General features: G+C 35.4%; 98 protein-coding genes, 2 tRNA genes, 4 pseudogenes, 2 riboswitches and 1 other annotated feature (2 of these 107 running past the window's edge). Of the genes and pseudogenes, 73 read left to right on the forward strand and 31 right to left on the reverse strand.

Annotation, left to right across the window (positions count from 1 at the left end; all coding sequences use genetic code 11):
• A protein-coding gene (mhqD, locus tag HMPREF1208_RS07335) for a methylhydroquinone degradation carboxylesterase MhqD (RefSeq protein WP_016425716.1) crosses the window boundary here: on the forward strand, nucleotides 1–585 show its 3' portion. 3 nt of this gene lie to the left of the window's left edge; the window shows 585 of its 588 coding nt (coding positions 4–588); its start codon lies beyond the left edge, outside the window; its stop codon occupies nucleotides 583–585.
• Nucleotides 586–756: 171 nt separating this feature from the next.
• Here the strand turns inward: mhqD and HMPREF1208_RS11855 are convergent.
• The 3 genes and pseudogenes from HMPREF1208_RS11855 to HMPREF1208_RS07340 form a co-directional block, all read right to left on the reverse strand.
• Nucleotides 757–1,065: pseudogene (locus tag HMPREF1208_RS11855) on the reverse strand (IS6 family transposase); the annotation flags it as partial.
• Between the two features lie 58 nt (nucleotides 1,066–1,123).
• Nucleotides 1,124–1,372: pseudogene (locus HMPREF1208_RS12220) on the reverse strand (protein rep); the annotation flags it as partial.
• Between the two features lie 345 nt (nucleotides 1,373–1,717).
• Nucleotides 1,718–2,410, reverse strand: a complete 693-nt coding sequence (locus HMPREF1208_RS07340; protein ID WP_016425717.1) for a YiiX/YebB-like N1pC/P60 family cysteine hydrolase — start codon at nucleotides 2,408–2,410, stop codon at nucleotides 1,718–1,720.
• Between the two features lie 1,016 nt (nucleotides 2,411–3,426).
• On the opposite strand from HMPREF1208_RS07340, the gene HMPREF1208_RS07345 reads away from it, so the two are divergent.
• Nucleotides 3,427–3,630 carry a hypothetical protein gene (locus HMPREF1208_RS07345; protein ID WP_016425719.1) on the forward strand — a complete coding sequence of 68 codons (204 nt, stop codon included), beginning with the start codon at nucleotides 3,427–3,429 and terminating at the stop codon, nucleotides 3,628–3,630.
• A 70-nt stretch (nucleotides 3,631–3,700) separates the two neighbouring features.
• Here HMPREF1208_RS07345 and HMPREF1208_RS11870 read toward each other — a convergent pair.
• The 10 genes and pseudogenes from HMPREF1208_RS11870 to rpmH form a co-directional block, all read right to left on the reverse strand.
• Nucleotides 3,701–3,810: pseudogene (locus HMPREF1208_RS11870) on the reverse strand (IS6 family transposase); the annotation flags it as partial.
• Nucleotides 3,811–3,896: 86 nt separating this feature from the next.
• A pseudogene (locus HMPREF1208_RS12415) lies at nucleotides 3,897–3,998 on the reverse strand (protein rep); the annotation flags it as partial.
• Between the two features lie 514 nt (nucleotides 3,999–4,512).
• Nucleotides 4,513–5,079 carry a hypothetical protein gene (locus HMPREF1208_RS12420; RefSeq protein WP_016425720.1) on the reverse strand — a complete coding sequence of 189 codons (567 nt, stop codon included), beginning with the start codon at nucleotides 5,077–5,079 and terminating at the stop codon, nucleotides 4,513–4,515.
• A 581-nt stretch (nucleotides 5,080–5,660) separates the two neighbouring features.
• The gene (locus HMPREF1208_RS11545) at nucleotides 5,661–5,981 is read right to left on the reverse strand and encodes a hypothetical protein (RefSeq protein WP_016425721.1); all 321 of its coding nucleotides are present in this window, start codon (nucleotides 5,979–5,981) and stop codon (nucleotides 5,661–5,663) included.
• A gap of 193 nt (nucleotides 5,982–6,174) precedes the next feature.
• Nucleotides 6,175–7,023 carry a ParB/RepB/Spo0J family partition protein gene (locus tag HMPREF1208_RS07360; protein WP_016425722.1) on the reverse strand — a complete coding sequence of 283 codons (849 nt, stop codon included), beginning with the start codon at nucleotides 7,021–7,023 and terminating at the stop codon, nucleotides 6,175–6,177.
• A gap of 39 nt (nucleotides 7,024–7,062) precedes the next feature.
• Nucleotides 7,063–7,782 carry a 16S rRNA (guanine(527)-N(7))-methyltransferase RsmG gene (gene rsmG / locus HMPREF1208_RS07365; RefSeq protein WP_016425723.1) on the reverse strand — a complete coding sequence of 240 codons (720 nt, stop codon included), beginning with the start codon at nucleotides 7,780–7,782 and terminating at the stop codon, nucleotides 7,063–7,065.
• Nucleotides 7,783–9,657, reverse strand: coding sequence for a tRNA uridine-5-carboxymethylaminomethyl(34) synthesis enzyme MnmG (gene mnmG / locus HMPREF1208_RS07370; RefSeq protein WP_016425724.1), 1,875 nt, complete (start codon nucleotides 9,655–9,657; stop codon nucleotides 7,783–7,785).
• Nucleotides 9,658–9,675: 18 nt separating this feature from the next.
• Nucleotides 9,676–11,058, reverse strand: a complete 1,383-nt coding sequence (gene mnmE / locus HMPREF1208_RS07375; RefSeq protein WP_016425725.1) for a tRNA uridine-5-carboxymethylaminomethyl(34) synthesis GTPase MnmE — start codon at nucleotides 11,056–11,058, stop codon at nucleotides 9,676–9,678.
• 263 nt (nucleotides 11,059–11,321) lie between these two features.
• Nucleotides 11,322–11,669, reverse strand: a complete 348-nt coding sequence (gene rnpA / locus HMPREF1208_RS07380) for a ribonuclease P protein component (RefSeq protein WP_016425726.1) — start codon at nucleotides 11,667–11,669, stop codon at nucleotides 11,322–11,324.
• A gap of 83 nt (nucleotides 11,670–11,752) precedes the next feature.
• Nucleotides 11,753–11,890: a 50S ribosomal protein L34 gene (rpmH, locus tag HMPREF1208_RS07385; protein WP_000240855.1), complete on the reverse strand. Its 138-nt coding sequence runs from the start codon at nucleotides 11,888–11,890 to the stop codon at nucleotides 11,753–11,755.
• Nucleotides 11,891–12,426: 536 nt separating this feature from the next.
• Here rpmH and dnaA point away from each other — a divergent pair.
• The 7 genes from dnaA (at nucleotide 12,427) to gyrA (ending at nucleotide 22,047) form a co-directional block, all read left to right on the forward strand.
• Nucleotides 12,427–13,770: a chromosomal replication initiator protein DnaA gene (gene dnaA / locus HMPREF1208_RS07390; RefSeq protein ID WP_016425727.1), complete on the forward strand. Its 1,344-nt coding sequence runs from the start codon at nucleotides 12,427–12,429 to the stop codon at nucleotides 13,768–13,770.
• A 174-nt stretch (nucleotides 13,771–13,944) separates the two neighbouring features.
• Entirely contained in the window at nucleotides 13,945–15,081 is a 1,137-nt protein-coding gene (dnaN, locus tag HMPREF1208_RS07395; RefSeq protein WP_016425728.1) for a DNA polymerase III subunit beta, read from the forward strand.
• Nucleotides 15,082–15,272: 191 nt separating this feature from the next.
• Nucleotides 15,273–15,974, forward strand: a complete 702-nt coding sequence (locus HMPREF1208_RS07400) for a DsbA family protein (RefSeq protein ID WP_016425729.1) — start codon at nucleotides 15,273–15,275, stop codon at nucleotides 15,972–15,974.
• A 109-nt stretch (nucleotides 15,975–16,083) separates the two neighbouring features.
• Nucleotides 16,084–16,323, forward strand: a complete 240-nt coding sequence (gene yaaA, locus HMPREF1208_RS07405) for a S4 domain-containing protein YaaA (protein WP_016425730.1) — start codon at nucleotides 16,084–16,086, stop codon at nucleotides 16,321–16,323.
• The gene (recF, locus tag HMPREF1208_RS07410) at nucleotides 16,320–17,435 is read left to right on the forward strand and encodes a DNA replication/repair protein RecF (RefSeq protein WP_016425731.1); all 1,116 of its coding nucleotides are present in this window, start codon (nucleotides 16,320–16,322) and stop codon (nucleotides 17,433–17,435) included. Before yaaA ends, recF begins: the two co-directional genes overlap by 4 nt.
• A gap of 23 nt (nucleotides 17,436–17,458) precedes the next feature.
• A complete protein-coding gene (gene gyrB, locus HMPREF1208_RS07415; protein ID WP_016425732.1) occupies nucleotides 17,459–19,381 on the forward strand; it encodes a DNA topoisomerase (ATP-hydrolyzing) subunit B in 1,923 nt (640 codons plus the stop codon).
• 35 nt (nucleotides 19,382–19,416) lie between these two features.
• Nucleotides 19,417–22,047: a DNA gyrase subunit A gene (gene gyrA / locus HMPREF1208_RS07420; RefSeq protein ID WP_016425733.1), complete on the forward strand. Its 2,631-nt coding sequence runs from the start codon at nucleotides 19,417–19,419 to the stop codon at nucleotides 22,045–22,047.
• A 129-nt stretch (nucleotides 22,048–22,176) separates the two neighbouring features.
• On the opposite strand, the gene HMPREF1208_RS07425 is transcribed toward gyrA, so the two are convergent.
• A complete protein-coding gene (locus HMPREF1208_RS07425; RefSeq protein ID WP_207554581.1) occupies nucleotides 22,177–23,019 on the reverse strand; it encodes an NAD(P)H-hydrate dehydratase in 843 nt (280 codons plus the stop codon).
• A 427-nt stretch (nucleotides 23,020–23,446) separates the two neighbouring features.
• On the opposite strand from HMPREF1208_RS07425, the gene hutH reads away from it, so the two are divergent.
• From hutH to HMPREF1208_RS07480, 11 genes are all read left to right on the forward strand, one after another.
• Nucleotides 23,447–24,949 (forward strand): histidine ammonia-lyase, encoded by a 1,503-nt coding sequence (gene hutH / locus HMPREF1208_RS07430; RefSeq protein WP_016425735.1) that lies wholly within the window; start codon nucleotides 23,447–23,449, stop codon nucleotides 24,947–24,949.
• Nucleotides 24,950–24,995: 46 nt separating this feature from the next.
• Nucleotides 24,996–25,194: a binding site (T-box leader), on the forward strand.
• Between the two features lie 78 nt (nucleotides 25,195–25,272).
• Nucleotides 25,273–26,553 (forward strand): serine--tRNA ligase, encoded by a 1,281-nt coding sequence (gene serS, locus HMPREF1208_RS07435; protein ID WP_016425736.1) that lies wholly within the window; start codon nucleotides 25,273–25,275, stop codon nucleotides 26,551–26,553.
• A 72-nt stretch (nucleotides 26,554–26,625) separates the two neighbouring features.
• A complete protein-coding gene (locus tag HMPREF1208_RS07440; protein WP_016425737.1) occupies nucleotides 26,626–27,153 on the forward strand; it encodes a YceI family protein in 528 nt (175 codons plus the stop codon).
• 320 nt (nucleotides 27,154–27,473) lie between these two features.
• Entirely contained in the window at nucleotides 27,474–28,169 is a 696-nt protein-coding gene (locus HMPREF1208_RS07445; protein WP_016425738.1) for an AzlC family ABC transporter permease, read from the forward strand.
• On the forward strand, nucleotides 28,166–28,495 hold the full coding sequence (locus HMPREF1208_RS07450; protein WP_016425739.1) for an AzlD domain-containing protein: 330 nt from the start codon (nucleotides 28,166–28,168) through the stop codon (nucleotides 28,493–28,495). Before HMPREF1208_RS07445 ends, HMPREF1208_RS07450 begins: the two co-directional genes overlap by 4 nt.
• Before the next feature lie 50 nt (nucleotides 28,496–28,545).
• Nucleotides 28,546–28,644, forward strand: a riboswitch (SAM riboswitch).
• A gap of 84 nt (nucleotides 28,645–28,728) precedes the next feature.
• Complete coding sequence (metX, locus tag HMPREF1208_RS07455; RefSeq protein WP_016425740.1) at nucleotides 28,729–29,694, forward strand: homoserine O-acetyltransferase MetX; 966 nt, start codon at nucleotides 28,729–28,731, stop codon at nucleotides 29,692–29,694.
• A 202-nt stretch (nucleotides 29,695–29,896) separates the two neighbouring features.
• Complete coding sequence (locus HMPREF1208_RS07460; RefSeq protein ID WP_228480298.1) at nucleotides 29,897–30,817, forward strand: DUF2232 domain-containing protein; 921 nt, start codon at nucleotides 29,897–29,899, stop codon at nucleotides 30,815–30,817.
• An 8-nt stretch (nucleotides 30,818–30,825) separates the two neighbouring features.
• Entirely contained in the window at nucleotides 30,826–32,793 is a 1,968-nt protein-coding gene (locus HMPREF1208_RS07465) for a DHH family phosphoesterase (protein WP_016425742.1), read from the forward strand.
• Nucleotides 32,790–33,236: a 50S ribosomal protein L9 gene (rplI, locus tag HMPREF1208_RS07470; protein ID WP_016425743.1), complete on the forward strand. Its 447-nt coding sequence runs from the start codon at nucleotides 32,790–32,792 to the stop codon at nucleotides 33,234–33,236. Before HMPREF1208_RS07465 ends, rplI begins: the two co-directional genes overlap by 4 nt.
• A gap of 146 nt (nucleotides 33,237–33,382) precedes the next feature.
• Nucleotides 33,383–34,783, forward strand: coding sequence for a replicative DNA helicase (gene dnaB, locus HMPREF1208_RS07475; RefSeq protein WP_016425744.1), 1,401 nt, complete (start codon nucleotides 33,383–33,385; stop codon nucleotides 34,781–34,783).
• A 288-nt stretch (nucleotides 34,784–35,071) separates the two neighbouring features.
• Nucleotides 35,072–36,355: an adenylosuccinate synthase gene (locus HMPREF1208_RS07480; RefSeq protein ID WP_016425745.1), complete on the forward strand. Its 1,284-nt coding sequence runs from the start codon at nucleotides 35,072–35,074 to the stop codon at nucleotides 36,353–36,355.
• A gap of 135 nt (nucleotides 36,356–36,490) precedes the next feature.
• Here HMPREF1208_RS07480 and HMPREF1208_RS07485 read toward each other — a convergent pair whose 3' ends face one another.
• From HMPREF1208_RS07485 to HMPREF1208_RS07495, 3 genes are read right to left on the reverse strand one after another with little or no spacing between them, the layout of a single operon-like run.
• Complete coding sequence (locus tag HMPREF1208_RS07485) at nucleotides 36,491–37,018, reverse strand: SA1002 family membrane protein (RefSeq protein WP_016425746.1); 528 nt, start codon at nucleotides 37,016–37,018, stop codon at nucleotides 36,491–36,493.
• A 10-nt stretch (nucleotides 37,019–37,028) separates the two neighbouring features.
• Entirely contained in the window at nucleotides 37,029–37,295 is a 267-nt protein-coding gene (locus tag HMPREF1208_RS07490; protein ID WP_016425747.1) for a YrhK family protein, read from the reverse strand.
• A 24-nt stretch (nucleotides 37,296–37,319) separates the two neighbouring features.
• Nucleotides 37,320–38,207, reverse strand: coding sequence for a YitT family protein (locus HMPREF1208_RS07495; RefSeq protein WP_016425748.1), 888 nt, complete (start codon nucleotides 38,205–38,207; stop codon nucleotides 37,320–37,322).
• A gap of 106 nt (nucleotides 38,208–38,313) precedes the next feature.
• Here HMPREF1208_RS07495 and HMPREF1208_RS07500 point away from each other — a divergent pair.
• From HMPREF1208_RS07500 to HMPREF1208_RS07565, 16 genes are all read left to right on the forward strand, one after another.
• Nucleotides 38,314–38,388 (forward strand) — tRNA-Glu (locus tag HMPREF1208_RS07500).
• Nucleotides 38,389–38,396: 8 nt separating this feature from the next.
• Nucleotides 38,397–38,470: transfer RNA gene (locus HMPREF1208_RS07505), tRNA-Asp, on the forward strand.
• Nucleotides 38,471–38,920: 450 nt separating this feature from the next.
• Nucleotides 38,921–39,160 carry a hypothetical protein gene (locus tag HMPREF1208_RS07510; protein WP_016425749.1) on the forward strand — a complete coding sequence of 80 codons (240 nt, stop codon included), beginning with the start codon at nucleotides 38,921–38,923 and terminating at the stop codon, nucleotides 39,158–39,160.
• A 223-nt stretch (nucleotides 39,161–39,383) separates the two neighbouring features.
• Nucleotides 39,384–40,085, forward strand: coding sequence for a response regulator YycF (yycF, locus tag HMPREF1208_RS07515; protein ID WP_016425750.1), 702 nt, complete (start codon nucleotides 39,384–39,386; stop codon nucleotides 40,083–40,085).
• Between the two features lie 12 nt (nucleotides 40,086–40,097).
• Nucleotides 40,098–41,930, forward strand: coding sequence for a cell wall metabolism sensor histidine kinase WalK (gene walK / locus HMPREF1208_RS07520; protein ID WP_016425751.1), 1,833 nt, complete (start codon nucleotides 40,098–40,100; stop codon nucleotides 41,928–41,930).
• Nucleotides 41,920–43,257: a YycH family regulatory protein gene (locus tag HMPREF1208_RS07525; protein WP_037559390.1), complete on the forward strand. Its 1,338-nt coding sequence runs from the start codon at nucleotides 41,920–41,922 to the stop codon at nucleotides 43,255–43,257. The genes walK and HMPREF1208_RS07525 overlap by 11 nt, the downstream gene beginning before the upstream one ends.
• The gene (locus HMPREF1208_RS07530) at nucleotides 43,254–44,033 is read left to right on the forward strand and encodes a two-component system regulatory protein YycI (protein WP_016425753.1); all 780 of its coding nucleotides are present in this window, start codon (nucleotides 43,254–43,256) and stop codon (nucleotides 44,031–44,033) included. Before HMPREF1208_RS07525 ends, HMPREF1208_RS07530 begins: the two co-directional genes overlap by 4 nt.
• A gap of 22 nt (nucleotides 44,034–44,055) precedes the next feature.
• The gene (locus tag HMPREF1208_RS07535; RefSeq protein ID WP_016425754.1) at nucleotides 44,056–44,838 is read left to right on the forward strand and encodes an MBL fold metallo-hydrolase; all 783 of its coding nucleotides are present in this window, start codon (nucleotides 44,056–44,058) and stop codon (nucleotides 44,836–44,838) included.
• A 532-nt stretch (nucleotides 44,839–45,370) separates the two neighbouring features.
• Nucleotides 45,371–45,850, forward strand: coding sequence for a 23S rRNA (pseudouridine(1915)-N(3))-methyltransferase RlmH (rlmH, locus tag HMPREF1208_RS07540; protein ID WP_016425755.1), 480 nt, complete (start codon nucleotides 45,371–45,373; stop codon nucleotides 45,848–45,850).
• A gap of 58 nt (nucleotides 45,851–45,908) precedes the next feature.
• Nucleotides 45,909–47,378, forward strand: a complete 1,470-nt coding sequence (locus HMPREF1208_RS07545; RefSeq protein WP_016425756.1) for a Sau3AI family type II restriction endonuclease — start codon at nucleotides 45,909–45,911, stop codon at nucleotides 47,376–47,378.
• Between the two features lie 103 nt (nucleotides 47,379–47,481).
• Nucleotides 47,482–48,720, forward strand: a complete 1,239-nt coding sequence (gene dcm / locus HMPREF1208_RS07550; RefSeq protein ID WP_016425757.1) for a DNA (cytosine-5-)-methyltransferase — start codon at nucleotides 47,482–47,484, stop codon at nucleotides 48,718–48,720.
• Between the two features lie 325 nt (nucleotides 48,721–49,045).
• Entirely contained in the window at nucleotides 49,046–49,198 is a 153-nt protein-coding gene (locus HMPREF1208_RS12425) for a hypothetical protein (protein ID WP_016425758.1), read from the forward strand.
• Between the two features lie 189 nt (nucleotides 49,199–49,387).
• Entirely contained in the window at nucleotides 49,388–50,935 is a 1,548-nt protein-coding gene (dptF, locus tag HMPREF1208_RS07555) for a DNA phosphorothioation-dependent restriction protein DptF (RefSeq protein WP_228480287.1), read from the forward strand.
• A 2-nt stretch (nucleotides 50,936–50,937) separates the two neighbouring features.
• Nucleotides 50,938–51,111, forward strand: a complete 174-nt coding sequence (locus HMPREF1208_RS12430) for a hypothetical protein (RefSeq protein ID WP_016425760.1) — start codon at nucleotides 50,938–50,940, stop codon at nucleotides 51,109–51,111.
• Entirely contained in the window at nucleotides 51,108–52,292 is a 1,185-nt protein-coding gene (gene dptG / locus HMPREF1208_RS07560; protein WP_016425761.1) for a DNA phosphorothioation-dependent restriction protein DptG, read from the forward strand. Before HMPREF1208_RS12430 ends, dptG begins: the two co-directional genes overlap by 4 nt.
• Nucleotides 52,273–57,504: a helicase HerA domain-containing protein gene (locus HMPREF1208_RS07565; RefSeq protein ID WP_016425762.1), complete on the forward strand. Its 5,232-nt coding sequence runs from the start codon at nucleotides 52,273–52,275 to the stop codon at nucleotides 57,502–57,504. Before dptG ends, HMPREF1208_RS07565 begins: the two co-directional genes overlap by 20 nt.
• Before the next feature lie 591 nt (nucleotides 57,505–58,095).
• Here HMPREF1208_RS07565 and HMPREF1208_RS07570 read toward each other — a convergent pair.
• Nucleotides 58,096–59,181 carry an ABC transporter permease gene (locus HMPREF1208_RS07570; protein ID WP_016425763.1) on the reverse strand — a complete coding sequence of 362 codons (1,086 nt, stop codon included), beginning with the start codon at nucleotides 59,179–59,181 and terminating at the stop codon, nucleotides 58,096–58,098.
• Nucleotides 59,181–59,906, reverse strand: a complete 726-nt coding sequence (locus HMPREF1208_RS07575) for an ABC transporter ATP-binding protein (RefSeq protein ID WP_016425764.1) — start codon at nucleotides 59,904–59,906, stop codon at nucleotides 59,181–59,183. The genes HMPREF1208_RS07570 and HMPREF1208_RS07575 overlap by 1 nt, the downstream gene beginning before the upstream one ends.
• 140 nt (nucleotides 59,907–60,046) lie before the next feature.
• Here HMPREF1208_RS07575 and HMPREF1208_RS07580 point away from each other — a divergent pair, with 140 nt between their 5' ends.
• Both HMPREF1208_RS07580 and HMPREF1208_RS07585 read left to right on the forward strand, forming a co-directional pair.
• Nucleotides 60,047–60,550, forward strand: a complete 504-nt coding sequence (locus HMPREF1208_RS07580) for a TetR/AcrR family transcriptional regulator (RefSeq protein WP_016425765.1) — start codon at nucleotides 60,047–60,049, stop codon at nucleotides 60,548–60,550.
• Between the two features lie 312 nt (nucleotides 60,551–60,862).
• Complete coding sequence (locus HMPREF1208_RS07585) at nucleotides 60,863–61,435, forward strand: helix-turn-helix domain-containing protein (protein ID WP_016425766.1); 573 nt, start codon at nucleotides 60,863–60,865, stop codon at nucleotides 61,433–61,435.
• Nucleotides 61,436–61,896: 461 nt separating this feature from the next.
• On the opposite strand, the gene HMPREF1208_RS11550 is transcribed toward HMPREF1208_RS07585, so the two are convergent.
• Together HMPREF1208_RS11550 and HMPREF1208_RS12655 are read right to left on the reverse strand one after the other, a co-directional pair.
• Nucleotides 61,897–62,139 (reverse strand): hypothetical protein, encoded by a 243-nt coding sequence (locus HMPREF1208_RS11550; RefSeq protein ID WP_016425767.1) that lies wholly within the window; start codon nucleotides 62,137–62,139, stop codon nucleotides 61,897–61,899.
• A 16-nt stretch (nucleotides 62,140–62,155) separates the two neighbouring features.
• On the reverse strand, nucleotides 62,156–62,398 hold the full coding sequence (locus tag HMPREF1208_RS12655; protein ID WP_081635183.1) for a helix-turn-helix transcriptional regulator: 243 nt from the start codon (nucleotides 62,396–62,398) through the stop codon (nucleotides 62,156–62,158).
• Nucleotides 62,399–62,897: 499 nt separating this feature from the next.
• On the opposite strand from HMPREF1208_RS12655, the gene HMPREF1208_RS07595 reads away from it, so the two are divergent.
• Nucleotides 62,898–63,050 carry a beta-class phenol-soluble modulin gene (locus HMPREF1208_RS07595; RefSeq protein WP_016425768.1) on the forward strand — a complete coding sequence of 51 codons (153 nt, stop codon included), beginning with the start codon at nucleotides 62,898–62,900 and terminating at the stop codon, nucleotides 63,048–63,050.
• Between the two features lie 156 nt (nucleotides 63,051–63,206).
• Here the strand turns inward: HMPREF1208_RS07595 and HMPREF1208_RS07600 are convergent, their stop codons facing one another.
• A complete protein-coding gene (locus tag HMPREF1208_RS07600) occupies nucleotides 63,207–64,187 on the reverse strand; it encodes a tRNA dihydrouridine synthase (protein WP_016425769.1) in 981 nt (326 codons plus the stop codon).
• A 219-nt stretch (nucleotides 64,188–64,406) separates the two neighbouring features.
• Nucleotides 64,407–64,509, forward strand: a riboswitch (SAM riboswitch).
• Nucleotides 64,510–64,576: 67 nt separating this feature from the next.
• Here HMPREF1208_RS07600 and HMPREF1208_RS12090 point away from each other — a divergent pair.
• From HMPREF1208_RS12090 to HMPREF1208_RS07645, 11 genes are all read left to right on the forward strand, one after another.
• Nucleotides 64,577–64,750, forward strand: a complete 174-nt coding sequence (locus HMPREF1208_RS12090; RefSeq protein ID WP_016425770.1) for a hypothetical protein — start codon at nucleotides 64,577–64,579, stop codon at nucleotides 64,748–64,750.
• 259 nt (nucleotides 64,751–65,009) lie between these two features.
• On the forward strand, nucleotides 65,010–66,059 hold the full coding sequence (locus tag HMPREF1208_RS07605) for an ABC transporter permease (protein WP_016425771.1): 1,050 nt from the start codon (nucleotides 65,010–65,012) through the stop codon (nucleotides 66,057–66,059).
• 15 nt (nucleotides 66,060–66,074) lie between these two features.
• On the forward strand, nucleotides 66,075–66,737 hold the full coding sequence (locus HMPREF1208_RS07610; protein ID WP_016425772.1) for an ABC transporter ATP-binding protein: 663 nt from the start codon (nucleotides 66,075–66,077) through the stop codon (nucleotides 66,735–66,737).
• Nucleotides 66,738–67,013: 276 nt separating this feature from the next.
• Complete coding sequence (locus HMPREF1208_RS07615; protein WP_016425773.1) at nucleotides 67,014–67,994, forward strand: LacI family DNA-binding transcriptional regulator; 981 nt, start codon at nucleotides 67,014–67,016, stop codon at nucleotides 67,992–67,994.
• A gap of 70 nt (nucleotides 67,995–68,064) precedes the next feature.
• Nucleotides 68,065–69,543 (forward strand): glycoside hydrolase family 32 protein, encoded by a 1,479-nt coding sequence (locus HMPREF1208_RS07620; protein ID WP_016425774.1) that lies wholly within the window; start codon nucleotides 68,065–68,067, stop codon nucleotides 69,541–69,543.
• Nucleotides 69,543–70,505: a carbohydrate kinase family protein gene (locus tag HMPREF1208_RS07625; RefSeq protein WP_016425775.1), complete on the forward strand. Its 963-nt coding sequence runs from the start codon at nucleotides 69,543–69,545 to the stop codon at nucleotides 70,503–70,505. The genes HMPREF1208_RS07620 and HMPREF1208_RS07625 overlap by 1 nt, the downstream gene beginning before the upstream one ends.
• A 25-nt stretch (nucleotides 70,506–70,530) precedes the next feature.
• Nucleotides 70,531–71,958, forward strand: a complete 1,428-nt coding sequence (locus tag HMPREF1208_RS07630; RefSeq protein ID WP_016425776.1) for a sucrose-specific PTS transporter subunit IIBC — start codon at nucleotides 70,531–70,533, stop codon at nucleotides 71,956–71,958.
• 611 nt (nucleotides 71,959–72,569) lie between these two features.
• Complete coding sequence (locus HMPREF1208_RS07635; protein WP_037559526.1) at nucleotides 72,570–73,460, forward strand: 3-hydroxyacyl-CoA dehydrogenase; 891 nt, start codon at nucleotides 72,570–72,572, stop codon at nucleotides 73,458–73,460.
• A gap of 650 nt (nucleotides 73,461–74,110) precedes the next feature.
• Nucleotides 74,111–74,599, forward strand: coding sequence for a class I SAM-dependent methyltransferase (locus HMPREF1208_RS07640; RefSeq protein ID WP_016425779.1), 489 nt, complete (start codon nucleotides 74,111–74,113; stop codon nucleotides 74,597–74,599).
• 26 nt (nucleotides 74,600–74,625) lie between these two features.
• Nucleotides 74,626–74,835 carry a hypothetical protein gene (locus HMPREF1208_RS11555; protein ID WP_016425780.1) on the forward strand — a complete coding sequence of 70 codons (210 nt, stop codon included), beginning with the start codon at nucleotides 74,626–74,628 and terminating at the stop codon, nucleotides 74,833–74,835.
• A gap of 131 nt (nucleotides 74,836–74,966) precedes the next feature.
• Complete coding sequence (locus tag HMPREF1208_RS07645; RefSeq protein ID WP_016425781.1) at nucleotides 74,967–76,358, forward strand: cryptochrome/photolyase family protein; 1,392 nt, start codon at nucleotides 74,967–74,969, stop codon at nucleotides 76,356–76,358.
• A gap of 481 nt (nucleotides 76,359–76,839) precedes the next feature.
• On the opposite strand, the gene HMPREF1208_RS07650 is transcribed toward HMPREF1208_RS07645, so the two are convergent.
• A complete protein-coding gene (locus tag HMPREF1208_RS07650) occupies nucleotides 76,840–78,795 on the reverse strand; it encodes an acyltransferase family protein (protein WP_016425782.1) in 1,956 nt (651 codons plus the stop codon).
• Between the two features lie 918 nt (nucleotides 78,796–79,713).
• Here HMPREF1208_RS07650 and HMPREF1208_RS07655 point away from each other — a divergent pair.
• The 5 genes from HMPREF1208_RS07655 (at nucleotide 79,714) to HMPREF1208_RS07675 (ending at nucleotide 83,414) form a co-directional block, all read left to right on the forward strand.
• A complete protein-coding gene (locus tag HMPREF1208_RS07655) occupies nucleotides 79,714–80,826 on the forward strand; it encodes a glycerol dehydrogenase (protein ID WP_016425783.1) in 1,113 nt (370 codons plus the stop codon).
• A gap of 7 nt (nucleotides 80,827–80,833) precedes the next feature.
• Nucleotides 80,834–81,796, forward strand: a complete 963-nt coding sequence (gene dhaK / locus HMPREF1208_RS07660) for a dihydroxyacetone kinase subunit DhaK (RefSeq protein ID WP_016425784.1) — start codon at nucleotides 80,834–80,836, stop codon at nucleotides 81,794–81,796.
• A gap of 38 nt (nucleotides 81,797–81,834) precedes the next feature.
• Nucleotides 81,835–82,416 (forward strand): dihydroxyacetone kinase subunit DhaL, encoded by a 582-nt coding sequence (gene dhaL / locus HMPREF1208_RS07665; RefSeq protein WP_016425785.1) that lies wholly within the window; start codon nucleotides 81,835–81,837, stop codon nucleotides 82,414–82,416.
• Nucleotides 82,413–82,781 (forward strand): dihydroxyacetone kinase phosphoryl donor subunit DhaM, encoded by a 369-nt coding sequence (gene dhaM / locus HMPREF1208_RS07670; protein ID WP_016425786.1) that lies wholly within the window; start codon nucleotides 82,413–82,415, stop codon nucleotides 82,779–82,781. The genes dhaL and dhaM overlap by 4 nt, the downstream gene beginning before the upstream one ends.
• A gap of 285 nt (nucleotides 82,782–83,066) precedes the next feature.
• Nucleotides 83,067–83,414, forward strand: coding sequence for a DUF1722 domain-containing protein (locus tag HMPREF1208_RS07675; protein ID WP_016425787.1), 348 nt, complete (start codon nucleotides 83,067–83,069; stop codon nucleotides 83,412–83,414).
• Between the two features lie 130 nt (nucleotides 83,415–83,544).
• Here HMPREF1208_RS07675 and HMPREF1208_RS07680 read toward each other — a convergent pair whose 3' ends face one another.
• The 4 genes from HMPREF1208_RS07680 to HMPREF1208_RS07695 form a co-directional block, all read right to left on the reverse strand.
• Nucleotides 83,545–85,398, reverse strand: a complete 1,854-nt coding sequence (locus HMPREF1208_RS07680; protein WP_016425788.1) for an FtsX-like permease family protein — start codon at nucleotides 85,396–85,398, stop codon at nucleotides 83,545–83,547.
• Nucleotides 85,385–86,140, reverse strand: a complete 756-nt coding sequence (locus tag HMPREF1208_RS07685) for an ABC transporter ATP-binding protein (protein WP_016425789.1) — start codon at nucleotides 86,138–86,140, stop codon at nucleotides 85,385–85,387. Before HMPREF1208_RS07685 ends, HMPREF1208_RS07680 begins: the two co-directional genes overlap by 14 nt.
• 216 nt (nucleotides 86,141–86,356) lie before the next feature.
• Nucleotides 86,357–87,145 (reverse strand): sensor histidine kinase, encoded by a 789-nt coding sequence (locus HMPREF1208_RS07690; RefSeq protein WP_196800882.1) that lies wholly within the window; start codon nucleotides 87,143–87,145, stop codon nucleotides 86,357–86,359.
• A 190-nt stretch (nucleotides 87,146–87,335) separates the two neighbouring features.
• Entirely contained in the window at nucleotides 87,336–88,025 is a 690-nt protein-coding gene (locus HMPREF1208_RS07695; protein WP_016425791.1) for a response regulator transcription factor, read from the reverse strand.
• Between the two features lie 359 nt (nucleotides 88,026–88,384).
• Here HMPREF1208_RS07695 and HMPREF1208_RS07700 point away from each other — a divergent pair, with 359 nt between their 5' ends.
• The 3 genes from HMPREF1208_RS07700 to HMPREF1208_RS07710 all read left to right on the forward strand — a co-directional run bounded on the left by HMPREF1208_RS07700 (nucleotide 88,385) and on the right by HMPREF1208_RS07710 (nucleotide 92,021).
• Nucleotides 88,385–89,329: an amidohydrolase family protein gene (locus HMPREF1208_RS07700; protein ID WP_016425792.1), complete on the forward strand. Its 945-nt coding sequence runs from the start codon at nucleotides 88,385–88,387 to the stop codon at nucleotides 89,327–89,329.
• A gap of 167 nt (nucleotides 89,330–89,496) precedes the next feature.
• On the forward strand, nucleotides 89,497–91,272 hold the full coding sequence (locus tag HMPREF1208_RS07705; RefSeq protein ID WP_016425793.1) for a purple acid phosphatase family protein: 1,776 nt from the start codon (nucleotides 89,497–89,499) through the stop codon (nucleotides 91,270–91,272).
• Between the two features lie 83 nt (nucleotides 91,273–91,355).
• Nucleotides 91,356–92,021: a hypothetical protein gene (locus tag HMPREF1208_RS07710; protein ID WP_016425794.1), complete on the forward strand. Its 666-nt coding sequence runs from the start codon at nucleotides 91,356–91,358 to the stop codon at nucleotides 92,019–92,021.
• A gap of 235 nt (nucleotides 92,022–92,256) precedes the next feature.
• Here HMPREF1208_RS07710 and HMPREF1208_RS07715 read toward each other — a convergent pair whose 3' ends face one another.
• From HMPREF1208_RS07715 to HMPREF1208_RS07730, 4 genes are all read right to left on the reverse strand, one after another.
• Complete coding sequence (locus tag HMPREF1208_RS07715) at nucleotides 92,257–94,248, reverse strand: catalase (protein ID WP_016425795.1); 1,992 nt, start codon at nucleotides 94,246–94,248, stop codon at nucleotides 92,257–92,259.
• A 235-nt stretch (nucleotides 94,249–94,483) separates the two neighbouring features.
• Nucleotides 94,484–95,482: a FecCD family ABC transporter permease gene (locus HMPREF1208_RS07720; RefSeq protein ID WP_016425796.1), complete on the reverse strand. Its 999-nt coding sequence runs from the start codon at nucleotides 95,480–95,482 to the stop codon at nucleotides 94,484–94,486.
• Nucleotides 95,479–96,474: a FecCD family ABC transporter permease gene (locus tag HMPREF1208_RS07725; RefSeq protein WP_016425797.1), complete on the reverse strand. Its 996-nt coding sequence runs from the start codon at nucleotides 96,472–96,474 to the stop codon at nucleotides 95,479–95,481. Before HMPREF1208_RS07725 ends, HMPREF1208_RS07720 begins: the two co-directional genes overlap by 4 nt.
• 24 nt (nucleotides 96,475–96,498) lie before the next feature.
• A complete protein-coding gene (locus tag HMPREF1208_RS07730) occupies nucleotides 96,499–97,479 on the reverse strand; it encodes an ABC transporter substrate-binding protein (protein ID WP_016425798.1) in 981 nt (326 codons plus the stop codon).
• A 207-nt stretch (nucleotides 97,480–97,686) separates the two neighbouring features.
• On the opposite strand from HMPREF1208_RS07730, the gene sbnA reads away from it, so the two are divergent.
• The 15 genes from sbnA to HMPREF1208_RS07805 form a co-directional block, all read left to right on the forward strand.
• Nucleotides 97,687–98,676: a 2,3-diaminopropionate biosynthesis protein SbnA gene (sbnA, locus tag HMPREF1208_RS07735; RefSeq protein WP_037559398.1), complete on the forward strand. Its 990-nt coding sequence runs from the start codon at nucleotides 97,687–97,689 to the stop codon at nucleotides 98,674–98,676.
• Complete coding sequence (sbnB, locus tag HMPREF1208_RS07740) at nucleotides 98,669–99,679, forward strand: N-[(2S)-2-amino-2-carboxyethyl]-L-glutamate dehydrogenase SbnB (protein WP_016425800.1); 1,011 nt, start codon at nucleotides 98,669–98,671, stop codon at nucleotides 99,677–99,679. The genes sbnA and sbnB overlap by 8 nt, the downstream gene beginning before the upstream one ends.
• A gap of 28 nt (nucleotides 99,680–99,707) precedes the next feature.
• On the forward strand, nucleotides 99,708–101,459 hold the full coding sequence (gene sbnC / locus HMPREF1208_RS07745; protein ID WP_037559528.1) for a staphyloferrin B biosynthesis protein SbnC: 1,752 nt from the start codon (nucleotides 99,708–99,710) through the stop codon (nucleotides 101,457–101,459).
• Nucleotides 101,452–102,711 carry an MFS transporter gene (locus HMPREF1208_RS07750; protein ID WP_037559400.1) on the forward strand — a complete coding sequence of 420 codons (1,260 nt, stop codon included), beginning with the start codon at nucleotides 101,452–101,454 and terminating at the stop codon, nucleotides 102,709–102,711. Before sbnC ends, HMPREF1208_RS07750 begins: the two co-directional genes overlap by 8 nt.
• Nucleotides 102,698–104,404 (forward strand): IucA/IucC family protein, encoded by a 1,707-nt coding sequence (locus tag HMPREF1208_RS07755; RefSeq protein WP_016425803.1) that lies wholly within the window; start codon nucleotides 102,698–102,700, stop codon nucleotides 104,402–104,404. The genes HMPREF1208_RS07750 and HMPREF1208_RS07755 overlap by 14 nt, the downstream gene beginning before the upstream one ends.
• Complete coding sequence (gene sbnF, locus HMPREF1208_RS07760; protein ID WP_016425804.1) at nucleotides 104,397–106,139, forward strand: staphyloferrin B biosynthesis protein SbnF; 1,743 nt, start codon at nucleotides 104,397–104,399, stop codon at nucleotides 106,137–106,139. The genes HMPREF1208_RS07755 and sbnF overlap by 8 nt, the downstream gene beginning before the upstream one ends.
• A gap of 1 nt (nucleotide 106,140) precedes the next feature.
• The gene (locus HMPREF1208_RS07765; RefSeq protein ID WP_016425805.1) at nucleotides 106,141–106,923 is read left to right on the forward strand and encodes an HpcH/HpaI aldolase family protein; all 783 of its coding nucleotides are present in this window, start codon (nucleotides 106,141–106,143) and stop codon (nucleotides 106,921–106,923) included.
• A complete protein-coding gene (locus HMPREF1208_RS07770) occupies nucleotides 106,910–108,097 on the forward strand; it encodes a type III PLP-dependent enzyme (protein WP_016425806.1) in 1,188 nt (395 codons plus the stop codon). Before HMPREF1208_RS07765 ends, HMPREF1208_RS07770 begins: the two co-directional genes overlap by 14 nt.
• 13 nt (nucleotides 108,098–108,110) lie before the next feature.
• Nucleotides 108,111–108,875 (forward strand): bifunctional transcriptional regulator/O-phospho-L-serine synthase SbnI, encoded by a 765-nt coding sequence (sbnI, locus tag HMPREF1208_RS07775; protein ID WP_016425807.1) that lies wholly within the window; start codon nucleotides 108,111–108,113, stop codon nucleotides 108,873–108,875.
• A 255-nt stretch (nucleotides 108,876–109,130) separates the two neighbouring features.
• Nucleotides 109,131–109,988 (forward strand): membrane protein insertase YidC, encoded by an 858-nt coding sequence (gene yidC / locus HMPREF1208_RS07780; protein ID WP_016425808.1) that lies wholly within the window; start codon nucleotides 109,131–109,133, stop codon nucleotides 109,986–109,988.
• Between the two features lie 306 nt (nucleotides 109,989–110,294).
• Nucleotides 110,295–111,176, forward strand: coding sequence for a ribose/proton symporter RbsU (gene rbsU, locus HMPREF1208_RS07785; RefSeq protein WP_016425809.1), 882 nt, complete (start codon nucleotides 110,295–110,297; stop codon nucleotides 111,174–111,176).
• A gap of 18 nt (nucleotides 111,177–111,194) precedes the next feature.
• The gene (gene rbsD / locus HMPREF1208_RS07790) at nucleotides 111,195–111,599 is read left to right on the forward strand and encodes a D-ribose pyranase (protein ID WP_016425810.1); all 405 of its coding nucleotides are present in this window, start codon (nucleotides 111,195–111,197) and stop codon (nucleotides 111,597–111,599) included.
• Between the two features lie 248 nt (nucleotides 111,600–111,847).
• Nucleotides 111,848–112,852: an ornithine carbamoyltransferase gene (argF, locus tag HMPREF1208_RS07795; protein ID WP_016425811.1), complete on the forward strand. Its 1,005-nt coding sequence runs from the start codon at nucleotides 111,848–111,850 to the stop codon at nucleotides 112,850–112,852.
• Between the two features lie 15 nt (nucleotides 112,853–112,867).
• Nucleotides 112,868–113,800 carry a carbamate kinase gene (arcC, locus tag HMPREF1208_RS07800; protein ID WP_016425812.1) on the forward strand — a complete coding sequence of 311 codons (933 nt, stop codon included), beginning with the start codon at nucleotides 112,868–112,870 and terminating at the stop codon, nucleotides 113,798–113,800.
• Between the two features lie 553 nt (nucleotides 113,801–114,353).
• On the forward strand, nucleotides 114,354–115,343 hold the 5' portion of the coding sequence (locus tag HMPREF1208_RS07805) for a YfcC family protein (protein WP_037559530.1). Its footprint extends 585 nt past the window's final position; only the first 990 of its 1,575 coding nucleotides appear in the window; the start codon lies at nucleotides 114,354–114,356; its stop codon lies beyond the right edge, outside the window.

A 115,343-nucleotide genomic window follows, 5' to 3' on the forward strand; every position in this document is an offset into this window, starting at 1 on the left:
GAACATATTTTTAAACAAGGTGATTTATCAAAACCAACTTTTGTCCTACTGCATGGGACAGGTGGCGATGAACATGATTTACTCCCAATTGCCGAATTACTTGATCCAACATACAATGCTTTGGGCGTACGTGGTAACATTTCAGAAAATGGGATGAACCGTTTCTTCAAACGTCACGGTGAAGGTCAATATGACGTAGAAGACTTAAAATTTAGAACGACAGAATTACACGAGTTCTTACAAGATGCTGCTCAGCGTTATCAATTTGATCTCAATGAAGTGATTCTCGTTGGTTTTTCTAACGGTTCTAACATTGCGATTAGTTTAATGTTGAATGAAGCGATGCCATATAAAAAAGGCCTATTATTTGCACCACTTTATCCTTTAGAAGTACCAAAAGATATCGATTTAAGTGGTAAGTCAGTCTACCTTTCAATGGGTAAAAATGACCCTATCGTCCCTATCTCAGAAAGTGAACACGTTCGCTCAATCTTTAAAGATCGTGGTGCAGAGGTAACTGAATTTTGGGTGAACAGTCATGAATTAACACGCGAAACAGTTGAAGCAGCAAAAGCAACACTCTAAAGAAAGTAAAGTAAACTATATATCTATAACGGGGCTGGGACATAGGGTTTCAGCTTTCAAGTAAAACACCACAAAAACCTTTTTAAATGATTTTTGTGGTGTTTTTCATTTGAATTCTAGTTAAAATTAACACTTACCGTGCTAATTTTCGGTTCTGTTGCAAAGTTAGAAAAAAATACCTAATGTATGTCCATCTGCATCAATTGCGCGATACAGATGATACCACTGTCCTTTAATTTTGATATATGTCTCATCAATACGCCACTTATAATACGCTTTTTTATGTTTTCTCTTCCAAATTTGATATAAAATAGGTGCATATTCTTGAACCTAACGATATACGGTTGAATGATGAATGTTCACACCTCGTTCTCTTAATATTTCAGATATATCACGATAACTCAAAGAGTATCTTAGGTAGTAGTCAACGGCTACAGTAATAACATCCTTATCGAATTGTTTATACCTGAAATAGTTCATACAGAAGAGCCCTTTTTATTTAAATTATACTATAAACTTAACTTTGCAACAGAACCTAAAAAAGCATCGCGCTTTTGTTTTTTTCAATTACTTCTTCAATCACACGCTGTGCTTGATAACTATTCTTCATGGCACGCCTCCAATTACAAACCGGACATAATTTTGATTTACAAAACCATGTTTTATATAATTTCAAATACCCGTCTTCTGTCGGTTTAAATTCTAAGACATTACCCCATTGTTTAACGTTGTGCGCTTTTTTAATTTTTAAGATTTCAAGTATATCTGCGTAACTTACATTATCTATTTTCTTTTCTCTCCTTGGGCGTTCTTACCCATTTTTACTAATATCTTTTAAGGTTTCATTATTTTGATTTTCAAAAACATATTTTGTATGATTAGTATGCATAACAAAACACCAACATTCTTACAGTTTGGTGATATAAAAGCATAAAAAAACTCCAGTATTTGATTTAGTCTAGTCAACTTATATCTTACTACTGGGGTTTTTTATGTCAAAAATTTCTTTCACGCTTAAATCAGCCCGCAAACCCTTTGTTATCAAGGGTATAGCGACGAAAAGTAAAATCGAGTTATTTCAATATAGTATCAAGACAAGAAGAAACTCGTTTTCAACTCGTTTCTAAAAACCTTAAAACGTCTTGACCTTTCTTAATTTATAACTTTTTGAAGAAATATTTGGCAATGCATACGGCGCTATAATATGTGAACCTGGATCATATATTGATTTTTTACTAGCCCCATATTTATAAGCTTGATAAACAATTTTAGAACAATAAGTTGGATTTTTAGAAGATAGTTTTGTATTGATTCCATAATTATATTTTTTTCCAACATAATTCTTCTTAGCCCAAGCAGCTGCTTTCGGTCCAGCCTTAGAATTTTTAGAACGATAAATTTTCAACCATTGTCCTTTACCAGAATATCTTTTTTTAAACCAAGAAAAACTATGTACAGCTGGATGATGTCCCGCACTATGTATATGCAAAACTTGATTACTACTTATAGCAATAGCTGCATGTCCAGTCAATCCTTTAGAACTTGTTGCATTAGAAATTAATACATCTCCCGCTTTTAAACGAAAGCCTGATGAATAAGAAACTATCTCTGAATCATTCTCTAAAGATTGTTTACCTGATTCGCTTTCTTGTAAAAATTGATTCCATTGATCTTCACTAACAGTATTATCTAAAATACCATCTTGTTGTAAACTTTGATAATTATCACCTTCAATCTCATTGGCATATGTAGACTCAGAAAAATACAATAAAACAAAAGAAGTTGTAAATATTAAAGTTAAAAAAAGAATAATTACTTTTTTCATAGCAAACTCCTTTCTTTTATATTAATATTACGTTAATAGTCATAAAAATAAAATGATAAAATATTAATGAAAGGCGTTATGAAAATGAAATTTAAACTCTTGTATTTATTAACCCCATTCATACCAATAGAATTTATAGCAATCTATATTGACTATGCATATAATTCCCTACTCGGATATATTCCTTACTTGGTTGTTTCTGCAATTATCAGCTTGTACATATTCAAAAAAAAATTTAAAAAAAGTGTGTCTATACTGGTAAATAGAGTAATTGGAATTATTATTTCTTTTGGAAGTGTCCACACCTTTATGAACGTTTATCATTCCTCAGATTATTTCACTCCTTTTTCAACCAGCGGATTCTCAATATTTTTAGGACTTATAAGTTTTATAACAATCGCCATTATTTATCTCGTCATATACGGAATTTCTTCAAAAAACAATTAGTCCCTATATATAAATACTTTATTTCAATTGCTTTATTGACGTTGAGCCTCTGAACCCTTAACAAACCCAAAACTTGTCGAATGGTCGGCTTAATAGCTCACGCTATGCCGACATTCGTCTACAAGTTTAGTTAAGGGTTCTTCTCATTGATCAATAAATTTTCTCGGCATAAATACGCGCTTAAATTATGTAAGTAACTATACCTTGAATAAAAACCTAATCATGCACTGAATAAGTAATTATTATCCTTTACTTTCATTCACACCATATTCAATACCTTAATTCCAAACATCTGAAATAATACGGATTTTTAAACACACTAAAATTCGTGACTATCTTAGTTAAACTCTGTTTAATTAAGATTTTTTATTTCTCATTGTCCAAGGGCGCACTTGCATACCCAAAATGGTATCGTGCTAAAACCAAAATTTGCGTGTGATAATCCAATAACCTTATTTTGCATTTTAAGGGGGTATATAGAGCAAACTTTAAAAATATATAGTATTTATATCTGTATAAGCATATTTATTTCTTAAAACGCAAATGTGAGCCAAATAAGAGATGTTTTTATGACGATAAACTTTGTATTCACTTTTTCTATACTTGATAAAACATCAAAAGAAATTTCTGAGTTATGTAATATCCCTAATGACCAACGAATTCAAGAAGTTATTAAACTTATGAAAGACCATAATATCCCAGATACTGACTATGAATTTCTTAAACTTTATGATTTTTATTTTGCAGATAATCCAGACATAAAAAAACGCTAGCTTTTAAGCGGTTTTGTTGTAAAATTAGAAAAAAATATCTAATTTCCTTTTTTATCATGTCAGCATTTGCTTAACTTGCTAACATATAACTAATTTTGTGGCATGCGAAAATCCGTAAATCTGAAGAGACCTACAGTTCTTTTTATATAGTCCATAAATACATTCAATACCCTTGATTGTTTATATCTGAAATAGTTCATACAGAAGAGCCCTTTTTATTTAAATTATACTATAAACTTAACCTTGCAACAGAACCTAAAAACCATTGCGCTTTTGTTTTTTTTAATTACTTCTTCAATCACACGCTGTGCTTGATAACTATTCTTCATGGCACGCCTCCAATTACAAACCGGACATAATTTTGATTTTCAAAATTATATTTTGTATGATTAGTATGCACAGAAAAACACCAACATTCTTACAGTTTGGTTATATAAAAGCATAAAAAACTCCAGTATTTGATTTAGTCTAGTCAACTTATATCTTACTACTGGGGGTTTTTATGTCAAAAATTTCTTTCACGCTTAAATCAGCCCGCAAACCCTTTGTTATCAAGGGTATAGCGACGAAAAGTAAAATCGAGTTATTTCTATATAGTATCAAGACAAGAAGAAACTCGTTTTCAACTCGTTTTAAATACAAACAAATACACGTGCTTATGACATACATAAACACGTGCAAACACTAGCTATCTATTTTTTATAAACAGTATTATATAAACGCAAGTCATTAAAAGAAAAGGAATAGTCAATAAAAAGACTTTTAAATGACTTATATTAGAAACCCACAAAAACAAAGATAGCATAAATATATAACTCAAAATCACAATAAAAAATATTGGCCAGTTGAAGATCTTTCTATCATACATAGTTATCCCACCTTTTAACAGCCAGCTACATATCCGCCAGAAGCACCGCCAATACCGCCACCGATGGCTCCTACAACACCACCACTAACAGTTCCAACAATAGGAAGTGTAACAGTACCAACAGCAGCTCCTCCTAAGCCACCAGTTGTCGCACCACCAATAGCTCCTCCCACAGTTCCGATTACACATTTAGCAGCTCCTCTTTCTTGCTGCTGCTTAACAACTTGAACGCCCAACTTACCATCCTCTTCAAAATAAACTAAAGTCGCGTTTTCACCATTTTTGTCTTTTGCTGTTACAGGTAATTGCTCAGTTTTTCCAGAACGAGTATCTTTTATCGTAGCTATACCATTTTCATCAACATTGTATGTAATCCCTTTATTCAAATCAATTCTAGCCACGTTATCATTAATTTTCGAAATTGTTCCAGCACATTTTTTAGAAACCATAGATGAATTTGCTTCAGAAGCTTCAGAAGCTTCAGAATCATTATCAATGCCAATAGGGCTAAATACAATACCAGAAGCAATGACAAATGCAAGAGAAGCTTTTATAATTTTTGAAGTATTAATATTATACATTGTAAAAATTCTTTATTTCAGAATTTAAACAATCCCTTAATAAACATCCCAATATATAACATATCATATTTTTGCTTTATTCCAATTGCTTTATTGACAACGAGCCTCTGTGCTACAAGAAATTAATAAAGGTAATAATAATTAAGTAGTAGCCAACGCTTATAGTAATAATATCCTTATTGAATTGTTTATATCTGAAATAGTTCATACAGAAGAGCCCTTTTCATTTAAATTATACTATAAACTTAACTTTGCAACAGAACCTAAAAATTCAATTTAATTATTGTCACTTTTTATGGACTATTTTTAAAAGTGTAAAAGTCATTGTAATAAAGAACTAATACTTGATTTCAAATCACTTAAAGAAAAGCAACATAACCTTTTCATTAATGCTTAATAAATTGTGAACTTCACTGACTCTGTAATAATCAAAAACTAAGAGGTTACTATATTTTGTTATTTTAGAATGCTCTTTCGCCGTAAAACTTTGAGAGAACAAGACATCAAGATCTTCTTCTCTCAAAGTTTAGTTTTGATACGTGATTCTTAATTATTATGTAAAAAACACCCTTCCCTTTTTCTTACTGACTTCTCTCTATTTTTCGTAATACACTTTTTGGAATTTGTGTTTTATCTATAGCTTTTACATCCACAATGACGCCTTTTTGATCAGTCAATGTAACCTTAACCCAATTGCCTTCTTGGAGTTTATCTCGTTTTTTATTCAGCTTCATTTGATATTGATTGTCATGTGAATAAAGGTTGGTAGTTTGATTGTTTTGAACGAACTTTCCATAATAAACTTCTGTTCTGTTAAGCATGTCAAAGCTCGTCATCAAATAAATTGAAATACCTACTAATAAAAAAGCAAATATGCCTATGATGCGTTTCTTGTTTTTCATATCATTTCTCCTTTAATTACTTTGAGGATATGTATAAATATATAAAGTATTAAAAGAAAAATCATAGCGCTATAGACCGAAATTTTTATACAACCTTAAGCGTAAAAAAACTGCATAAGTGACGATTTATCACTTACACAGTCTATAAAGGTTTTGCTATTTAAAATAAAATGGTTTCATACATTAAAAATGGTTATTTTCGATAAAGACGAATTTGAATTTCAACGTAATCATCATGTTCTTTTTCACGTTGTTCGTATTTGATACCATTCGCACTGACTTCCAACAAGCTATCCGCAATAATATCACGTGCGGCTGAAACATCTTGGATAAATTCAGGAGGGGTCGCAACGACTTTCTCTCCTTCAATATCTTTTTCAACAGGCATTTTCAACCGATCTTCTGTTTGTTTGACGTTTAATTGCTCTGTTAAAATGATATGCAACATTTCTTCTTGTCGTTCAGGTGTTTGTCCTACTAGCGCTCGCGCATGACGCTCAGTAATTCGATGTTCCCGTACTGCTTCTAACACGACAGGCGTTAATTTCAATAGGCGCAATTTATTCGCAATGAAACTTTGACTTTTTCCGACACTTTTAGCGAGTTCAGCTTGAGTAATACCTTCAAACGCCAACAGTTTTTTATAAGCCTCTGCTTCTTCAATCGCTGATAAATTTTCACGTTGAATATTTTCTATCAATGCTACGACAGCTGTTTCTTCATCATCTAAATGACGGATTAAAACCTCTGCCTCAGTCATTTGATTCATTTGTAACGCACGAAAACGACGTTCACCTGCAATGATTTCGTACATATTTTCTTCAATCGGTCTTACTACAATAGGTTGTAACAAACCATGAGCGCTTATAGATTCAGCTAATTCTTCAATCCGTGCAGTATCAAACTTTTGGCGTGGTTGATAACGGTTCGGAACAATTCGCTCAATTTTAATCGATTCGACACCTTGATTTTCCGCTTCACTGGCATCTAGTAAGTCGTCTTTATTTTTTAATCCAAACAACTTAGAAAAGGGTTTCTTCATTTTTATTCGCTCCCCTTAATATTCCAAAATACATTTTTGTTATTCTACAAGTGGTGTTTTATTGGGTGTTCCGGGTTTTCTTGGGTATTTCTTAGGTGTTTGACTCCGCTTTTCAATTGTAATAATTTGACGCTCACCTGCATCTTCTGGAAGCGTAAATGTATCGATTTGGCGAATTTTGCCACCTAAGACACCTATAGCAAAGCGTGCTTCATCAAGTTCTTCTTGTCCTTTTGATGATTTTAAAGCTAAAAAGAGACCTTGCTTTTTCACGAGTGGTATACACAATTCACTTAATACCGACATTCTCGCAACAGCACGTGCTGTTACGATGTCAAAAGACGCCCGGTAGTCTTCCTGCTTCCCAAACGTTTCAGCGCGATCATGTACAAATCGGACACCTTCAAGCTCTAACGCATCTGCCAATTGATTTAAAAATTGAATCCGCTTATTTAACGAGTCAACAATTGTAACGTGAATTTCTGGAAACATAATTTTTAAAGGAATACTTGGAAATCCTGCACCCGCACCCACATCACACAAACTTAACGGTTGGTTAAAATCATGGTAAAAACTAGGTGTTACAGAATCATAAAAATGCTTAAGATACACTTCATGTTCCTCTGTAATACTCGTTAAGTTAATTTTCTCATTCCATTCTACAAGCATTTCATAATATTTTTCAAATTGTTGCTTCTGTTTATCAGATACTGTCAATCCGTGTGCACCTAATTGTGTTGCTAACCATTCTACACTCATTTATTTCACCCTTTGAATTTTACCTTGTTCTAAGTAGACTAACAATATTGAAATATCTGCTGGGTTAACACCTGAAATACGTGAGGCTTGCGCGATGTTAAGTGGTTTAACCTGAGCCAATTTTTCACGTGCTTCAGTCGCTAAGCTATCGATTTTACTGTAATCGAGATCTTCTGGAATTTTCTTTTGTTCCATTCTTTTCACTTTATCTACTTGTTGTAATGATTTATTGATATAACCTTCATATTTTGTTTGAATTTCGACTTGTTCTTCAACATCTGATGGTAATTGATGTGTCTCTTCTAAAATTTCAATTATTGTTGCATAAGTCATTTCAGGTCGACGTAACAATTCATTGGCTAGAATTCCATCTTTAAGGCGTGAGCCCCCTTCTCGCTCAATGATTTGTTGTACGCGTTCACTTGGCTTAATGCGGATTTGAGACAATCGTGTCATTTCATCACTAATTTGCTGACGCTTTTCATTGAAACGTGCATAACGCTCTTCTGAGATTAAACCAATTTGATGGCCAATATCTGTAAGACGTAAATCTGCATTATCATGACGTAGTAATAAACGATACTCTGCACGAGAAGTGAGTAATCGATACGGCTCATTTGTACCTTTTGTCACTAAGTCGTCAATTAAAACACCGATATAAGCATCTGAACGTTGTAAAATGGTTTCTTCTTGACCTAATACGCGGGCTGCTGCATTAATACCTGCCATTAAACCTTGACCAGCCGCTTCTTCATAACCTGACGTCCCATTAATCTGACCTGCTGTGTAGAGGTTTTTAATCATTTTAGTTTCCAAAGTTGGCCAAAGTTGTGTCGGTACTAATGCATCATATTCAATCGCATAACCTGCGCGCATCATATCTGCCTTTTCTAAACCAGGAATAGTCGCAAGCATTTGACGTTGGACGGCTTCAGGCATACTTGTTGATAAACCTTGAACGTATACTTCATTTGTATGACGGCCTTCAGGTTCAAGGAACAATTGATGTCTCGGTTTATCATTAAAACGAACAAATTTATCTTCAATTGATGGACAATAACGTGGACCTGTACCTTTAATCATTCCGGAATACATTGCAGATAAATGAAGATTGTCATCGATGACTTTGTGCGTTTCACCATTTGTATAAGTAAGCCAACAAGGAAGTTGGTCTAAAATATATTCCGTTGTTTCATAACTGAAAGCACGACCGACGTCATCACCTGGTTGAATTTCAGTTTTACTATAATCTATCGTTTTCGCATTCACACGTGGTGGTGTACCCGTTTTAAAACGAACAACATCAAAGCCAAGTTCTCTTAAGTGATCTGCAAGCGTAATCGAAGGTAATTGATGGTTTGGACCACTAGAATATTTCAAATTACCAAGAATAATCTCACCACGTAAGAAAGTACCTGTTGTTAAAATAACGGCTTTAGCACGGTATTCAGTACCAATATTAGTACGCACACCTTTAACAACGCCCTCTTCGATGATAAGTTCATCCACCATGCCTTGCATCACTTCTAGATTGTCTTCATCTTCAAGTACACGTTTCATTTCTTGTTGATACATGACTTTATCGGCTTGCGCGCGTAACGCACGTACTGCAGGCCCTTTTCCTGTATTAAGCATACGCATTTGAATATGCGTTTTATCAATTGTTTTCGCCATTTGGCCACCTAAAGCGTCAATTTCACGTACAACAATTCCTTTTGCCGGTCCACCCACTGACGGATTACATGGCATAAAGGCAATATTGTCTAAATTAATTGTCAACATGAGTGTATGCGCACCACGTCTCGCAGATGCAAGACCGGCTTCAATACCAGAATGTCCAGCCCCTACGACAATAACATCAAATGATTTCACCATTTTATTAACCTCCATTTATTATTTTCCGAGACAGAATTGACTAAATAATTGATCAATCAATTCTTCACTTGCAGATTCACCAATGATTTCACCTAAAAGTTCCCATGTCCGTGTTAAATCGATTTGAATCATATCCATAGGAATCCCCATTTCAGCTGCATCTATCGCATCTTGAATCGTCTTCTTCGCCTGTTTGAGTAATGAAATATGGCGTGAGTTTGAAACATAAGTCATATCTTGACTTTGAACCTCTCCACCAAAAAACAGATCGCGTATTTGAATTTCAAGCTCATCAATCCCTTGTTGTTCGAGCATTGACGTTTCAATAACAGGCATTGAACCCACCATCGCTTTCACTTCGTCACGGTCTAATCGTGGCGTCAAGTCTGTCTTATTAATAATCACAATTGCATCGCTCGTTTTTACAACTTCATAGAGCTTTCGATCTTCTTCTGTTAAAGGCTCATTATTATTTAATACAAATAAAATAAGATCTGCTTCACTCAATGCTTTACGAGAACGCTCTACCCCTATTCGTTCAACGATATCTTCTGTTTCGCGAATACCTGCTGTATCTACAAGTCTGAGCGGTACGCCTCTTACATTGACGTATTCTTCCAATACGTCGCGCGTTGTTCCAGCAACTTCTGTCACAATCGCTTTATTATCTTGAATCAAGTTATTTAACATGGATGATTTACCCACATTAGGCTTACCTACAATGACAGTTGATAAACCTTCACGCATAATTTTACCTTGAACACCTGTATCTAATAATTTTTGAATCTCATTTTTGATTTCTTGCGCGCGTTCTAACAGTAACTCTGAAGTAGCTTCTTCTACGTCATCATATTCTGGATAATCAATGTTAACCTCTACTTGAGCTAGAACTTCCAAAATGGATTGACGTTGTTTTTTAATCAAATCACTTAATCGCCCTTCAATTTGGTTCATTGCGACTTTCGAAGCACGGTCAGTTTTAGAACGTATAAAATCCATTACTGCTTCAGCTTGTGATAAGTCAATTCTTCCATTTAAGAAGGCACGCTTTGTATATTCACCAGGCTCTGCCATTCTCGCACCATAAGTCATTGTTAATTCTAACACACGATTAATTGTCAAAATGCCACCATGACAGTTAATCTCTACAATGTCTTCACGTGTAAATGTACGTGGTGCTCGTAATACCGAAACCATCACTTCTTCAACTACTTCTTGCGTTTCAGGATCAATGATATGCCCATAGTTAATTGTATGCGTAGGTACATCTTTTAATTGTTTTCTTCCTTTATAAAGCTTATCTGCAATTTCAACCGCATCTAAACCAGATAAACGTACAATTCCTATCGCGCCCTCGCCCATTGGTGTTGATATACTTGTAATCGTGTCTAATTGTTCCACAATTGACGTACCTCCTTTTGTCAAAATATACCATTATAATATTGTAAAATGTTTCATTCAAAATTGCGAATCTCATGTTCTCAATTCTTTATTGTATCCTACGTGTAAAACCTATTGCGCATCCTTTACACAAATAGAAAAGCATGATGCCTCAACTTATGACGTCAAGACTTAGCCTACTAGAAAAGCCTTTATACCAAGGGTTCTCACATTATAAGTTAGACTTCGGTTTGTCTGAAGTCATACAAACCGAAGTCTAAAAATTACTTTATTCGCTTGTTAAAGACCTTTGCAATTTTGAGTACATGCTCTAAACTTTTCTGAATTTCTTGTGTAGACATCTCTTTGGCAGGAAATCGTGCAATCACAATCATATCGACTGGTAACAAATCTGTTTTATGCACTTTGAAGCATTCTCGAATACTTCTTTTAATACGGTTGCGTGTCACAGCATTACCCAATTTTTTAGATACGCTAATACCGAGCCTAAAGTGTGTGGCTTGTTGTTGTTCATACGTATAAACAACAAACTGGCGATTCGCTACAGATTTACCTTTACGATAGATGGACTGAAAATCAGCATTTTTTTTAATACGGTATGCTTTTTCCATTAAATATCACTCGTCTTTCTTCTGAATACCTAAGGCAAACAGGCTTGTTCGCAAAAAAAAGATCACTGAATGAGTCAGTGATCTTATGCTGATAAAACTTTACGACCTTTACGACGACGACGTGCCAATACTTTACGGCCGTTTTTAGTGCTCATGCGTTTTCTGAAACCATGAACTTTACTATGTTTACGTTTATTTGGTTGATAAGTACGTTTTACCATGCAAAACACCTCCATCTCAATCATTCAATTATCTAATATTCATCATTATAGATAAGTTAATTTCATTTTTATGTGTTCAAATTGATGTTCTTAAATAAAATGAAATGTCTACATTTCAAGCAACTACTAAAATATAACAAAATCACAACAGTAAATCAAGTGTGTTTTTTCATAATTAGATACAACAGACCTAAAAAAGTTGTCCACTTATACACAGGGCAAAATAAATAAACTGTGGATAACAATTTATTATTCACAAGTTACACAAAAAGATAACAACATATTCACAGCCGTTTGACAGTAATGGTTGTGAAAAAGTATAATTATGTGGATAAGTGGTTTAAACCCTTATAGTACATAGGTTTTATATTATGTATATAGCTTAAAAGAGTTGTGAATAATGTAACGTTTTATGTTGTTCATCCACAGTTTGTGATTAACTTGTGGATAATTATTAACACCCTGTGATTATCTTTATTAAATTATGGGGATATTGTGTATAACAAAATTTTTACTTAGGAAGATGGAGTTAAAAAATGTCAGAACAAGAAATTTGGGATAATGTTCTCAACTTATGCAAAGAAAATGTTACTAATGTTTCATATGACACTTGGCTCAAAGACACAACATTACATGCTCTATCTAATAAAGAAGCTGTCGTTATTGCTGCACAGCCATTTATTGCAAATTGGCTAACGACCAATTATACAGATCTCGTCAAACAATTTTTAGAAGCTGTAACGGGACACGATATTGAGAACATCAACTTCATTACTGAAGAAGATTTAGCAGAGCTCAATGTCGCGTCATCCTCTAAAAATTCAGAGCATCATTCGCATGTTGAACCTGTCGTGTCAGGTGAGCAATTTAACACGAACAATACATTTGAAACATTTGTCATCGGTCCCGGCAACCGCTTCCCGCATGCTGCGAGCCTTGCTGTTGCGGAATCACCGGCAAATGCCTATAATCCGCTTTTCATTTATGGTGGTGTAGGTTTAGGAAAAACGCATCTGATGCATGCGATTGGTCATTATGTCCTGGAAAATAATCCTGATGCGAAGGTACTTTACACATCAAGCGAAAAATTTACAAATGAGTTTATTCAATCCATTCGTAACAACGATACAGAGTCATTTCGTGAAAAGTACCGCAATATCGATGTTTTATTAATTGATGATATTCAATTTATTCAAAAGAAAGAACAGACACAGGAAGAATTTTTCCATACTTTTAATGACTTGCATCAAAACAAAAAGCAAATTGTCATCTCCAGTGATCGTCCACCGAAAGAAATTTCTACTTTAGAGGAACGTCTAAAATCCCGCTTCCAATGGGGGTTAATCGTTGATATCACACCACCAGATTTTGAGACACGGATGGCCATTTTACAAAAGAAAACAGAAGAAGAAAATCTAGATATTCCTATCGAATCTTTAACTTATATCGCAAATCAAATTCAAACGAATATTCGTGAACTTGAAGGTGCTTTAACGCGTGTACTCGCATATTCAAAATTACAAGGTAAACCGATTACGACCGAATTAACCTCTGATGCTTTAAAGGATATTATTCAAGTTACAAAATCTAAAAAAATTACGATTCAAGATATTCAAAAAGTTGTTGGTGAGTATTACGGCGTACGTATTGAAGACTTTGCAGCAAAGAAACGTACAAAATCGATTGCCTATCCAAGACAAATCGCGATGTACTTATCGCGAGAGCTAACTGTTTTTTCTCTACCAAAAATTGGAGAGGAATTTGGAGGACGCGATCATACGACAGTCATTCATGCGCATGATAAAATAAAAAAAGATATCGAAAATGACCCTACATTACGACAAGAAATAGAAGGTATTGAAAAAGAGATCAGAAGTTGATTTGTGGATAGTGGGCAAAAGTTGTACACATCATACACAACTTATCCACATGTGAATAACCTTTGATATCAATCAATTTTATGAGTTATCCACTAATCCACAGCCCCTATGACTATGATTACGACTTTAAATAATAACTATAACTATTATAAACGACTGAAAGGAGTTTATAGAATGATGGAGTTTTCTATCCAAAGAGATTATTTTATCACTCAATTAAACGATACATTAAAAGCCATTTCACCAAGAACGACATTACCAATATTGACAGGTATTAAAATTGATGCCAAAAACGAAGGCATTGTCTTAACTGGATCAGATTCAGAGATATCAATTGAAATTACAATCCCGAATCAAGTTGATGGAGAAGAAATTGTTAATGTGACAGAGCCAGGTTCTGTCGTATTGCCAGGGCGTTTCTTCGTTGACATTATTAAGAAATTACCAGGTCGAGAAGTTAAGCTTTCTACAAACGAACAATTTCAAACATTGATTACATCAGGTCATTCTGAGTTCAATTTAAGTGGTTTAGACCCTGATCAATATCCATTGTTACCACAAGTATCTAGTGAAGATGCATTGCAATTACCAGTCAAAGTATTGAAAAACGTGATTGCACAAACTAATTTCGCAGTGTCCACCTCAGAAACACGTCCAGTTCTTACAGGTGTAAACTGGCTTATACAAGAAAATGAATTAATATGCACAGCGACTGATTCACACCGCTTGGCTGTAAGAAAGTTGAAACTTGAAGACGAAGAAATTGGTGATAAAAATGTCATTATTCCAGGTAAAGCTTTAGCAGAATTAAATAAAATTATGACAGAAAGCGAAGAGCATATTGATATTTTCTTTGCATCAAACCAAGTATTATTCCGTGTTGGTAATGTAAACTTTATTTCACGCTTACTAGAGGGACACTATCCTGATACATCACGCTTATTCCCAGAAAACTATGAGATCAAATTAGCATTAGATAATTCTGATTTTTATCATGCCATTGATCGTGCTTCTCTTTTAGCAAGAGAAGGTGGTAACAATGTCATTAAATTAAGTGCAGGCGATGAGCAAGTGGAACTTTCATCTACATCACCTGAAATTGGGACAGTGAAGGAAGAAGTTACTGCAAACGAGGTTGAAGGTGGCAACTTAAAAATATCTTTTAACTCTAAATACATGATGGATGCTTTAAAAGCGATCGATAATGACGAAGTTGAAGTCGAATTTTTCGGTACGATGAAACCATTTATTTTAAAACCAAAAGATGATGACACCGTTACACAATTAATTTTACCGATACGTACTTACTAAATAATTTAAAAAGCCTATGATACAAAACGCAGTTGGACTTAACCAACTGCGTTTTTTGTGTGACTTAATAGCTCAGTTTCCATACGTAAAGTTAGTAAAAAAATAAAGTCATTTGAATCGTTCGCGCGTGTAATATTCAAAGCAGCCTGATTTTAGTATAATTAAAAGATAATGTGATGGAGGATTGGAATATGAAAAGTAAATGGCCTTTAATTTTAACAATTATAGTGGTACTCGCAATTGTAATAGCAATCATTATTAGAATGAGTACACATAATTCAGACCCTAATGCAGCGCGTCAAAATGAAAAAGAAATGGTGACAGATACCCAATCAAAACCACATCAAGGCGCAAAAGAGAATAAAATTGTAATTGTGGAATATGGTGATTTTAAATGCCCTTATTGTGGTGCATTTGAACGTAACATTAAGCCACAACTACAAAAAGAATTTATTGATACGCAAAAAGTACAATTTCGCTACGTTAACGTTTTAATACATGGAGAAGAGTCTGAATTAAGTGCAAAAGCTGCATTAGCAGTAAATCAGATTGCGCCGAACCAATATTGGGCGTTTCACAAACTTTTATATCAAGGTCAACCATCGAATAAAGATGACGTGACTACAAAACATTGGTTAACAGATAATTTTATTCAACAACAGCTAAAAAAATTAGACTTGTCACCTAAACAATTAGAAAAGATTACTTCGGCTTATCGAGACAAAAATGGAGAAATCGCTAAAAAAGCGCGAAACGATAATAACTTAGCTAAAAAGTATAAAGTGCCACAAGTGCCATCGTTATATATCAACGGTGAACCGATAGAAGATACTACGGATTTTGACACGATTAAATCTAAAATTGATCAAGTGATTAAGGATCAAAAGTCCTAACACATGATGGGTCATTCATCATTTGTTCCACATGAAACTTTTACTCGAAAATTGCCTTCTGTACATGAAATTTTTGCGATAAAACGGTATAATATATAGGTGAGCAAATATGAATGGAGTGATTAAATTGGCTGAGGAAGTAATTGTTGATGGTGAACTCACTTTAGGACAATTTTTAAACTATGAAGGCATCATTGAATCAGGAGGACAAGCGAAGTGGTTTTTAAGTGAATATGATGTTTTCTTGAATGGCGAGCATGAATCGCGTCGTGGCAAAAAGTTACATGACGGGGACCGTATAGAAATTCCTGAAGTAGGTTCATATATCATCAAATTCGGCGAGCAATGAAACTTAAAACACTCCAATTAGAAAACTATCGAAATTACGAAGAGATATTGCTTCAATGTCATCCTGAAGTCAATATTTTAATTGGTGAAAATGCACAAGGAAAAACCAATCTATTGGAATCTATTTACACCTTAGCCTTAGCGAAGAGTCATCGTACGACGAATGATAGGGAATTAATTCGTTTTAATACTGAGTATGCTAAAATAGAGGGTGAGCTCAGTTTTCGCCATGGTACGATGCCGCTCACAATGTTTATCACGAAAAAAGGTAAAAAGGTAAAAGTAAATCATTTAGAGCAAAGTCGTTTGACGCAGTATATAGGCCATTTGAATGTGGTCCTTTTTGCGCCTGAAGACTTAAATATTGTCAAAGGCGCACCACAAGTGAGAAGACGTTTTATCGATATGGAACTTGGGCAAATTTCAAATTTATATTTAAATGATTTATCGCAATATCAACGTATTTTGAAACAACGCAATCACTATTTAAAGCAGCTGCAATTGAAACAGACAAAAGATACAACGATGTTAGAAGTACTGAATCAGCAATTTGCTGAATATGCAGTGAAAGTGACACAACGCAGAGCACAATTTATTGCAGAACTAGAAACTTTAGCAGAGCCCATTCATTCAGGTATTACGAATGGTCGCGAAGCTTTGACATTAAAATATTTACCTAGTATCAAAATTGAAGACACCTCGCAAGCAGAGGCAGTCTTAATTCAAAAAGTACTCGAAGACCTTCAAAGTCACCAGAATCGTGAAATCGAGCGCGGTGTGAGTTTAAATGGACCACACCGTGACGATTTAGCTTTTCAAGTGAATGGCATGGACGCACAAGTTTATGGCTCTCAAGGTCAGCAACGGACAACAGCGCTTTCGATTAAGTTAGCAGAAATTGAATTAATGAATCAAGAAGTGGGGGAATACCCCATTTTATTACTTGATGACGTTTTAAGTGAACTAGATGATGCACGTCAAACGCATCTTTTAAGTACAATTCAGCATAAAGTTCAAACATTTGTGACAACCACTTCGGTAGATGGTATTGATCATGAAATAATGAAAAACGCGAAGATATATCAAATTGCACAAGGAAATATTAAGCAGTAGGAAGAAAGTGAAGGTGGGAAGCATTGGCTGATGTGAACAACTCGGAAAATTATGGTGCGAGTCAGATTCAAGTTTTAGAAGGACTTGAAGCGGTACGTAAGCGACCAGGTATGTATATTGGTTCTACTTCAGAACGTGGTCTACATCATCTTGTTTGGGAAATTGTCGATAACAGTATTGATGAAGCACTTGCAGGATATGCAGATGATATTGAAGTGATCATCGAAAAAGACAATTGGATTAAAGTTACAGATAATGGACGCGGTATTCCTGTCGATATTCAAGAAAAAATGGGACGTCCTGCTGTAGAAGTTATTTTAACTGTATTACACGCTGGTGGGAAATTTGGCGGCGGTGGCTATAAAGTTTCAGGTGGTTTACACGGTGTAGGTTCATCTGTTGTAAATGCATTGAGTGAGACGTTAGAAGTTTACGTTCATAGAAATGGACGTATTCATCATCAAGCCTACCACATGGGTGTACCTGCATTTGATTTGAAACAAATTGGTGATACAGACCAAACAGGGACAGTGATTCGTTTTAAGGCAGATGGCACGATATTCCAAGAAACGACAGTGTATAACTATGAAACTTTGCAAAAACGTATTCGTGAATTAGCCTTTTTAAATAAAGGTATCCGTATTACGCTCAGAGACGAGCGTGACGAAGAAGAAATTCGTGAGGATAGTTACCACTATGAAGGTGGAATAAAGTCGTATGTCGAGCTTATAAACGAGAATAAAGAGCCATTACATGAAGAACCTATTTATGTTCATGAGACACGCGATGACATTGAAGTCGAAATCGCTATTCAATATAACAGTGGTTTTGCGACAAATTTACTGACTTACGCGAATAATATCCACACATATGAAGGTGGGACGCATGAAGATGGCTTTAAACGTGCGTTAACGAGAGTATTAAATAATTATGGATCTCAAAATAAGTTAATCAAAGATGAGAAAGAACGCTTGTCAGGTGAAGATACGAGAGAAGGTTTAACTGCTATCGTTTCCATCAAGCATGGAGATCCTCAGTTTGAAGGACAAACAAAAACAAAATTAGGCAACTCTGAGGTTCGTCAAATTGTTGACCGCGTATTCTCGGAGCTTTTTGAACGTTTCTTATATGAGCATCCACAAATTGGACGAATTATTATCGAAAAAGGTATTATGGCTTCTCGCGCACGTATCGCTGCGAAAAAAGCGCGTGAAGTCACACGTCGTAAGTCTGCACTTGATATTTCAAGCTTACCAGGTAAGTTAGCAGACTGCTCAAGTAAAGATCCATCTGAAAGTGAGATTTTCTTAGTAGAGGGTGACTCTGCCGGGGGGTCTACAAAATCAGGTCGAGACTCACGTACGCAAGCAATATTGCCTTTAAGAGGGAAAATTTTAAACGTTGAAAAAGCACGTTTAGATAAGATTTTGAATAACAACGAAATTCGTCAAATGGTCACTGCATTTGGAACAGGTATCGGCGGAGAGTTCGATATCTCAAAAGCCCGTTACCACAAGATTGTCATTATGACTGATGCGGATGTCGATGGTGCGCATATTCGGACGCTTTTATTGACGTTCTTTTATCGTTTTATGCGCCCACTTATTGAAGCTGGTTATGTTTATATCGCACAACCGCCATTGTACAAGTTAACACAAGGGAAACAAAAATATTATGTCTTTAATGACCGCGAATTGGATAAATTAAAAGAAAGACTTAATCCAACGCCAAAATGGTCAATTGCACGTTATAAAGGTTTAGGGGAAATGAACGCAGACCAATTATGGGAAACAACAATGAATCCTGAAAACCGTGCAATGCTTCAAGTGACTTTAGATGATGCAATCGAAGCGGATCAGACATTTGAAATGTTGATGGGCGATGTCGTCGAAAATCGTCGTCAGTTCATTGAAGATAATGCCGTATATGCCAACCTAGATTTCTAGAATGAGAATTGGAAAATGAGAAGGAGGATATCTTGATGGCTGAAACACCTGAATCAAGAATTAATGAACGTAATATCAGCAAAGAGATGCGAGAATCGTTTTTGGATTATGCCATGAGTGTTATTGTGTCTCGTGCTTTGCCAGATGTCAGAGATGGTTTAAAACCTGTACATCGTCGTATTTTATACGGCCTCAATGAGCAAGGTATGACGCCAGACAAACCGTATAAAAAATCTGCCCGTATCGTAGGGGATGTAATGGGTAAATATCATCCACATGGGGACTCTTCTATTTATGAAGCAATGGTCCGTATGGCACAGGATTTCAGCTATCGTTATCCACTTGTAGATGGACAAGGTAACTTTGGTTCTATGGATGGTGACGGCGCAGCAGCAATGCGTTACACTGAAGCGCGTATGACAAAACTTGCCTTAGAACTGTTGCGTGATATTAATAAAGATACGATTGATTTTATTGATAACTATGATGGAAATGAACGGGAACCAAGTGTATTACCTTCACGTTTCCCAAATTTATTGGTTAACGGAGCTTCAGGGATTGCGGTAGGTATGGCAACGAATATCCCACCACATAATATGCGCGAAGTCATTGATGGTGTCCTAAGTTTAAGTCATAATCCAGAAATTACCATTAATGAATTAATGGAAAATATTCAAGGCCCAGACTTTCCAACGGCAGGCTTAATTCTAGGTAAAAGTGGTATTCGACGTGCATATGAAACAGGCCGTGGCTCTATTATTATGAGAGCAAAAGCTGAAATTGAATCACGTGGTGGAGGCCGTGAACGTATTGTTGTGACGGAAATTCCATTCCAAGTCAATAAAGCACGCATGATTGAAAAAATTGCTGAATTAGTACGCGATAAAAAAATTGAAGGCATCACAGATTTACGTGATGAAACGAGTTTACGTACAGGGGTTCGTATCGTTATTGATATTCGTAAAGATGCGAATGCAAGTGTAATATTGAACAACTTGTATAAACAAACGCCCCTTCAAACTTCATTTGGTGTTAATATGATTGCGCTCGTTAACGGTAGACCGAAATTAATTAACTTGAAACAAGCGTTATATCACTATTTAGAGCACCAAAAAGAAGTAGTTCGTCGTCGCACAGCTTATAACTTACGTAAAGCAAAAGACCGTGCTCATATACTAGAAGGTTTAAGAATTGCACTAGACCATATCGATGAGATTATTACAATTATTCGAGAATCTGAAACAGATAAAGTGGCAATGGAAAGCTTACAATCACGTTTTGAACTTTCTGAACGTCAGGCACAAGCAATTCTTGATATGCGTTTAAGACGTCTGACAGGCTTAGAACGAGATAAAATTGAAAACGAATATAACGAACTTCTTGCCTATATTGAAGAATTAGAAGCAATCTTAGCAGATGAAGAGAAGTTATTAGCACTTGTTCGTGAAGAGCTTACAGAAATCAAAGAAAAATATGGCGATGATAGACGTACTGAAATTCAACTTGGCGGTATAGATCAACTTGAAGATGAAGATCTTATTCCAGAAGAACAAATCGTTATTACACTGAGTCATAATAACTATATTAAACGTTTACCAGCATCAACATATCGCTCACAAAATCGTGGCGGTCGTGGTGTACAAGGTATGAATACGTTAGAAGATGATTTTGTGAGTCAGTTGGTTACAACGAGTACACACGACCATATCTTGTTCTTTACGAATAAAGGTCGGGTCTACAAACTCAAAGGTTATGAAGTGCCAGAACTCTCACGTCAGTCTAAAGGTATTCCTATTGTTAACGCGATAGAACTTGAAAGTGACGAAAATATCAGCACAATGATTGCTGTTAAAGATTTAGAGTCTGAAGAAGACTTCCTTGTATTTGTAACGAAAAAAGGTTTAATTAAACGTTCTGCATTGAGTAACTTTAACCGTATCAATCGTAATGGTAAGATTGCGATTAAATTTAGAGATGAAGATGAGTTAGTAGCTGTACGTTTAACTGATGGCGAAAAACATATTCTGATTGGTACAGCAGATGCCTCTCTTATCCGTTTTAAAGAGACAGATGTTCGTTCCATGAGTCGTATCGCAGCGGGTGTCAAAGGGATTAAGCTTCGCGATGGTGACGAGGTTATTGGCTTAGGCGTTACGAATGAAGAAAGTAATGATGAGATTTTAGTAGTCACTGAAAAAGGTTACGGTAAGCGTACCTCTATTGAAGAGTACCGTTTGTCTAACCGTGGTGGTATGGGTGTTAAAACTGCCAAATTGACAGAGCGAAACGGTCAACTCGTATGTATTGCAACTGTTGAAGGTGATGAAGATTTAATGGTTGTTACAAACCAAGGTGTGATTATTCGTATGGAAGTGAGCGATATTTCAGTGAATGGACGTATGGCTCAAGGTGTACGTTTAATTCGCCTAGATGATGAACAGTTTGTATCTACAGTGGCTAAAGTGAAAAAAGAACCAGAAAATCTTGAAGCGGAAAATGATGAACTAGAATCAGAGACAGAGACTGTTATTGAAGACGATGTACCTGGTGCTACAATTCATACAGAAGCGCCTGAAGTGAGCGACAACGACACAGAAGAACGAGAAACGTTAAGACAAGATTTTATGGATCGCGTTAATGAAGATATTGAAAATGAAGATGAATAAAATCAGATAAATTAAGAAGCGACGATGATTCTATTGGGAATCACCGCCGCTTCTTTTTTAATTGAACAGAGTCATGAAAACAGCATCAAAGGATTTCGACCACTTCATGCATTAACGAAGAATGATATTTTAATCTTCCAATTGTTTCATTGCGTATGGAATTTCGTCAATCATTCTTGAAGGGGGTACAACATACATCTCCTGAGAAAGTTTTTCTCCTATATAACTATGTGTGTATGTGGCACTGGTAATTGCATCAACAAGATTGTCAAATTGACCTACAAAGCTTGTTATCATTCCAGCAAGGGTATCCCCCATTCCGCCTGTCGCCATCGCAGGGTTGCCAATTTGTAATTGATATTCTTCGTCTTTAAAGAAAATTTCTGTTCCATGTTTCTTTAGGACAACTGTGCCCCCAAGACGATCGACGGCTTCTCGGTTTCGTTCATAAGTTTGTTCTTCTATTGGAATGCCACTCAAACGCTCCCACTCTTTCTGATGTGGTGTGTAGATGACATTGCAAGCTGGAATTTCAGGTTTTAATTTACTTACAATTGATATCGCATCGCCATCCACAATGAGCGTATGGTGGGGTTGAATATTTTGTAAAAGAAATGTCATAGCATTATTGCCTTTAAAATCAAGACCCAAACCTGGACCAATTAAAATACAATCTGAAACTTCAATCATCTTTGTCAGTTTTTTCGTATCATTAATATCAATGACCATAGCCTCTGGACAGCGAGAATGAAGTGCAACATGATTTGTTGGATGTGTTGCGACTGTAATTAATCCACCACCACTGTAAACACACGCACGTGCTGCAATCATAATCGCACCACCAAGATTGGCATTGCCACCAATTAAAAGTATACGACCGTAATCTCCTTTATGCGTATCACGCTTACGTTTAGGTATGCTGACAGCTGACAATGTTTTCACGTTTGTGACCCTCCTATCTGGAATTTCCATTATTACAACAAGATATATTATACCTGGTTTGTACTTTCGTCAATACCAATTCAAAGCTTCTAGAATGCGGTCATGCTTACCGATAATAGGAAAGGCTGATGTCATGCGGTTAGCCTTTAGATATTTTTATCATTTTGAGCTCAAAATGCGGAATAGAATTGATATATCGCTATCCTCAAATGAATCTCGTCTCCAGTTCATCCTTGTACTAAAATGGATGATTAAGCTTCTTCTCATTTGTTTAACACGTTAAAAGATTAATTTAATACCATGTTACGAATATTATGAAAACTATTGTTTAAGCGATTTAAGAATCCTATACTGATTATTAAGTGTGATGGGGATGGGACAGCATCAAAATTGAGTAGACGAGCTAAAAGATGTCCGATGCGCATCAAAAGCTAATATATGATAGGGGTGGATAATGATGACTTTACGTCTAAATGGGGATCAACTCACAATTGAAGCGATTCGCCAATTTCTAGCTACTGGAGATCAAATTGAAATTAGTGAAGAGGCACATGCGCGTGTCAAAAGAAGTCGTGCGATTGTGGAGCGCATTATTGCAAATAAGGAAACAGTATATGGGATTACGACAGGCTTTGGGTTATTCAGTGACGTATTAATTGATCAACAAAAGTATAATGAATTACAAGTCAACCTGATTCGTTCACATGCTTGTGGGGTCGGTCAACCTTTTGCACAACGCGTCGCTTTAGTAATGATGGTCTTGCGTCTTAATACTTTATTGAAAGGTCATTCTGGTGTCACAACCGACCTTGTTGATCAGCTTGTCTTTTTTATTAATAATCGGATTATTCCAGTGATTCCGCAACAAGGTTCTTTAGGTGCATCGGGTGATTTAGCACCATTGTCTCATCTCGCTTTATCTTTAATCGGGGAAGGCAAAGTTGAATATCAAGGTGAGATTTTAGACAGCTCGGATGTCTTAAAACGCCTTGACCGTGCTCCTTTGGCACTTCAAGCTAAAGAAGGCTTAGCATTGATAAATGGAACACAAGCCATGACTGCACAAGGTGTGATTACATTTATTGAGACAGAGAGTCTTGCATATCAAGCAGAATGGGTAGCTGCTTTAACACATCAAGCTTTGAATGGTATAACAGATGCATATCATGAAGCGGTGCATAGAGTGCGTAATTTCGAGGAACAAGTCGCGGTAGCAGGACGGATGTTAGACTGGCTGGAAGGTTCCCAATTGACTACACGCCAAGGGGAAATTCGTGTCCAAGATCCTTACACATTACGTTGTATTCCTCAAATTCATGGGGCCAGCTTTCAAGTCTTCAATTATGTACGTGAAAAATTAGAATTTGAAATGAATGCGGCAAATGATAATCCGCTTATCTTTGATGAAAATGATGAAACCCTCGTAATTTCTGGTGGTAACTTTCACGGTCAACCTGTCGCATTTGCACTCGACTTTTTAAAAATTGGAACAAGTGAACTCGGTAATGTGTCTGAAAGACGTCTTGAACGATTAGTTAATCCACAATTGAATGGTGGGCTACCTCCTTTCTTAAGTCCTGAACCAGGTCTACAAAGTGGTGCAATGATTATGCAATATGCTGCAGCCAGCCTAGTATCAGAGAATAAAACATTAGCGCATCCAGCGAGTGTCGATTCTATCCCATCGTCAGCTAACCAAGAAGACCATGTATCAATGGGAACGATAGCCTCACGCCTTGGTTATCAAATTCTAGAAAATGTACGTCGTGTTATCGCAATTGAGGCAATTATTGCGCTTCAAGCCGTAGAGTTGAAAAATGTATCTCAATTATCGCCTAAAACCTATGAAAAGTTTACGGATTTACGTAAAATCGTCCCTTCAATCAAAGAAGATCGTCAATTCCATCGAGATATTGAAAATGTAGCAAATTATTTACAAAATGTGGCATATCAGAAATAAGCTTGCTATTCAAATTTTTCTTTGATATATTAAATGTAAATTAATAGAGTACATTGTTTGTGGAATAAGTAATATAGGAATGGAATTAGAGAGTTTGTGGTTGGTGAAAACAAATGTACGGCACTATATGAAATCTATCCACGTATAGAAACAATTCGGGTCAAACCGTTAAATTTTGTAAGAGTGCAGACATATGAAGATGTCTGTTAAATAGGGTGGCAACGCGTCAAAACCACGTCCCTTGTGTTGAGGGATGTGGTTTTTTATTTTCGTGATGTTTCCTCATCTTAAATTTTAAAAAACTTGTGAAAGGAAGTTGGCATATGTTAGACATTAAATTATTTAGAAGTGAGAAGGAAAAAGTTAAAGAGAAAATTGCTTTAAGAGGTATGGATCCTGCTGTTGTGGAAGAAGTTTTGACTTTAGATCAACAACGTCGTGACTTGATTCAACAAACAGAAGATTTAAAAGCAGAGCGTAATAAAGCATCACAACAAATCGCAGAAAAAAAACGAAACAAAGAAAATGCAGATGATGCGATCAAAGCACAACGTGAAGTAGGGGAGAAAATTAAAGCGATCGATGCACAACTTAAAGAAGTTGACGATACATTAAAAGACAAACTTTCTCGTATCCCTAACCTTATTCACGATGATGTCCCTGAAGGTAAAGATGACAGTGAAAATGTTGAGTTGAAAAAATGGGGCACACCACGCGAATTTAATTTTGAAGCGAAACCCCATTGGGATCTTGTAGAAACTTTAAAAATGGCTGACTTTGACCGTGCAGCACGCGTATCAGGAGCACGCTTTGTATACTTAACAAATGATGGCGCGAAATTAGAACGTGCTTTAATGAACTTTATGATTACGATGCATACGACACAACATGGTTATTCAGAAATGATGGTACCTCAACTTGTAAATGCTAAAGCAATGTATGGCACAGGACAATTACCAAAATTTGAAGAAGATTTATTTAAAGTAGAAAAAGAAGCTCTCTATACAATTCCAACAGCAGAAGTGCCATTGACAAATTATTATAGAGATGAAATTATCCAGCCAGGTGTCTTACCTGAAAAATTCACAGGTCAATCTGCATGTTTTAGAAGTGAAGCGGGTTCTGCCGGCCGTGATACACGTGGACTCATTCGTTTACATCAATTTAATAAAGTAGAGATGGTTAGAATTGAGAAGCCAGAAGACTCATGGAATGCTTTAGAAGAAATGACGACTAATGCTGAAGCGATTCTAGAAGCACTTCAATTACCTTATCGCCGTGTCATCTTGTGTACGGGAGATATCGGATTTGGTGCAAGTAAAACATATGATTTAGAAGTTTGGTTACCAAGTTACAATGACTATAAAGAAATTAGCTCTTGTTCAAACTGTACAGACTTCCAAGCGCGTCGTGCTAACATCCGTTTTAAACGTGATAAAGATGCGAAACCTGAATATGTTCATACATTGAATGGTTCTGGTTTAGCGGTAGGTCGTACATTTGCGGCTATTGTTGAAAACTATCAAAATGAAGACGGTACGATTACTGTACCAGAAGCGTTAGTGCCATTTATGGGCGGTCAAACTGTGATTGAACCAAAATAATTGTGAGATGATTGAATACGCATCTTTAGGGTAAATACTCTAGAGATGCGTATTTTTTAAGGAGGTATTTTAATGGCACATTTTAAAGTTGATACAGCACATAGTCATGTCGGTTTTGCGATTCAACATATGATGGTGAATACATTGAAAGGTCAATTTCATGACTACCAATTTGAGATTGAAGGCGATTTAGATCAGCCGACATCTTTACAAGCTAAAGGTACAATTCAAGTGAACTCTATCGATACGTATGTGAGAGATCGAGATGACCATTTACAAAGTGAAGACTTTTTTGATGCAAAACAATACCCAGAAATTAAATTTACAACGAAAGCGATTGAGCCAGCGGGAGATCACTACAAAGCACAAGTTGAAGTGACATTTAAAGGACATACTCAAGATGAGGAATTCGAGCTTTATGTCAATGGTTCAGGTAAAAACCCTCTAAGTGGCGATACAAATGCAGGGTTCACCTTAAAAGGTGAACTTAACCGCGAAGACTACGGTCTTACTTATAATGCACCTTTAGAAACAGGCGGTGTCTTTATAGGTAAAAAAGTTAAAATCGAACTTAACCTTGAAACAGTTGTAGAAGGATAATTAAGATTATCGTTTTATTAATGATATAAAATTTGAATTGGCGTTTAAGAAATATACGTCTTGATATTTGTTAGAGCGAGACAACGAAATCAAAATGGTTTCTGTCTCGCTCTATTTTTGAGCATGTAAATAGATAAAATGATATTATAACAGCTTTTACAACAGTTAAAAAATCTGAAAATTTTATTTTTTTAAACCCCTTTGTTAAGCCTTTTTAATACAATCGTTAGACTTCGGACACTATGACGTTAGACTAACCTGATAGAGAATTTGATAATCTTGTATTATAATAAGATTAATTTTTTTAGAAGGGATGTGTCATGGTGTCGCATACAACTTTTAAGCAAGGCGTACAAGAATGTATTCCAACTTTGTTAGGCTATGCAGGGATAGGATTTTCCTTTGGCGTTGTCGGTGTTGCTTCTGGTTTTGGCTTACTTGAAATCGTGATGTTATCGATGCTTGTTTATGCCGGAGCTGCTCAGTTTATTATTGTCGCTTTAATGGTTGTTCATACACCAGTTTGGATTATTGTACTGACAACGTTAATCGTAAATAGTCGCATGTTCCTATTGAGTATGACACTAGCAAATAATTTTAAGCAGGAAAGTTTACTTCATAGAGTTGGGGTAGGCGCGTTACTCACTGATGAGACTTTTGCTGTGGCCATAACGCCTCATTCAAAAGGTCTCCCCATAACACGTAATTGGATGTATGGACTAAATTTAACAGCCTACTTATTTTGGATTTTTGTCTCTATTTTGGGGGCGTTACTTGGCAACTTTTTTAAAAATCCATATGCATTTGGTTTAGATTATGCCATTATAGCGATGTTTGTATTTTTAACGATTGCACAATTTGAAGGAATCACCAAGTCAAAGATGCGTACTTATTTGTTATTGATGCTGATTGTCATTGTTATGATGTTATCGCTAAGTATGGTCATGTCTTCCTATTTAGCAATTTTATTCGCGTCTACTATCACTGCAGCAATAGGGATGGTGATTGATCGATGACACTTTATATCTTATTGGCAATTATAGGTTCGGGAATTGTCACTTTACTTTTACGTATTACACCGCTTGTGATGATTTCTCGTGTACAGCTTTCTGATAAAGTTTTAAAATGGCTCACTTTTATTCCAATCAACCTTTTCACAGCTTTAGTCGTGGATGGTTTAATCCAGCAACAAAAAGGTGTGATGGGTTATACATTAAACTGGAACTTTGCCTTAGCGCTAATACCCACTGTTATTAGTGCTTTTTGGCTTAGAAGTTTAACAATAACAGTTATTGTAGGTATGATTAGTGTCGCATTATTGAGAATAGCCGGATTATTCTAATAATCGTTTGCATGTCGATAATGAATGAGGTATGATAAAAAACAAAAATATACTTATTAAGAGAAGTTGAGGGATTTGGCCCTGTGACGCTTCAGCAACCACTTATTGATAAGTACGGTGCTACAACCAACCATTGCGGATGATAAGTTAACATAGATGTGCTTACAAAGGTTGTATTACCGTTATTTCGGAAATACAACCTTTTTTGAATTTTAGAGGGAGGGCATACTAAAATGATGAATTATCGAGTTGACACATTAGAGTTAGGCGCTTTTACAACTGAATCTGGAGAGAAAATTGAAAATTTAAAGCTTCAATATGAACATGTAGGTTACCCAGGTCAACCTTTAGTGCTTGTTTGTCATGCGTTGACAGGCAACCATTTAACATATGGAACAGAGGAAAATCCAGGGTGGTGGCGTGAGATTATTGATGGGGGTTACATGCCGCTTCATGATTATCAGTTTCTTACTTTTAATGTTATCGGTAGTCCATTCGGTTCTAGCTCACGTGTAACAGATCAAAATTTTCCTCAGCACCTTACAATGCGCGATATTGCCCATGCGCTTGAAAAAGGAATTGAAGCTTTAGGCTTCCGTAAAATTGATGTACTCATAGGCGGTTCTTTAGGCGGTATGCAAGCACTTGAGCTCCTTTATCGGCATAAATTTGAAGTAGAAAAAGCAGTGATTCTTGCAGCGACCGCAAAGACATCTTCGTATAGCCGTGCATTTAATGAAATTGCGAGACAAGCCATTCACATAGCAGGTAAAGAAGGTTTAAGTATTGCGCGTCAACTCGGTTTCCTGACGTATCGATCATCTAAAAGCTATGAAGCCCGTTTTACACCTGATGAAGTCGTCACATATCAAAAATATCAAGGTGATAAATTTAAAGAACAATTTGACTTACAGTGCTATTTAACATTGCTAGACGTCTTGGATAGCCATGATATTTATAGAGGAAGAGAAAATGTGGACAAGGTGTATCAATCATTGAATACAAAAGTGCTGACACTTGGTTTTACCGATGATTTGTTGTACCCCGATGATCAAGTTGCTGCACTTGGTAAGCACTTCAAATACCATCGTCATTTTTTTGTGCCTGATAATGTTGGGCATGATGGCTTTTTGCTTAATTTTAATGACTGGGCGCCCTATTTATATCATTTCTTAAAAGTTTCGCGATTTCGACGCTAATTTTAGACGATAATGTTATCTATTTGTTATAATTGTGTAAACTAGAAATACTAGACAATAAGCTGTATTTTAGGGATAATAGCTAAAATATAGCTTTTCTTTGTGTTTGAGGAGATGTAAAGATATGTCATCTAATCAACACAAATTGTATTCATATTACAAAGCTTGTAAAATAGAAGTTATAGAATAAATTAGTTTGGAAGTGGCGTCTTTGTTTTCTAAAATCAAGCCTAAAGAAACCCTAGTAGGTACAATTGTTCTATTAGCGGTAGCTTTAGTACTGCATTTTATGCCTTGGTCAGTAATGATTATCGCATGTTTTGCAACCTTACCAGGAATCATATTATGGTACCGTTCCATTCATTCTTTTGGATTGGCTACTTTAATTACGATATTACTCTCAACATTAACGGGCGACTTGTTTGTAATGACCTTTATGATCATTTTATTAGCATTGAGTGCAGTGATTGCACAATTGCTTAAGCAACGTGCCTCAAAAGAACATATTTTGTATGTCGCAACACTTGTGACGAGCATCATTACAATCGGTGCTATCATGATTTTGCAAGGTTTAAAACAATTACCATATGCACAAGTGTTATTAGAGCCTTATCAAAAAATCGTTAATCAAATGATTGAGATGCAAAATTTAGATCAACAGGCAAGAGAGGTTTTAAATAACTCTGTGCATCAGTTGGCAGTTCAATTGCCAGCTATGATTGTTGTGACGATTGCAATTTATTTAATCATCACGTTGATGATTATCTTTCCAATCTTACGTAAATTCAAAATTGCAACGCCTGTTTTTCGTCCATTATATTTATGGCAAATGAAACGTTCTCTATTTATTATTTACGCCATTGCGTTGTTGGTCAGTGTGACAACAGAACCTGCCACAACAATCAATAGTATCGGTATTAATTTTCAAATTGTATTAGGTTTCTTATTAGTCATTCAAGGTTTAAGTTTTATACATTACTTTACTACAATAAAACGAATGCCAGTTGCTGTGTCTGTCATCTTTATTGTGTTAGGTATTATTTTTTATCCAATGACACGTTTGATTGGTTTATTAGATCTTGGGTTAAATTTAAAAAGTATGATTAAAAACGATAAGAGGTGACAAACAAGATGAACCGTCATTCAATGAAGAAAGCACTGATCGTTCCATTCCTTGTAATTACGATGACAGCATTGATTATTGTAGGTGTGTCCTTTTTCTTTAATCGCTTTTTGGCTTTTATAGCTGCTATCATTGTTTTTGTGATGCTCATCGTCAGTTTGTTCATTTTTAGACGGCTGTATCGCCGCTTTGATCGTTATTTAGATGATTTGAGCGGAAAGGTGTCGCTCGCAAGTGATAGAGCTGCCAAAACGATGCCTATGGGCTTAATCGTATTGGATGAAAATGATCGGATAGAATGGGTCAACCCTTTTATGACCGAACGTTTTGATCGCAATGTGATTTCGGATCCTATTAATGAAATCTATCCTAATATTTTAAAGCAGCTTGAAAAAGCAAGAGAGATAGAGATGCAAGATGGTGCATACCATTATCGCGTGAAGTATTCAGAAGATGAAGGAATTTTGTATTTCTTAGATTCAACTGAAGAAGCTGAAATACAACAAGCTTACGATGATCAACAGCCAATTATTGCAACGTTGTTCTTGGATAACTATGATGAGTTAACGCAAAATATGAATGATACACAACGTTCAGAAATCAACTCTATGGTCACTCGTGTGATTAGTCGATGGGCACAGGAACACGATGTCTTTTTCAAAAGGTACAGTTCCGATCAATTTATTGCCTATATGAATCGTCGTATTTTACGAGACATTGAAGATACGAAATTTGATATTTTGAGCCAGCTTCGTGAAAAAAGTGTGGGTTATCGCGCACAATTGACACTCAGTATTGGTATTGGGGAAGGCTCTGAAAATTTAATTGACCTTGGAGAACTGTCACAATCTGGTCTAGACTTGGCATTAGGTCGTGGTGGAGACCAAGTTGCGATTAAAAATATGAACGGGAATGTTCGTTTCTATGGCGGTAAGACTGACCCGATGGAAAAACGGACACGTGTAAGAGCACGCGTCATTTCTCACGCATTAAAAGATATATTATTAGAAGGCGACAAAGTGATTGTAATGGGTCATAAGCGCCCAGACTTAGATGCTATCGGTGCAGCAATCGGTGTGACACGCTTTGCAATGATGAATAATCTTGATGCCTATATTGTGTTAAATGATTCCGATATCGATCCAACACTTCGCCGTGTGATGGATGAAATTGATGAAAAACCAGAATTAAAAGAACGTTTCATCACATCGGATGATGCATGGAATATGATGACGTCTAGAACGACTTTAGTCATCGTAGATACGCATAAACCAGAGATGGTGATTGATGAAAATATTTTAAATAAAGCCAATCGTAAAGTCGTAATTGACCACCATCGTCGTGGTGAAAGCTTTATTTCCAATCCTTTACTTATTTATATGGAACCTTATGCAAGTTCGACGGCAGAACTTGTTACAGAGTTACTCGAGTATCAACCGACAGAACAGCGTTTGACGCGACTCGAATCAACAGTGATGTATGCAGGTATTATTGTCGATACACGTAACTTTACATTGCGTACAGGGTCACGTACTTTCGATGCTGCGAGCTATTTACGTGCACACGGTGCAGATACGATATTAACGCAACATTTCTTAAAAGATGACATAGAAACGTATATCAATCGTTCAGAGTTGATTCGTACTGTGAAACTACAAGAAAATGGCATTGCGATTGCACATGGCTCGGATCAAAAAATTTATCATCCAGTTACAGTTGCACAGGCAGCGGATGAACTGTTAAGTTTAGATGGAGTAGAAGCATCCTATGTTGTAGCAAGACGCGAGGAAAACTTAATTGGTATGTCAGCGCGCTCACTTGGTGAATTCAATGTTCAATTGACGATGGAAGCACTCGGTGGCGGTGGTCATTTAACCAATGCAGCAACACAACTTGAAGGTGTGACTGTGGAGGAAGCCATTGAAAAATTACAACATGTGATCAACGAACAAATGGATAGGAGTGACGAATCATGAAAGTAATTTTCACACAAGATGTTAAAGGTAAAGGTAAGCAAGGAGAAGTTAAAGAGGTACCAGTTGGTTACGCGAACAACTTCTTAATTAAAAATGGCTATGCAGTTGAAGCAACACCTGGAAACCTTAAACAATTAGATCAAAAGAACAAACGTATCGAAAAAGACAAGCAACAAGAACTTGAAGATGCGAAAGCGTTAAAAGAAAAATTAAGTGAACTTGAAGTCGAAGTTAAAGCGAAATCAGGTGAAGGCGGCAAATTATTCGGTTCTATTAGTACGAAACAAATTGCTGAAGCACTTAAAGCGCAACATAACATTAAATTAGATAAACGAAAAATGGACTTACCTCAAGGTATTCACGCGCTAGGTTATACAAATGTGCCAGTTAAACTTCATAAAGAAGTGGAAGGTACAATTCGTGTACACACTGTAGAGCAATAAGCATAGAAAAAGCTGGGACGACAGAGTCACCAGCTTTTTTATATCATATCCCTTTATCACGGCATCTAACGGACAACCATTGCCGGAATGTATGGTTTATAATAGAATATGTTAAGATATGTAACAAATATGAGGAGGTCCTCGGCATGGATGAAATGTTTGAACACAATCGAATGCCACACAGTCATGAGGCAGAGCAGTCTGTCTTAGGTGCAATCTTTTTAGATCCAGAATTGATGTCATCGACACAAGAAGTGTTGTTGCCAGAGTCTTTTTACCGTGGCGCACATCAACACATTTTCCGTGCCATGATGGATTTAAACGAAGATGGACAAGATATAGATATTGTGACTGTCCTTGATCGACTAACACAAGAAGGTGTTGTGAATGAAGCAGGTGGACCACAATATCTCGCTGAAATTACAACGAATGTACCGACAACGCGTAATATTCAATATTATACGGATGTCGTTTTTAAAAATGCGATTAAACGTAAGTTGATTCATACAGCAGATAGCATTGCGAATGATGGCTATAACGATGAATTAGATTTGGATACAGTCTTAAACGATGCTGAACGTCGTATTCTAGAACTCTCTTCTACACGTGAAAGTGATGGTTTCAAAGACATTCGTGACGTATTAGGACAAGTTTATGACAATGCGGAACAGCTCGACCAGAATAGTGGGCAAACACCAGGGATTCCTACAGGGTATCGCGATTTAGACCAAATGACGGCAGGATTCAACCGAAATGACTTAATTATTCTCGCAGCCCGACCTTCTGTAGGTAAGACTGCCTTCGCTTTAAATATTGCGCAAAAAGTTGCGACACATGAAGACCAATATACAGTGGGCATTTTCTCGCTTGAAATGGGTGCAGACCAACTTGCGACACGTATGATTTGTAGTTCTGGTAATGTCGATTCCAATCGTTTGCGTACAGGGACCATGACTGAAGAAGACTGGAATCGATTTACTGTGGCAGTGGGGAAATTGTCACGAACTAAGATTTTTATTGATGATACGCCAGGGATTCGTATTACGGATATTCGTTCGAAATGCCGCCGTCTTAAACAAGAGCACGGTTTGGACATGATTGTAATCGACTATTTACAATTAATACAAGGCAGCGGTTCTCGTTCATCAGATAACCGTCAACAAGAAGTTTCTGAGATTTCTCGAATGCTTAAAGCGATTGCGCGTGAGTTAGAATGTCCTGTGATTGCGTTGAGTCAGCTTTCACGGGGCGTAGAACAACGTCAAGATAAGCGACCAATGATGAGTGATATACGTGAATCAGGGTCAATCGAGCAAGATGCGGACATTGTGGCATTCTTATATCGTGATGATTATTATAATCGTGGCGACGGAGATGATGATGACGACGATGGTGGTTTTGAACCGCAAACGAATGATGAGAATGGAGAAATCGAAATTATCATTGCAAAGCAACGTAACGGTCCAACTGGAACGGTCAAATTGCATTTCATGAAACAATACAATAAATTTACGGATATTGATTACGCTCACGCAGAGATGGGATAAAAAAATAATTAGCTTAAAAACCGTACGAAAAACAATTTTTTGTTTTTAAAGTACGGTTTTCAGTTTGGTTTCTTTGCTTATATTTATCGTAAGTTAGGATTTTAGAAATTGTATGAAATGGCATTCAATGCTTCTATTACGCATGGTTCTAGGTTTCGCATTACTTTATATCATATGCTAGATGTCATCATCTAGGTGATACAATAATGTTCGTTTTTTGATTTGCAATCATACTGTGATACTGGTAGAATACTCTTTGGTTAATTGAGAAAACTTGGAGGTGCTCTTATGTCATCAATCGTAGTTGTTGGGACACAGTGGGGAGACGAAGGAAAAGGTAAAATTACAGACTTTTTAGCGGAACAAGCAGATGTTATTACACGTTTTTCAGGTGGTAACAATGCAGGACATACCATTAAATTTGATGGTGAAACATACAAATTACATTTAGTACCATCTGGTATTTTTTATAAAGATAAACTTGCAGTGATTGGTAACGGTGTAGTTGTTGATCCTGTTGCGTTATTAAAAGAATTAGACGGTTTAAATGAAAGAGGTATTTCAACAGATAATTTACGCATCTCAAACCGCGCACACGTCATCCTACCTTATCACATTAAGCAAGATGAGCTTGAAGAAGCGCGTCGTGGTGATAATAAAATCGGTACGACTAAGAAAGGTATTGGCCCAGCATACGTAGATAAAGCACAAAGAATTGGAATTCGTGTTGCAGATTTATTAGATAGAGAAGTTTTCGAACAACGTTTAAAAGAAAATTTAGAATATAAAAATGATTATTTCCAAGGCATGTTTCATCAATCTGCACCATCATTTGATGAAATCTTTGAGACATACTATCAAGCAGGGCAACGTCTTGCACCTTATGTGACAGACACTGCAAAAGTGTTAGACGATGCATTTGTAGCTGATGAGCGCGTTCTTTTTGAAGGTGCGCAAGGGGTGATGTTAGACATCGATCACGGAACATATCCTTTTGTAACATCAAGTAACCCTGTAGCGGGTAACGTGACAGTTGGTGCTGGTGTAGGGCCAACAAATGTATCAAAAGTAGTTGGCGTATGTAAAGCATACACTTCACGTGTAGGTGATGGGCCATTCCCAACAGAATTATTTGATGAACAAGGGCACCATATTCGTGAAATCGGACGTGAATATGGCACAACAACAGGTCGTCCACGCCGTGTAGGTTGGTTTGACTCCGTTGTATTACGTCACTCTCGTCGTGTAAGTGGGATTACAGATTTATCAATCAACTCTATCGACGTCTTAACTGGCTTAGAAGAGGTTAAAATCTGTACAGCTTATGAATTAGATGGAAAAGAGATTACGGAATACCCAGCAAACTTAAACGACTTAAAACGTTGTAAACCTATCTTTGAAACATTACCAGGTTGGACTGAAGATATTACAGGTGTACGTAGTTTAGACGAACTACCACAAAATGCACGCCGTTACTTAGAGCGTATTTCAGAATTATGTAACGTCCATATTTCTATCTTCTCTGTAGGTCCTGACCGCAATCAAACGAATATCGTTGAAAAATTATGGTAAGTATTTAGACTTCGGTAAGTCTATCGGCAACACTTCGGTAAGACTACCCCCCCCTTATAAATTAGTCTATAAAAATCAATTATAAAAGCGACAAGCGAGGGTCTTTTGAGGGGCCACTGCTTGTCGCATTTTTGTTTATTCATCTTTATAGTGATCTTTAATATAAACTTTCGTCATCGCAATCCCGATCCAACTGATGAGAAGGACAGGTAGGATAACGATATTCAATAATGCGATATTCAGAGAATGTGTGTTGATTTTTAAGGTACTAATAAAAGCCATCGTCCCTTTTGATGTAACAATAAATTGATAAAGTGTAAAGAGTATGGTGGTCCATTGAATAAAATACTCTAAAATTTCAATTAACGTTTCGTTATAGGCATTCAATCGCATCATATAACGAACAAAGAAAAACTGTAAAAATCCACCAGCCAAAATAGAAATAACTAATATATTAAATATACTCCCTTTTTCATGTAATAGAAAAGCGAATAAGATATAAACAAGACCGCCCGCTATCGCAAGTGATAATAAAGCTGTAACCATAAGGACAAGACTGACACCACATGCCTTCACAAAGAGCCAGTCATCTTTGTATGTCCCAGACATATAACCAATTAATAGAAATAAACCTAAAATAATGATGACATTGATGATAATCATTGCGATTCGACTAATCTCCTTCTCGTTTCTCGATGATCGCCATATGTAAATCGTGAACCATCGCAATCAAAGGACGGATAATCATTTGAATACTCCCAATTACAAATAAAACGGTACCGTCAAAGACAGTTGAATCAGAAAAGAAGAGAAAACTTCCTATTAAAAAGATAACGCCTAGTACGACATCATTGAGTTGGTACAATGCTTTATAAATGAGCGAACGGCTATTTTGATGTGCTTGTAATCCAAAAGGGATTTGTGATTTCTTTTTCTTCATCGTTAACCTCCTTTATCATTAACATTAATGAATATCACGTTTACGATGATTACCGCCACGAACTTCAGAAACATTACCTATAGATAAGAATGCGGTTTCATCAATGGCCATGACAATCTCTTTTAATTTTGCTTCTTCTAATCGTGTAATGACACAGAAGATGACACGCTTATCTTCTCCTGTATAAGCGCCTTCTCCTTTTAAATATGTGACGCCACGACCGAGACGTGAGTTAATAGCTTCTCCTATTTCTTTATAAGCATCACTAATAATCCATATTGATTTCGATTCATCAAAACCAAGTAAGACGGTGTCAATCATTTTAGAAGCGATAAAATAAGCTACAACACTGAATAAAGCACTCTCCCACGTAAAAACAAATCCGGCAATACCAAATATGAAGAAATTAATAAACATCACGATTTCTCCAACTGAAAATGGTATTTTCGAATGAACTAAAATCGATAAGATTTCTGTACCGTCGAGGGATCCCCCATACCTTAAGACAATACCGACACCTAAGACAGCCCCACCAAAAATTGTTACTAAAAATTTATCATGTATGACAGGATCAATTGGATGCAAAACGATAGTGACAATAGATAAAACAGAAATCGCATATAAAGTTGAAATCGCAAAAGTTTTCCCTATTTGTTTATAACCTAAAAAGAAGAAAGGTAAATTCAGTATAAAAATGAATATCCCTAACTTGAGCCCTAATAAATGAGAAAGGATAATTGAAATCCCTACAATGCCCCCATCAAGCAAATGATTTGGAACGAGAAAAAGTTCAAGTGCGACACCCATCAATACTGCACCCAATGTCATAAAGAAAAACTTTTTAAAAAATTGAAGTTGCTTTTTTGGCTTTTCTTTCGTGTATGGAACGGCTGATTCTACTTGTTTTTCCATATGTTGCCCCCTTTTAAACATTATATGAAAAATTATACAAAAAAAATTCAAAAAAATCTTGTCAACTTGATTTCCTGATGCTATAATCAATCTTGTGTTTAAGAAAGGCTCCTTGGTCAAGCGGTTAAGACACCGCCCTTTCACGGCGGTAACACGGGTTCGAGTCCCGTAGGAGTCACCATGAAAAATGGTCCCGTAGTGGAGCGGTTTAACACGCCTGCCTGTCACGCAGGAGATCGCGGGTTCGAGTCCCGTCGGGACCGCTAAATCAGGCTAAAACAGTGGTTTTAGCGCAAACGAAAGTCATTGAAGTTCATGTAAGTGAACCGCAATGGCTTTTTTTCATAAATATAAATGTGTATCAAAATTGAGATACTTTGTGGCTGTACACTTTATATGGTGGTTATGTGTCTATAATAATTAAGTCGCAAACTTCCGATTGCTTCTTCGAGTCTCGCTTTCCCAGGCGCCTTACCTCAACTAATTTTGGCTTTTATTGTAGCTCATAAGAAGCCAAAATGGATTTTCGGTTTCGGCTCTATGCCTCGGGAGTCTCGACTCGGTACGCAATCTATTTAAGCAATTTCACTATTGAAAAGTGGCATTGCTTTTTTCTTTGGTCTTTTATACAGTCTAAAAATGAAGAACCTACTTTGTTAAGGTGAGTGACGTGTTTTTTTCAATAAAAGTGTATAGAAATGAGGATGATCGCTGTGTTTAAAAAAGAAGTTCAACCCACTGAGAAGATATTATTTATTAGTGGTTTAGCTATTGTGCTTATCATTGGTATATTAGCATTATTGGATGTCGTGCAATACAAAAATCATGTGATATTCTTATTGAATATCGTTGGCTTATTATTGATGACACTCTCTGTCGTGCGTATACAGAAAAAACTCGGTATCTTTTGTGGCATCGTCATTGTTTTATTAATCTTAATTCATTTTATTTAAATAGAAGTTATCCTACTCAGGCAGTGAAGCAGTCTTAAAAGAGGCTGAGGCACTGCTTTTTTGTGCATTTAAATGCAGGTCATTGTCATCCGCATTCGTTTTATAGAAGCAAATAGTTAAATAGATAGAATTCACAAGACTTTAGTGATACATTATAAGGTATAGGATTATGCCAGTTTGTAACGAATAATCATTGCAATTTTAAGAAATGGGGTCATGTTTTATGGCAAGAAAAGTGGTCGTAGTCGATGATGAGAAGCCAATTGCAGATATATTAGAATTCAACCTCAAAAAAGAGGGATATGACGTTTTTGTTGCTTATGATGGTAACGATGCGGTGGATTTGATTTATGAAAAAGAGCCGGACATTGTTTTATTGGATATTATGTTACCAGGACAAGACGGTATGGAAGTGTGCCGTGAAGTTCGCAAAAAATTTGATATGCCCATCATCATGTTGACTGCGAAAGATTCAGAAATCGACAAAGTGCTTGGCCTTGAATTGGGTGCAGACGATTATGTGACTAAACCATTTAGTACACGCGAATTGATTGCACGTGTAAAAGCCAATTTACGTCGCCATTATGCCCAACCGAGCCAAGAAAATCATATGCAAACAAATGAAATTACAATTAAAGATATTGTGATTTATCCAGATGCATATTCTATTAAAAAACGCGGTGAGGACATTGATTTAACACACCGTGAATTTGAGCTTTTCCATTATTTATCTAAACATATGGGACAAGTCATGACACGTGAACATTTACTTCAAACGGTTTGGGGTTATGACTATTTTGGTGATGTGCGCACGGTTGACGTTACCATTCGTCGATTACGTGAAAAAATTGAAGATGATCCTTCTCATCCAGACTATATCGTGACACGTCGTGGAGTAGGATATTTCTTGCAACAACATGATTAGAGGACGCGCAATATGAAGTGGTTAAAACAATTTCAATCCCTTCACACGAAACTTGTTATTGTCTATGTCCTATTGATTATTATTGGTATGCAAATTATTGGGCTATATTTTACAAATAGTCTCGAAAAAGAAATGACAGAGTCATTTAAAACGAATATATCTCAAAATGCAAAACAAATTGAGCTCGGTATTGAAAAAATATATGCGGATGATAATGAATCCGGAAATATTCAAAAAGATATTCAAAATTTATTAAACGAATATGCAAATCGCAATGAAATGATAGAAATTCGTTTCATTGATAAAGACCAAATTATTATTGCGACATCGAAACAGTCAAATCGTACAATTATTAACCAAAAAGCAAATGAGAGTTCGATTCAAAAGGCCTTATCATTAGGTCAAGAGAACTCCGATACCGTTTTAAAAGATTATGGTGAAGGTAAGCAACGGGTATGGATTAAAAATATGCCTGTAAGTACGAATGACGGTTTAATTGGTGATATTTATATTGAATCTAACATTAACCAAGTTTATGACCAATTAAATGATATCAACCAAATTTTCATTGTAGGTACAGGGATTTCTTTAATTATTACAGTCATTTTAGGTTTCTTTATTGCGCGTACGATTACTAAACCTATTACAGATATGCGTAATCAAACGGTCGAAATGTCAAAAGGGAACTATACGCAGCGTGTGAAAATCTATGGTAATGACGAAATTGGTGAACTTGCACTTGCTTTTAACAACTTATCGAAACGTGTGCAAGAGGCACAAGCGAATACAGAGAGTGAGAAACGACGCTTAGATTCTGTTATCACACACATGAGTGATGGTGTCATCGCCACAGATAGACGTGGGCGTGTGCGTATCATTAATGACATGGCACTTAAAATGTTAGGTAAGTCTAAAGAGGAAGTCTCAGGACACTTTATTTTTGATGTCATTGATTTAAGTGAAGAATTTACGCTCGAAGAATTAAATGAAAACAATGATAGTTTCTTATTAGATATTAATGAAGAAGAAGGTATCATTGTTCGCGTTAATTTTAGTACTATTGTTCAAGCAACTGGCTTTGTGACAGGTTATATCGCTGTGTTACATGACGTTACAGAACAACAACAAATTGAGCGTGAACGACGCGAATTTGTGGCCAATGTATCGCACGAGTTACGTACACCGTTGACTTCAATGAATAGTTACATCGAGGCCCTAGAAGAAGGCGCATGGCGAGATGAATCGATTGCACCTCAATTTTTATCAGTCACACGTGAAGAAACGGAGCGGATGATTCGATTAGTCAACGATTTACTCCATCTTTCTAAAATGGATAACGAAACAGAACCTATTACGAAAGAGATTGTCGATTTTAATATGTTTATCAATAAAATTATTAATCGACATGAAATGGCTGCGAAAGATACGACTTTTGTCCGTGATATTCCTAGAGAAACCATTTTTACGGAAATTGATCCAGATAAGATGACACAAGTGTTTGATAACGTGATTACGAATGCGATGAAGTATTCTCGCGGTGAAAAACGCGTAGAGTTCCACGTGAAACAAAACACAGTGCATAACCGTTTAACAATTCGGATCAAAGACAATGGTATCGGGATTCCAATTAATAAAGTCGATAAAATCTTTGATCGTTTCTTCCGCGTAGATAAAGCAAGGACACGAAAAATGGGGGGTACAGGTCTCGGATTAGCGATTTCTAAAGAGATTGTCGAAGCGCATCAAGGTCGTATATGGGCCAATAGTGTTGAAGGACAAGGTACATCGATTTTTATCACACTTCCATGTGAAACAATAGAAGATGGTGATTGGGATGCGAACTAGAGAACTGATTAAATCTATCATATTAGTGTCACTCGTTCTTTCCAGTGTAGTGCTTACAGTTATGATTTGGAATTTTTCGCCAGATTTAACGAACATTGACAACCCGCAAACAAAAGATACACCGAAAGCGATCGGTACGCGATATGACAAGCAGTTTAATCAGGTCATCACGCCTTTACAGCTCGTACATGTGGATCATGATCATTTGAAAGGAATGCCTGCAAATAAAGAAGTTAATGAGATGATGTCTCTATTTCAAAAACATCGCATTATTGAAGTTGAAGATATCCAAAATGATCAAGTCGTGTTATTGAAAGATTTGAGCCATCATTTTGTCGTGTTAGACTTCCCGACAGACATACCGCTATCCATGTATCTCAACGAAGTCATTGAGATGCCAGCAAAAGTACCGGCGAATTTTAAATTTAATCGTTTGATATTGGATATTGATGATCATCAGCATGTCGTTTTATATGCGATGCAACCGAACCATCAGCGTGCTATTAAATTAGAAACGAATCTCGATACGAAATTGATTCAACAGAGAATAGATCATATGCATGATGAATTAGAACCTTATTCGGATATCGTAACAAATCGAAGTACAGTCAATAAAGCAACGTATTTATACGCTTTAAAAGCACCGAAAGATTTGAAATCTTATCGCACGATTTTTAATCATATTAATGTAGAAGATTTGAACTCGATTCTCTTTGATGACACGCCGATTGTACGTACTACGAATAGTGGTAACACAACGTACAATAACAATACAGGGGTTGTGAATTACAATGCGGAGAAAGAAACGTATGACTATACGAACCTGTCCGAAGATGAGCATAGTACACGCGATATGAATATTAGCTTACCACGTGCATTTGACTTTATTAATAAGCATGGGGGCTTTACAGATGATTTCCGCTTGTTTAGTGCGAATAGCAAGCAAGGGGAAATTATTTATCAAATGTTTCTCAACGGACGACCGATATTTTATCCAAACCAATTGAATGAAATTCGTGTACTTTGGGGTGAGCGTGGATTATACGAATATAGTCGAGGTCTCTTAAAAACAAATGTGACTATTGATAATGGTGATGAACCGAAATCGATGCCAGATGCGGAAGATGTACGTTCTACATTAGCAAGTAAAGGCAACATTGATTTGACGAAAGTGGAACAAATGGTGGTTGGCTATAAAATGAGTGCCATTCGTGGACCTCAAGATCGAATTGAAATTCAAGAAGGCAGCCAGTTTACGCCAACGTGGTATATTAAATACAATCATAAATGGTACGAATACAAAGATGGGGAGTTGGTGGAAACATGAACTGGAAACGCACTAAAACGTTGTTCATACTTGTCTTTCTCCTCGTCAATGTGTGTTTAATTTTTGTTTATCAAGATAAAGTGAATAAATCTAAAATTAGCGATGCCGAACATGATAATGCGGTCAACTTTGAACGCGAAAATATTAAACTGCCAAAAAGTATGCCTGATGTGAGTCATGTCAAAATGCAGTTGGTTACAGCACGTTCTAAAGACTTCAAAGAAGAAGCAGAAGATAACAGCAAAGCTAAGGTCAGTAATCACGGCCATACCTTATCTAAAGAAATGGACGAACGTGTAGACGTCAAAGTTGATCCGATTTCTCATTTAAAACCTTATATAGATGATAAAATCTATAAAGGAAATGAGTACCAGTACCATGAAACCAGTGACGGTCAAATTAAATACGAACAAACGTATAGAGGCTTTCCGATTATGAATAATAATCGCGCAGAGTTGACTTTTGAGGTGAAAGGTGACAGTACAAAATCATATGAACAGTCCACTATGGAAGACATCCTTCCGTCTAAGGGGACCAATAATGAGCCTAAAAAAGTCATACGTGCAAGAGAAGCATTGGAAGCACTTTACTATAATCAGTATTTAAAACATGGTGAAGAAGTCGAAAGTATCCGTCTCGGCTATTACACTGTTGTAAAAGAAACGAATATTCAAGTTTTACAGGCCAACTGGGAAATTAAAGTTAAAGATAAAAACGGGGTGCATACATATTATGTAGAAGCTGTATCCTCGAATCCACAAATTATAGAACAATAGAAAGGGTGGTCACTTGATACGAATGAGTGTACTCGCAAGCGGTAGTACCGGAAATGCGACATATGTAGAAAGTGAACAAGGCAGCTTGTTGGTCGATGTCGGACTAACAGGGAAAAAGATGGAAGCACTTTTCGATCAAATCGACCGAAAAATTTCAGATTTAAGCGGCATTCTCGTGACACACGAGCATAGCGACCATATTAAGGGGCTCGGTGTCATTGCACGTAAGTTTGGTGTTCCAATTTATGCGAATGAAAAAACATGGACACGTATTGATAAAAAAGATTCTAAAATTCCGCTAGACCAAAAGTTTGTATTTAATCCATATGAAACGAAGTCTATTGCAGGTTTTGATATAGAATCATTCAACGTTTCACACGATGCGATTGATCCACAGTTTTATATCTTCCATAATAATTATAAGAAGTTAACGATGATTACGGATACAGGTTATGTCTCTGATCGCATGAAAGGTATGATTCGTGGTAGTGATGCCTTTATATTTGAAAGTAATCACGACGTCGATATGTTAAGAATGTGTCGTTATCCGTGGAAGACGAAACAACGAATCTTAAGCGATATGGGCCATGTGTCAAATGAAGACGCAGCTCACGCAATGAAAGATGTCATCACAGGTCAAACGAAGCGGATTTATTTATCGCATTTATCACAGGATAACAATATGAAAGATTTGGCACGAATGAGTGTCGGACAAATCTTGCAAGAACATGATATTGATACTCACAATGAAGTGAAGTTATGTGATACGGATAAAGCGATACCCACACCGATATATACATTATAATGAAATAATTGATAGATAGAAGCACATGAATTTCAAGTAAAAGTCTTGAGGTTCATGTGTTTTTTTATGTTGTTTACAGATTGAAAATTTTAAGCTTCAATATTTGAAAAAATTTTCCTTCCTAAAATGATAGGGAAGCATCTATTTGAGGCTAGTAAATTTTGATGAAAATTTAAAATGTTATCTTTATACAAAGTGTTTTAAAGGGTAAAGATCATATAAAGCTATGAAATGAGGGATGAAATAATAGGAACACGAAAGAGTGTCTGCGGAAGTGAATAAAAGTTCAAAATGTGGCGCACTTATCCCCAAATGTGTGCACAAAGTATATGACTTACACACAATTCACATGTTAATAACGTAGTTACTAACAAAGTTATCCACATATCAACAGGTTTATACACAATGGAAGGATGCAATTTCTAAAATACTGTGTACAAACTTTATGCAAAAAACGTTATAATGGGTATAAACATGTGAATAACTGAATAACTTGTGGATAACTTTACGTTTATACACAATGGAGGTCAAAATGAAAATTACTGTTGTCGCAGTTGGAAAACTGAAAGAGAAATATTGGAAGCAAGCCCTTGCAGAGTACAGCAAAAGACTAGGGGCATACACAAAATTAGAAATAATTGAAGTTCCAGATGAAAAAGCACCTGAAACGATGAGTGATAAAGAAGTGGAACAAGTGAAACAAAAAGAAGGCCAACGTATTTTAAGCAAAATCAAACCACAATCTACAGTCATCACATTGGAAATCGAAGGTAAGATGGTTAGCTCTGAAGCCTTATCCACAACATTAAATCAACGTATGACGCAAGGCGCGAGTGACTTTACCTTTGTGATAGGGGGATCTAATGGCTTACATCAAGACGTTTTAAACCGAAGCAACTACGCATTGTCATTCAGTAAAATGACATTTCCTCATCAAATGATGCGCGTCATCTTGTTAGAGCAAGTATATCGAGCATTTAAAATAATGAGGGGAGAAGCATATCATAAGTGATTAAGAATTTATCAAAATGAAATAATTCAAGTTTAATTTGTTATATGGGGGGAGAAATATGACAGAATATAAAACAAAACAGCAGGTTCATAATAGAGCTAGAGAAGCAGTTGGTAAAACATTAATGGAACTAAATGGAGGTGTATCGGTTACAAAGACTAAAAGTTCAGCTGGGGATGCTTTTGAAAAGTGGTTTGGTAAACAGAAAGACAGTGATAGTAAACCTGATATGGAAGAAGCAGGTGTAGAATTAAAAGCAACACCTATTAAAAGATTAAAAAGTGGGCAGTATAGTTCTAAAGAAAGATTGGTCTTAAACATAATAAATTATGAGAAAGTAGCAGAAGAAACCTTTGAAAAAAGTAGTTTCTTGAATAAAAATGGTACGATTGAATTAGCATTTTACGAATATAATAAACAGGTCGATCGTAACGAGTGGCTAATTAAAGAGGCAGTCTTATATGAGATGAAGCATAATCCTATTGATTATGAAATTATTAAAAAAGATTGGGAAATCATTCATCAATATATTCGAAATGGAAAAGCACATGAACTTAGTGAAGGTTTAACAAATTATTTATCTCCATGTACTAAAGGTGCAAGTTCCAAATCTGTTAGAAACCAACCCTATTCAGATATTAAAGCAAAACAGAGAGCTTTCTCATTTAAATCAGGTTATATGACATCACTGTTAAGAAAATATGTATTAGGTGACGAAGTTATTGACTCTATCATAAAAGATAAATTTGAAATTGAAGAAAAATCAATAGAAGATATTGTTAGAGAGAGATTTAATCCATACATAAGTTGGACAATCGACGAATTATGCGAGCACTTTAACATTAAGAAAAGTGCTTATAATTTAAATTATAGAATTGCTTCTACAATTTTAAATTTAAAAGGTAAAAGCACAAGAAGTAATCCATTCCCTCAAGTTGAAGAGTTTGAAAAATCATCAATTGTAGTAAAAACAGTTAAATTTAATGAAAAAAATCAAAATAAAGAAAGCATGTCTTTTGGTGCATTTAAATTTGAAGAGCTATCAAAAGAACAGTGGATTGATGAAGATGGTTTTCCAAGTGCTCAATGGCATAATTTCTTACTAGAAACAAGATTCTTATTTTTTGTTATAAAAAATGAAAAAGGAAAAGATGTATTTAAAGGCATAAAATTCTTTAGCATGCCAGAAGAAGATATCGAAGGTCCTGTTCAAAAAGTATGGAAAGATACAGTTAAGAAAATTAATGAAGGTGTTGTTTTAGAAGCAGTACCAGATAAAAGTACAAAAGATGGATGGAAGATTACAAATAATTTTATTAAAAAATCTGATAACTTAATATGTCATGTTCGACCTCATGAACAAAAAAGAGATTATAGTGAAAATGGTTCATATGCAGATAAATTACCTCATCCAGCTCATTGGATTAATAAACCTGATAGGAAAGAATATTCAAACGAATGGATGACTAAACAATGTTTTTGGATTAATAATGATTACATAAAAAAGCAAGTTGAGGAATTACTTTAGCAAGTTTATGTTATAATTTTATATGTTTTATTATTCTAATAGGTAGAACGATCGTTCGCTTTTGTGTTATAATAATTAGCAAGTAATTTTAGGAGGTCGCCTAATGAATAATATAAATGTAGTAGAACTATTTGCTGGAGTTGGCGGTTTTCGTTTAGGTTTAGAACAAACAAAAAATCAAATTTTTGATGTCAACTGGGCAAATCAGTGGGAGCCTTCTCGTAAAGTACAACATGCTTTTGATTGTTATAACAAGAGATTTAGTACTGGAGAACATGTAAATAAAGATATTGCAGAAGTTTCGGACATGGAAATGGCCCAAACAAATGCTGATATGATAGTTGGTGGTTTTCCTTGTCAAGACTATTCGGTTGCTCGTACCTTGAATGGTGAGCTAGGTATTGAAGGAAAAAAAGGAGTATTATTTTGGCAAATAATTCGATTTATTCAAAATACCTATCCTAAATATTTATTACTAGAAAATGTGGATCGCTTGCTTAAGTCCCCGTCGACTCAAAGAGGTAGAGATTTTGCAGTTATGTTATCTACTTTAAATGAGCTAGGTTACGATGTAGAGTGGAGAGTAATCAACGCTGCAGATTACGGTAATGCGCAAAGAAGAAGAAGGGTATTTATTTTTGGATATAGACAAGATTTGAACTATAGTAACCAAATAAGTGAAGAATTACTTGAAGATATAGTATATAAAAAAGGAATGTTCGCTCAAGCTTTTCCAATAGAAAGTGAGCCGAATAAAAATAGAATAGCTCAAACTAGAATTTGGAACAATATAGTAGACGTATCAGACAATTTCAAGTTTCAATTTTATAATAGTGGTATTATGAGGAATGGTAAAATACTAACTATTGATACAATACCTAAATATGAGAAAGCAAGGACGCTACAAGAAATTATAGAAGAGAATGTAGATGCAAGTTATTCACTAAGCAAAGAGCAAATCGAAAAGTTTCGTTATCTAAGAGGCCCCAAAAAAATCAAACGAACTACAAAGGAGGGTCACGAATACTACTTCTCGGAAGGTGGTATGTCAGAAACAGATTCTCTCGACTTACCAGCTAGAACGATGTTGACTAGTGAAGGCTCTGTGAACAGAAGTACACATTTTTTGAACATTGATGATACTTACCGTACCTTAACTCCAGTTGAAGCTGAAAGATTAAATGGTTTTCCTGATGACTGGACTGATACAATGCCTGATAGAATGAGATTTTTCTGTATGGGAAATGCGTTAGTAGTACCTATTATAACGAGAATAGGTAACCAAATAGAAAGAATAGAAAACATGAATGGCGAATCTTTTAGCCAGTTAAAACTATTTTAATCAGCGTGTTTTTATTAGGTACATAAATTCACTATATTTTAGGGGAACAACTTATTAAATAGAATTGGTGATAAACGAAAATAGTTTTCGCCAATTCTATTTTTTTGGATTAATTTTAAAAGTAACTGTAAATAATTAAGTGCTAAAAGAAAATCGCACAGAGTGTGTTCCAACAGAGTATTAGTCTTGTATAAAAAGCCAATTTAACATATGAAGCTAAAAACAGAATTTTTCCAGATATTTTATATTGTAATATAGTTAAAGATAATGAATGTTGTGATATTATAAATTATAAGAAAAATGTTTTAAAGGGTGGGATAAATTGGTGACAAAACAAGAACTTGTACAAAATTTACAAAAATACTTGAAGTCTTTTGGATTGGGGCTAACGTTTAATAATATGGATGATATAGATACTAAATTATTAAATAAAGAAATTTACAAATTAAAACTCAAAAAAAGTATAACTAATACTTAATTTTAAATTCTTTCAAAATTAAAATTTAAATTAGAGCAAATTCAAAAATATCATCATGATAGTGATTACAAAAAATTCGAGAATTATTTAAATGAAATCAATGCTTACAGCAATAAAATTACAGGAAATAACTCGAATAATTTTCAAAATATTATAAAATTTTTAAGTAGCTCCTCAAAAGAATCAATAGTGAATTCAGAAGTTTTTAGTGATTTTAATAATTATATGCATGTAAAAAGGCCTATTCAAAATAAGTTAGAAAAAGCACTAATGAACCTTAAGTACAAGGAAAAAGGAATTATATTATTAGTAGGATCTGTAGGAGATGGTAAATCACATTTACTGTCATATTTTAATAAAAAAGAGCCTAATCTATTACAGGATGTAAAAATATACAATGATGCTACTGAAAGTAATAATCCATATAAGACTGCGGTTGAAACATTAGCTAGTGAACTTGAAAATTACCATAAAGAAATTACAAAAAAACTAGTAATAGCTATTAATATAGGGATGTTGCATAACTTAAAGGAATTTCTTATTAGGGAACAAGTTGAAATGGATGTAATAAATACTATAAAAAATAGTGATATTTTTAGTACGGACGGAATGAAAGAAGATTTATATGAAGATAATGAAATTACAATAGTATCATTTATTAATGAAAAAACAAATGAAATATCCGAGGGAGAAATTAAGAACCGATTTATAAGTGATATATTTAGAAAAATATTCGGAGAAACTAATCAAAATCCTTTTTATAGAGCATTTATAGAGGATGAGGGTTTTTCCCGAAAAGAAGCTATTTATATAAATTATAAATTAATGTTAGACAAAAATGTGCAAAAAACTGTGATACATTTATTGAATAAAATACAAATTGAAAATAAAAGAATATTATCTACAAGGTCATTATTAAATTTTATTTACGATATAATTGTTCCAGAAGGTATAGAAAGAGAAAATGACTCTATGCTAGTGAATTTACTTTTTAATAATTTGGATAAATCACAAATTTTAAACTCAATTTCACAACATGATCCAGTATTATTTCAAGATAGTAAAATAGATGTTCTAAATATTGAACTTTATAATGCATTAGATTTACAAAGTAAGTGTAAAGAAATCTTTGGAGAAGAAACTTACTTAAAAGTTAGTGATTATTTATATCTTATAGAAGGATTGGCCCATAATCGTAAGTTTGAAATTATATTAAGGTTAGATTATCTTTTTAATCATGAAAAGTATGAGCCGAGTATTTTTAGAGAATATGTTTACCTTTTAGAAAATTTGCCGAAAAATATTAAGTTAAAAAAAGATTTTGTTAATAAAATTTTGATTACTATCAATAACTGGAAAGGTTCCGCAAAAAGTGGTTTTATATATACCGAATCTTTAAAACCAGAGACAAATCTAAGGATAGGGTTAAAGTTTAACCCAAAGTTAAAAAATATTAAAATAACAAATAAATTAACATTAGAAGTTGAATTTAATATACAAGAAAATATTTATTTTTTAGAAGTAGATTATAACCTATATAAATTAATGGACAAAGTAGAAAAAGGTTATCTTTTAAAAGCACAAGATATACAGGAAACAGTTATTTTTTCTGAATTTATCGATAATGTAGTGAATGATTTAGAGTCTACTGATGAAACGTTAATTAATATTCCTAATGCGAATGATACATTTGTAATTAGAGAGGGCTTTATTGGATATGAAATTGAGAGGGTGTAATAATGGAAAGTGCAAGTACATTTATAATTAATAAATTAGCTTTGAATAAAGAAAAAACAAGATATACTCGTAATTTCAAGTATAAAATATATCCATTTTTTACTAGGGAACCAGAACGTGCGCAATTTAAAGGTGGCTTTACTCCTATTATAGGGGCGATTTCAAGAAGTGTTTGAATTTAAAAATTGATTATAACGAGAAAGACTATAATATAGAGGATATATATAATAGTGTAGAGGCAGTTTCGAATTTGAGCGATGAAGATAAAATTAAATTCTTAAATAAAGTATTTGGTTATAACAATATTCATTTTATTAATCATCCCTATTTAGTTAATTACTATCCTCTTACTAATGGCCCTGAGAAAACAGGGGAAATACAAATAGCTCAATATATTACTGAAATCTTTAATTTAGAAAAAAATAATAGATGGTGTCAATTTATAGGAGATAAACAAACCAAAAATCTAGTAGAAAAAATTCTTTTAGAATCAATTGAACAGCTACCAACTACTAAAAACAAAAACCCTTTTAAATCTATTTTAAGAGATGAATTTAAAGAGAAAAATGATGATTTAAATTATTTATTAAAACATAAAGAGTTTGCATTAAAAAATATCGATAAATTTTTTGCATTTTATTATTTTCAACATATTATTCAGACGATTTTGAACTTAAATAACACTGGTAATTTAATAAATGGCACACGGATATATCCTCTATATTTCACTTTAGAAACTGAAAAGTTAACTTCTAGTAGAAAAACTAATATAAATGGTTATAATCAGATAGCTGCGTTGAAGAATTACACATTAGTAAATGATAATCTATTGGGCTATTTAAATGATATGATAAACATAATTAATAATGATACAAAATTTTACACTTTGACAGAATTATTAAATTTACCCTTTAATCAAAGACTAGAACTCAATAAAGAACTCAAAATAGTTTTAAATAAATACAAATGCATTAATATGAAGGATGAGGAATTGAGTGAGGATTTATTAACTAACATAGAAATATTTAAAAAGTGGTTAAGTGAGGATTTAGCAAAAGAAACGGTTTATAGGTATCACCTTTCAGTTGAAGATATTGGTAACTATATGTTTTTAAAAAATAGAGGTTCCTTGGGTAAAACTTTAACTTTAAAAAAGGAAATGCTAATACTTCTTACAGCTATAATTGTAAAAGAAGAAAAAATGCTGATTAAGGATGTATTTATAGAGTTCGAAAAAAGAGGCGTATTTTTCGATAGATATACTCGAGAAGAAGTAGCATCATTTTACGAAAAAATGAACATATTAGATAAAAAGAGCGATAGTGGGGATGTAAAATATGTTAAATCAGTTCTATAGTTATTTGAATAAAGAGTTATTTAAATATATCGAAAAATCTGAAGCTCATCCAGGTGATCGATTTTATTTAATTATGGATAGTGATGATGAGTTGCGAAAATTGAAAAATGTGATACATCATTCAGAAGAAGCAAAGGTACATAATTTTTATAGTAAAGAATTTAATTATGAAACCCTGTACTGTATGATAAATGAGAAAAAAGTAGTGTTTGTTTTTGCTGATGACGGTATTACTCATGATTTTCTAGTAACAGTAAGAAATAAGGTTTCTTTACAAGAAGATGAATGGGCTAACTCTATAGCCATTTTCTTTATTAAAGATGATTTAGATAGTATAACAGGTGGTGCTTTTAATCTCTCTAAAAGGGGCGCCCCATTTCATAACAAGTCATTACGAACTAACTTAGCCAATATATTAAAAAAAGAAAGCGATAAGTTAGGCGATGAAGAAGTTGAAATATTAAAGTTCGTTGTTGATAAGAATTTTGATGATGAACTAGTTAGGTATGCATTGATTGACTTCGAAGCGGTTTATAGCATAATTGAACAAGGTTTTATTAGTAAAGATGATTATTTTAGATTGGGTTTGTTCAAAGATAAACAAATTAATACCTATAAAGATAAAGAGATTTTTAAAAGATTAGAAGAAAATAGACAGCTATTTGACGTTGTTCAGTCTATTCATGAAAGAGGAACTACTAAAGAAGAAATAAAGGAAAAATTTGAGGGTAATGCAATAAAGTCTTTAGAAAAAGATCAATGGTATGAAACTGAATTTGAAGTAGTAAAGAGAAGTAAAGACGCTAATGATGAGAGGAAAAAAGTTCAAATAGAATTTCTTGAAGAAGAATTTAGAAAGCAGTTTAAAAATATCGAAATTTGGGATAAGTCAGCAGGACATACAAAGACCAAAAAAAGGGAAAGAAATATAATTATATTTAAGAATAAAGAGTCAATAAACAGACTTATTTTGCCTTTTAGTAGGATAATTGACATAAATACAAACAATATTGTTACTTGTGGTATTAAACTACTAGATTTAAGTAATAATAAAAAAGTCGACATTAAATTCTCTACCCGTAATAAAAGCGACTTAGTTTTGGATTTAAGCCAGTTAGACTCTGAAAATGAGTATTATTTCGAATTCACTTATAGACATAATAATAGTAGCTCACTATCTTTTAAATTTAAAATACTATTAATAAATTTTGAAGAAAAATTGATTGGACACATTAAAACTAAATATAATTTGAAATATGATAATAAGGATAAAAAGGTTGAATTTAGTATAGCTGGAGTAAATAGCTTGCTGAAATTAAATGAATGTAATGAGCATAAAGTAGTAGTAAATGAAGTTGGTGAAAATTATTCGCCACAAGATTATTCCAGTTATGATTTTTCACCCCTAGTAAAAAAGGATAATGATAACATTTATATGGTTTTAAAAATTAATAACGTATCCTATAAATTCAAGTTGAAAGAAGTTCTCAATAAGCCTGTTCCTTTGAGTAGCATAAGTCTATTAAGGTTAATATATAATCAACAAGTATCTGGAAGTCTTGATGAGAATTTAGTTAAAGTAGGTACAGAAGAGTTTTACCTATACAATGATTTTAAAGAAACTATAAAAATCGAAGATAAAATGATTAAAGAAAATTATATGACCATTAGATTTGAAAGCGATATAATGACTGGGAAACAGCTTGAACTAGATAATCAAATTTTAGAAGCCTATACAAATTTTTGTGAATTAATTTTATCCAAAAATACATTACCAAGTTTATTATATTATGATCAAGAAGTAATAGAATGTGCAGAAAAATATTGTAAAGCTGTTGAAGAAGTTTTAATCGGTTTAAAAGATAATGAAAAAATCATTGATAAAAAGGTATTAAACCTCCATGAATTAGGAGTTGTTTATAAAAACGAAAATATCTATTTATCAGCGCTACACCCTTTAATTGTTAGATATGAAATTGAAAAAACTAAATCTTTTATGCAAGGTGTTACAAACGAAAAAGTCTTTGTTAAGTATAATCCTTCAAGTTTACTGCCTTATTATGTAGATAATCAAAGTAATTTTTATTTTTCAGAAGTATCTGATTCCAACTTTAGATGGCTAATATATAAGCCATATGAATCTTCTAATAAAATGACTTCAGAAAAAATGAGATATATTATAAAAACAAGAATGTTTGATTTTAAGGTGCATTTTAATTATTTATTCAGTGTTAATCCAAATTTTTCGTTTAAGGTTAAATTTTCTGGAATAAAAGATAAAAAGGTGGCTATACAAGGGATAATAGATTATATATTTGAAGAGCTTAAAGGTGCTTCTAATTTATATAAAGTTAACTCGATAGATGCTTATTTTGACAAAAGCGAAAACATTGATGAGATATTTAATTTTTACAATATTTTATCTTATAATGAATTGAATGATTTATTTGATATTTCTGTACCAAGTAAAGTCAAAAGAAAGTTTGAAGAAGAAGATGTTATTGAATTATTAAAAAGAAAAATTAATATTTTTACTACTAATAACAAGATATTAACGCATATAACATTTTTTAATTTTAATCAGCCACCTAAATTTAGTTTTAACAATTTGAATGAAATAGAATCATCTGTTACTAACAAAGGCTTACTTTCTAGTGTAAGTTATACTCAATTGGGCGATACTTATCTCTCTGGGTTTGGTATTAAGGGAATTTCAGATGATTACTTATTAATTAATAGTGCAAAACTTTGGAATAGCTTTGTTTCGAATAATCAAAATCATCATTTAAATCCTTATAAAGTTAATGAGGGTATTGTTAATAATATTAGTAGTATTGAAAATCAAAATTTAGAAGAAGTATTCAATAACACCAACTGGGTTACCTTTATAGACCCATCTGTAGATTTATCCTATTTTAATAATGAAGATTATAATCTATATATTATTCACTATAATGATCAAACTTCTTCCTTTAATTATGAGTCTATAACTGTAACAAATAATACTATGCAATACAGTAATATTTTAAAAGAATTTTTATACAAAGTTAATGTTAATTATGAGCCTAAAAATATAGAAAACATTATACGTTCCTTTAACATCCTAAACGGCGAATGGTTATTAAAAGTTATTGGAAGTAAATCATCACGTGGACATGCTACTAATAATTCTGTAAAAGAGAAACTAAGTATTGTTTCTGCATACAAACAAGTTTTAACAATTTTAGATAATGATTATATTAAATGGATACCTATTTCTTTAGAAGAAATAATAAGGGTGAGTAGACAACAAGGTCTTGAATCCAGTTCAGACATTTTTTCGGCAAAAGAATTAAACTATCAAGGATCTATATCGGATGATTTATTATTTATTGGATTGGAATACGACAAGTCTGAAGTAACTGTTCACTTTATGCCAGTAGAAGTAAAAGTTGGAATAAACAATAGTAATGTCGTTTCTAAAGCTAAGTCTCAAGTCTCACATTTATATAATTTATTAAATGAAGAGATAATAATTGATTCAGAAGAAAAGTTAAATCAAAATTTTTATAGACAGTTTTTCTTAAATCTTTATTTTGGTAACTTAAAAAAATTCCTGGAAAATGGAGTTATTGATAGCGAAGACTATCTAAAGATTTTTAACGACAAATCAACGATAATGAATAATCAAATTAAGTATTCAAGTGCAATTAATGAAAATTATGGTAAAGGTATGATTGTACTATTTACAGAAGAAAATCCATACAGAAAAGTATTGATAGATCAAAAAGATAAAGTCATCGAAGTTCATTATAATCAATTAGATGCCTACGAAGATGCAGAAAAATCATTAAGCAAAGTTAAGAAAGAAGTGGCTAGTGGTACTAAAGGTATAGATTTAAAGCTGTTGCTTTCGCAGTATGTTGATGAAGTTAAAAACTCTAATAATATATATCCAATAGTTGAAGATGAACACAAACCATTGAAAGAAATCAATGACAAACTAAAAGAAATAAATGTCGAAAGTAGCGAATTAAATTTTGAGAAAGAAATATTAGGCAATGAGAAAGATAAAAACAAAGAAGAGTATTTATTAGATATAGAAAATGAAAATAGAGATTTGAAAAATATACGTATCCCATTGGGTAGTATAGTGGGGAGTAACCAAACTTTATACTGGGAATATGGCAATCCTAAATTATCAAATAGACATCTATTAATAAGTGGTAAATCTGGCCAAGGAAAAACGTATTTCATGCAATGCTTATTATATGAGATGGCAAAAGCTAAGATTGATAGCTTAGTTATTGATTATACCGATGGATTTTTATTACATCAATTAGAGAGTGATTTTGTGGAAACTTTAGGTGATGACTTAGTAAATAAATATATTTTTAAAGATAAGTTACCAATTAATCCTTTTAAAAAGAAAGAAATTGATTTAGGTGGTTTTAAAGTTCCTGAAGAAAATGATGATGTAGCAGATAGAGTTGTTCAAAATATAGACTTTGTATTTAATTTGGGTATACAACAAAGTAGTTTATTGAAGGAAGCTATTATAGAAGGGCTAAATATATACGGAGAAAGTTTTACGTTTACTAAACTTAAGAATCGACTTATTGAAAGTGAAGATAACTCGTCATTAAAACTTGTGGGTAGAATAAGTAAATTGCTCGATAAGGATCCATTTTTATATGACAAAAATAACTTTTCTTGGAATCAAATATTTAGCAACCAAGGAAAAGTGCATATTTTTCAATTAAAAGGTTATGTAGCAGATATTCAAAAAATTATTACAGAATTCATTTTATGGGATTTATATAATTATACTGAAAGTAATGGCGATAAGGACACGCCAATACCAGTATTGTTGGATGAGATGCAAAATCTTAACCATAAAGAAAGTTCTCCTACCACAAAGATATTAAAAGAAGGAAGAAAGTTTGGTTGGTCTTCATGGTTAGCTACACAATCAATAAGCAGTATAAAAAATAGTGGGGATATTTCTTCTTTATTTAATGCTGCTCTTCAAATACACTTTGCACCTCCTGAAGATCAAATTAATTTTATAAGTAAAATGATTACCTCAGATAATAATATAAGAAAGCAACTAGAAAATGATCTTTCAAAATTAGGTAAAGGCGAATGTCTAGTTAACGGATATGCAAATATCAACGGTGAGCTAAGAAAAATAGTGGAAAAAATTAAAGTTAGCCCTTTTAGCAAAAGATAATTTATCATAAGATTATAATTTTATTTTAATTATAAAACGAGCTGAATTTTTTTGAGTTGTAGAAAATGTCTTCAAATATGAAGGTTTTGAAGGCTGTTTACTACATAAAACCATAATTTATAGTATAAGTAGACATGCTATACTGATTTAATAGATTGGACTGATGGACTTAGTGATTCAATTTCATCAGTCCGATTTTTTTCTATGAGTAAAAAAATCAATCAGAAAAGCTTTTTAAAGACAAAATATTCAATTCTCTAAAAGTACCAAAAGAAAGTCGTAAATGGGATTGCCTGAATCGCATTTCTCAATCGCATCAAAAAAGCTAATTTAATACTGCACTTATAAACTCTTTTAAGAGTTTATTTTGGTTGTGTAAATGGCGGTTAAAAAATGTAGGAAAATGACGGAATAAAAATGCTGTTTTTCCCGCATTTTTTAATTATTTTTCTCTTATAGCTTATAGATTTCCTTGCTAATGAATAGAAAAGAAATTACATTCTATTTCAAGTATTAAATATATGAAAAGTGATTTACCATTTTCAAACTGCTAGAAAGTGATAATCTCAATTCACCATAATTATTGATGTATTATACTTTGCGATATCGTTTAAGGCCAATGATATTTAAAGCAATAAATAAAATGATGAAAACAAAAAGTATAAGGATGTCGAACCAAATGTTAGACCATCCTTGGCCCTTAATCATAATGTTAGTTAAAGCATCACCAGCATAGCGCAGTGGAAATAGATATCCAATATTACTTAACCAAGATGGCATATTTTCTAGTGGGAAGATACCCGAAAAGAATACTTGTGGAATAGCAACAATAGGGATAAATTGAACCATTTGGAATTCTGAGTTAGCAAATGTGGAAATAAATATTCCCATTACTAAAGCGGTGATTGCTAATAAAATATTGACGAGTAAGACATACACTAGACTACCTGCTAAATTGATACTTAATAAATAGATTGAGAAAAATACAATGATTAAAGTCTGAATGATAGCGAAGATGCCATAGCCTAGCAAATAACCAAAAAAAATTTCACTTCTTCTAATTGGTGTAGCAAGTACTCGTTCTAAAGTTCCAGTTGTGCGTTCTCTCAATAAGGCGATACCTGAAATAAGAAAAACGAATAAAAAGACAAAGAATCCCATAAGAATTGGAAACATTTTATCAAAATAGTTGCTATTCTTATCCCCGTACAAATAACGATTGTCTAATTGAATGTCTTCAGAACCTTTATTTTGACTGGATTGTGGTAAGGAATTCAAAACTTTTTTTACATTATCCATTTTATCTTTTTGAATAGACTGATGGAGTAATTGCTTAATTGAACTGGATTTACTTGGATCTTCATTGGTATATATGACATGTAAAGTCTGATGCTCTTGATAAATAAATGCATCGAGATGATGTTGTTCAATTTTAGACTTAATTTTAGAATTAGACTTAAAATCTTTCAATTTAATGTCATCATTTGTGATGTGATCAGTGATTTTGTTCGATACAGAGTCGGCCACTCCAATTTTTAAAGATGTGTCTTCATCAGAATTAAAGATAAAATACATTAATGTAAGCACTAATAATGGTGCTAAGAACATAAGTGCTAATGTACGTTTATCTTTAAGTAATTCAATTGTGACACGTTGAATCATTGCTAAAAGCTTCATTAGTGTTTAACCTCCTCTGCTTTTATAAAGACTTCTTCAATCGTTTTAACTTTAAATTTCTGTTTTAATTCTTCTGGTGTGCCTAGTGCGAAAAGCCGACCTTCTACGATGAGTCCTATTTTGTCACAACGCTCTGCTTCGTCCATAACATGCGTTGTTATTATGACGCTTTTGCCTTGTTGAGTTAAATTCTTCAATTGACTCCATATTTGTTGTCTAAGTTTAGGATCAATGCCAACAGTAGGTTCATCTAATATAATAAGGCTCGGATTAGATAATAACGTAATTGCCAACGATAAACGACGCTTCATACCTCCTGAAAAGGTGTTTACTGTTTTATTTAATACATCTTCTAAGTTGACCAAACTTAAGTTTTTAGAAATACTTTCTGTTAATTGATTACCTTTAAGTCCTGCGAGATGACCAAAAAAGTTTAGATTCTCTTTTGCAGATAATGATTCATAGAGTGAGTTAGATTGTCCCATATAGCCAATATGGCTTAATACACGACGGTGTGGCATGCTATGATTAAATACTTCTGTGCGCCCTGAATTTAATTTTTCCATCCCCAGTAAGCACTTAATTGTGGTAGTTTTACCAGATCCGCTTGGTCCGATTAGTCCTAATAACTCTCCTTCTTGAATATTCAAACTAATATCATCTAAAACTTTATGTTTATCATAAAACTTAACGGCATTGGTTATTTTCGCGATAGTCCGAGCCATGTTATGACCTCCTTATTTGACACTGTGTTTAATTACTGTATATTCAATATAAATTATTTTTCTTAGATTGAACGCGTAAATTTGAAATAATCAGACATATCATTCATAAATGTTCAATAATGTTTAGGAGAGGTTAACTCATGTATGAAGAAATCATTGATAAACGTGTGTATAAAACGTTAATGAAAATTGAAAAAGGTATGATTCTATTATTAAAAACTAAATCTTATAAGGAGATAACTGTCAAAGATATTTGTCGTGAAAGTAATATTAGTAGGGGGACTTTTTATCAACATTATCAAGATAAAGAGGACTTCCTGTATCAATATCAAACATCAGTGATGAAAAAGGCTAAAAGAAAGTTGAAAGACGCTCAATTTGATCAGCGACTGCAATTTTTTGAATATGTATTAAATTTTTGGATTCATGATGGAGAATTATTACTGTTACTCCTGAAGGATCATAGTGCTTATATGATTCACCAAGATATGAAGAAGAATCTACAACAAAATATTGAAGTTCGTTTAGTACCGATAGTGGATACGTCTTCACTAACAAATAAAGAAAAATATTTTCTTATCATATTTATGAGTAATGCAATCTTTGGTATTTTACAAGATTGGGTCCAAAGAGGAGGAATATAATCTCCTAAAGAATTGACAGTTATTATAGATAAGATTTTCAAAACAGTATTTGTTTAATGAAGATGGTTGTTTGTCACAAATACAAGCCTATTACGGTGGTTATGTAAATTAATAGATTCACGTAATATTAAAAAATACAGATTGCTTCAAGGGAAAGAAAAAAATTGGAGATATAATCATTAAATAAGCATAAATTTCCTGGGAAATAAGAGCTATAAGTACATACATAGTTCTTTTTTACTATATTATAAAGACATTAGATGGTGTGAAACGCTTTAACAGGTTATGTTGATTATAAAGGAGCTGTTATATGTGGATGTAGGCAATCAGATTAGATATTACAGAAAAGAAAATAAACTATCTCAAGTAGAATTAGCAGAAAAGATCTATGTATCAAGCCAAACCATTTCTAATTGGGAGAATGAGAGAAGTTATCCTGACCTCCATAATTTGATTGCGCTTACTTCCTTGTTTAACGTTTCTTTAGATGAACTTGTTAAAGGAGATGTTTTAAAAATGAAGAATGCAATAGATCTTAGTAATATGGATAAGTATGCAAAATTAATGATATTGTTTACAGTATTGAGTGCTATTGCACTAGGGGCAGCCTTAAAATTTAGTGATGGATGGTTTGGGTTGCTAGTTCCAGCTATTTTATGGATAATTTCGTTTTATTTCTCTTTAAAGATTGAGCGACTGAAGAAAAAATATGATGTTCAAACGTATAAAGAAATCTTGGATTATATGGAAAATGGGGAGAAGAGAACTATAGTGTACAGAAACAACACAAAATACTTTATTGAAAATACAGTAACAGTTATAAGTTTTGTAGCAATCTTTTTAATTCTAGTATTAATCAGTATATTTTTATTTGATTTATTATAAAGGAACACCTGATAAATCTTCATTTAATATTTTACCAATCACAAAAAACACTTCCACTCAATTTTTCACTTTATGTGTCCTGTGTAATGGGGGATATCAAAATATGACTGGTGAGTAAAATCTAGAGGTTAATAAATGAAGTATTTTAATCTAAAACATTATACCGCTATACCCAAAAGCAACAGATGACATCATCTGCTGCTTTTATTTTCTTTCCATATGTTCTTCTATCTCTTCTAGTGTTACGACCGTTACTATAAGAATGATGTTAACTATCGTTGTTCCATAAGGGATATCTGGAACATTAAACCATAACAAGTCATAATCAAAGAAAAAATGTCCTATCCAATAGATAAATCTGGCTATTAGGAGAAAGTATAGGACAGCGATAAAGAATTTTACAATCTTTAACAAAATAGTTTAACGCACTGCTATCATCTTCAAAGTTCAAGTTTATTGGCTTAGTAGGTAAATTTTGTAGCTTCTGTCTTAACGAATGCTGAGAATTTCACGCGCTGACCTTTATAGTCCTGAGAAGAGATACTTTGCATCAATGTCCCGAATGTATTCTCATTATACGAAGACGCTTCATGAATTGATGCAGATTGTTTGCCACTATGGTATTCTCTTGAATCAAGCTTTACTTCATACATTTGAGGTGCGGTTCCAGAAATAATCCATCCTTTAATATCTTCTGTTGTCATATCTACTTCCTTCTCACTAATTTATGAAATACCCCTCATTAACTTGCGATGGTAAACCGTAAACTGCTTTAAAGCTTCTAGAGAACGCCTCTTGAGACTGAAAATTAAGCATAAAGGCGATATCGATGATACTCATATCTGTATAGAGTAGATAATGTGATGCATGAGCAATGCGTCTACTTGAAATATAATTGTAGAATGTGTAGCCTGTCTTTTTCTTGAAAATTCGCATCAAATGAAACTTAGAATAACCCGTCATCTGTACATAGTCATCTAGACCATAGTTCTCAAGTAGATTCTCTTCAACAAGCTGAATAATTTTATGAATACTTTCCTCATCTATACCTTACCACCTCATCCATATTGTAATAGAAATGAAAATATTGTTTTTGATAAATGTTGCTATTCATTACAATAAGCACGTTTTCAATATTTGTTATACTGTTATCCGGTATATTATCGGAGCAATAATAAAACAATTTATCTTTTCAAAGCAATTAGAAAACTTCTTATGAGCATTTTTCAATATATTCATAAGACCTATTTTTACTATTCTAATGATCATAAAATGACGCTGTTAAAAGATAGATTACAATTACGAACAAATTGATATATATTAAATAATATATATGCAAATGGTTATTATAGACATATAATTAAAAACCACATTATTTTACAAAACCTTAATATTGAATTTTAATTTTATTAAAAAAGAGATGATACACTATATATAGATTGATTAAAGGGGGGAATTAAAAGTGGAAAATATTTCAAAATTAGGTGAAGCAATTGCTAACACAGTATCAGCTGCTCAATCAGGTGATCACTTTGAATTAGCTAAAAGCATCGTGAATATCGTTGCTAGTGCTGGTGGCATTCTTCAAGATGTTGCACATGCATTCGGTTATTAAGTTGTAGCTTACATAGTTATTCTTATGTAAGATTTACAAAAGAAGGATAGGTACTTTTAAAATGCCTAGCCTTCTTTTTACAACTAAAAAAGGTTGTATAATTTTTGAACTGAACCCCTCGTGTTGGGCACATAAAAGAAAAATTAATTCATTATTTTAAGTTAGTGTACGATTTTCCATTTGTGCTTCGAATGCATCGAGTAGTTCGCGTGCTTCAGCGATAGATTCAGTATTCATCAATTGATGGCGAAGTTGGCTCGCCCCTTTAATATCACGCACATATATTTTGAAGAATCTACGTAAACTTTTAAATTGACGGTCTTCATCTTTGTTATATTTTTGAAATAATGATAAATGTAATCTCAATAAATCTAATAGCTCTTTACTAGTGTGTTCACGGGGCTCTTTTTCAAAAGCAAACGGATTATGGAATATGCCTCTACCAATCATAATGCCATCGACACCATATTTTTCGACAAGTTCAAGCCCTGTTTGTCGATCTGGAATATCGCCGTTAATCGTTAATAATGTATCTGGCGCAATCTCATCACGTAAGTTCTTAATGGCTTCAATTAACTCCCAATGTGCATCAACCTTACTCATCTCTTTACGTGTACGAAGGTGGATGGATAAATTTGCGATATCTTGTTCCAAAACATGTTTTAACCAATCTTTCCACTCATCTATTTCGTAATAGCCTAGACGTGTTTTAACACTTACCGGTAGCCCACCTGCTTTAGTAGCTTGAATAATTTCAGCAGCAACTTCAGGTCTTAGAATAAGTCCAGAGCCCTTACCTTTTTGGGCGACGTTTGCTACAGGACAGCCCATATTTAAATCAATACCTTTAAAACCCATTTCAGCTAAGCCGATACTCATTTCACGGAATTGTTCAGGTTGATCGCCCCAAATATGTGCCACCATTGGCTGTTCGTCTTCGCTAAAAGTTAAGCGACCACGAACGCTGTGGATGCCCTCTGGGTGACAAAAACTTGCAGTATTCGTAAATTCAGTAAAAAACACATCAGGTCTTGCTGCTTCACTCACAACGTGACGAAAGACGATATCCGTCACATCCTCCATAGGTGCCAAAATAAAAAATGGCCGCGGCAATTCACGCCAAAAATTTTCCTTCATAATATATTTAAACCTTCTTCTTTATTAGTATCTCGCATTTTTACGCATAATGATATTACCACAGAGAGTAAATATATACAAAATGAATGTGTCAAATAACTAGGTGCAAGTCTAATTATTTTGATTTACTACTTATTTTTCAATCTATATTAAATTTGTAGATTTTTAAATGGCCATGTTCAAATAGTTTTATGTTATAATGAGATTAATAAAATAGTTCTCTTATTAAGAGTGAGTGGAGGGATTTGGCCCTTAGAAACTCCAGCAACAGCTAAAATGCGATGTGCTAATTCCAACAGTATTTAATACTGAAAGATGAGAAGATGTGTAAAGCTCTTCTTAATTTGAAGAGCTATTTTATTGTATATCATTTTAAAGGTGGTTATATGATGAAAACGTGTCGTGAACTATATGCAGAATTAGAATATTGGGACCAGTATCAACCTAATAACGCTTCGAGCAGTATCTTAAAACAAGCCATGCGTAATCAAATTAAGTCTCAAATTCGTGACCAGATTGATGTCTCTAAAAATAAAGATACCATTCTGAAAATCACAAATTAGTCTCCATAGTCATTGTTAAAGATGGAAAAATAATAGCTCTATGATGATTTTAACAATCATCTTAGGGCTTTCTTTATAGTCAAAACAGAATCCATTTAAAAAAATACAAATTTCTAATATAGTGTTTTCTTTTAATGAAAAAGATACATTCTAGATATTTTTGAATGTTGAAGGGTATAATTTGATACATAATGATTTTAAGCCTTTTCCTTCATGTACTTAAAATACATAGGCTGTTATGAATCCAAAGGGGGCACTTATGTTTCTTGCATGGAATGAAATTAAACGAAATAAGCTGAAATTCAGCTTGATTATTGGTGTGTTAATGATGATTAGTTATTTGCTTTTTTTACTGTCAGGTTTAGCGAGTGGCTTAATGAATATGAATAGAGAAGGTATCGATAAGTGGCATGCAGATGCGATTATTTTAAATAAAGATGCTAACCAAACTGTGGAACAATCTGTGTTTAATAAAAAGGATGTTCCAGAATCGTACAAACAACAAGCAACCTTAAAACAGTCAGGTGTCATTATTTCAAATGGTAGTCATAAAGAAAACGCGTTGTTGTTTGGTGTGGCTGAAAATTCTTTTCTAATACCCAAAATCATTGAAGGCAAGATGTTTAAATCTAATGATGAAGTCGTTGCGGATCAAACTTTAAAAGAAAAGGGATTTAAAGTAGGCGATCAATTATCACTTTCAAAATCTGACGAGAAGTTAAAAATAGTGGGATTTAGTGAAAGTGCGAAATATAATGCTTCTCCAGTGCTTTTTTCTAACCAAAAAACGATACAGAAGATTAATCCGACTTTAGATGAATCTAAGGTTAATGCAATTGTAGTACGTGATCAAAATTGGCATCAAAAAGATTTAAATGCGCATTTAGAAGCGATTGGGATTGATAAGTTTATTAAAAACTTACCCGGCTATACAGCTCAGAATTTAACTTTAAACTTTATGATTTCATTTTTATTTATTATTTCAGCAACTGTGATAGGTATATTTTTATATGTCATCACTTTACAAAAGACGAATTTGTTTGGTGTTTTAAAAGCACAAGGATTTACAAATGGTTACTTAGCCAAAGTGGTTTTATCACAAACCTTGATTATTGCAGTGATTGGAACAGTGATAGGGCTTATTTTAACTTTAATCACAAGTGCATTTCTACCAAGTGTTGTGCCTATTAAATTTAATATCGTCACATTACTGATATACGGTGTTGTGCTTATCGTTGTATCACTATTAGGAAGTTTATTCTCAATCTTAACGATTAGAAAAGTGGATCCACTAAAAGCTATTGGCTAAAGGAGTGTGTAAGAAATGTTAGAATTCAAAAATGTGACGAAATACTTTCGAGATGGTAATAAAAAAATAGAAGCTGTCAAACCGACTTCCCTTAAGTTTGAATCAAACGAACTTATTGCGATTATTGGACCCTCAGGCTCTGGGAAAAGCACATTTTTAACGATGGCAGGCGCACTCCAAACGCCATCTTCTGGTGAAATTCTCATTAATGGTAAGGAAGTCTCAGGGATGTCTCAAAAAGCCTTGGCGCATACACGGATGCAGGAGATTGGCTTCATTTTGCAAGCGACAAATCTTGTGCCATTTTTAACGGTAAAGCAACAATTTCAATTATTAAAAAAACAGAAAAAAGACGTGTTAAGCACACAAGAATATCAACAATTGATGGCACAATTAAATCTTGAAGACATTGAAAATCAATTGCCTAGTGAAATATCTGGAGGTCAAAAACAGCGTGTCGCAATAGCCAAAGCATTGTACACCAAACCCTCAATTATATTAGCTGATGAACCGACAGCCTCTCTAGATACACAAAACGCTATGGAAGTGATGAAAATATTAAAAGAACAGACACAAGAAAAAAATAAAACATGCATTGTCGTGACACATGACGAACGGCTTACGACATATTGCGATAAAGTTTACTATATGGAAGATGGCGTCTTATCAGCAACTTAAATCTATGAAGGGTCAGAGTAGATTATAATGGTAACGATGGATTCAAAAATCAACAAAAAAGCTATGAAAAATCTTGCGTTTGAAGGTTTGAATCTAATGATAAGAAATTTAGCGAGATATAATAAGATAAATATGTGATAGCGATGAGACAATCACTAACCAATGAATTACGCGTATCTAATGGTTTAGAGGGTTTAAAACTACATAGGTTCTAAGTTGTGAATGGTACGCTGAGATGTCTATATTTATGCTATGATAGACCTTGAGGTGAACGTGATGAATATTAGTGATATCGCAAGACTTGCGCAGGTGTCGAAGAGTACGGTGTCTCGATATTTAAATGGCGGTTCAATTAGTGAAAAGACGCGTCAAAAAATTGAGCGTGTTGTGAAGGAGACGGGTTACAGTCCGAATCAATTTGCACAAAGTTTAAAGGCAAAGCGTACACAGATGATGGGCGTGATTGTACCTCGTTTGAGTTCTTATGCTTCGAACCAAACGTTGTACGGGATTGAGACGTATTTGAGAACTAAAAAATATCAAACCATGATCGTCAATACCGATTTGGATCAACAGCTTGAGATTAATGCGATATACACACTTGCGAAGAATAAAGTGGATGGCATTATTTTATTTGCGACGACACTTACAGATGCACATGTGAAGGCGATTCATACGGTTAATGTGCCGGTGATATTAGTGGGGCAGTCTTATGAGGGGATTCCTTCGATTGTCCAAAATGATTATGAAGCAGGCCGGTTGATAGGGCGTTACTTTGGATCGGGTCATTTTAAACGCATTGCCTACTTTGGTGTGGATGCGTCCGATAAAGCGGTTGGGATCCATAGACGTCGGGGTGTCTTAGATGGGCTAGCGGAGTCGGATCAACAGGCTGATATTTATACGACATCGTTTAAATTGAGCGATGCACAGGCGTTAGCAAAATCAGTGATTCATGAATACGAAGCGGTGATTTGTGCGACAGACAATATCGCATTAGGTGTGTTAAAAGTAGCACTGGATTTAAAAATGGATGTGCCTAAGTCATTGTCAATTTCTGGATTCGGTGGTTATGAGACAACATCTATTGTCACACCTATGATTACAACAATTGTTTTTCCTTACGAAGAGACAGGTCGTATTGCAGCATTGTCTATGATGAAATTGTTAGAAGGTGAAAAAGTACCATTAGTTCAGCGCATGGATTTCTATATCGACGAAAAAGAAAGCGTTGACATTTATCGTTATAAAAAGTAAAATTCGCAGTGTAAAGCATTTTACTTTTTTTGAAATATTCTGGTACCGGTTCCAAAAAAGGAGGTGCGAGATGGAGTGGACGAGAGCATTAAAGTATAGAACATTGGAAGATGTGCCAGCTGAAGAGATGGAACGACTGACAGAGAAGGTCAAACATGCGAAGTGGCGCCAAGCTTTTCATATTCAACCTATTTCAGGGTTATTAAATGATCCGAATGGGCTTGTCTATCATGATGGGCTATACCATATATTCTACCAGTGGCATCCTTTTGGTGCGGTTCATGGAATGAAGTACTGGTATCATGTGACATCCCCTGATTTAGTGCATTTTACACAAATTGGTCCTGCAGTGAAACCTGATACCGTGTATGATTCACATGGCGCATACAGCGGATCGGCCATAATTGTTGATAATGAAGTGAAACTGGTTTATACAGGCAATCATAGAACGCAATCATGGACAAGAGTTCCGTATCAAGTGGTGTCCACGTTAAAGGGACAAGAAGCCGTTGATAAGCAAGCAATGATAGAAGGACCGCCAACAGGGTATACAGAACACTTTAGAGACCCCAAAGTGTGGTATGACGAAAAGCATAAAAGTTATTACTTTGTTATAGGCGCACAACGTGAAAATATGACGGGTGCGATTGTCGTTTATGCCTCTCAGGATTTCAACAATTGGCATCAAAAAGGTGAACTAAAGACAAAATATCCATCGTTCGGTTATATGTGGGAATGTCCAGATTATTTCAATTTAGACGGGCACGACATCGTTCTATTTTGTCCACAAGGTGTAGCACAACAAGGCGATTCTTTTCGAAATATTTATCAATCCGGTTATTTAATGGGGGCTTTAAATTTTGACACACTTGAATTGATGCATGATGACTTTAATGAATTAGATCATGGATTTGATTTTTATGCGCCTCAAACGATGATGGGTGCGAATGATGAAAGAATTTTAATCGGTTGGATGGGGTTACCCGATACGACATATCCGACAGACCAAGATGACTGGGCGCATTGCTTAACAATTCCAAGAGTCTTGTCTGTGCAAAATCATCATCTCGTTCAGCAGCCGATTAAAGCACTTCAACAATTAAGACAATCGAAAGTACAAGCTGCTTTTGATATATCAGATTCATCTTTAACGTTACAACAATTCACTGGAACGCACTATGAGCTAAGTATCGATGTTTTAGAAAATAAATCAAGAGGGTTCCATATGGATATTAGACAATCAGAAGAGGAATATACGCGGCTGACGTATGAATCCGATATGCAACGTTTTACGCTTGATCGAACATGGAGTGGGCAATTACCAGGTCAGGTTGAGGGTACAACCCGTTCAGTTACGTTGTCGGATGCACTTTATCGTTTACAAATTTATGTCGATACATCGAGTGTAGAAATTTTTCTTAATGATGGCTATGCGGTAATGACATCTAGAATTTTCCCGAAAGTCTCATCAGATGGGATACGTATTCATTCTGAAGGTGGCCATGTGATGCTTGATATTACAAAATATGATTTGAAAGAAGGGCAATAATGGCAAAATTATATGCAATTGGAGAAGCACTCATTGATTTTATTCCACAGACACGAGACGTTGAACTGAAAGATGTGAAAGGATTTGAGCCTCAAGTGGGCGGGGCACCTGCAAATGTAGCCAGTTGTGTTTCACGACTTGGCAGGGAATCAGCACTGATTACGCAATTAGGTCAAGATGCATTCGGAGATTTAATTGAGGAAACGCTACAAAAGCAAGGTGTAGATACCACTTCTATTAGTCGGACAGATGAAGCGAATACAGGGCTCGCATTTGTAAGCTTAACCGCGTCAGGAGAGCGTGATTTTGCATTTTATCGTAAACCATCAGCTGATATGTTGCTTGAGGCATCAACACTTAATTTGAATTTTCAAGCAGATGATATTCTTCATTTTTGTTCTGTTGATCTTATCCCTTCGCCAATGAAAAAAGCGCATATCGAAGCGATTGAACAAATGGAAAAAGCCAATGGCACGATTATTTTTGACCCGAATTTAAGATTTCCGCTATGGCCTTCTGTCGATGAATTGAAAAAGACAGTTTTAGCCTTTATGCCAAAAGCCCATATCGTTAAAATCGCAGACGAAGAACTGGTTTATTTAACAGGAAGTGAGGATGAAGCGTCAATTCAACAATTGTTCAAAGGGAATACGCAAGTCATCATTTATACAGAAGGGGCAAAGGGCGCATCCATTTATACACAACAAGGCAAGATTGCCCAACATAAAGGATATAAATCAAAAGTGCAAGATACGACGGGTGCAGGAGATGCATTTATTGGCGCAATCATTTATCAGTTATTAACCGGACAAGCCCGTAATCAATCATTTGACTATATTCAACAAAACGCACAGTCTATGTTGTCATTTAGTAATGCTGTCGCTTCATTATCAACGACAAAGGAAGGTGCTATCGGAAGTCTACCTACGCTCGCAGAAGTTAACGAATTCATGAAATCATAAATAGAAATCTAGGAGGCGTTGTATCATGGCCATGTCAGATAAACAAATCGCAAGACAAGTCATAGAGGCTGTTGGAGGGCAAGAAAATATCAAGTCGATTGCACATTGTGCGACACGACTACGCATCGTACTTCATGACAAAGAAAAAATCAATCAAGATAAAATTGAGCAAACCGATAAAGTGAAAGGGGCTTTCTATAACTCAGGACAATACCAAGTGATCTTTGGTACAGGGACGGTAAATAAAATTTATCATGCGGTTGAAAGTTTGGGGATAGAAGGTCATTCAGCTAGTGAAGTGAAGCAAGAGGGCGGTCAACAAGGCAATATGTTCCAACGCGCGATTAGAACTTTTGGAGATGTATTTGTTCCAATCATCCCTGTACTAGTTGCGACAGGTTTATTTATGGGATTGCGTGGTGTGCTCGTCAAAGAGCAAATTTTGTCTTGGATGGGGATGACACCTAAGGATATCTCGCCGAATTTTATTCTGTTTACCCAAGTCTTAACAGATACAGCTTTTGCATTTTTACCAGCACTGGTGGCGTGGAGTGCTTTTAAAGTGTTTGGCGGAAGCCCCGTACTTGGTATTGTATTAGGACTTATGCTTGTAAACCCAGCGTTACCGAATGCTTATGCAGTTGGAGAAGGTTCCGCGGCCCCGCTTAAATTTTTGGGTCTCATTCCTGTCGTAGGGTATCAAGGCTCTGTACTACCGGCCTTTTTTGTCGGTCTTATCGGCGCAAAATTTGAGAAGTTTTTACGTAAACGCATCCCAGACGCTATCGACTTAATCGTGACGCCTTTCTTAACATTGCTCGTTATGATTACATTAGGTCTTTTTGCTATCGGGCCTATATTCCATGGATTAGAAACAGTTATTTTAGCAGGTACGAAATGGGTTCTAGACTTACCGTTTGGAATTGCCGAATTGCTTATAGGCTTCTTCCAACAAATTATCGTTGTAACGGGTGTGCATCATATCTTTAACTTTATGGAAATTCAATTGTTAGAAGAATTCAAATATAATGAATTTAATCCGATTATTTCAGCAGCGATGACTGCACAAGGTGCTGCAACGGTTGCAGTGGGGCTTAAAACACGTCAAAAGAAATTGAAAGCTTTAGCTTTACCTTCAGCATTTTCAGCTTTCTTAGGTATTACAGAACCGGCGATATTCGGTGTAAATTTAAGATATTTTAAACCGTTTGTTTGTGGATTAGTTGGAGGTGCTGCTGGCGGATTCTTGGCATCATTATTCCATCTCAAAGCTTCTGGAATGGCAATTAAAGTACTACCGGGTATGTTGTTGTTCATTAAAGACATTGGACAATTGCCTTTATATATTTTAGTACTCATCGTCTCATTTGCGGTTGGCTTCATACTGACTTGGTTCTTCGGATACAGTGATAAAATGGCAGAAGAAATTAAAGAAGCCAAAACGCTATCATAAATATAGACCTTCCACAGATTAGGGTATATATTTATTTAACAATATGCGTTTTTAGCTCATTTAAAAAGACGGAAGTGGGATAAGCATCAATGAGATGTCGTTATCTCACTTTTTTAATTTTTAACTGCACAGGCACCTCGTTTATCTAAAAAATGGTGAACACACCTCAAATTTTTTGGAAAAATTTTAAAAAACGAGGTGCTTAAACGATTATTATTTCAAAAAATTAATTAAAGATAATTAAAATTTATAAAATAATGTTGTTAATTTTCGCCTGTTTATATGACTTTCTAACTCTCTCCACTTAAAAAATTATAGTCAAAGCGCTATAAATAAGCTTTAGTTAAAAAAAACCTCTAATGAACCCAATGAAGGCGTATAGAGCTAGCTCAACTCATATATTCTCTTTCTTTTTTTACCCTGAATAATTACATTATTATATAAAAATAGTAATTGAGAAAATGTTTTTTAGGCTCACTTAAATCAAGCTTAATTGAATGAGAAGATTATTAAATTTTTGACCATTTTTTAGAGCTGATTTCTTTTAAAAATTTATGTTAGGTGCTAAATTTAAAACAGCTTTACACAAAATATATTTTTGGGGTGATTTAATGAGTATTAAAAACGTAACAGTTATGGGTGCTGGCGTATTAGGGAGTCAAATTGCGTTTCAAGCAGCCTTTCATGGTTATGATGTAGTCATATATGATATTAATGAGGAAGCGGTTTCTGCAGGGAAAGCTAAGCTCGATAAATTAGTAGGCATTTATGGAGATTACTTCAATAATGTTGAACAAGCTGAGCAATCTATCAATCGCTTAACATTAACATCAGATCTTAAAAAAGCAGTTGCTGATGCCGATCTAATGATTGAATCAGTTCCTGAAGTTAAAGAAATCAAAATTGATTTTTATCAAAAAGTAGCAGAAGTTGCACCTGAAAAAACAATTTTTGCGACAAACTCTTCTACAATGTTACCAAGTGACTTTAGAGAGTATACAGGCCGTCCAGAAAAATTCTTAGCACTGCATTTTGCTAATGAAGTATGGAAAAACAATACAGCTGAAGTGATGGGGCATTCTGAAACGGATAGAAAATATGAAGAAGAATTACTTGATTTTTCTGGAAAAATTGGAATGTTACCGATTCACGTTAAAAAAGAGCAACCGGGTTACATCGTAAACTCTTTATTAGTACCATTACTTCATGCGGCTGAACTTTTATACGCAAATGGTATCGGAGAAATTGAAGATATCGATCGCTCTTGGATGGCAGCAACAGGCGCACCAGCAGGTCCATTTGCGATGTTAGACATCGTCGGACTTACAACAGCTTACAATATTGCTAAAATGGCTTCAGTAGACAACCCACAGATGGAAAGTGCCGCTGCAATGTTGAAAAAATATGTGGATGCTGGTAAATTAGGAACTTCAACAGGTGAAGGTTTCTATAAATATCCAAACCCAACATATCGAGAGTTCTTTAAAAACGCAAACGACTAATAAGTCGAATTGTCATATCAAAATATTGGAAAACTTGCACTAATTAAATTGTGGCACAAAGCATGTGTCCAATCATTAGGGAGTGAAACAATAGAAATGGATTTCATTTCGTTGTTACACTCTCTTTTTTTTGTGGATGTTTTAAACGCTGTACGATTGCGTATAATGATTTACAATGAAATTGAATGATACTTAATCAATCGATAGCAACGAACTATGTATAAAAATAGATTAAAGGGTGAAGTGGATGCGCAATGACTTTACATTACGTTTATTAGAACAAGCAGGTATTTCTGAAGGTATGCACGTCTTAGATGCTGGATGTGGACCAGGTGAAGTAGAGCCTGGGACATAAATACCAAAATAAATAGCTCGAAGATGATTTTGATAAAAATCGTCTTCGAGCTTCCTTTTTATTGTCATGCTTCGTATTATATAGGCTCGCTTTCCGAGGGGACAGCCTCAGCCTGTAGTCTTCGGCTCGTCCTGTTCCCTCAGGAGTCTCGCTATAAATACTTCGCTTATATATGTAATCATTCACCATTATACTTAAAAAATTAAGGCACTTTCGTATAATTTAATTCATCACAACAAAAACTAAATTAACGAGGTGCCTAAGGAAATGAGTCGCATCTAGTGCGGCTAAACTGATGATAAAAGGAAAAAATCCGAGATTTTTCGTTTTTTACGAAAATCTCGGATTTCATCGATTATTAAGACAATTTTGTCTCAGGCTCGAAGTAACGGTATTCATTCTAGAGAGGGTTGGCGATACGGGGAGTGTTACAGGTATAGATGTGAATCAGCAATTGTTGGATATAGCCCGTTCTCAAAACCAATTTGATAATGTGTCATTTTTAAATAGGGATATTTATCATTTAGAAGAACTTGGCACTTACGATGCGATTGTAGGACGTCGTGTGTTGATGTATTTACCCGATGCGGTGAAAGCGATAAAAGCACTGGCTCAACATCTGACAACAGGGGGTGTGATAGCTTTTCAAGAAAGTGACGCATTAAATTCAGGCTATGGTGGAGACGCCCTCCCTTTACATCAATTAGCTTTAAAACGTGTTTTACAGACGATAGAACAAGAAGTAATATTCATATCGGGCAACAACTTTATGGAAAGTTTGTAGAAGCGGGTTTTGAAGCACCCCATGTGATGTCAGAAGTTGTAGTACAATCCACGACCTCGGGCAGTGATTTGTATTGGCTTACTGAAATGATGTATCAAAGAATGATTCAGCATCAAGTCATCGATGAATCATTAGATTTAGCCCTATTGAAAGAGCAAATGGAACAAGAATTAAACGTAACGAACGCCGCCTTTATTAGAGATGTCGCATTTGGTGTCTGGAGTGTTAAAGCCTAATTTCATTAGATTTAACTTTAAAACAATGTCTAAGTTGGATTTTTCCCGGGAAATGATTTCATAAGAAGGTTATCAATTTATTGGATGCGTCAGTGAAGGAATTTGCAATAAAGAAATAAAGGGGGCTTTGTATGCGACTAGGTGTGATACTTAATAGAGTTTTTAGAATGCAACATAATCCATTATTTGAATATGTGATTCAGCATCAACATGAGATAGATCAGCTTTATTTTATTTTACCGATAGAAAATTTATCTGATGCAGCAAGTGTGAAGCGTGATGATTATGAAAAAGTGGTTAAAGGTTTTGTACATGCTTTAAATCAACATGAGATATACCCCCATATTCTTAATTATGACCAATTAGGTGTGCTCGTCGATAATTTAGCGTTATCTCACGTATTAATGCCTCAAGATATCATGAGTTATCATCAATCGGTTTATGACTATCCTCATATGAAACGTACTTTTGAAAAGCATCAAGTTAAAGTTATCGGGCAACGCGTTAATCACTATTTTCAACCCTCACAAACATTGAATCAGCAACAACAACCGTATAAAGTGTTGACTAGTTTTTATAAAGCGAATCGTAAAAATTTAGTACATAGCCGTTATAAAGCGGATGCACACAAGCAGGTCGCCAAAATTGCAGAAAAAGGCACAAATCAGGTGCATTTGCAGATCAATGATAGTGAAAATATGGAAAAAAGCGCCCGTCAAGATTGGGCGGCATTTTTAAATACAGATATATCTGATTATAAAAGGCGTACAGATGATATTTCACAAGATTTTGTAAGTGGTTTAAGTCAATTTTTAGCGTATGGCTTACTCGATATTCGTGAGGTTATTAATGATTTGTTAGCAGGTTACGATAGTGATGAAATCAATTACGAAGCGTTTATAAGAGAAGTGATGTTTCGTGAATTTTATTATGTATTAATGACAAAATATCCACAAACGGCAACTCAATCTTTTTCTGAAAAATATCGAGGAATGCAGTGGTCGAACGATCAATCTCGCTTTGATGCGTGGAAAAGTGGACAGACGGGCTATCCGATTGTGGACGCCGCAATGAAGAAGCTCAACCGTACAGGACTGATGCACAATCGTTTGAGAATGGTTGTTTCTCAGTTTTTAACGAAGCATTTATTTATTGATTGGACTTGGGGTGAAGCATATTTTAGACAGTATCTATTAGACTATGATAATGCCTCGAATGTACACGGTTGGCAATGGTCAGCGTCAACGGGTACAGATGCCGTACCTTATTTCAGAATGTTTAATCCTATACGTCAAAGTGAACGTTTTGACCCGAATGGTTATTTTATCAAAACCGAATTAGGCGTATTAGACGATGTGCATCACAAATGGATTCATAATCCAACACAATACAAAGCGCAAATAAAAGAAAATCATAACATTGAAATTGGTAAAGACTATCCCGAAGCGATTGTAGATCATAAAAAAAGCAGGGATTATGTCATGCAGCAATTTAAAAAAATAGGGCCAAGTAACGGAACTTAATTTTGATATTTAACAACATAAAAAAGGGGACAGCCATCTATACGATCACTGTCCTGCTTTTTATCTATATCTTATGTTTTGCTTTCTAATTTCCTTTAATCTTATTACAAATTACGTTCAATTAAAGCCGAGACACAAGTGAAATATGCTGAAGAGTACGGGAGAAAGTCAGATTGAGTGAAAAATCGAGACGTTTGATTATCCAGTGCGACGCCATTAATTGTCTCAATTTGACCTTTCGAAAATTTGCTAAAGTCATCTTTATTAATTCGGTATAATGATTGTCAATCTAAACGAGAAGGCAGTGAGATTAGCCGAAGCCAAAAATACACCAACACTTCAACTGTGTAATCGTACAATCAAGCGTTGGTAAGTTAAAACGGGGCCTCTAGGCAAGCGCGTTTAAGCATGCATGAATATGATGATGTACCGTTCCCATAATTTTTTACAGTGAAGGTAAAGTTTCTGTTCTAAAAAAATTCTAAGCACTTTTAAGTTCACGCATAAGGTCATCTTTAATAACTGGACCGAGCGTTCTAGAAAATGTATTCGTCATATGACTGGAGTCAAAGAAAACAAATACATTTCCTCTTACAGGCTTGAAAGTGTGGTTAGGCACAATAAAATTGTTATAATCATAGATTTTTGCACCTGTATCTTCCATTGGTTGAAAGTTTTTATCCGGAAGTTGTTTGGAAACATCAATGGTCACATTTTTATTTTTTTCATAAGCTTCGATTGCATTGACATCTAATCTTGGTGTATCACGTACTGCAAAGATAGGTAAATCAAGTGATTCTAAATAACGAAATGCATCAATGAAGCCTTGTGGGACGTCGGTTTCTTCGTCATTTCCGACATCAGCTGTAGTAAATACTAAATCATAGTCATCCTTATGTTTTTTAATATAATCTTTTGTGTTTTCCATCCATTTTTGGGACAATGCATCTTGTTCACCCATTGTAAAACGAGCATTCGCTTTGCAAAGGTGCGTGATTTTGATTTTTTCTTTTTCAGCAATTTGTTGAAGTGCTCCCAGCCAATGACTCGAATGGGAACCGCCGACTAGCAATATATGATACTCATAAGCGTCTTTTTGCCCATATGTTAATGGTTTGACTTTTGCACCTTGGTAAATCATTCCTCCATCATCATAAGCATCAGATTTATCATTAGTAATATATTTAATATGAGGCAAGATTTTCTTTTTATTTTGGTAATCTGCTTTGGCTGTTGCACCTGGAAAAGCATGATTTGGCGGAAGGTCTTTTACATACGTAGGATTATTCAATTTGTAGTTAAATCCAAGGGTTCCAATCAAGCATAATACAACAGTAAAAAAAGCACCTAACCTCATAAACACGGGCTTACCGAAACTATGTCGTATAGGCTTTTCAACTAAATTTGTTGTGATAGCACTCAGCGCTATACTTAATAAAATGATACCAATACCGATAAGGGTAGAAATATGTGTATCAACGGTATATTTATAAAACGATAATAGCACCCAATGCCATAAATAAATTCCGAAAGAAATGCCACCTAGCTTCATGAGGATTGGGCGACTTAATAAAGCTTCAACCCCAAAATGTGATGGATCATTGCCAGATAATAAGATGAGTATTGCACATGTCATCGGCCACAATGCAACATAACCAGGAAACATTGTTGATACATCAAAAATAATACCGGTGAGTATTAATCCCACTAATCCTATCCATCCCAGTATATTCGAAAGCATGACAGGAATTTTTATTTTGAAAAGGTTAAGGTAAACTAAACCCCCTAATGCAAATTGCCAAACACGTGCGACTGGATTAAAATAAGCAAACTGTTGATTTGTACTCGTTTGAAATATAGAAAACGTGAGTGAACTTAAAAAAAGGACAATAAGTATGATGTTGATCGTTGTGTGAATATGTATCGTTTTAAGCTTCTTCCATAATAAAACGATAAATGAAAATAATATAAACCATATAACATAAAATTGACCTTGAATAGACATTGCCCAAAAATGTTCTAAAGGCGTTTTCGCTTGTTCGGAATTTAAGTAGTCCGTATGTGAAAAGGCAAGCTGTAGATTTTGATAATAAAACAATGATGCGATTAATTCTTTTATCGTTTTACCGTAGATTGAACTTGGAATAATCCAAAAGGTAGCGATAGCAACAACAGTTAAGATAACAAGTACGTTAGGAAGCAATCTCTTCAGTAATCCACCGAAATACTTGGAAAAAGAAAGATAACCTTGTTTGTTGATTTTAGAAATGATCGACGCAGTGATTAAGTAACCTGAAATAATGAAAAATACATCGACACCGCCTGACACTCTACCTAACCAGATATGATAAATTGCCACTAATAACGCAGCAATAAAACGTAATCCTTCAATTTCTGTTCGAAATCTCTTCTCAATTTGTAAAAATTGTCCGTCCATTCTTGCACTTCCCTTACAATATCCTATGTATAAACATCTTATCAAAAATTAGATTTAGTTTTTATAACAATAGAAACTTTTAATTAACTTTACTTTTTATTAACATAAATTTAACACAATTAAAAAACAAGGTTTTTGTTCGATTAGTAATGCTGGGTCCAACGTGTCTCTATTTATGAAAAGACACATAGTTCTAGTGATGGACGTTAATATGAAAAAAGGCAATTATATTTGTCAAGATAACGAAAAATGTAATTGTCAGTTAACGGATTTAAAATATTTCAATGACCTTTTAGAAAAACTTGATCAATAAATACTTTTCGAATAAGGCAGTTAAATAGTTTCATATGGAGTGGGTCAGAATCTATTTTTGTTTACCGCTTATTAATAAAAGGGTTTGTTTCCGTCAATTTAGCGGAAACAAGCCCTTTTGTCATGCCATAAAATATATAATTATCTTAATCATGTTATATTTTTTAAAAAGTTTTGAAATTTGTCAATAAATGGCAGTGATATTTATTATTAAAGTGAGATAATATACTTGTGACTCAATATAAAACGCTTTCATATAATTATTTATGCTATTTTGAAAGCAAATTAATGATGAGAATTATTTTTTTGCCTGTATAAATATACCTTCAAACGCAGTGTTTATCGTTTTTTTCACAGAAGTTGAGTTTTTGTTTTGAACTGTTTATGTTAAGAAGTGTTTAAATAATAAGTACTAATATTTTGAAAATAGTTAACAAAATGTTAACAATTTAAATAAAAAACTTAATGTATTATAAGGTTAAACCGGGTATATATAATAGGGCGGAAAAAAGGGTAGGACCCCATTCGTAATCATTCTATCTGTTGTTTAATGATAATTTGGTTTCAAATCAGATTATTAATTATAACTATTTTGGAGGGATTCGTATGTCAAAATTAATTTTTCAATCACCAGGAAGATATGTACAAGGAAAGGGCGTTATTAATTCAATTGCTGAAGAAACAGAACGTTTAGGTACACACGCACTCATTATTTCAGATCATATTGTTTGGGATATTGCCAAAGATCAAATTGAGAAAAGTTTTTCTAACAACAAAAATGTGAAATATGATTATGAAGTATTTAAAGGTGAATCTTCAGAAGATGAAATTAATCGTATTGCCGAATCTTACAAAAATTCTGGAGTCGATGTTGTCATTGGTTTAGGTGGCGGTAAAGCACTAGATACAGGTAAAGCTGTAGGTTATGCATTAAAAGCAAGTGTCATTGACTTTGCTTCTACAGCTTCAATGGATGCACCTACTGCTGCGGTTTCAGTTATCTACAGAGAAGATGGTGTGTTCAGTGGTTACCAGTTTTATCCAAAAAACCCTGACACAGTTATGGTAGATTCTGAAATTGTTGCACAAGCACCCGTAAGACTATTTGCTTCAGGTATGAGTGATGGTTTAGCGACATTGTTAGAAGTTGAATCTACATTGCGTCGTCAAGGTAAAAATATGTTCCATGGCCGTCCTTCATTAGCAAGCTTGGCAATCGCTCAAAAATGTGAAAAAACTATTTTTGAATATGGTCACAGTGCTTATGCTGCTATTGAAAAACATGTTGTATCACCTCAAGTTGATGCCGTAATTGAAGCGAACACTTTACTTTCAGGTTTAGGTTTTGAAAATGGTGGTCTTGCAGCGGCACATGCAATTCATAACGGTTTTACAGCACTTCAAGGAAACATTCATCACTTAACACATGGTGAAAAAGTCGCATATGGTATTTTAGTCCAATTAGTATTAGAAAATGCACCAACAGAAAAATTCTTAAAATACCAAAGATTCTTAAGTAGCATTAACATGCCAACAACTTTAGAAGAACTTCACATCGACGATAAAAGCTATGAAGATTTAGTAAGTGTAGGTGAACGTGCATTATCGCCAGATGATACATTTGCTAACCTTAGCGATAAAATTACAGCAGATGAAATTGCAGATGCTATTTTAACAGTCGATGAACTGTCTAAAAGTCATTTCTATTCAAAGGAGTAATTTGAGTATGAAAAAATTAATCAAAGACAAAAACCAAATCCTAGCTGATATGCTAGATGGACTCATCACAACGAATCCGGATGTGGAATTAATTTCAGATACGGTTGTTGTGAGAAAAGATAAAAAGCAATCAGGTGTTGCCCTCGTATCTGGCGGTGGTAGCGGTCACGAACCTGCACATGCAGGCTTTGTTGCACGAGGCATGCTAGACGCTGCAGTTTGCGGTGAAATCTTTACTTCTCCAACACCAGATAAAATTCTTGATGCCATTAAAGCCGTAGACACAGGAGATGGTGTTTTACTCATCATCAAAAACTATGCTGGCGACGTAATGAACTTTGAAATGGCTCAAGAAATGGCACAAATGGAAGACATTCAAGTTGAAAGTGTCATTATTCGTGATGATGTTGCGGTCTCTGATCCAGAAAAACGCCGTGGTGTCGCTGGTACAGTTTGGGTTCATAAATATGCAGGTTATTTAGCTGAAAATGGTTTTTCATTAGCAGACATTAAAGCAAAAGTTGAAACAGTCATTCCGAAAATTAAAAGTATTGGTATGGCTTTAACTTCACCTATGGTACCAACAACTGGTAAATACAGCTTTGATATCGACGATCAAGAAATGGAAATCGGTATTGGTATTCATGGTGAAAAAGGATTACATCGAGAAGCGGTTCAACCGATAGATGTTATTATTGAACGATTATTAGATGCATTATTAAAAGAAGTCAAAGAGAAAGATATCATTGTAATGCTCAATGGTATGGGTGGTACACCGTTATCAGAATTAAATATTGTGGCTAAATATTTAGATGCACAATTGAAAGACCACAACTTTGACGTTAAACAATGGTTCGTAGGCGATTACATGACTTCTTTAGATATGCAAGGCTTCTCAATTACTGTTGTTCCATATAGTAAAGATTTAGGTGAAGCTTTGGCTGCACCTACAGCAAGTCGATACTTTTAAACGAATAATCAATGTTTTAAATTTTTGAGGTGACTTAAATGAATGTGCAAGAAATGAAAACAAGATTACTCAATTTAGCAGATCAGTTTAAAGAAAAAGAAGAAGAATTGACTGATTTAGATAGAGCGATCGGTGATGGTGATCACGGCGTGAATATGCTAAGAGGTTTTGAACATTTAAAAGATAAAATCGATGATAAAGACATGAAATCATTATTTAAATCTACAGGAATGACATTAATGTCTAACATCGGTGGTGCGTCTGGACCTTTATACGGATTTGGTTTTATTAAAATGGCGAATGAAGTGCAAGATGAAATTGACAATGAAAATTTAAAACAAGTCATTACTGCATTCGCTGAGGGCATCCAACAACGTGGTAAAGTTAAATTAAATGAAAAAACAATGTATGATGTCATTGAACGCACAAGACAAGCATTAGAAAATAACGAAAACGTCGATTTTGAAAAGTTACAATCTTATGCAAATGAAACAAAAGACATGATAGCAACCAAAGGACGCGCTTCTTATTTCAATGAAGCATCAAAAGGCTACATTGATCCCGGCGCTCAAAGCAGCGTTTATATCTTAAACGCAATTATAGGGGGCGAATCATTATGACATCTATCGTTATTGTCAGTCATAGTTACAAAATTGCAGAAGGTGTAAAAGAATTAAATGGCCAAATGACAGACAACAGCGTCAACATCGTGGCAGTAGGTGGCTTAGAAAATCAAGAAATAGGAACAGATTTTAATCGTATTTTTTCAGCAATTAACAATTTAAAAGATGATGCGTTATGTTTCTATGATATTGGTTCAGCAGGTATGAACCTTGATACAGTTTTAGAAATGTATGAAGGTCCACATCGCATTGAAAAAATTGAAGCACCTATTGTAGAAGGTAGTTTTATCGCAAGTGTCGCAATTAAATCAAACATGAGTATGGATGATGCGATTGCAGAAGTTAAGACACAGTATAAATAATGCGAATATTTAACGGTTTTATATAAAATATTAAGTCATATTTACACACTTTGTATACAGAGCAGTGAGACGGAAATGAGAGAAATTGAATTTCTGCCTCACGCTTTTTTTATTTAAAAATTGAACCACAGCGGTCATCGCAGCAACTGAAACAAGCGTTAGCGTGTATCAATCAGTACGAAACCGATACAATGGGATAAAAGAGATAAGGCAAATGAGGAGGGGATTGTCATTTCACGTCGACATGAAATTGAAGTACTGTGGAAAACGTATAAGTATGAGGTTATGTGGCATCATCAAAATAGTTACAACCTTATTAGAACAACGTTAAAAGGCGACTGCAATTATGATGAAGTAAAAGCGTTGATTGATCAAGCTTTGGCAATTGAGCCGACGAAAGGGTCAGTTATCAATGCATTGAGTCATATGTGGGGCTACTTCAAAAAAGTGTGTAGACCTTCAGAAAGATATTTATATGAATCGTTAAAATCACATTATTTATTGGGTCAAGTTGAAGAAAGAACGCTCATTCTTTTTCTTTATTGTATGGCAATGACTTATGATGTGCAGTATATTAAAGCGTCTAGTATCATCAAAAATTTTCCCAAAATGGATGATGAATCAGCATCATAACACGATGGATGCGATACAAATGAGGCGTGACAAGACGACATAAAAAATCCCCTCTCCAAAACTTTTTTAATGGAGAGGGAATATTCGTGCGTTGATAATCTTTCATCATCAGTAAGTTGAAACATAAAATTTAGTTATTTTCGAAAACATCTTTTAAAATTTTGCGTTGGTATTTTTTCTTAATGATTAAATATAAAATACCTTCAATTGCTAAATACAGAATGCTACATGTTAATCCAATGCCATAATACGAAGTGATTGTATATTGATCAATGTACAAGACGATAATCCATGTCACAAATAAAGCGACTAAGAATGGAAGTACAAAAACCCATCTTATCGTACTTGCGAGAACTTTTTTTATAGATTTTTTGGTCATACCTATCTTCACCATAGCCTTATATTTTTTTATTTCTTCTTCTGCTAAGTTGTAGAGTCTTGAGTAAGTGATACTTGCGATACCTATTAAAAAGGAAAAACATAAAATACCCCCGACATAAGCAATAATATGTCTTTGTATTTTTTCAAATTGATAGTATGAAAATGCAGAGGTTAAAGTTTCTCTATCCCCATTAATTTTAAAATCGTTTTTGAGCGTAGCATCAGACTCTGTTTTCCAGTTTTTGATATTGAAAGCAAAGAATCTATCATTTACAAATTTATGCTTTAAACTTTGGTATTTTTCATCAGCTACAATTGTTACACTTGAGAAATAGCCAGATAATGCAATGAGACGTTTATCCGATCCTATTTTTTTAGAAATCCCTAAATGTTTGTAATCTTTACCTTGCATCTCACCGAGCGTTGGCACGTTCTTTCCATCAACACCCACGATAAAATATTCATTATCTTTTAATGACAGATGCTTTCGATTCAATAGCGTGGCAATTTTGTTATAAGTTGAATTAGATAAAATCACATCTCGATGTTTTTCATCGAAATTAAGAAAATCGACACGTACTTTTTGAAAGCCTTCTTTATCTTTTAACTTGTCTGTGATCAGTTGGGACTGGCTCAAATCATCAATTTTTTTATCCCAAGCGGTGTACATATACGAATAGGGCATGATTTTTTTAGTGGTGCTGTCAATAGTTTTAGGTGCGCCAATAATGTAAATTAAGGAAGATAACGTGATCGTAAACAGCAACATTGTCATGGTCATCGTTTTTAAATTTGTGTTAATGCGATATTTAAAATTACTCATTTTCACTAACCCCTCACCTTGATATTGTCGTTGTGTTACTTTCATCAGAAATGCATACACCATAAACATGAGATTGAATAGTAAATATGTGAAAATGATAAAAGTTATTAATAAGAAAGGATACTCTAAAATATCAAGTTTATAGTTGTAATAAATCGTTAAAGGCAAAAAGACCGAGAATAAAAATGCTACAAAAAGAATGTGATTCCTTTCAGCTGTCTCTTCTTTTTTCAATAAGCTAATAATCTTTTGCTTTCTTAAAATGAGAGGGGCAAAGATAGAAATTAATAAAAACAAGCCGCCCATTAAACAAAGTGTGTATAAAATGGCAGTTAATGGAAAATAAAAATCTAAGTTTAAGCCCCCGATGATTTTTTCAGCAATCATCAGAAATAGTTTTGAGAAGATTAAACCGAGTGTCATCCCAAAAAGTAATGAAAAACCGGAAATAATCCCATTTTCATAGAATATAAGTTTGAAAAATTGCTTTCTATTTGCGCCGATAATATTTAATACAGCAAACTGCTTACTCCGCTGTTTTAAGAAATTGCCAATTGAGAAAAGTATAAATACGAATGAAAAGAGCATCGTCGTTATGAGCCCGAGATGTAAAATTAATCCAATCGTACTATCTTTGTCGACAATTTTTAGAGAAGGGTGAAAGGTCAAATTCGAAAATGTAAAAAATACAAAGACCGAAAGGACACAACTCATAAAATGGTAGATATAAGTTTTAAAATCACGACTAATATTTTTAAATGCGAAATTAAGTAAAGTCAACTTCGTCACCGCCTAAAAATGTCATCGTATCTAAAATCTGCTTTTTATAAGCAAGCGCATTATTTTTATTAATCATCTCTTGGTATATTCTTCCGTCTTTAATGATGCATGCTCTGTCAGAGTAAGAAGCGATGAGCGGGTCATGCGTGACCATGATAATAGTGACATTCACAGTGTCATTCAATTTTTGAAAGAGCTTCATCACATCTTTTGCTGATTTTGAATCTAAGTTACCTGTAGGCTCATCAGCCAGTAGAATCGCGGGAGAATTAATGACTGCCCTTGCAATCGCAGCTCTTTGTGCTTGTCCACCAGACACTTCATAGGTCCTTTTATCTAAAATATGATTAATATCTAAAAGACTTGCGATTTCTTGTAACTTTAGATGCATTGTTTTCGCGTCACAACCGTCTAACGTGAGCGGTAAAATAATGTTTTCTCCGATCGTTAGCGTATGGATTAATTTAAATTGTTGGAAAACAAAGCCGAGCTCGCGTCTTCTAAAGTTAGCTAAATCGTTATCGCTCATTTTATGTGGGTTAATGCCATTGATTTCGACCGTACCATTCGTTGGACGATCAATGGTAGAAATTGTATTGAGAAAGGTACTTTTCCCGCTGCCACTTGGTCCCATAATTGCGATAAATTCACCTTTTTCAACATTCATACTGATTTGATCTATTGCGGTAAAGGGGACGGTACCCCTATATGTTTTTTCTAAGTTTGAAACTTTTAATACCATATCGGTGTCTCCTTATCAAGTTGATTTTTTATCTCTATTTTTAGGTTAAGCTGATCATTAAACAGAATTGTCATTTTTCACTTATTATTGATAAATCAATCTTAACAAGCGATGATTATAAAAAAATCAAATAACATTACCTTATCTTACAATTTGGTAATGTTATTGGCGTTTTAAGTGAAAATACGTCTGTTATGCGGTTGTACGGTAAACAGTTTAAAATTTAATAAAAACGGTTGTGCCTTGATTTAACTTAGATTCAATCGTCACGTCGTGGTCTAAATATTCAATAATTCTCTTAACAATATACAGACCAATACCACTAGAATCTGCATTATTTCTTCCATTCTCGCCGACATAAAAAAGGTTGAAAATTTTAGCTAATTCATTGTCTTGTATCCCCATACCATAGTCTGTAATCGAAAGTGTCACAGTATCATTATTTTTCTCAGTTACAAGACGGATAGGTTGGTCCGCATCACTGTATTTGATGGCGTTTGTCAGTATTTGAGTGATAATCAACTTAAGCCACTTAGCATCAGAGTACACGTAAGTTTCCTCAGGTATATCAAGTTTAGGGTAAATTTGAGAGACGATAAAATAATCTTTTAAGCTATTGATACAATCTTTGCAAACCGCATTCAAATAAACTTTTTCAGCGACAAAATCATTTTTGAAATCATCTAGCCGATAAATATCAAGCATTTGATCGAGATGATACTGCACTGTATTAAGATTTTGATTAATAATTTTAAATGTTTCATCGTTATGATGATTTTCAGAAATTAATTTCATGACAGAAATCGGCGTTTTCATTTGATGGACAAATCGATACATCAAGACCTTTTGTAACTTTTTATCCGCTTCATATTTGTTAGATTGTTCACGTTGAAGTTTAATGAGATGCTGAATCTGCTGATTGTATGTTCTTTCAAATGAACCTCTTGGATTGTATATTAAATATTCATTGATGTTGTCAGTTTCTAAAAACAATTTTTTATACACTCTGCCTCTGCTATAAAAGCGTAAGAGAATATAGAGCACGAGTACAAAAAGAGTTAAAAAACTAAAGTAAAAAGTTTCTTTGAGACTCATCCCTTTTATAAAAAATAAAAAGCTAAAGAAAGCCGTTTGAACTAAAAGTGTGATGACTAAGAGAGGCAAATAATCCTGGACGAAACGCTTTAAAGCAGGGCTATTTCTTTTCATATTCTGCCTTATACCCCATGCCACGGACAGTCACAACTTTAACGTCTGAGCCAACTTCCTGCAATTTTTTTCTCACTCTATTAACGGTAACATTTAACGTGTTTTCTTCCACAAAGATTTCATTATCCCATATTTGTGATAAGATTTTTTCACGACTGACGATATTAGGAAAATTTTCAAATAACACTTTGATAAGAATCGATTCATTTTTAGATAAATTCACTTGATTGTCGTTACAATGTAAGCTAAAACGGTCAGGATTAAAAGTACAATCACCACAAGTGATATTCGATTGATTACTCGCATAGTCACCATAGACTCTTCTAATTTGAGAATTGATTTTGGCTAATAGCAAGTCATATGAGAATGGCTTGGTTACATAGTCATCGCCACCACTCATAATGGCTCTAACTTGATCAGTGTCGTCAGATCGAGCAGATAAAAATAAAATCGGTACAGTCGTATATTTTCTTATTTCTTGTGCCCAGTAAAAGCCATCGTAAAAAGGAATGTTGACATCCATTAATATCAAATCAGGTTGATGGGCTTTAACGGCTAGGTCTATCGTTTTAAAATCTTCACAAAGGATAGCTTCATAATTATATTTTACTAAATGTGTCTGAACTAATTTTGATAGGACGGGGTCATCTTCTATAATAAAAATTTTATAATTCATTCAAATCCTCCAATGAAATACTACGTTATTCATTTAATTATAAAATTAAAAAGGGAAATTTTACAAATATGATGAGTAGAAAGTATATAATATAAATGTATCTTTATCCAGTCAATAATTGCCATTTTATCATTGAAAATTTGTTCTTAGATTAGTTATAACGATATTTTATACACGTCCCTTTAGGATGATGAGGGAAGACTGACCGCACGATTGTTAACCGTATTTTCAACTTTTGTCACAACATCAATATGAATTTAAACGCTATTTTGCCCTGTGTTTGACGTAGATAAAGATATAATCACTTTCACAAGTGAATTGTGAATCGGACACATCATAAAAAGAAAGAAGTGTGTATAATGAAAAAAATTGATTTACATGCGCATTATTTTTCACCGGGTTTTATAAAGTTTTTAGATGATTATTTTGATGGCAAAGGTGCTGGTGTTGCGACACCTTATTTTTCCATCGAAAACTATTTGGCATTGATGAAGAAGATGACTATTGATTATGGTATTTTATCTATTTCAGGGCCACATCAAAGTGTGGCGCCAGATCATGAGATGTTGGATTTAACAGAAGAAATGAATGCATATGGGGCCCAACTCGTATCTCAATATCCTGATAAAATAGGCTTTTTTGCTTCGCTTCCTTTACCTTTAGAAGAAAGTATTCAAATGATTGATCGCGCGCTAGATGAGCAACATGCGAAAGATTTTCTCTTACCGACAAATGCACGTGGCATTTATCTGGGTGATCGACGTTTAGATCGGATATTTGAAAAGTTAAACGAACGTCATGCGGTTGTTGCCATCCATCCGAATGAACCACAACCGATGAATGATGCTATTAAAGCGAAAGTGCTCACACCTTTAATGGAGTTTTTCTTTGATACTACGAGAGCGGTTGTGTTTATGAATCAAAATCGGACCTTTAGTCGTTATCCGAATATTAAATGGATTGTGCCGCATAGTGGTGCATTATTGCCAATCATTGTGCAACGCATACAAATGGGTAATGCTATCTTTCATTATGACGAGCAACCAGATGATTTTGCACAAGTCATGCAACATTTATATTTTGATTTAGCGGGGAAAGTATTACCTTATCAATTAATGACATTACTAGAAATGACAGATGAAAATAAAATTGTCTATGGCTCAGATACACCGTATACCATAGAAAAAGTAGTGACGTCGCTTGCAGATGAAATAACGACAACCTCACTATTATCTGACGAACAGAAAGAAAAAATGCTGTATCAAAACGCAGCTACATTATTGAACATGACAGATCACCGTTAAAATTATAAAAAATGGAAATAACCAAGCAATGATTTTAAATCAGCCGACATGGACTCAATACAAACAGTAATGCAATTCTCATATTGTCTTAATAAACTTTACTTTAAATTAAAATGCGATTGCTAAGATGGCATTGTATATAACCAAAAGACAATGGGAGGTTCTTTATGAGAGGATTTAAAAGAAAGTCGCTCGTATTGAGTGCTGTGATGAGTGCAAGTATGATTGTAACAACGGTGGTACCGAGTTCTGTTGAGGCAAGCGCAAATAGCGGGGAAGCGCAACCTCAAGGGAAGAAGATTCAATTACAACATCAGAAACCTAAAGTCGCTGACGTCCCGACGAATAATCATCCGAATCGGATTATTACCAATATTAATGGAAAAACAAAATCTGAAATGGGATTTAGTTGGTATACGACGAATCAGTTCAAAGATGCTAAAGTATGGGTTTCTCAATCGAAAGATTTTAAACATGCGAAGTCTTTTAAAGCGAAGTCTAAAAAGGTGAATTCGAAATATCTTGAAAGAGATAAAGCGGGGAATATCATTTTTAAAGATATTGAAAAAGATGATGAAGGTAAGCCAGTTAAGAAAAATGGAAAACCTAAAGTGAACGGTTATTATACAGACAAAAATGTAGGGGGTCCAGCGTGGACGAGTGGGGATCAACATGGGGAAACCGATTTGATCAACACGCCTGAATATACGTATAAAGCTAAAGCGAAAAATTTAAAACCGAACACACAATATTATTATAAAGTAGGTAGCGAAAAAGGAAGTAAGAGCCCAGTGGGTACATTTAAAACAGCTGGTAACAAAGGTGATGCATTCCGTTTCGTTCAATACACGGATACCCAAAATGCATTTTGGAATGAACACGTTAGAAATGAAGCGGCATTTGGTGCGGATACATTGAAAAATGCGATAAAAACAGCTGGAAATCCTAATTTTGTTTTACATACAGGTGATTTTGTAGAAACAGCTCAAGTGGAAGATGAATGGAAAGATTTATATGAAAAATCTCGTCCATCATTTATGTCGCGACCTGTCGTTGCGGCAGCAGGGAATCACGATGAGTATGCATTGAATGAAGATGACGATAAATTGTTAGGTGCTTTTAATGACCATGTGAATGTTCCTGAAGAGAATCATGCTGTGAATGGGGGCTCATACTACTCATTTGATTATAATGGGGCACATATGGTAGTTGCGAATACAAATGACAATAAAAAGTCAAAAGATAATCCAGATGAAAAAGCAATGGGTAAAGCACAAATGAAATGGATTAAAAAGGATATTAAAAAAGCCCGACAAAATGGCGCGAAATGGATTATTTTGAATTTACACAAGGCAATGTATTCTAAATCATATCATGCACTTTCAGATAAAGATGTGAAGAAAGTGAGAGACGAATTAACAAAAACAATTGATGACTTAGATGTGGATCTTGTGTTACAAGGTCACGACCACGTGTTGTCACGGACGTACCCTTTGGAACATACGTCTACTAAAAATAGTTTTGTGAATGCGAAAAAAGAAGACGCAAAACAATTTGTAGGTCAAGACCATGTGACTTATTATGATCATCCTAAAGGTGCGGTCTATGTGTTGCCAAATACGGGCGGAACAAAAGAATATGATAGTATTTATGATCGCTCATTGGCACATATTAAAAAAGTTAGACCTGAGCTTTCATGGTTAGATCAGAAGAAATTAGATCATTACAATAGTTTATTTAAAATAGGAAAACAACCACAAAAAACAGATGCTTTTAATAATAAGCATGAAAACAATAGAGATTCTTCTAACCAAAACTTCTCTGTTTATGAAGTGAAAGGAAACCAACTCAAAGTGAAAATTTATCAATTAAGCGGTGATATAAGTAAAGGCGAACAACGTCATATTCAATTGGTAGATGAATTTGGGATTAGTAAAGACTAAGTAGAAATCTATCAGTGTTTAAATGTAGCTTGTTGCTACGTTGAGACACAGTAGATTGCCTTGGAAAAGGAGCCGAAGTCTGTATGAAAGCACGTATGAAAGTGATGTGGATTCCGTTGTGTTGTATGGTCTTGCTCATGGGTTGTAGTCATAGCCCAGTGGAATCAAAAAGTGGCGCAAAGGATAAAGCCACAACAGCAGTTCAACAAAATCAACCACAAGCGTCCAAATTTTCAGATGAAAAGAAAAAGAAAATCAAAGCGGAAGTCATTCAAAAGTTATCTAAAATGGCAAAAGAAGACGGAAGGGCAGTCTCAAATCGTTATTTCAGTACAAGTAGTATTTCAACTGGTGACTGGTATGCGATGACAGATCAAGGTGCAATTCAAATTAATGATAATGGAAAGCCGGGACGTCAGCATTTTGATTTTCATGCGGTAACCGGTGCGGTGGTTTATACTTCTAAAGATAAAACGACTGGATTTGATTCGTCCGCGTCTGACTTGTCGAATATTGAAGGTTATGGCAAGGTGGCAGATTTAAATCAACCCATCACTAAATATATTTTCACTGAAGAAGGTCAAGTTTATGAATATACCTTTAAAAATGGGAAGGACGTGACGCTTTCTTCAGGTTTTGCCCCAAAAGATCATAATGATAAAGATCCAAACTTGGCACCGAATGAACAGTTTAAGCGTACGCAAAATAAAGCATTAAGTGCGTTTTATCAACGCTGTCTTCAGAAATAATTCAATATGTTCGATTGATGAAACGGCTGGGACATCAATTCCGAAATAAATAGCGCTCAGATGATTTTAATAGAAAATCGTCTGAGTGTTATTTCGTTTATGATTAAACTTCGTCTTGTATGACTTCGCTTTGCGAGGGGACAGCCCAGCCTTCTTTATTGTTATAGAACAACAAAACTGTGCAGTCGGTGCGTGATGCGCCGACATACACAGTTTAAAAGTGCTTTATTTTAGTTTATCTGTCCCAGTATCTTGCTCTAGCGAAAGCTTCAACAATGACTTCTGGTTCATTAGAGATAAAGACACCTGAAGCATGAATATTTACTTTTGAATGACCTAGTTTTTCTGATGCTGAGCGGTCGACAATGACCGGTTTATGATGTTTGTATGTGAGTTCAACAAATTCTTCAACTTCAGGTAATAAATCTGAGTCATCTGACAACACAAAGACACTATCAAAAAGTGTTAGATGCGCAGTATCAAAGGTTTCAGTGATACCGAAGTCTTCGCTAATGTTTTTAGGTTGTTTTCCTACAAAAGCATAATTGAGTTTATTTTCAGTGAATGTTTTCGCAAAGGCTTTCAACGTTTCTTCGCTAATATCACCATTAATTAGAACAGCAACGGAATGGCCAGGTAATGGAATATCGAATTTTTCCATTGTGAGTTTACTATCTTTCGCGTCTGATTGTACTTCTTCATTTTCTTCAGGAACTTCGACACCAACATTCGCAGCGACACGTTCTGCTAATGTACGGTCAACTTTATTCAATTGATTAACCGCATTTTGTTTTACCATCACTGATTTACATTTACCAATTTCAAATGAAAAACCATCTACTGTATGGTCATATTCAGGTTGCGTCAAACTATTTAAGTAAAGTTTAGCTTGGCTGTAGTAGTCTTTGAAACTTTCACTCCGTTTTTGAATTTTACGACCTTCAACTTTTTCTTGATAATGTTCATAGCCACCTTCTTCTCTAGGTGTCGTATGGGGGTCGTTATTATTCAAAGCATTTTTGTGATAAGCCGTTTGGCCAACATGAACATTCATTTGATGCATTGCATCTCTTTGATTGTTTGTGACTTCATTGACAGGGCGGTTGATAGGAATTTGGTTGAAGTTAGGACCCCCTAGTCTTGAAATTTGTGTATCGGTATATGAGAATAAACGGCCTTGTAAAAGAGGGTCGTTTGAAAAATCTATACCCGGTACAATATGTCCTGGATGGAAAGCAGCTTGTTCTGTTTCATCAAATACATTCGATACGTTTCGGTTGAGGGTCATTTTTCCGACGATTTCAACAGGAACTTGATCTTCTGGCCATATTTTAGTTGGATCAAGAATATCAAAATCAAAGTCAAATTCTTGTTCCGGTTTAATAATTTGAAGACCTAATTCCCATTCAGGGTAGTCGCCCTTTTCGATGGATTCATATAAATCTTTACGGTGAAAGTCGATATCTTTCCCTGATAAAATTTGAGCTTCGTCCCATACTAATGACTCTAAACCGTGTGTAGGTTTCCAGTGGAATTTTACAAAATAAGATTGGCCTTCACGATTGACTAAACGGAAAGTGTGCACACCGAATCCTTCAATTTGTCTAAAGTTTTTAGGGATACCACGGTCACTCATTGCCCAAACTGCTGTATGTGTTGATTCAGGATTTTGAGCGAAGAAGTCCCAAAATGTATCATGTGCGGAACCACCTTGAGGAACTTCGTTGTGGGGTTCAGGTTTTACCGCATGGATTAAGTCTGGGAATTTAATTGCATCTTGAATGAAGAAGACAGGGATGTCGTTCCCTACGAGGTCGAAAATACCTTCGTCCGTATAAAATTTTGTTGCGAAACCACGAACGTCTCTGACAGTGTCAGGTGAACCTTTCGAACCTTGAACAGTTGAAAATCTGACAAACACCGGTGTTGTTTTTTCAGGATGAGTTAAAAAGTCTGCAGAAGTGTACTCAGATAAGTCTTTATAGACTTTGAATTCACCGTGAGCACCAAAACCACGGGCGTGGACAATTCTTTCTGGAATACGCTCATGATCAAAATGCATTATTTTTTCTCTAAAATGGAAGTCTTCAAGTAAGCTTGGACCACGTTCCCCCACGGTTAACGTGTTTTCATCCTCGCTTATTTTGACACCATTATTGGTCGTCATGGCTTTTCCTTCATTGTGCTTTTCTACATGTTTTAGTTGATCTGTCTTTTTGTTTTCCATTTCAACTCTCCTCACATATTAAAAATACGTACACTAACCCTCTTTTCCATTTTTAGTGAAATTTGAAACATTTTATCCGAATAAAAACGGCTCACATAAAAGATTGTATGCGAACGATTTTAAGCGAGTAGAAAAGATTGAACATAAAAAAGGAATGAAACGAAGAAATCAATTCGATTTCTCGTCTCACTCCCATTCAATGAAGTAATGAACACGAGGTGGTCAGTTAGGGCGATTAAAATTTTTTCACGGTTAGTAATAGATAAATGAAAAACGGTGCGCCGAAGCTTGCGATGAAGACACCTGCTGGTATTTCTTTCGGTAAAAAGAGTGTTCGACCGACAAAATCTGCGACCAATATTGAGATAGCACCAATCAGTGCAGACATCAGTACTTGTTTAAACGTACTTTGTTTAATGAGTGTTTTAGCAATGTGTGGCGCAATCAAACCCACAAAGCCAATGTTACCAACAAAACTGATTGCAACAGAAACAAGGACGGTAGAGATGATAATTTGGATAAGGCGTGTTTGGGTTAAGTTAAGGCCTAAGCCAATGCCAATAGCGTCGTCTAATGCTGCAACTTTCATTCTTGGAATAATGAGCGCTAGCAATGGCACCATACATAATAGAACAATCAATAATATCGTAGCGTCTTGGAAAGTCCCACCGTAGAGACTCCCAACTAACCACGTATAGGCTTTAGATGCTGACAATTGTTTGGCTGTGAGCATTAAACCTTGTACGAGCGCAATAAAGAGTGTTTGAAGCGCAATCCCAATAATAATCAATGTGGAAGGGCGAATCGTACGCTTAATCTGAAAAGACAATAATATGAACATCGCAATGGCACCGCCACTGACCGCAAATACGGGTAACCAGTGAATGCTTAAACTACTGAAAAAGGTAATAAAAAACACAGCGCTTAAGCTGGCGCCCCCTGTGACACCTATAATGTCAGGAGAGGCGATGGGGTTTTTCAAGACATTTTGTAGTAATAAACCACTGATACCAAATGCAGTTCCGGCTAAAATCGCTAATGTAATACGAGGTAACCGAAGCACTTCTAGTGTAAATTGGTTAGCACTTTCTGATGGATGAATCAAATATGCGATGACCTCTGATAACGGAATATATGTCGGTCCAATCATCATACTTAAAAGTACAAGAACGATCAGCGCAACGGTAATGCCAATCAGACGAAAGGTTTCTTTCAGTTTTAATGTTGGATTCATAGGCGATAGATTCCTTTCCGCATAAGATAAATCAATACACTTGCGCCAATGACGGCTGTGACAACACCGACCGGCAGTTCTAATGGGCGAATAATCATTCTCGCAACAATATCAGAAATGATCATTAAACAAGCCCCGACAATAGCCGAGTGAGGGATCAAATATTTATAGTTTGGTGGTAATAGCGCTTTACTAATATTTGGGACAATCAATCCGATAAATGCGATAGAACCCGCTAAGGCGACAGATAGGCCAGCAAGGGAACTGATTAAAAGTATCAATAGCCACTTTGTCGCTTTTATATTTTGACCTAATCCAGTCGCAATCTCATCACTTGTCATCAAGATATTAATGCGTGAAGACATACAATAAGCAATACATATGAGAACGATAAGGAAGGGGATGATCCATTTAATCTCCCAAATATTACGCAGTGAAACGGAACCTGCAAGCCAAAATAGAAAGCCTTGTAAATTGGTTTCACTCATAATTAATATGCCTTGTGTAAAGGCGGTAAAAAGCATTGCGATAGAGGCACCTGCTAAAATCACACGTTGTGGTGAAAATTGTGTTTGTCGAAACATTCCTAGAGCAACGACTAGAAACGTGACGAGCATTGCGCCAATAAATGCAATGACAATTAATGCTTCAAATGAGCTCACTTGAATAAAAGTAATACTAAATACGATAAAAAAAACGGCACCTGCATTGACACCAAAAAGTCCTGGAGATGCAACCGGATTTCGTGTGAGGACTTGCATTAAAAGTCCTGAGACGGATAAAGCTGCGCCTGTCAGTAGTGCAATGAGTGTGCGAGAGGCACGAGCGCCTGTAATCAGTGTATGTATATCGTTGTTTCTGTCAAAGTGGAAGAACGCCTGTATCAACTGTGATAGTGATACAAGCGTATTCCCAAGCATTAAACTCAGCACGGTTACAACGATAAGACATAAACCTGCAATCAAAAGATGTTGCGGAGGTTTAAGTGACATAGTGTAACTCCTTATTTCATGACATTATTTTTTAATGTCTAATTTTTCGTATAAGTCATCGATTAATTTTAATGATGATTGATAACCACCTGCTAAATTCCAAGTGATTTCATCGACGTTTTTAGCAACGTGTCCTTTTTTAACAGCGTCTAGGTTTTTCCATTCATTGCTTGAAGTCCACTCGTCTTCTGTTTGTTTAACGAGTTTAGCATCTTTTGCAGTAAGATCAGATTTGAAAACGAAAATTTGATCTGCATCCATCAAAGGAATACTCTCTTTAGATGTTAATTGAATAATGTCTTTTCCTTTATCCACTTCTTTTTGTTGTGCTTCTGGGCGTTTGAAACCTAAGTCGTGTAAAATGTCACCTGCATAACCACTTGCATAAATACGCGTATGGTCAGCACGGAAGTTCACAACTGAAGCAGAAAGTGGCCATTTGTCACCATATTTCGCTTCTGCATCTTTCTTAAACTTCGCTACTTTATCATCATATTTTTTCAATAATGCATCTGCTTCTTTTTCTTTACCTAAAGCTTTACCCATCATTTCTGTCGTGTCTTTAAATTTATAAACAGTGTCTTGAGAAATTGTAGGGGCAATTTTTGAAAGTTGGTCGTAAACTTTTTCATTACGCACTTTTGAAGCAACAATCAAATCAGGTTTTAACTTTGCAATTTCTTCTAAATTCGGTGCAGGCTCTTGACCTACAATCTTTGTATTTTTTAAATCATCTTTCAAATAATCATATTTAGGTTGTTGTGCCCATGATTCTACAGCACCAACGGGTTTAACACCTAAAGCAACGGCAACATCAGTTGCACCTTGGTATAACGTAACGACTCTCTTAGGCTCACCTTTTATTTCAGTTGTACCTAAAGCGTGTTTAATTGTAACCGCATCGTTCTCTTTTTTCTCTGTCTCTTTTTGAGAATCATTGCCACATGCGGCTAATACAAGAATGAAAGCAAGCGCCATCATCAAGATCTTAAATGTATTCTTCATGAGTTGTCGGAATCCTCCTCCTATATTATGACAATGATAATCATTATCAATTGTATTATGGATGAAAGTTACCTTTAAGTCAATACAATTTTTTAAAAAAAAGAAAATATATAAATGTTTGACATGAATATTTTGAGAAAATATAATACAGCCTATCGATAATGATAATCATTATCAATTGAATTACACAATATAATTTTAGGAGGAATGTTTTTGTTTAATAAAGCTGAACCGCACCAAGATACATTGCTGTCTTGTATCGGCAATACACCGATGGTACAACTTCAAAAAATGTTTCCAGAACATGATGTGTTTGCCAAATTGGAGTATATGAATCCTGGTGGAAGTATGAAAGATAGACCGGCCAAATACATTATTGAACATGGATTAGAAACAGGACGCATTGATTCGTCCACACACTTAATCGAAAGCACTTCTGGAAATCTCGGCATTGCTTTAGCCATGATTGCCAAGATTAAAGGCTTAAAGTTAACGTGTGTCGTTGATCCTAAAATTTCACCCATTAATTTAAAAATTATCCAGAGTTATGGTGCAAATATAGATATGGTTGATGAACCAGATGAACACGGCGGTTATTTAATCACGCGTATTAAGAGAGTGAAGGCGCTGTTGCAACAAGATGACAATGCCTACTGGATCAATCAATATGCGAATGAATTGAATTGGAAAGCACACTATCATGGGGCAGGCAGTGAAATCGTTGCCGCTATGGATAGACCCATAGATTACTTTGTGGCGCCTGTCAGTACGACGGGAAGCATTATGGGGATGAGTCGAAAAATTAAAGCGCATCATCCGAATGCGCAAATTATCGCTGTCGATGCGAAAGGTTCTGTTATTTTTGGTGACACCCCATGTCATCGAGAGCTACCGGGTATCGGTGCTAGTCGTGTGCCTGAAATTCTTAATCACGCAGAGATTGATGATGTCATTCATGTGGATGATTATGATTCAGCGCTCGGATGCCAGCAGTTAGTCAATGAAGAAGGTATTTTTGCAGGAGGCTCGACAGGTTCAGTCGTTTCTGCGATTGCACAGCTGACGCAACGTATAGAACCGCGCAAAACAATTGTGACGATTTTTCCAGATAGAGGCGATCGTTATTTAGATTTAGTTTATTCAGAACAATGGTTAGAACAATTAAAACATAAAAAGGAGCACATCACGCATGAATAACGAATTATTATATTTAAATCGTACAGATATCCAAAACTTAGGAGGCGATCACTCACAAATCTATGTTGATGCATTGACAGAAGCACTCACTGCGCATGCTCATGAAGATTTTGTCCAGCCTTTAAAGCCTTACTTAAGACAAAATACAGAGAACGGTCATATCGCTGACCGTATTATCGCGATGCCAAGTCATATTGGCGGCGACCTTTCAATTTCTGGAATTAAATGGATTGGTAGTAAGCATGACAATCCGTCAAAACGTCAAAAAGAACGTGCAAGTGCGGTTATTATTCTTAATGACCCTGAAACGAACTATCCTATCGCAGTGATGGAAGCAAGTTTGATTAGTAGTATGCGTACGGCTGCTGTTTCCGCTATTGCTGCAAAATATTTAGCTAAACCTGGTTTCAAAGATTTAACAATTATTGGATGTGGCTTAATTGGAGATAAGCAGCTTCAAACAATGCTTGAACAATTTGACAGTATTCGCAATGTATACATATATGATCATTTTGATAAAGCAGCGATTCAATTTATTGAAAAATGGGAAGCATTGCGTCCGGATATTACATTTATTAAAGCTGAAACAGCAAAAGAAGCAGTCGTGCAAGGTGAAGTGATTATTCCATGTACAGTGACGGATCAACCTTACATTGAATATGAATGGCTTCAAAAAGGTGCATTTATTAGTAATATTTCGATCATGGATGTTCAAAAAGACGTATTTGTTAAAGCTGATAAAGTCGTTGTCGATGACTGGTCACAATGTAATCGCGAGAAGAAAACAATCAATCAACTCGTGTTAGAAGGTAAATTTAGCAAAGAGAAACTTCATGCTGAATTAGGACAGCTTGTGACAGGTGAAGTTGTAGGAAGAGAGAATGATGAAGAAATCATTTTATTAAATCCAATGGGTATGGCGATTGAAGATATTGCAAGTGCGTATTTCATTTATCGAGAAGCGAAAGCACAAAATGTTGGAACATCATTGAGTTTATATTAAGGGGTGTTCACTCATGAATGTGCAAAAAATACGAAATAATGAAGCGCTAGCGCAACAAACGATTTTAAAGGATTTGGTAGATGCGCTTTTATTCGAAGATATCGGTGGATTAGCGTCTAAGAGTGAGGTTGTGACGCATGGCAACCAATTGTTTATACATTATGGCACAACAGAAAGATACTTAAGCATTCCTGTTTATATGAGTGGGTTAAATCTGTTTCGTTATGCGCCGGGTGCTGTCCTTCTCTGTCAGCATGGCCAAGAAAAAACATTGCATGCTGTTGAATTATGGGATCAAATCGTCGAAATGAATCCATCAGAAGCAAAAGCGTGGGAATGGCGACGTTTTAGACAAGGATTACAAGATGCCGTACAGCAATTAACAGGACAACTGAAGGGCATGAACTTGTCTGACCATCCGTTTATTAGAGCCGAGCAATTAGCGAGTTTTAAAGATCGCCCATTTCATCCTGTGGCGAAAGAAAAACGTGGATTTCGCGTAAGTGACTATGAAAAGTATCAGTCAGAATTTCATCAACCGATTGCACTGAATACGGTAGCAGTTCATAAGGACTTCGTATTAAATGGTCAAAAAGCAGATGCCCAACGTTATCAGGATTATTTTGGTGCAACGCTAGACCCATGCAAAGCAGAACTTCAAGAGAGCGGTCTATTAGAGACAGCGTATATAATCTTTCCAGTTCATCCATGGCAGTATGAACATGTGCTTCCTGTTGAATTCGAAGCTGAAATAGAAGCACAACAAGTGGTGCGCTTAAAGCATACGTTTGGACGTTATTTATCCTCTTCTTCTATGAGAACGCTCATTAATCTGGAACAACCGTTTGAACATTTGAAAGTGCCACTATCCATTCAATCTTTAGGTGCACTTCGATTAACACCGACACGTTATATGAAAAATGGCGAAGTGGCTGAACAATTATTACACACGTTGATTCAACAAGATGACCGACTTAAAGGTCATGTATGGCCATGTGATGAGACGGCATGGTGGTCTTATTTATCGTCAGACGGTGATATTTTCAAAGATCAGTTAGGACATTTGACGATGCAATTCAGACAATATCCTGAAGCGATTAAAAATGATGTCGGGCAACAGTTGATTTCAATGGCAGCGCTTGCTGCACACGATGATTCACTGTACCGCATGATTTTAAGGCAGCCGCATGGGTCACTCACACAGGCACAAATCATGGATCTATTTGAAGCGATTACATCGTCATTTTTAGAGATGACATGTTCATTTATGAAGTCGGGTGCCTTACCTGAACTTCATGGACAAAATGTACTCATTGCATTTAAAGATGGCAAAGTTTCAAGTTTCGTTTTACGTGATCACGATACGGTACGAATCTATCCGGAATGGTTAAAACAGCAGCACATTGAGGTTCCTCAGTATACCGTACGTAAAGATACACCGAATACACTCATCAATGAAACGTTAGAAGATTTCTTTGCTTATTTCCAAACGTTAGCGGTAAGTGTTAATTTGTACGCCATTATTGATGCATTAGTCCAAGTCTTTGATATTGCAGAACATGACTTAATGACTATTTTACGCAATCAATTAACATATTGGGTTTCAACAATTGAATGGTTGCCTGAAGATAAAGAGAAAGTCGAAGCTATTTTACTTGAGCAACAGACATGGCCATTTAAACGCATTATATTGCCATTGTTATTGCAAAAAGAATCGGGTGGAGGGAGTATGCCTTCCAGTTTAGGTCGTGTGCCCAATCCTATGATGAAACATGAATAGTGAAAAAATTTGGAACACCAATTTTAGAATGCTGTGGGTAAGCCAGTTTATTTCCATAGCAGGGTTAACGGTATTAGTGCCTTTATTACCTATTTATATGGCGTCACTGCAAGATTTGAGTGTCGTAGAGATTCAGTTTTGGAGCGGTATTGCCATTGCTGCACCGGCCATTACAACAATGATTTCCTCCCCTTTATGGGGCAAGCTCGGTGACAAAATCAGTCGAAAATGGATGGTTTTACGTGCGCTTTTCGGTTTAGGCATTTGCTTATTATTAATGGGGTTCTGTCAAACGCCCTTACAATTTGTCATTGTGAGATTGTTACAAGGTATTTTTGGTGGTGTCGTTGATGCATCTAGCGCCTTCGCAAGTAGTGAAGCACCACCGGAGAAGCGGGGTGCCGTGTTAGGCAAACTGCAAAGCTCTGTCAGTGCGGGATCACTGATAGGGCCCCTCATCGGGGGTGTGCTTGCGACGCTACTCGGATTCCAAGTGTTATTAATAGGTATTGCCATATTCACTTTTGTTATTTGTGTATTAGGTGTCTTCTTACTCAAAGAAACAGCACACATCGCTATTACTTCATCGCAAAAGGTTCAGACGAGTGTACGCCGTTCTATTCAATGTTTATTGTCATCCAAAGTAACGAGTCGTTTCATCGTTGTAGGCATTTTGGCAAACTTTGCCATGTACGGCATGTTGACGGCATTAGCACCTTTAACATCAGAAGTGAATCAAACAGCTGTCGATCATCGCGCCGTTGTCGGTTTCTTGCAATCTGCTTTTTGGACGGCTTCAATGATGAGTGCACCGTTATGGGGTTATTTTAATGATCGTTCCTATGTCAAAAGTGTTTATATCACTGCGAGTGTTTTATGTGGTTTGAGTGTTGTCTTACAAGGCATTTCACCAAACGTATGGATACTCGGAATTACGCGTATTTTGCAGGGACTCACATATAGCGCACTCATTCAAAGTGTGATGTTTGTCGTCGTTAATGCGAGTGATCAACGTTTGAAAGGGACTTTTGTAGGTTCGACGAATAGTTTGCTCGTGTTAGGGCAGGTGTTAGGTAGTTTAGGTGGCGCCGCGATTACAAGTTATACGCAACCAAGTATGACCTTTATTGTCATGGGCTGTGTCTTTATCATGAGCAGTTTAGTTTTATGTTCATCACATATTAAAAATCAGAAAGTCGATTTGACTTTAATGAAACTATGGGAGGCAAAGGAAAAACGTGCAAAAGCATAATACAAAGAACATCGCAACGCATGCTGCATTAGAAAGAATATTGAATGTCTATTTTCGAGAAAATGGACAGTATCGGGAGTCTGACCCTTCTCATCAATGGACAATTCAACTGAATGAGGCAGGTAAATTGATGGGCCAATTCAGTTACTGGTCACCGATGGGCCATCATATGTATGAAAATCACATCACGTTACACGATGGTGACACAGTATCGCAACTGACGCCAGTCGAAGGAATCCAGCTTATTTTAGAAAAAATGGTGGATGAGACGGATGAAGACCAAAGTGAAATCAAACAGCGTTTGGAAGCAGTGCAGACTGATATTGATAATAGTATTGAACGCACAGCTTGCTATTTAGCCTTTCGTGAGTCTCAACATCATGAAACGCGTTACATTCAATCAGAACAGTCGCTCTATTTAGGTCATCCTTTTCATCCTACGCCTAAGAGCGCAACAGGATTTTCACAAGGAGACATTCAATCCTATGCGCCAGAGTGTCATGTGTCATTCCAATTGTTTTATATTGCAGTCCATCAATCATTGCTCCTTGAACGTTATGTGACAGGACATCAGTCAGGGGTGGATACGAAATTACATAAGTTGTCTAAAATCCCTAAATCAGACATTGGCAAAGACTTCAAATTACTTGCTGTGCACCCTTTCCAAATTGATATTTTGAAACAAAATGGACTGTTCAAAGTATGGTGTGCAAAAGGGTTAGTCCGTGTTTATGGACCATGTGGTGATGAAGTTTACCCGACTTCCTCTGTGCGCACAGTTTTTGCGAAACATTTGAACTTTTATTTGAAGCTACCGATTCAAGTGAAAATTACTAATTTTGTAAGAACCAATGACTTCGAACAAATTGAACGGACATTAGATGCCGCAGAAATCATCGCAACAGTTAAACGCTCTTACGAAACTGCAGCCTTTAAGCTGATGTTTGAAGAAGGTTATCGCGCTTTTAAAGCAGATTCGCAAGCCGACAGTCATCTTTTAGAAAATAGCGCCATGATTGTAAGAGAAGGTATTGAAAGTTATCAAACTGAACAAGATATTCACGTACTTGCGAGTTTAGTCGAAACGTTACCAGATAATGCGACATCGCTATTAAGTCAGCGTATTGAACAGAGTGGACTTACGAGTGAAGCATGGCTTGCTGATTACTTAAATATGACGTTACGACCCATGTTGAAACTGTTTTCAGAGACAGGGATTAGTTTAGAAGCGCATGTTCAAAATACACTGATTGCATTAAAACAGGGTCGTCCACATACGTGTTATGTCAGAGACTTAGAAGGTATTTGTGTATCACGTGAACTTGCACAACAAGCGAATATTATTCCTAATATCGTTCGCGAAGAGAGTCCAGTAGTCTTGTCGCATCAAGAAGCGTGGCATCGCTTTAAATATTATATTATTGTCAATCAGCTTGGACATCTCATTTCAACGATTGGAAAAGCATACCATAATGAATCACAACTTTGGTCTGTAGTACGCGAACAGTTCATCCAGTGGCAAGCGAGTGGCAATGAAGTGATGCAAGCGTCTATTCAAGATTTATGTGACACACCATTTTTTGAAGCGAAAGCGAACTTAACAAGTAAATTGAAAGATTGTGGCGAAAATCCAATTTACATCGAAATACCGAATCCGATTTTTATAGAAAAGGAGGATCACCTCGTTGGATAGTATCGTACAAAAAGTAAGAACACGCATTATGAATCAACTGATAACGTCATTAATTTATGAAGATGTCGTACAGTATGACGTTGTATCGTTTAAAGACTACAATCGTTACACACTTAAAGGAACGGATGTCAGCTATCAAGTTGATATTCAAGCTTCATTGAGCTTTGGACGCTTAACGGTTGTTTCTCCTGTATGGTTGCGTGATGCAGACGGTCAAACGGAAACACTAGATTATGTAACGCTGTTAAGAACAGTTGATTTTACATTCGAAAAAGATGAAGCAAAATTAGAACACTTTATCATTGAATTGCTACAAACCGAGCTTAAAGACATCCAAGCTTGGCGCTATCGCATGGCACATCCCGTTGAAAAGCTTGTCACTTATGATGATTATGAAGCTTATGCGATGGACGGACATATGTATCATCCGAGCTATAAATCACGTTTAGGTTTTAGCTTAGAAGATAACGAGACCTATGGCCCAGATTTTCGACCTACATTCCAACTGCATTGGGTGGCTGTAGATAAACATAATATAGAAGAAACTGTTTCACAGTCGATAGAAGTGAGTCAGCTGTTACAAACACAACTGGGGTCCGACACTTATGCGAAATTTGTGGAAACAATTCAATCACATGGCAAAGACGTTGACGATGTTGCCATCCTACCCGTGCATCCGTGGCAGTTTGAACGTGTAATAGAAGTTGAATTTGCGGAGGCGAAATGGCAAGGCGAATTGTTGTACTTAGGAATGTCAGAAGAAAAGTACACGCCACAACAATCTATTCGCACGTTAACGCCACAACAACCGGAGCGTTACTACTTAAAAGTACCGATGAGTTTGACGAATACGTCGACAAAACGTGTTTTGGCACCGCATACGATTGAAAATGCAGCACAGATTACAGATTGGATTAAAAAAATTCAAGCGCATGATGTCTATTTAACAGAAACTTTAAAAACAGTCTTTTTAGGCGAAGTATTGGGTCAAGCCTATCTGAATAAACAGGCCACAGAGACAAAGCAAGCTCACGTATACGGCGCGCTTGGGGTGATATGGAGAGAAAATATTCACAACTACCTTGGATCAAAGGAGTCTGCGATACCATTTAATGCACTTTACGTTTTAGATGCGCAACAGCAACCGCTCATTCAAGCATGGATTGCGCAATATGGCTTAGAAGCATGGTTAGAGCAATTTTTCAAAGTTGCGATTGAGCCAATGATTCATATGCTTTATTATCACGGCATCGCTTTTGAATCACATGCGCAAAATATGATGCTCATTCATGAAGATGGATGGCCAACGCGCATTGCATTAAAAGATTTTCATGATGGCGTCCGCTTTAAACGTGCGTTACTGAGTGATATTGCACAAGATCCAAAGTTAAAAGAGATGCCAGAGTCGCATAAAAAGATTAATAGTAATTCATTTATTGAAACAGAAGATGAAGCATTAGTCAGAGACTTTTTGCATGATGCCTTTTTCTTTATCAATATCGCTGAAATCGCCCGGTTTATCAATGCCCAATATCAGCTAGAAGAACGCAAACAATGGGAGATGATTGCACAAGTCATCAAAACGTATCAAAATCGTTTTCCAAATCTTCAAAATTATGCGCATTTTGATTTGTTTGAACCAACAATTCAAGTTGAAAAATTGACGACACGGCGTTTGAGAGATGATTCGGAAATGCGTGTCCACCACGTGAATAATCCGTTAGGAGGCGTATAAAGTGCAACGATTATCAGTGAAGACAAGATTAGCCCAAACTGAAGCATTGTATGGCTTGTTTAATTCCATTCCTGACCCGTTAATGATTGAGATTATGGCGGCGAGTGGCTTTGACTTTGTCATTATTGATACGGAACATGTCGCGATTAATGATGAGACATTAGCGCATTTGATACGGACAGCAGAAGCAGCGCATATCATTCCAATTGTGCGTGTCACACAAGCGATTGAGCGTGACATTATTAAAGTATTAGATATGGGCGCAAGAGGTATCATTGTGCCTCATGTTAAAGATAAGCAAACCGCTGAACAAGTGGTGAAGTTGAGTCGTTATTACCCGCAAGGTATGAGAAGTTTGAATGGCGGGCGCATGGCACAATTCGGCGAGATTCCACTTGATGAGGCAATGAAGCAAGCGAATGCCCATATTATGGTCATAGTTATGATTGAAGATATCGAAGGTGTAGAAGCGATTGAAGAGATCGTACAAGTCGACGGTATCGATATGATTATCGAAGGGGCTGCCGATTTATCTCAATCTTTAGGATTGCCTTGGCAAACAACGCATCCAACAGTACGGGATTATATTACGCGTGTATTTGAAGCGACACAAGCCCACGATAAGCTGTTTTGTGCATTGCCGAGAACGCAAGCCCATATTAAAGAATGGCAACAAAAAGGCGTGAAAATGTTTGTTTTAGGTGACGACCGCGGTAAAATTTATCGTCATTTTAAACAGACTGTTGGAGAAATCAAAGAGGTGAACATAGATGGAGAAAATTAACGAGACGATTGCGACAATACAGGCGAATGCTCCGGTTTGTCATTATATTTATGATGTGGACGCTTTAGCAGCACATGTCCAAGCTTGCGTGCAGTCTTTACCTGAAAATTGTGAGATGTATTATGCAATGAAAGCGAATAGTGAAGCACCGATTTTAAGCGCGATGTCTCAATATGTCGCTGGTTTTGAAGTGGCTTCTCAAGGCGAGATTGAAAAGGCACAAGCTCACGTAGCATCCAACCATATCATTTTTGGTGGCCCTGGAAAAACAGATGCTGAATTACGTTATGCCATCCAATCTGGTGTGCGTCGGATTCATGTTGAGAGTCTCTATGAACTCCAACGACTTAATGCCATATTAGAAGAAGAAAATCGTCAACAATCTATTCTATTAAGAGCGAACTTGTCAGGACCTTTCCCAGAAGCGACATTACACATGGCTGGGCGCCCGACACAGTTTGGTATTTCAGAAGAGGAGATGGATACGGTTATCCAAAAGGCACTCGCTTTACCATATATTCATTTAGAGGGCTTTCATTTTCATTCCATCTCGAATAATTTAGATGCTGAATTACACTTGCGCGTGATGGCACTCTATTTTCAAAAAGCGAAATCTTGGGCAGAGAAACATCAGTTTGAACTCCAACACATCAACTTAGGTGGTGGCATTGGTGTCAACTATCAGGATTTAAACGCCCAATTCGATTGGTCTCATTTTGTCGCAGGGTTTAAAGCGGTTATAGAAGCTTATGAGATGCAAGATGTCACATTGAATTTTGAATGTGGCCGCTATCTGGTCGCACATATCGGTTATTATGCGACAGAAGTTTTAGATATTAAGAAGGTCCATCAAGAATGGTTTGTCATTTTAAAAGGTGGCACACAGCAGTTTCGACTTCCCGTTTCATGGCAACATAACCATCCATTTGAGGTCTATGCCTCTCCATTGGAACGTTACGCTTTTGAAAAGATGAATCTATTGAATGATGCTGCGACATTAGTCGGTCAACTGTGCACACCTAAAGATGTTTTTGCGAAACAAGTGGACATCACAGAAATCGCAACTGGAGATGTCGTCGTTTTCCAATATGCCGGCGCATATGGTTGGTCCATCTCACATCATGATTTTCTGAGTCATCCACATCCTGAATTTATATATTTATCTCAACATTAAAGGGGGGATCATATTGAAAGACTTACATGAATCACTCAAATTAATAGATGTCGATCAAATTGACATTCATGAGACGTATGAACCTTCGCGTTTAGAGAAAACAAAAGAGAGTATTGAAGCGGATCAGTTTATCCGTCATCCCATTTTAGTCGTTCCAATGAATCAAGGACGTTATATGGTGATTGATGGCGTTCATCGCTTTACAAGTTTGAAAGCATTAGGCTGTAAAGTGATTCCCGTTCAAGTGATTCATCAAGCTCAATATTCTATAGAAGCATGGTGTCACAAAGTGCCATGTGATCAACTCACGTCCATTCTAAGTGCGGAGTCTGATTTACCTTGGACTACTGAAATTCGTTATACGACACCATTTATTACCATGTGTTATGAAGATATTGAGCAATACTTATATCCTGAAGATTTGAGCACGAATAAAATGAATATTTGGGAAAAGGTCGTAGAGAGTTATAGTTCGACATGCCAAGTAGAGCGTGTTTTACAGGATGCATGTACATGTATTACACCTCAGGAAATCTTGATGAAATATCAGCCGTTACAGTTTAGTGAAATTGAAGCGATTGTCCGTAAAGGTAAAACAGTCCCTGCAGGTGTTACACGTTTTAACATTGCGGGCCGATGCTTGAATCTACAAGTCCCTTTGAAGTTGCTCAAAGAAAAATATAGTGCGTCACAACTCAAAGCGTGGCAACAGTTTTTACATGATAAAGTCACTCATATGCGTTGCTATAACGAAAAAGTTTATTTGATAGAGTCTTAATCTATATAGGTAAAGTTGACTACAGCGAGCTACAGGTCAAAAATCGAGTAAGCTGTAGGGCACTTTACATATAGAAAATAATAAAATCTGCCTTTTTTAGTTCACTCATCGTATATTTGACAAGCGAATGGATTATGATACTATCAAAAGATAGACACAATAAAACAAAACTGTCAAATGAATCGTGCGGTATCTTTTACGCTAAGTAGATACAACAGGTCATATGTCAACAAATTAGGAAAGGCAGATTGAATGATGAAAATCAAATACATACTGTTATTAGGTTTAACTACAGTCTTATTAGCAGGTTGTGACTACTCAAAAAGTGAAAACAGAACGGGCTTTTTCTATAACACTTTTGCGCAACCGATGGATCATTTATTACATTGGTTAGGTAATCATCTTAACCATAACTATGGACTTGCGATTATAATTATCGTCCTTGTTATACGTTTTGTAATGTTGCCATTTATGTTAAGCCAGACTAAAAATGGTCAGATGATGCGTAGAGTAATGGAAATTGCTAAACCAGAAATGAATGCCGTACAAGAAAAGGTTAAACGAGCACGTACACAAGAAGAAAAAATGGCCGCTAACCAAGAAATGATGGAAGTTTATAAAAAATATGAATTTAATCCGTTTAAAAGCATGTTAGGTTGTTTGCCAATTGTAATTCAAATGCCGATTTTATTTGGCTTATATGTTTCTTTAAAATGGCCATCACACGGTGGTATTACGGAGCACCCGAATTTCTTATGGTTTAATTTAACGCACCCCGATATTCTGATTACAGTTATTGCCGGTGTCCTTTACTTTTTACAATCACTTGTTAGCTTAGAGACTATGCCAAAAGAACAACGACAAATGGGTTATATGATGATGATCATCTCGCCTATTTTTATCGTTTATATCTCATTGACTTCTGCCTCAGCACTAGGTTTATATTGGTCTGTGTCAGCCTTGTTTATGATTGTTCAAATGTTTTTGGCAAACCGATATTATGGGGCCTATGCCGAACAAGAAGTTAAAAGAATTAAAGCGAAATTAGATAAAACATCAGGTAACAGTAAAAAAGGTAAAAATACACAAGTCGTTTCTAAAAAGAAAAAATAACAAATTGATGAAAGCAAAGCTTGGTAGCAGATTCAAATGTTACTAAGCTTTTTTAAATGGATTGATGTGGCGTGCTGGGCAATAAAAAATGAGGGGATGGGTACGTAAATAGAAGACGTGCTCTACAAAAAAATGAAATCCACGCAGATGTGTGACAAGTTTGTTTCATTTTTTTAAATTTTAAAATAATAGTTTTCAATTTCTACAAAAGAAAGTTTATGTATTTATATATAAGTGTTATATTTTAATACATAGACTTGTTAAAGAAAAAATAAATTGTTTAATAGAGATAGAGGAGTGTAATAAATGAACATGGTCGCACTTTTAATTGGTTTAGGACCGCTGATTGGTTGGGGTCTTTTTCCTACGATTGCATCAAAATTTGGAGGCAAACCGGTCAATCAAATCATCGGAACGACGGTTGGGACATTGATTTTTGCGAGTGCTTTTTACATATTTTCAGGACGTAGTTTTCCAACAGGAATGGATCTATTTTTTGCATTACTTTCAGGTGCAGGTTGGTGTTTTGGTCAAATTATGACATTCAAAGCTTTTGAATATGTTGGTTCTTCTCGAGCAATGCCTGTCACTACAGCTTTCCAATTGTTAGGTGCATCACTTTGGGGTGTATTTGCATTAGGGAACTGGCCCGGTTTAACAAACAAACTGATTGGGTTTGCCGCTTTAGTCGTTATTTTAATTGGTGCCCGCATGACTGTTTGGAGTGAAGATTCTAAAGAAGCAAGAAATAATGACTTGAAAAAAGCTGTCGTTATCTTATTAATTGGTGAAATTGGATACTGGCTTTATTCAGCAGCACCGCAAGCGACAGATATCGGAGGTAAAGCCGCATTTTTACCACAAGCAATGGGAATGGTGCTTGCTGCCGTCATTTATGGCTTAATGACAATGAAAAAAGATAATCCTTTCAACAAAAAGGTCACTTGGCTACAAATCATTTCAGGTTTCTTCTTCGCTTTTGCCGCGTTGACATATTTAATCTCTGCACAACCGGACATGAATGGTTTAGCAACAGGTTTCGTATTGTCTCAAACATCTGTAGTTTTAGCGACATTAACAGGTATTTATTTCTTAAATCAACGCAAAACTTCAAAAGAAATGTTGGTCACTATTATTGGTTTAGTATTAATCTTAGTAGCCGCAACGGTAACAGTGTTTATTAAATAATAGCCAGAGGTGAGGATAATGAAAAAATCAACTATGCTCAATAGCCATGTTTCTCAAGCCATCGCAACGATGGGGCATTTTGACTTATTAACAGTCAATGATGCAGGGATGCCGATTCCAAATGATGAGAGAAGAATCGATTTAGCCGTAACAAAAGGATTGCCCGCTTTCATCGATGTATTGGCAGCTGTGTTAGACGAATTGAAGATTCAAAAAATCTATTTGGCGGAAGAAATTAAAACGCATAATGCTGCACAATTGAAACAGATTAAAGCATTGATCGATCAAGATGTAGATATTGCGTTTATCCCGCACTCAGAAATGAAAGCGTATTTGAGTCATCCGTTGAATAAAGGCAATATCCGCACAGGTGAGATTACCCCGTTTTCAAATATTATTTTGGAATCTAATGTCACATTTTAATTAAAACTTTTAGAAGTCCTTCCAAGTCATTCGTTTTGAATGTTATTGGAGGGACTTTTTTAGGTTCGCTTGAAATGTCCAATTGTTGGCTGTTTAGGCATTGCGTCAATCTCCATAGCTTTAAGATATTAAAATTCAAAAATCAAATTACTATAATAAGTAAAATAATTGTGTAAAATGTATTGACGAACCAGAAAGAAAACGGTTACAATTAGTGTGAAATCAATCACAAAGGAGTTGTAGGAGTAATGCAAAATTTAAGAAATAGAAGCTTTCTCACTTTACTTGATTTTTCAAAGGAAGAAGTTGAGTTTTTATTGAACCTTTCTGAAGATTTAAAAAGAGCGAAATACGCAGGTATTGAGCAACAAACATTGAAGGGAAAAAATATTGCATTAATTTTTGAAAAAGACTCAACACGCACACGCTGTGCTTTTGAAACAGCAGCCTATGACCAAGGGGCACGTGTCACATACCTTGGCCCTACAGGCAGTCAAATGGGCAAAAAAGAAACAGTTGCGGATACAGCACGCGTATTAGGTGGCATGTACGATGGTATTGAATACCGAGGCTTCTCGCAACGTACGGTTGAAACGTTAGCAGATAAATCAGGTGTCCCTGTGTGGAATGGTCTTACAGATGAAGATCACCCAACGCAAGTGTTAGCCGACTTTTTAACCGCGAAAGAAGTTTTGAAAAAGCCTTATCATGACATGCATTTTACTTATGTAGGAGACGGACGTAACAATGTGGCGAATGCCTTAATGGCAGGTGCAGCGATTATGGGCATGCGCTTCCATTTAGTATGTCCGAAAGCATTAAATCCAACAGATGTATTATTAAATCGTTGTAAAGCACTTGCTAAAGAAAATGGTGGCGAAATTGTAGTGACAGATGATATCGATGAAGGCGTAAAAGGTTCAGACGTAATTTATACAGACGTTTGGGTGTCTATGGGTGAGCCTGACGAAGTTTGGAAAGAACGTATTGAATTATTACAACCTTATCAAGTCAACCAACAACTCATTGAAAAAACACGTAATAAACATGTCATTTTTGAACATTGCTTGCCATCATTCCATAATACGGACACAAAAATCGGTAAAGAAATCTATGAAAAATATGGTTTGAAAGAAATGGAAGTTACAGATGAAGTGTTTGAAAGTAAACATTCAGTTGTGTTCCAACAAGCTGAAAACCGTATGCATACGATTAAAGCAGTGATGGTCGCAACTTTAGGAAATATTGGATAAGGGAGGTCTCACGGTATGGCTAAAATCGTCGTCGCACTTGGGGGCAATGCTTTAGGCGACTCCCCAGAAGCGCAATTGGAATTGGTCAAAAGTACTGCAAAATCATTGGTTGCATTGATTGAAAAGGGTCATGAAGTTGTAATTAGCCATGGTAACGGGCCACAAGTAGGCAGTATAAATCTCGGATTAAATTATGCAGCCGAACATGAACAAGGTCCCCCTTTCCCATTTCCGGAATGTGGTGCCATGAGCCAAGCTTATATTGGCTATCAACTTCAACAAAGTCTTCAAAATGAATTACATCAACTGGGTATTCAAAAACCTGTCGTTACGCTCGTTACACAAACATTAGTCAATAAAGATGACGAAGCATTTAACCATCCAACAAAACCGATTGGCATGTTTTATGATAAAGCACTCGCAGACACGATTGCTCAAGAACGACATTATACTTTTGTAGAAGACTCTGGACGAGGCTATCGTCGTGTTGTGCCGTCACCTGAACCGATTGAAATTGTAGAGCTTGAAAGTATTGCCGCTTTAATTGATCAAGGCAATCTCGTTATATCAAGCGGTGGCGGGGGCATCCCTGTCGTAAAAAATCAAGATGGCACACTGCATGGAGTGGATGCTGTCATTGATAAAGATAAATCAAGTGCCTTATTAGGAGCCAAGTTACAATCTGATCAGCTGATTATTTTAACAACTGTTGATTATATCTATTTGAATTATGGTAAAGCGGACCAAGAGGCATTGAAAAATGTAACTGCTTCTGAAATGGAACATCATATTAACGAAGGCCACTTTGCGCAAGGAAGTATGCTTCCAAAAGTAGAAGCTTCCTTAGCTTTTATTAAAAATAACCCTAAAGGTGAAGTAATTGTCACGTCATTAGAGCGATTAGATGACGCATTAAACGGGCAAGTGGGCACAGTCATAAAAAAATAAATTTGTGACCACAAGATGCGCGATGGAATGCACAACCGCACAAGTCTGAACCGTTTGTACAATACCGTCATTGTCACAACGTGTTCAGGCTTTTTTAAGTGTCAAAACAGAGGAATTGTTTAAAAGCCTAACGTGAGGATAATCTAATTTATTGAAAATTGACATGTTAGGGTATAAGTAGATAGGACTTTAAATGTATGCAGTCAAATGATTCAAGCGCTATATGTAAATGAAGGCGTAGAATGGGTGAATACACCTGCACGTCTATCGTTCAAAGATGACTCGAATCAACGCATCGTCTACTTCCCATTTCTGAACGGCGCCATAATGTAAATATAAAGAAATGGCCTGTATATGCGTTTTGCTGAATCTATTTTTTCATATTGAGATAAGCAAAAGCGTCGATTCATTACGAATTGTCTTATTTTATCATCTTCCTACAACATAGAATCTTCATCATTTGATAGTGTTTGAATTCTATTTTTATCGCCGCATTGCGGCATCTTGTCAAAAGGAGATGACCATCATGGAGGATACGAATCCACCTGTGAACATGAAAGACAAAAATCAATCACATGATTATGACGCAACGCCACATAAAAAGAAATTTAAACTCAAAATGCCGGGTGCATTTTTGATTTTATTTATCTTAACCGTTGTGGCTGTACTTGCGACGTGGATGATTCCAGCGGGGGCTTATTCAAAATTATCGTATGAACCTTCTTCACAAGAACTTAAAATTGTAAACCCTCATCAAGAAGTTAAGAAAGTGCCAGCCACGCAACAACAATTAGATAAAATGGGCGTAAAAATTAAAATCGAACAGTTCAAATCTGGCGCGATTAACAAGCCTGTTTCAATCCCAAATACTTATGAACGTCTTAAACAAAAACCAGCAGGACCGAGTGAAATCACGAATGCAATGGTCAACGGGACAATTGAGGCTGTAGATATAATGGTCTTTATCTTTGTGCTCGGAGGCTTAATAGGCGTTGTCAGTGCCAGCGGTTCTTTTGAATCCGGATTGCTCGCTTTAACGAAAAAAACTAAGGGACATGAGTTTTTACTGATTTTCATGGTTTCTATTTTAATGGTCCTTGGTGGGACACTTTGCGGTATTGAAGAAGAGGCTGTTGCTTTCTATCCAATACTGGTGCCAATATTTATTGCGATGGGTTATGACTCTATCGTCTGTGTTGGGGCTATCTTTTTAGCCAGTTCGATAGGGACGACCTTTTCTACGATTAATCCATTCTCAGTCGTCATTGCTTCTAATGCTGCAGGGATTACCTTTACTGAAGGGCTCTATTGGCGCGTTGCTGGCTGTATCATCGGGGCTATCTTTGTAGTCGGTTATTTATATTGGTATGCTAAAAAAATCAAAAAAGATCCCAAAGCTTCTTATGCATACGAAGATCGAGAAGCGTTTAATGAACAATGGTCTGTTATGGGGAAAGATGAACACGCCGATCATTTTACTTGGCGTAAAAAAATCATCTTAATCTTATTTGTGATTCCATTTCCATTAATGGTTTGGGGTGTC

This window comes from Staphylococcus sp. HGB0015, assembly GCF_000411275.1.
Lineage (GTDB): Bacteria > Bacillota > Bacilli > Staphylococcales > Staphylococcaceae > Staphylococcus > Staphylococcus schleiferi.

Coding starts and splice junctions, on each gene's coding strand:
- HMPREF1208_RS12430 (WP_016425760.1), top strand. CDS start 50,938: ATGGAAAGTGCAAGTACATTTATAATTAATAAATTAGCTTTGAATAAA.
- HMPREF1208_RS07495 (WP_016425748.1), bottom strand. CDS start 38,207: ATGGAAAAACAAGTAGAATCAGCCGTTCCATACACGAAAGAAAAGCCA.
- dhaL (WP_016425785.1), top strand. CDS start 81,835: ATGAATGTGCAAGAAATGAAAACAAGATTACTCAATTTAGCAGATCAG.
- HMPREF1208_RS07645 (WP_016425781.1), top strand. CDS start 74,967: ATGCGACTAGGTGTGATACTTAATAGAGTTTTTAGAATGCAACATAAT.
- HMPREF1208_RS07580 (WP_016425765.1), top strand. CDS start 60,047: ATGTATGAAGAAATCATTGATAAACGTGTGTATAAAACGTTAATGAAA.
- HMPREF1208_RS07715 (WP_016425795.1), bottom strand. CDS start 94,248: ATGGAAAACAAAAAGACAGATCAACTAAAACATGTAGAAAAGCACAAT.
- HMPREF1208_RS07640 (WP_016425779.1), top strand. CDS start 74,111: ATGATAAAAGGAAAAAATCCGAGATTTTTCGTTTTTTACGAAAATCTC.
- HMPREF1208_RS12420 (WP_016425720.1), bottom strand. CDS start 5,079: ATGTATAATATTAATACTTCAAAAATTATAAAAGCTTCTCTTGCATTT.
- HMPREF1208_RS07345 (WP_016425719.1), top strand. CDS start 3,427: ATGACGATAAACTTTGTATTCACTTTTTCTATACTTGATAAAACATCA.
- rplI (WP_016425743.1), top strand. CDS start 32,790: ATGAAAGTAATTTTCACACAAGATGTTAAAGGTAAAGGTAAGCAAGGA.
- HMPREF1208_RS07750 (WP_037559400.1), top strand. CDS start 101,452: ATGAATAGTGAAAAAATTTGGAACACCAATTTTAGAATGCTGTGGGTA.
- rpmH (WP_000240855.1), bottom strand. CDS start 11,890: ATGGTAAAACGTACTTATCAACCAAATAAACGTAAACATAGTAAAGTT.
- HMPREF1208_RS07720 (WP_016425796.1), bottom strand. CDS start 95,482: ATGAATCCAACATTAAAACTGAAAGAAACCTTTCGTCTGATTGGCATT.
- HMPREF1208_RS07525 (WP_037559390.1), top strand. CDS start 41,920: ATGCGAACTAGAGAACTGATTAAATCTATCATATTAGTGTCACTCGTT.
- HMPREF1208_RS07710 (WP_016425794.1), top strand. CDS start 91,356: ATGAAAGCACGTATGAAAGTGATGTGGATTCCGTTGTGTTGTATGGTC.
- HMPREF1208_RS07730 (WP_016425798.1), bottom strand. CDS start 97,479: ATGAAGAATACATTTAAGATCTTGATGATGGCGCTTGCTTTCATTCTT.
- HMPREF1208_RS07530 (WP_016425753.1), top strand. CDS start 43,254: ATGAACTGGAAACGCACTAAAACGTTGTTCATACTTGTCTTTCTCCTC.
- HMPREF1208_RS11545 (WP_016425721.1), bottom strand. CDS start 5,981: ATGAAAAACAAGAAACGCATCATAGGCATATTTGCTTTTTTATTAGTA.
- sbnB (WP_016425800.1), top strand. CDS start 98,669: ATGAATAACGAATTATTATATTTAAATCGTACAGATATCCAAAACTTA.
- HMPREF1208_RS07545 (WP_016425756.1), top strand. CDS start 45,909: ATGACAGAATATAAAACAAAACAGCAGGTTCATAATAGAGCTAGAGAA.
- HMPREF1208_RS07695 (WP_016425791.1), bottom strand. CDS start 88,025: ATGAATTATAAAATTTTTATTATAGAAGATGACCCCGTCCTATCAAAA.
- dnaA (WP_016425727.1), top strand. CDS start 12,427: ATGTCAGAACAAGAAATTTGGGATAATGTTCTCAACTTATGCAAAGAA.
- HMPREF1208_RS07600 (WP_016425769.1), bottom strand. CDS start 64,187: ATGAAGGAAAATTTTTGGCGTGAATTGCCGCGGCCATTTTTTATTTTG.
- HMPREF1208_RS07570 (WP_016425763.1), bottom strand. CDS start 59,181: ATGAAGCTTTTAGCAATGATTCAACGTGTCACAATTGAATTACTTAAA.
- HMPREF1208_RS07565 (WP_016425762.1), top strand. CDS start 52,273: ATGTTAAATCAGTTCTATAGTTATTTGAATAAAGAGTTATTTAAATAT.
- metX (WP_016425740.1), top strand. CDS start 28,729: ATGATGAATTATCGAGTTGACACATTAGAGTTAGGCGCTTTTACAACT.
- HMPREF1208_RS07425 (WP_207554581.1), bottom strand. CDS start 23,019: ATGGAAATTCCAGATAGGAGGGTCACAAACGTGAAAACATTGTCAGCT.
- HMPREF1208_RS07340 (WP_016425717.1), bottom strand. CDS start 2,410: ATGAAAAAAGTAATTATTCTTTTTTTAACTTTAATATTTACAACTTCT.
- HMPREF1208_RS07705 (WP_016425793.1), top strand. CDS start 89,497: ATGAGAGGATTTAAAAGAAAGTCGCTCGTATTGAGTGCTGTGATGAGT.
- rbsD (WP_016425810.1), top strand. CDS start 111,195: ATGAAAAAATCAACTATGCTCAATAGCCATGTTTCTCAAGCCATCGCA.
- HMPREF1208_RS07400 (WP_016425729.1), top strand. CDS start 15,273: ATGAAAAGTAAATGGCCTTTAATTTTAACAATTATAGTGGTACTCGCA.
- mnmG (WP_016425724.1), bottom strand. CDS start 9,657: ATGGTGAAATCATTTGATGTTATTGTCGTAGGGGCTGGACATTCTGGT.
- HMPREF1208_RS07360 (WP_016425722.1), bottom strand. CDS start 7,023: ATGAAGAAACCCTTTTCTAAGTTGTTTGGATTAAAAAATAAAGACGAC.
- HMPREF1208_RS11555 (WP_016425780.1), top strand. CDS start 74,626: ATGTCAGAAGTTGTAGTACAATCCACGACCTCGGGCAGTGATTTGTAT.
- HMPREF1208_RS07575 (WP_016425764.1), bottom strand. CDS start 59,906: ATGGCTCGGACTATCGCGAAAATAACCAATGCCGTTAAGTTTTATGAT.
- HMPREF1208_RS07485 (WP_016425746.1), bottom strand. CDS start 37,018: ATGATTATCATCAATGTCATCATTATTTTAGGTTTATTTCTATTAATT.
- HMPREF1208_RS11550 (WP_016425767.1), bottom strand. CDS start 62,139: ATGACAACAGAAGATATTAAAGGATGGATTATTTCTGGAACCGCACCT.
- HMPREF1208_RS07465 (WP_016425742.1), top strand. CDS start 30,826: ATGAACCGTCATTCAATGAAGAAAGCACTGATCGTTCCATTCCTTGTA.
- dhaK (WP_016425784.1), top strand. CDS start 80,834: ATGAAAAAATTAATCAAAGACAAAAACCAAATCCTAGCTGATATGCTA.
- rlmH (WP_016425755.1), top strand. CDS start 45,371: ATGAAAATTACTGTTGTCGCAGTTGGAAAACTGAAAGAGAAATATTGG.
- argF (WP_016425811.1), top strand. CDS start 111,848: ATGCAAAATTTAAGAAATAGAAGCTTTCTCACTTTACTTGATTTTTCA.
- HMPREF1208_RS07700 (WP_016425792.1), top strand. CDS start 88,385: ATGAAAAAAATTGATTTACATGCGCATTATTTTTCACCGGGTTTTATA.
- HMPREF1208_RS07655 (WP_016425783.1), top strand. CDS start 79,714: ATGTCAAAATTAATTTTTCAATCACCAGGAAGATATGTACAAGGAAAG.
- HMPREF1208_RS07770 (WP_016425806.1), top strand. CDS start 106,910: ATGGAGAAAATTAACGAGACGATTGCGACAATACAGGCGAATGCTCCG.
- HMPREF1208_RS07635 (WP_037559526.1), top strand. CDS start 72,570: ATGAGTATTAAAAACGTAACAGTTATGGGTGCTGGCGTATTAGGGAGT.
- yycF (WP_016425750.1), top strand. CDS start 39,384: ATGGCAAGAAAAGTGGTCGTAGTCGATGATGAGAAGCCAATTGCAGAT.
- dhaM (WP_016425786.1), top strand. CDS start 82,413: ATGACATCTATCGTTATTGTCAGTCATAGTTACAAAATTGCAGAAGGT.
- hutH (WP_016425735.1), top strand. CDS start 23,447: ATGACTTTACGTCTAAATGGGGATCAACTCACAATTGAAGCGATTCGC.
- dnaN (WP_016425728.1), top strand. CDS start 13,945: ATGATGGAGTTTTCTATCCAAAGAGATTATTTTATCACTCAATTAAAC.
- walK (WP_016425751.1), top strand. CDS start 40,098: ATGAAGTGGTTAAAACAATTTCAATCCCTTCACACGAAACTTGTTATT.
- serS (WP_016425736.1), top strand. CDS start 25,273: ATGTTAGACATTAAATTATTTAGAAGTGAGAAGGAAAAAGTTAAAGAG.
- HMPREF1208_RS07615 (WP_016425773.1), top strand. CDS start 67,014: ATGAATATTAGTGATATCGCAAGACTTGCGCAGGTGTCGAAGAGTACG.
- HMPREF1208_RS07440 (WP_016425737.1), top strand. CDS start 26,626: ATGGCACATTTTAAAGTTGATACAGCACATAGTCATGTCGGTTTTGCG.
- dnaB (WP_016425744.1), top strand. CDS start 33,383: ATGGATGAAATGTTTGAACACAATCGAATGCCACACAGTCATGAGGCA.
- HMPREF1208_RS07650 (WP_016425782.1), bottom strand. CDS start 78,795: ATGGACGGACAATTTTTACAAATTGAGAAGAGATTTCGAACAGAAATT.
- HMPREF1208_RS07605 (WP_016425771.1), top strand. CDS start 65,010: ATGTTTCTTGCATGGAATGAAATTAAACGAAATAAGCTGAAATTCAGC.
- rbsU (WP_016425809.1), top strand. CDS start 110,295: ATGAACATGGTCGCACTTTTAATTGGTTTAGGACCGCTGATTGGTTGG.
- HMPREF1208_RS07675 (WP_016425787.1), top strand. CDS start 83,067: ATGTGGCATCATCAAAATAGTTACAACCTTATTAGAACAACGTTAAAA.
- HMPREF1208_RS07620 (WP_016425774.1), top strand. CDS start 68,065: ATGGAGTGGACGAGAGCATTAAAGTATAGAACATTGGAAGATGTGCCA.
- HMPREF1208_RS12090 (WP_016425770.1), top strand. CDS start 64,577: ATGAAAACGTGTCGTGAACTATATGCAGAATTAGAATATTGGGACCAG.
- HMPREF1208_RS07610 (WP_016425772.1), top strand. CDS start 66,075: ATGTTAGAATTCAAAAATGTGACGAAATACTTTCGAGATGGTAATAAA.
- yaaA (WP_016425730.1), top strand. CDS start 16,084: ATGAATGGAGTGATTAAATTGGCTGAGGAAGTAATTGTTGATGGTGAA.
- dcm (WP_016425757.1), top strand. CDS start 47,482: ATGAATAATATAAATGTAGTAGAACTATTTGCTGGAGTTGGCGGTTTT.
- rnpA (WP_016425726.1), bottom strand. CDS start 11,669: ATGGAAAAAGCATACCGTATTAAAAAAAATGCTGATTTTCAGTCCATC.
- gyrA (WP_016425733.1), top strand. CDS start 19,417: ATGGCTGAAACACCTGAATCAAGAATTAATGAACGTAATATCAGCAAA.
- rsmG (WP_016425723.1), bottom strand. CDS start 7,782: ATGAGTGTAGAATGGTTAGCAACACAATTAGGTGCACACGGATTGACA.
- HMPREF1208_RS07625 (WP_016425775.1), top strand. CDS start 69,543: ATGGCAAAATTATATGCAATTGGAGAAGCACTCATTGATTTTATTCCA.
- HMPREF1208_RS12655 (WP_081635183.1), bottom strand. CDS start 62,398: ATGACGGGTTATTCTAAGTTTCATTTGATGCGAATTTTCAAGAAAAAG.
- HMPREF1208_RS07480 (WP_016425745.1), top strand. CDS start 35,072: ATGTCATCAATCGTAGTTGTTGGGACACAGTGGGGAGACGAAGGAAAA.
- HMPREF1208_RS07450 (WP_016425739.1), top strand. CDS start 28,166: ATGACACTTTATATCTTATTGGCAATTATAGGTTCGGGAATTGTCACT.
- HMPREF1208_RS07725 (WP_016425797.1), bottom strand. CDS start 96,474: ATGTCACTTAAACCTCCGCAACATCTTTTGATTGCAGGTTTATGTCTT.
- arcC (WP_016425812.1), top strand. CDS start 112,868: ATGGCTAAAATCGTCGTCGCACTTGGGGGCAATGCTTTAGGCGACTCC.
- HMPREF1208_RS07490 (WP_016425747.1), bottom strand. CDS start 37,295: ATGAAGAAAAAGAAATCACAAATCCCTTTTGGATTACAAGCACATCAA.
- HMPREF1208_RS07535 (WP_016425754.1), top strand. CDS start 44,056: ATGAGTGTACTCGCAAGCGGTAGTACCGGAAATGCGACATATGTAGAA.
- HMPREF1208_RS07630 (WP_016425776.1), top strand. CDS start 70,531: ATGGCCATGTCAGATAAACAAATCGCAAGACAAGTCATAGAGGCTGTT.
- sbnA (WP_037559398.1), top strand. CDS start 97,687: ATGTTTTTGTTTAATAAAGCTGAACCGCACCAAGATACATTGCTGTCT.
- recF (WP_016425731.1), top strand. CDS start 16,320: ATGAAACTTAAAACACTCCAATTAGAAAACTATCGAAATTACGAAGAG.
- HMPREF1208_RS07685 (WP_016425789.1), bottom strand. CDS start 86,140: ATGGTATTAAAAGTTTCAAACTTAGAAAAAACATATAGGGGTACCGTC.
- yidC (WP_016425808.1), top strand. CDS start 109,131: ATGAAAATCAAATACATACTGTTATTAGGTTTAACTACAGTCTTATTA.
- HMPREF1208_RS07445 (WP_016425738.1), top strand. CDS start 27,474: ATGGTGTCGCATACAACTTTTAAGCAAGGCGTACAAGAATGTATTCCA.